Source organism: Virgisporangium aurantiacum (assembly GCF_016863635.1).
Taxonomy (GTDB): domain Bacteria; phylum Actinomycetota; class Actinomycetes; order Mycobacteriales; family Micromonosporaceae; genus Virgisporangium; species Virgisporangium aurantiacum.
Genome location: NZ_BOPG01000025.1, coordinates 1 through 113,019 on the forward strand (window position 1 = coordinate 1; position 113,019 = coordinate 113,019).

The 113,019-nt window shown below is 73.4% G+C and carries 114 protein-coding genes and 1 riboswitch (1 of these 115 only partly in view); of the genes, 65 read left to right on the top strand and 49 right to left on the bottom strand.

What is annotated here, in order from left to right:
- From Vau01_RS20350 to Vau01_RS20365, 4 genes are all read left to right on the top strand, one after another.
- A partial coding sequence (locus Vau01_RS20350; protein WP_203995220.1) for a hypothetical protein occupies nt 1-3,826 on the top strand: 3,826 nt, incomplete at its 5' end.
- Entirely contained in the window at nt 3,823-4,785 is a 963-nt protein-coding gene (locus tag Vau01_RS20355) for a hypothetical protein (protein ID WP_203995223.1), read from the top strand. The genes Vau01_RS20350 and Vau01_RS20355, both read left to right, overlap by 4 nt.
- 63 nt (nt 4,786-4,848) lie before the next feature.
- Nucleotides 4,849-5,127, top strand: coding sequence for a hypothetical protein (locus tag Vau01_RS20360; RefSeq protein WP_203995226.1), 279 nt, complete (start codon nt 4,849-4,851; stop codon nt 5,125-5,127).
- Nucleotides 5,124-5,504 (top strand): hypothetical protein, encoded by a 381-nt coding sequence (locus Vau01_RS20365; RefSeq protein WP_203995230.1) that lies wholly within the window; start codon nt 5,124-5,126, stop codon nt 5,502-5,504. Before Vau01_RS20360 ends, Vau01_RS20365 begins: the two co-directional genes overlap by 4 nt.
- On the opposite strand, the gene Vau01_RS20370 is transcribed toward Vau01_RS20365, so the two are convergent.
- Together Vau01_RS20370 and Vau01_RS20375 are read right to left on the bottom strand one after the other, a co-directional pair.
- Nucleotides 5,501-6,217, bottom strand: coding sequence for an AAA family ATPase (locus Vau01_RS20370; RefSeq protein ID WP_203995231.1), 717 nt, complete (start codon nt 6,215-6,217; stop codon nt 5,501-5,503). The two genes, Vau01_RS20365 and Vau01_RS20370, sit on opposite strands and share 4 nt — an antisense overlap.
- A gap of 12 nt (nt 6,218-6,229) precedes the next feature.
- Entirely contained in the window at nt 6,230-7,204 is a 975-nt protein-coding gene (locus Vau01_RS20375; RefSeq protein WP_203995233.1) for a S66 peptidase family protein, read from the bottom strand.
- A gap of 107 nt (nt 7,205-7,311) precedes the next feature.
- On the opposite strand from Vau01_RS20375, the gene Vau01_RS20380 reads away from it, so the two are divergent.
- From Vau01_RS20380 to Vau01_RS20390, 3 genes are all read left to right on the top strand, one after another.
- Nucleotides 7,312-7,875: an RNA polymerase sigma factor gene (locus Vau01_RS20380; RefSeq protein ID WP_203995234.1), complete on the top strand. Its 564-nt coding sequence runs from the start codon at nt 7,312-7,314 to the stop codon at nt 7,873-7,875.
- Entirely contained in the window at nt 7,868-9,094 is a 1,227-nt protein-coding gene (locus Vau01_RS20385; protein WP_203995236.1) for a DUF11 domain-containing protein, read from the top strand. The genes Vau01_RS20380 and Vau01_RS20385 overlap by 8 nt, the downstream gene beginning before the upstream one ends.
- 85 nt (nt 9,095-9,179) lie before the next feature.
- Nucleotides 9,180-11,213 (top strand): methyl-accepting chemotaxis protein, encoded by a 2,034-nt coding sequence (locus tag Vau01_RS20390; protein WP_203995241.1) that lies wholly within the window; start codon nt 9,180-9,182, stop codon nt 11,211-11,213.
- Here Vau01_RS20390 and Vau01_RS20395 read toward each other — a convergent pair.
- From Vau01_RS20395 to Vau01_RS20405, 3 genes are read right to left on the bottom strand one after another with little or no spacing between them, the layout of a single operon-like run.
- Nucleotides 11,180-12,040 (bottom strand): hypothetical protein, encoded by an 861-nt coding sequence (locus Vau01_RS20395; RefSeq protein ID WP_203995244.1) that lies wholly within the window; start codon nt 12,038-12,040, stop codon nt 11,180-11,182. The two genes, Vau01_RS20390 and Vau01_RS20395, sit on opposite strands and share 34 nt — an antisense overlap.
- An 11-nt stretch (nt 12,041-12,051) precedes the next feature.
- On the bottom strand, nt 12,052-12,384 hold the full coding sequence (locus Vau01_RS20400) for a PadR family transcriptional regulator (RefSeq protein ID WP_203995247.1): 333 nt from the start codon (nt 12,382-12,384) through the stop codon (nt 12,052-12,054).
- A 37-nt stretch (nt 12,385-12,421) separates the two neighbouring features.
- The gene (locus Vau01_RS20405; RefSeq protein ID WP_239151724.1) at nt 12,422-13,771 is read right to left on the bottom strand and encodes a KamA family radical SAM protein; all 1,350 of its coding nucleotides are present in this window, start codon (nt 13,769-13,771) and stop codon (nt 12,422-12,424) included.
- Between the two features lie 76 nt (nt 13,772-13,847).
- Between Vau01_RS20405 and kdd the strand changes: the two genes are divergently transcribed.
- From kdd to Vau01_RS20460, 11 genes are all read left to right on the top strand, one after another.
- The gene (gene kdd / locus Vau01_RS20410) at nt 13,848-14,876 is read left to right on the top strand and encodes an L-erythro-3,5-diaminohexanoate dehydrogenase (RefSeq protein WP_203995250.1); all 1,029 of its coding nucleotides are present in this window, start codon (nt 13,848-13,850) and stop codon (nt 14,874-14,876) included.
- Nucleotides 14,877-14,881: 5 nt separating this feature from the next.
- A complete protein-coding gene (locus Vau01_RS20415) occupies nt 14,882-16,441 on the top strand; it encodes an amidohydrolase (RefSeq protein WP_203995256.1) in 1,560 nt (519 codons plus the stop codon).
- The gene (gene kamD, locus Vau01_RS20420) at nt 16,441-17,988 is read left to right on the top strand and encodes a lysine 5,6-aminomutase subunit alpha (protein WP_203995258.1); all 1,548 of its coding nucleotides are present in this window, start codon (nt 16,441-16,443) and stop codon (nt 17,986-17,988) included. The genes Vau01_RS20415 and kamD overlap by 1 nt, the downstream gene beginning before the upstream one ends.
- A gap of 171 nt (nt 17,989-18,159) precedes the next feature.
- Nucleotides 18,160-19,392 carry an AAA family ATPase gene (locus tag Vau01_RS20425; protein ID WP_203995261.1) on the top strand — a complete coding sequence of 411 codons (1,233 nt, stop codon included), beginning with the start codon at nt 18,160-18,162 and terminating at the stop codon, nt 19,390-19,392.
- Complete coding sequence (locus Vau01_RS20430; RefSeq protein ID WP_203995264.1) at nt 19,382-19,954, top strand: RloB family protein; 573 nt, start codon at nt 19,382-19,384, stop codon at nt 19,952-19,954. The genes Vau01_RS20425 and Vau01_RS20430 overlap by 11 nt, the downstream gene beginning before the upstream one ends.
- Nucleotides 19,951-20,703 carry a lysine 5,6-aminomutase subunit beta gene (gene kamE, locus Vau01_RS20435; RefSeq protein ID WP_203995274.1) on the top strand — a complete coding sequence of 251 codons (753 nt, stop codon included), beginning with the start codon at nt 19,951-19,953 and terminating at the stop codon, nt 20,701-20,703. Before Vau01_RS20430 ends, kamE begins: the two co-directional genes overlap by 4 nt.
- Nucleotides 20,700-21,074 (top strand): 3-aminobutyryl-CoA ammonia lyase, encoded by a 375-nt coding sequence (kal, locus tag Vau01_RS20440; protein ID WP_203995277.1) that lies wholly within the window; start codon nt 20,700-20,702, stop codon nt 21,072-21,074. Before kamE ends, kal begins: the two co-directional genes overlap by 4 nt.
- Before the next feature lie 5 nt (nt 21,075-21,079).
- Nucleotides 21,080-22,402 carry a glutamate mutase L gene (locus Vau01_RS20445; RefSeq protein ID WP_203995525.1) on the top strand — a complete coding sequence of 441 codons (1,323 nt, stop codon included), beginning with the start codon at nt 21,080-21,082 and terminating at the stop codon, nt 22,400-22,402.
- A 618-nt stretch (nt 22,403-23,020) separates the two neighbouring features.
- On the top strand, nt 23,021-24,658 hold the full coding sequence (gene lnt, locus Vau01_RS20450) for an apolipoprotein N-acyltransferase (protein WP_373320279.1): 1,638 nt from the start codon (nt 23,021-23,023) through the stop codon (nt 24,656-24,658).
- Nucleotides 24,659-24,699: 41 nt separating this feature from the next.
- Nucleotides 24,700-25,470, top strand: coding sequence for a polyprenol monophosphomannose synthase (locus Vau01_RS20455; RefSeq protein WP_239151743.1), 771 nt, complete (start codon nt 24,700-24,702; stop codon nt 25,468-25,470).
- A 9-nt stretch (nt 25,471-25,479) separates the two neighbouring features.
- Nucleotides 25,480-26,010, top strand: coding sequence for an FxsA family protein (locus Vau01_RS20460; protein ID WP_203995282.1), 531 nt, complete (start codon nt 25,480-25,482; stop codon nt 26,008-26,010).
- Between the two features lie 159 nt (nt 26,011-26,169).
- On the opposite strand, the gene Vau01_RS20465 is transcribed toward Vau01_RS20460, so the two are convergent.
- The gene (locus Vau01_RS20465; RefSeq protein ID WP_203995527.1) at nt 26,170-26,514 is read right to left on the bottom strand and encodes an RNA polymerase-binding protein RbpA; all 345 of its coding nucleotides are present in this window, start codon (nt 26,512-26,514) and stop codon (nt 26,170-26,172) included.
- 328 nt (nt 26,515-26,842) lie between these two features.
- Between Vau01_RS20465 and Vau01_RS20470 the strand changes: the two genes are divergently transcribed.
- Nucleotides 26,843-27,631, top strand: a complete 789-nt coding sequence (locus Vau01_RS20470) for a sporulation protein (protein ID WP_203995284.1) — start codon at nt 26,843-26,845, stop codon at nt 27,629-27,631.
- A 15-nt stretch (nt 27,632-27,646) separates the two neighbouring features.
- Here Vau01_RS20470 and Vau01_RS20475 read toward each other — a convergent pair whose 3' ends face one another.
- On the bottom strand, nt 27,647-28,156 hold the full coding sequence (locus tag Vau01_RS20475) for a VOC family protein (protein ID WP_203995289.1): 510 nt from the start codon (nt 28,154-28,156) through the stop codon (nt 27,647-27,649).
- Nucleotides 28,157-28,236: 80 nt separating this feature from the next.
- Between Vau01_RS20475 and Vau01_RS20480 the strand changes: the two genes are divergently transcribed.
- Nucleotides 28,237-28,623, top strand: coding sequence for a TipAS antibiotic-recognition domain-containing protein (locus Vau01_RS20480; protein ID WP_203995291.1), 387 nt, complete (start codon nt 28,237-28,239; stop codon nt 28,621-28,623).
- Between the two features lie 49 nt (nt 28,624-28,672).
- Here Vau01_RS20480 and Vau01_RS20485 read toward each other — a convergent pair whose 3' ends face one another.
- Together Vau01_RS20485 and Vau01_RS20490 are read right to left on the bottom strand one after the other, a co-directional pair.
- Nucleotides 28,673-29,314 carry a response regulator transcription factor gene (locus Vau01_RS20485; RefSeq protein WP_239151725.1) on the bottom strand — a complete coding sequence of 214 codons (642 nt, stop codon included), beginning with the start codon at nt 29,312-29,314 and terminating at the stop codon, nt 28,673-28,675.
- The gene (locus Vau01_RS20490) at nt 29,311-30,492 is read right to left on the bottom strand and encodes a sensor histidine kinase (protein ID WP_203995296.1); all 1,182 of its coding nucleotides are present in this window, start codon (nt 30,490-30,492) and stop codon (nt 29,311-29,313) included. The genes Vau01_RS20485 and Vau01_RS20490 overlap by 4 nt, the downstream gene beginning before the upstream one ends.
- Before the next feature lie 121 nt (nt 30,493-30,613).
- Between Vau01_RS20490 and Vau01_RS20495 the strand changes: the two genes are divergently transcribed.
- Together Vau01_RS20495 and Vau01_RS20500 are read left to right on the top strand one after the other, a co-directional pair.
- The gene (locus Vau01_RS20495) at nt 30,614-31,117 is read left to right on the top strand and encodes a DUF3995 domain-containing protein (RefSeq protein WP_203995298.1); all 504 of its coding nucleotides are present in this window, start codon (nt 30,614-30,616) and stop codon (nt 31,115-31,117) included.
- A gap of 5 nt (nt 31,118-31,122) precedes the next feature.
- Nucleotides 31,123-31,365 (top strand): hypothetical protein, encoded by a 243-nt coding sequence (locus Vau01_RS20500; RefSeq protein WP_239151726.1) that lies wholly within the window; start codon nt 31,123-31,125, stop codon nt 31,363-31,365.
- Nucleotides 31,366-31,392: 27 nt separating this feature from the next.
- Here Vau01_RS20500 and Vau01_RS20505 read toward each other — a convergent pair whose 3' ends face one another.
- Genes Vau01_RS20505 through Vau01_RS20530 form a run of 6 tightly spaced genes read right to left on the bottom strand, consistent with a single transcriptional unit; the run spans nt 31,393 to nt 36,015 of the window.
- The gene (locus tag Vau01_RS20505) at nt 31,393-31,992 is read right to left on the bottom strand and encodes a hypothetical protein (RefSeq protein ID WP_203995300.1); all 600 of its coding nucleotides are present in this window, start codon (nt 31,990-31,992) and stop codon (nt 31,393-31,395) included.
- A complete protein-coding gene (locus Vau01_RS20510) occupies nt 31,989-32,303 on the bottom strand; it encodes a PadR family transcriptional regulator (RefSeq protein WP_203995301.1) in 315 nt (104 codons plus the stop codon). Before Vau01_RS20510 ends, Vau01_RS20505 begins: the two co-directional genes overlap by 4 nt.
- Nucleotides 32,304-32,326: 23 nt before the next feature.
- Nucleotides 32,327-33,304 carry a zinc-binding dehydrogenase gene (locus Vau01_RS20515; RefSeq protein WP_203995303.1) on the bottom strand — a complete coding sequence of 326 codons (978 nt, stop codon included), beginning with the start codon at nt 33,302-33,304 and terminating at the stop codon, nt 32,327-32,329.
- A gap of 34 nt (nt 33,305-33,338) precedes the next feature.
- Nucleotides 33,339-33,980 carry a response regulator gene (locus Vau01_RS20520; RefSeq protein WP_203995305.1) on the bottom strand — a complete coding sequence of 214 codons (642 nt, stop codon included), beginning with the start codon at nt 33,978-33,980 and terminating at the stop codon, nt 33,339-33,341.
- A gap of 7 nt (nt 33,981-33,987) precedes the next feature.
- Complete coding sequence (locus Vau01_RS20525) at nt 33,988-35,229, bottom strand: sensor histidine kinase (protein WP_308440473.1); 1,242 nt, start codon at nt 35,227-35,229, stop codon at nt 33,988-33,990.
- Nucleotides 35,230-35,289: 60 nt separating this feature from the next.
- On the bottom strand, nt 35,290-36,015 hold the full coding sequence (locus Vau01_RS20530; RefSeq protein ID WP_373320280.1) for a thymidine kinase: 726 nt from the start codon (nt 36,013-36,015) through the stop codon (nt 35,290-35,292).
- 69 nt (nt 36,016-36,084) lie between these two features.
- Between Vau01_RS20530 and Vau01_RS20535 the strand changes: the two genes are divergently transcribed.
- Complete coding sequence (locus Vau01_RS20535; RefSeq protein ID WP_203995307.1) at nt 36,085-36,771, top strand: class I SAM-dependent methyltransferase; 687 nt, start codon at nt 36,085-36,087, stop codon at nt 36,769-36,771.
- A gap of 8 nt (nt 36,772-36,779) precedes the next feature.
- Here Vau01_RS20535 and Vau01_RS20540 read toward each other — a convergent pair whose 3' ends face one another.
- Both Vau01_RS20540 and Vau01_RS20545 read right to left on the bottom strand, forming a co-directional pair.
- Nucleotides 36,780-38,165: an MFS transporter gene (locus tag Vau01_RS20540; protein WP_203995308.1), complete on the bottom strand. Its 1,386-nt coding sequence runs from the start codon at nt 38,163-38,165 to the stop codon at nt 36,780-36,782.
- Nucleotides 38,166-38,184: 19 nt separating this feature from the next.
- The gene (locus Vau01_RS20545) at nt 38,185-38,967 is read right to left on the bottom strand and encodes a glycerophosphodiester phosphodiesterase family protein (protein ID WP_239151727.1); all 783 of its coding nucleotides are present in this window, start codon (nt 38,965-38,967) and stop codon (nt 38,185-38,187) included.
- An 88-nt stretch (nt 38,968-39,055) separates the two neighbouring features.
- On the opposite strand from Vau01_RS20545, the gene Vau01_RS20550 reads away from it, so the two are divergent.
- The 3 genes from Vau01_RS20550 to Vau01_RS20560 are packed head-to-tail and all read left to right on the top strand — an operon-like array spanning nt 39,056 to nt 44,378.
- On the top strand, nt 39,056-40,879 hold the full coding sequence (locus Vau01_RS20550) for an Hsp70 family protein (protein ID WP_203995309.1): 1,824 nt from the start codon (nt 39,056-39,058) through the stop codon (nt 40,877-40,879).
- Nucleotides 40,876-42,054, top strand: a complete 1,179-nt coding sequence (locus Vau01_RS20555; RefSeq protein WP_203995310.1) for a winged helix DNA-binding domain-containing protein — start codon at nt 40,876-40,878, stop codon at nt 42,052-42,054. Before Vau01_RS20550 ends, Vau01_RS20555 begins: the two co-directional genes overlap by 4 nt.
- On the top strand, nt 42,051-44,378 hold the full coding sequence (locus Vau01_RS20560; protein ID WP_203995321.1) for an SDR family NAD(P)-dependent oxidoreductase: 2,328 nt from the start codon (nt 42,051-42,053) through the stop codon (nt 44,376-44,378). Before Vau01_RS20555 ends, Vau01_RS20560 begins: the two co-directional genes overlap by 4 nt.
- Here the strand turns inward: Vau01_RS20560 and Vau01_RS20565 are convergent.
- Nucleotides 44,372-44,761, bottom strand: coding sequence for a VOC family protein (locus Vau01_RS20565; RefSeq protein WP_203995322.1), 390 nt, complete (start codon nt 44,759-44,761; stop codon nt 44,372-44,374). The genes Vau01_RS20560 and Vau01_RS20565 overlap by 7 nt on opposite strands.
- 62 nt (nt 44,762-44,823) lie before the next feature.
- On the opposite strand from Vau01_RS20565, the gene Vau01_RS20570 reads away from it, so the two are divergent.
- A complete protein-coding gene (locus tag Vau01_RS20570; RefSeq protein ID WP_203995323.1) occupies nt 44,824-45,960 on the top strand; it encodes a helix-turn-helix transcriptional regulator in 1,137 nt (378 codons plus the stop codon).
- Here the strand turns inward: Vau01_RS20570 and Vau01_RS20575 are convergent.
- The 4 genes from Vau01_RS20575 to Vau01_RS20590 are packed head-to-tail and all read right to left on the bottom strand — an operon-like array spanning nt 45,861 to nt 51,087.
- The gene (locus tag Vau01_RS20575; protein WP_203995324.1) at nt 45,861-46,586 is read right to left on the bottom strand and encodes a hypothetical protein; all 726 of its coding nucleotides are present in this window, start codon (nt 46,584-46,586) and stop codon (nt 45,861-45,863) included. The two genes, Vau01_RS20570 and Vau01_RS20575, sit on opposite strands and share 100 nt — an antisense overlap.
- Before the next feature lie 3 nt (nt 46,587-46,589).
- Nucleotides 46,590-48,485: a dynamin family protein gene (locus tag Vau01_RS20580; protein ID WP_203995534.1), complete on the bottom strand. Its 1,896-nt coding sequence runs from the start codon at nt 48,483-48,485 to the stop codon at nt 46,590-46,592.
- Between the two features lie 2 nt (nt 48,486-48,487).
- The gene (locus Vau01_RS20585) at nt 48,488-49,540 is read right to left on the bottom strand and encodes a nucleotide exchange factor GrpE (protein WP_203995330.1); all 1,053 of its coding nucleotides are present in this window, start codon (nt 49,538-49,540) and stop codon (nt 48,488-48,490) included.
- A gap of 35 nt (nt 49,541-49,575) precedes the next feature.
- Nucleotides 49,576-51,087 carry a dynamin family protein gene (locus Vau01_RS20590; RefSeq protein ID WP_203995338.1) on the bottom strand — a complete coding sequence of 504 codons (1,512 nt, stop codon included), beginning with the start codon at nt 51,085-51,087 and terminating at the stop codon, nt 49,576-49,578.
- 556 nt (nt 51,088-51,643) lie between these two features.
- On the opposite strand from Vau01_RS20590, the gene Vau01_RS20595 reads away from it, so the two are divergent.
- The 3 genes from Vau01_RS20595 to Vau01_RS20605 are packed head-to-tail and all read left to right on the top strand — an operon-like array spanning nt 51,644 to nt 55,580.
- Complete coding sequence (locus tag Vau01_RS20595) at nt 51,644-54,124, top strand: helix-turn-helix transcriptional regulator (RefSeq protein WP_239151728.1); 2,481 nt, start codon at nt 51,644-51,646, stop codon at nt 54,122-54,124.
- Nucleotides 54,121-54,678, top strand: a complete 558-nt coding sequence (locus Vau01_RS20600; protein WP_203995342.1) for a LuxR family transcriptional regulator — start codon at nt 54,121-54,123, stop codon at nt 54,676-54,678. The genes Vau01_RS20595 and Vau01_RS20600 overlap by 4 nt, the downstream gene beginning before the upstream one ends.
- Before the next feature lie 44 nt (nt 54,679-54,722).
- Nucleotides 54,723-55,580 carry a hypothetical protein gene (locus Vau01_RS20605; RefSeq protein WP_203995344.1) on the top strand — a complete coding sequence of 286 codons (858 nt, stop codon included), beginning with the start codon at nt 54,723-54,725 and terminating at the stop codon, nt 55,578-55,580.
- Between the two features lie 54 nt (nt 55,581-55,634).
- Here Vau01_RS20605 and Vau01_RS20610 read toward each other — a convergent pair whose 3' ends face one another.
- The 4 genes from Vau01_RS20610 to Vau01_RS20625 form a co-directional block, all read right to left on the bottom strand.
- Complete coding sequence (locus Vau01_RS20610) at nt 55,635-55,871, bottom strand: hypothetical protein (protein ID WP_203995346.1); 237 nt, start codon at nt 55,869-55,871, stop codon at nt 55,635-55,637.
- An 87-nt stretch (nt 55,872-55,958) separates the two neighbouring features.
- Nucleotides 55,959-56,711 carry a lysophospholipid acyltransferase family protein gene (locus Vau01_RS20615; RefSeq protein ID WP_203995536.1) on the bottom strand — a complete coding sequence of 251 codons (753 nt, stop codon included), beginning with the start codon at nt 56,709-56,711 and terminating at the stop codon, nt 55,959-55,961.
- Nucleotides 56,712-57,009: 298 nt separating this feature from the next.
- Nucleotides 57,010-57,828 (bottom strand): hypothetical protein, encoded by an 819-nt coding sequence (locus tag Vau01_RS63450; protein ID WP_444546035.1) that lies wholly within the window; start codon nt 57,826-57,828, stop codon nt 57,010-57,012.
- Nucleotides 57,829-58,135: 307 nt separating this feature from the next.
- The gene (locus tag Vau01_RS20625; protein ID WP_203995347.1) at nt 58,136-58,930 is read right to left on the bottom strand and encodes a hypothetical protein; all 795 of its coding nucleotides are present in this window, start codon (nt 58,928-58,930) and stop codon (nt 58,136-58,138) included.
- Nucleotides 58,931-59,025: 95 nt separating this feature from the next.
- Between Vau01_RS20625 and Vau01_RS20630 the strand changes: the two genes are divergently transcribed.
- Together Vau01_RS20630 and Vau01_RS20635 are read left to right on the top strand one after the other, a co-directional pair.
- Nucleotides 59,026-61,521, top strand: coding sequence for an ATP-binding protein (locus tag Vau01_RS20630; RefSeq protein WP_203995348.1), 2,496 nt, complete (start codon nt 59,026-59,028; stop codon nt 61,519-61,521).
- Nucleotides 61,522-61,607: 86 nt separating this feature from the next.
- Nucleotides 61,608-61,916, top strand: coding sequence for a Tn3 family transposase (locus tag Vau01_RS20635; RefSeq protein WP_203995350.1), 309 nt, complete (start codon nt 61,608-61,610; stop codon nt 61,914-61,916).
- A gap of 61 nt (nt 61,917-61,977) precedes the next feature.
- Here Vau01_RS20635 and Vau01_RS20640 read toward each other — a convergent pair whose 3' ends face one another.
- On the bottom strand, nt 61,978-63,009 hold the full coding sequence (locus tag Vau01_RS20640; protein WP_203995351.1) for a DUF6461 domain-containing protein: 1,032 nt from the start codon (nt 63,007-63,009) through the stop codon (nt 61,978-61,980).
- A 372-nt stretch (nt 63,010-63,381) separates the two neighbouring features.
- On the opposite strand from Vau01_RS20640, the gene Vau01_RS20645 reads away from it, so the two are divergent.
- From Vau01_RS20645 to Vau01_RS20655, 3 genes are read left to right on the top strand one after another with little or no spacing between them, the layout of a single operon-like run.
- Nucleotides 63,382-63,738 (top strand): hypothetical protein, encoded by a 357-nt coding sequence (locus tag Vau01_RS20645; RefSeq protein WP_203995352.1) that lies wholly within the window; start codon nt 63,382-63,384, stop codon nt 63,736-63,738.
- On the top strand, nt 63,738-64,394 hold the full coding sequence (locus Vau01_RS20650; RefSeq protein WP_203995538.1) for a nucleotidyl transferase AbiEii/AbiGii toxin family protein: 657 nt from the start codon (nt 63,738-63,740) through the stop codon (nt 64,392-64,394). The genes Vau01_RS20645 and Vau01_RS20650 overlap by 1 nt, the downstream gene beginning before the upstream one ends.
- Nucleotides 64,395-64,403: 9 nt before the next feature.
- Nucleotides 64,404-64,859, top strand: a complete 456-nt coding sequence (locus tag Vau01_RS20655) for a hypothetical protein (protein WP_203995353.1) — start codon at nt 64,404-64,406, stop codon at nt 64,857-64,859.
- A gap of 12 nt (nt 64,860-64,871) precedes the next feature.
- On the opposite strand, the gene Vau01_RS20660 is transcribed toward Vau01_RS20655, so the two are convergent.
- Together Vau01_RS20660 and Vau01_RS20665 are read right to left on the bottom strand one after the other, a co-directional pair.
- Nucleotides 64,872-66,773, bottom strand: coding sequence for a S9 family peptidase (locus Vau01_RS20660; protein ID WP_203995354.1), 1,902 nt, complete (start codon nt 66,771-66,773; stop codon nt 64,872-64,874).
- Nucleotides 66,774-66,791: 18 nt separating this feature from the next.
- Entirely contained in the window at nt 66,792-67,979 is a 1,188-nt protein-coding gene (locus Vau01_RS20665) for an MFS transporter (protein WP_203995355.1), read from the bottom strand.
- Nucleotides 67,980-68,162: 183 nt separating this feature from the next.
- On the opposite strand from Vau01_RS20665, the gene Vau01_RS20670 reads away from it, so the two are divergent.
- Nucleotides 68,163-68,795: a LysE family transporter gene (locus tag Vau01_RS20670; RefSeq protein ID WP_203995357.1), complete on the top strand. Its 633-nt coding sequence runs from the start codon at nt 68,163-68,165 to the stop codon at nt 68,793-68,795.
- 21 nt (nt 68,796-68,816) lie between these two features.
- Here the strand turns inward: Vau01_RS20670 and Vau01_RS20675 are convergent, their stop codons facing one another.
- From Vau01_RS20675 to Vau01_RS20685, 3 genes are all read right to left on the bottom strand, one after another.
- Complete coding sequence (locus Vau01_RS20675) at nt 68,817-69,575, bottom strand: dihydrodipicolinate synthase family protein (RefSeq protein ID WP_203995358.1); 759 nt, start codon at nt 69,573-69,575, stop codon at nt 68,817-68,819.
- Nucleotides 69,576-69,686: 111 nt separating this feature from the next.
- Nucleotides 69,687-70,484: an arginase family protein gene (locus Vau01_RS20680; RefSeq protein WP_203995359.1), complete on the bottom strand. Its 798-nt coding sequence runs from the start codon at nt 70,482-70,484 to the stop codon at nt 69,687-69,689.
- Nucleotides 70,477-71,184, bottom strand: a complete 708-nt coding sequence (locus Vau01_RS20685) for a GntR family transcriptional regulator (protein ID WP_203995360.1) — start codon at nt 71,182-71,184, stop codon at nt 70,477-70,479. The genes Vau01_RS20680 and Vau01_RS20685 overlap by 8 nt, the downstream gene beginning before the upstream one ends.
- Before the next feature lie 113 nt (nt 71,185-71,297).
- On the opposite strand from Vau01_RS20685, the gene Vau01_RS20690 reads away from it, so the two are divergent.
- The 7 genes from Vau01_RS20690 (at nt 71,298) to Vau01_RS20720 (ending at nt 79,030) form a co-directional block, all read left to right on the top strand.
- On the top strand, nt 71,298-72,716 hold the full coding sequence (locus Vau01_RS20690) for an IucA/IucC family protein (RefSeq protein WP_239151730.1): 1,419 nt from the start codon (nt 71,298-71,300) through the stop codon (nt 72,714-72,716).
- Between the two features lie 76 nt (nt 72,717-72,792).
- The gene (locus Vau01_RS20695) at nt 72,793-74,391 is read left to right on the top strand and encodes an IucA/IucC family protein (RefSeq protein ID WP_203995362.1); all 1,599 of its coding nucleotides are present in this window, start codon (nt 72,793-72,795) and stop codon (nt 74,389-74,391) included.
- A complete protein-coding gene (locus Vau01_RS20700) occupies nt 74,388-75,524 on the top strand; it encodes an alanine racemase (protein ID WP_203995364.1) in 1,137 nt (378 codons plus the stop codon). Before Vau01_RS20695 ends, Vau01_RS20700 begins: the two co-directional genes overlap by 4 nt.
- 80 nt (nt 75,525-75,604) lie before the next feature.
- The gene (locus Vau01_RS20705; protein WP_239151731.1) at nt 75,605-76,525 is read left to right on the top strand and encodes an ABC transporter ATP-binding protein; all 921 of its coding nucleotides are present in this window, start codon (nt 75,605-75,607) and stop codon (nt 76,523-76,525) included.
- Nucleotides 76,522-77,241 (top strand): hypothetical protein, encoded by a 720-nt coding sequence (locus tag Vau01_RS20710; protein ID WP_203995366.1) that lies wholly within the window; start codon nt 76,522-76,524, stop codon nt 77,239-77,241. Before Vau01_RS20705 ends, Vau01_RS20710 begins: the two co-directional genes overlap by 4 nt.
- Nucleotides 77,238-78,374 (top strand): sensor histidine kinase, encoded by a 1,137-nt coding sequence (locus Vau01_RS20715; RefSeq protein ID WP_203995368.1) that lies wholly within the window; start codon nt 77,238-77,240, stop codon nt 78,372-78,374. The genes Vau01_RS20710 and Vau01_RS20715 overlap by 4 nt, the downstream gene beginning before the upstream one ends.
- On the top strand, nt 78,371-79,030 hold the full coding sequence (locus tag Vau01_RS20720; protein ID WP_203995369.1) for a response regulator: 660 nt from the start codon (nt 78,371-78,373) through the stop codon (nt 79,028-79,030). Before Vau01_RS20715 ends, Vau01_RS20720 begins: the two co-directional genes overlap by 4 nt.
- 10 nt (nt 79,031-79,040) lie before the next feature.
- Here the strand turns inward: Vau01_RS20720 and def are convergent, their stop codons facing one another.
- Nucleotides 79,041-79,544 carry a peptide deformylase gene (gene def / locus Vau01_RS20725; RefSeq protein WP_203995370.1) on the bottom strand — a complete coding sequence of 168 codons (504 nt, stop codon included), beginning with the start codon at nt 79,542-79,544 and terminating at the stop codon, nt 79,041-79,043.
- Nucleotides 79,545-79,648: 104 nt separating this feature from the next.
- Here def and Vau01_RS20730 point away from each other — a divergent pair, with 104 nt between their 5' ends.
- Nucleotides 79,649-80,620, top strand: coding sequence for a pirin family protein (locus tag Vau01_RS20730; protein ID WP_203995371.1), 972 nt, complete (start codon nt 79,649-79,651; stop codon nt 80,618-80,620).
- Nucleotides 80,621-80,648: 28 nt separating this feature from the next.
- On the opposite strand, the gene Vau01_RS20735 is transcribed toward Vau01_RS20730, so the two are convergent.
- Entirely contained in the window at nt 80,649-81,257 is a 609-nt protein-coding gene (locus Vau01_RS20735; RefSeq protein WP_203995372.1) for a TetR/AcrR family transcriptional regulator, read from the bottom strand.
- Between the two features lie 69 nt (nt 81,258-81,326).
- Here Vau01_RS20735 and Vau01_RS20740 point away from each other — a divergent pair, with 69 nt between their 5' ends.
- Nucleotides 81,327-82,598 (top strand): MFS transporter, encoded by a 1,272-nt coding sequence (locus Vau01_RS20740; protein WP_203995373.1) that lies wholly within the window; start codon nt 81,327-81,329, stop codon nt 82,596-82,598.
- Here Vau01_RS20740 and Vau01_RS20745 read toward each other — a convergent pair.
- A complete protein-coding gene (locus Vau01_RS20745; RefSeq protein ID WP_203995376.1) occupies nt 82,585-83,793 on the bottom strand; it encodes a chorismate-binding protein in 1,209 nt (402 codons plus the stop codon). The two genes, Vau01_RS20740 and Vau01_RS20745, sit on opposite strands and share 14 nt — an antisense overlap.
- A gap of 137 nt (nt 83,794-83,930) precedes the next feature.
- On the opposite strand from Vau01_RS20745, the gene Vau01_RS20750 reads away from it, so the two are divergent.
- Nucleotides 83,931-84,146 (top strand): DUF5999 family protein, encoded by a 216-nt coding sequence (locus tag Vau01_RS20750; RefSeq protein WP_203995391.1) that lies wholly within the window; start codon nt 83,931-83,933, stop codon nt 84,144-84,146.
- A 47-nt stretch (nt 84,147-84,193) separates the two neighbouring features.
- On the opposite strand, the gene gcvP is transcribed toward Vau01_RS20750, so the two are convergent.
- Complete coding sequence (gene gcvP / locus Vau01_RS20755; protein ID WP_203995393.1) at nt 84,194-86,980, bottom strand: aminomethyl-transferring glycine dehydrogenase; 2,787 nt, start codon at nt 86,978-86,980, stop codon at nt 84,194-84,196.
- A 78-nt stretch (nt 86,981-87,058) separates the two neighbouring features.
- Nucleotides 87,059-87,149: riboswitch (glycine riboswitch) on the bottom strand.
- A 43-nt stretch (nt 87,150-87,192) separates the two neighbouring features.
- On the opposite strand from gcvP, the gene Vau01_RS20760 reads away from it, so the two are divergent.
- Nucleotides 87,193-87,858, top strand: coding sequence for a nucleotidyltransferase domain-containing protein (locus Vau01_RS20760; protein WP_203995394.1), 666 nt, complete (start codon nt 87,193-87,195; stop codon nt 87,856-87,858).
- Nucleotides 87,855-88,607, top strand: a complete 753-nt coding sequence (locus Vau01_RS20765; protein ID WP_203995542.1) for a nucleotidyltransferase domain-containing protein — start codon at nt 87,855-87,857, stop codon at nt 88,605-88,607. Before Vau01_RS20760 ends, Vau01_RS20765 begins: the two co-directional genes overlap by 4 nt.
- Before the next feature lie 6 nt (nt 88,608-88,613).
- Here Vau01_RS20765 and Vau01_RS20770 read toward each other — a convergent pair whose 3' ends face one another.
- Nucleotides 88,614-89,549, bottom strand: coding sequence for a LysR family transcriptional regulator (locus Vau01_RS20770; protein WP_203995395.1), 936 nt, complete (start codon nt 89,547-89,549; stop codon nt 88,614-88,616).
- A gap of 120 nt (nt 89,550-89,669) precedes the next feature.
- Here Vau01_RS20770 and Vau01_RS20775 point away from each other — a divergent pair, with 120 nt between their 5' ends.
- The gene (locus Vau01_RS20775; protein ID WP_203995398.1) at nt 89,670-90,872 is read left to right on the top strand and encodes an MFS transporter; all 1,203 of its coding nucleotides are present in this window, start codon (nt 89,670-89,672) and stop codon (nt 90,870-90,872) included.
- 186 nt (nt 90,873-91,058) lie between these two features.
- Here the strand turns inward: Vau01_RS20775 and Vau01_RS20780 are convergent, their stop codons facing one another.
- Together Vau01_RS20780 and Vau01_RS20785 are read right to left on the bottom strand one after the other, a co-directional pair.
- Nucleotides 91,059-91,931, bottom strand: a complete 873-nt coding sequence (locus tag Vau01_RS20780) for a Sco1979 family transcriptional regulator (RefSeq protein ID WP_506019024.1) — start codon at nt 91,929-91,931, stop codon at nt 91,059-91,061.
- A gap of 75 nt (nt 91,932-92,006) precedes the next feature.
- Entirely contained in the window at nt 92,007-92,798 is a 792-nt protein-coding gene (locus tag Vau01_RS20785) for an SAM-dependent methyltransferase (protein WP_203995400.1), read from the bottom strand.
- A gap of 145 nt (nt 92,799-92,943) precedes the next feature.
- Between Vau01_RS20785 and Vau01_RS20790 the strand changes: the two genes are divergently transcribed.
- Nucleotides 92,944-93,612 carry an HAD family hydrolase gene (locus Vau01_RS20790; protein ID WP_275423951.1) on the top strand — a complete coding sequence of 223 codons (669 nt, stop codon included), beginning with the start codon at nt 92,944-92,946 and terminating at the stop codon, nt 93,610-93,612.
- Between the two features lie 250 nt (nt 93,613-93,862).
- Here the strand turns inward: Vau01_RS20790 and Vau01_RS20795 are convergent, their stop codons facing one another.
- A complete protein-coding gene (locus tag Vau01_RS20795) occupies nt 93,863-94,591 on the bottom strand; it encodes a glycosyltransferase family 2 protein (protein ID WP_203995402.1) in 729 nt (242 codons plus the stop codon).
- Nucleotides 94,592-94,764: 173 nt separating this feature from the next.
- Here Vau01_RS20795 and Vau01_RS20800 point away from each other — a divergent pair, with 173 nt between their 5' ends.
- From Vau01_RS20800 to Vau01_RS20840, 9 genes are all read left to right on the top strand, one after another.
- On the top strand, nt 94,765-95,265 hold the full coding sequence (locus Vau01_RS20800) for an RNA polymerase sigma factor (RefSeq protein ID WP_203995404.1): 501 nt from the start codon (nt 94,765-94,767) through the stop codon (nt 95,263-95,265).
- Nucleotides 95,255-96,091: a hypothetical protein gene (locus tag Vau01_RS20805; RefSeq protein WP_203995406.1), complete on the top strand. Its 837-nt coding sequence runs from the start codon at nt 95,255-95,257 to the stop codon at nt 96,089-96,091. Before Vau01_RS20800 ends, Vau01_RS20805 begins: the two co-directional genes overlap by 11 nt.
- Before the next feature lie 100 nt (nt 96,092-96,191).
- A complete protein-coding gene (locus tag Vau01_RS20810; protein WP_203995407.1) occupies nt 96,192-97,046 on the top strand; it encodes an STAS domain-containing protein in 855 nt (284 codons plus the stop codon).
- Entirely contained in the window at nt 97,046-97,477 is a 432-nt protein-coding gene (locus Vau01_RS20815) for an STAS domain-containing protein (RefSeq protein ID WP_203995408.1), read from the top strand. The genes Vau01_RS20810 and Vau01_RS20815 overlap by 1 nt, the downstream gene beginning before the upstream one ends.
- On the top strand, nt 97,474-97,866 hold the full coding sequence (locus Vau01_RS20820) for an anti-sigma regulatory factor (RefSeq protein WP_203995409.1): 393 nt from the start codon (nt 97,474-97,476) through the stop codon (nt 97,864-97,866). Before Vau01_RS20815 ends, Vau01_RS20820 begins: the two co-directional genes overlap by 4 nt.
- Nucleotides 97,854-98,924 (top strand): SpoIIE family protein phosphatase, encoded by a 1,071-nt coding sequence (locus Vau01_RS20825; RefSeq protein WP_203995410.1) that lies wholly within the window; start codon nt 97,854-97,856, stop codon nt 98,922-98,924. Before Vau01_RS20820 ends, Vau01_RS20825 begins: the two co-directional genes overlap by 13 nt.
- Nucleotides 98,925-98,934: 10 nt before the next feature.
- On the top strand, nt 98,935-100,716 hold the full coding sequence (locus tag Vau01_RS20830) for an ATP-binding response regulator (protein ID WP_203995417.1): 1,782 nt from the start codon (nt 98,935-98,937) through the stop codon (nt 100,714-100,716).
- Nucleotides 100,713-102,299, top strand: coding sequence for a fused response regulator/phosphatase (locus Vau01_RS20835; protein ID WP_203995419.1), 1,587 nt, complete (start codon nt 100,713-100,715; stop codon nt 102,297-102,299). The genes Vau01_RS20830 and Vau01_RS20835 overlap by 4 nt, the downstream gene beginning before the upstream one ends.
- Nucleotides 102,300-102,327: 28 nt before the next feature.
- A complete protein-coding gene (locus Vau01_RS20840; protein WP_203995421.1) occupies nt 102,328-103,710 on the top strand; it encodes a right-handed parallel beta-helix repeat-containing protein in 1,383 nt (460 codons plus the stop codon).
- Nucleotides 103,711-103,751: 41 nt separating this feature from the next.
- On the opposite strand, the gene Vau01_RS20845 is transcribed toward Vau01_RS20840, so the two are convergent.
- A complete protein-coding gene (locus Vau01_RS20845) occupies nt 103,752-104,354 on the bottom strand; it encodes a hypothetical protein (protein ID WP_203995423.1) in 603 nt (200 codons plus the stop codon).
- A 108-nt stretch (nt 104,355-104,462) separates the two neighbouring features.
- Between Vau01_RS20845 and Vau01_RS20850 the strand changes: the two genes are divergently transcribed.
- A complete protein-coding gene (locus tag Vau01_RS20850) occupies nt 104,463-105,443 on the top strand; it encodes an NADPH:quinone reductase (protein WP_239151733.1) in 981 nt (326 codons plus the stop codon).
- Between the two features lie 97 nt (nt 105,444-105,540).
- Nucleotides 105,541-106,158, top strand: a complete 618-nt coding sequence (locus Vau01_RS20855) for an AAA family ATPase (RefSeq protein ID WP_203995425.1) — start codon at nt 105,541-105,543, stop codon at nt 106,156-106,158.
- Here the strand turns inward: Vau01_RS20855 and Vau01_RS20860 are convergent.
- A complete protein-coding gene (locus tag Vau01_RS20860) occupies nt 106,124-106,885 on the bottom strand; it encodes a 3-keto-5-aminohexanoate cleavage protein (protein ID WP_203995428.1) in 762 nt (253 codons plus the stop codon). The genes Vau01_RS20855 and Vau01_RS20860 overlap by 35 nt on opposite strands.
- A 35-nt stretch (nt 106,886-106,920) precedes the next feature.
- Between Vau01_RS20860 and Vau01_RS20865 the strand changes: the two genes are divergently transcribed.
- Nucleotides 106,921-107,298, top strand: a complete 378-nt coding sequence (locus tag Vau01_RS20865; protein WP_203995429.1) for a nuclear transport factor 2 family protein — start codon at nt 106,921-106,923, stop codon at nt 107,296-107,298.
- 20 nt (nt 107,299-107,318) lie between these two features.
- Here the strand turns inward: Vau01_RS20865 and Vau01_RS20870 are convergent, their stop codons facing one another.
- Nucleotides 107,319-107,693 (bottom strand): VOC family protein, encoded by a 375-nt coding sequence (locus tag Vau01_RS20870; protein WP_203995431.1) that lies wholly within the window; start codon nt 107,691-107,693, stop codon nt 107,319-107,321.
- Between the two features lie 37 nt (nt 107,694-107,730).
- Complete coding sequence (locus tag Vau01_RS20875; protein ID WP_203995433.1) at nt 107,731-108,456, bottom strand: SDR family oxidoreductase; 726 nt, start codon at nt 108,454-108,456, stop codon at nt 107,731-107,733.
- Between the two features lie 94 nt (nt 108,457-108,550).
- Between Vau01_RS20875 and Vau01_RS20880 the strand changes: the two genes are divergently transcribed.
- Nucleotides 108,551-109,390, top strand: a complete 840-nt coding sequence (locus Vau01_RS20880; RefSeq protein ID WP_203995435.1) for a LysR family transcriptional regulator — start codon at nt 108,551-108,553, stop codon at nt 109,388-109,390.
- Between the two features lies 1 nt (nt 109,391).
- Here Vau01_RS20880 and Vau01_RS20885 read toward each other — a convergent pair whose 3' ends face one another.
- On the bottom strand, nt 109,392-109,835 hold the full coding sequence (locus tag Vau01_RS20885; RefSeq protein WP_203995438.1) for a MarR family winged helix-turn-helix transcriptional regulator: 444 nt from the start codon (nt 109,833-109,835) through the stop codon (nt 109,392-109,394).
- A gap of 62 nt (nt 109,836-109,897) precedes the next feature.
- Between Vau01_RS20885 and Vau01_RS20890 the strand changes: the two genes are divergently transcribed.
- Nucleotides 109,898-110,320: a MarR family winged helix-turn-helix transcriptional regulator gene (locus Vau01_RS20890; protein ID WP_203995440.1), complete on the top strand. Its 423-nt coding sequence runs from the start codon at nt 109,898-109,900 to the stop codon at nt 110,318-110,320.
- Between the two features lies 1 nt (nt 110,321).
- Here the strand turns inward: Vau01_RS20890 and Vau01_RS20895 are convergent, their stop codons facing one another.
- From Vau01_RS20895 to Vau01_RS20905, 3 genes are read right to left on the bottom strand one after another with little or no spacing between them, the layout of a single operon-like run.
- A complete protein-coding gene (locus Vau01_RS20895; protein WP_203995442.1) occupies nt 110,322-110,564 on the bottom strand; it encodes a hypothetical protein in 243 nt (80 codons plus the stop codon).
- A complete protein-coding gene (locus Vau01_RS20900) occupies nt 110,558-110,752 on the bottom strand; it encodes a hypothetical protein (protein ID WP_203995444.1) in 195 nt (64 codons plus the stop codon). Before Vau01_RS20900 ends, Vau01_RS20895 begins: the two co-directional genes overlap by 7 nt.
- A gap of 4 nt (nt 110,753-110,756) precedes the next feature.
- Nucleotides 110,757-111,347, bottom strand: coding sequence for a dihydrofolate reductase family protein (locus Vau01_RS20905; protein ID WP_203995446.1), 591 nt, complete (start codon nt 111,345-111,347; stop codon nt 110,757-110,759).
- A gap of 194 nt (nt 111,348-111,541) precedes the next feature.
- Between Vau01_RS20905 and Vau01_RS63460 the strand changes: the two genes are divergently transcribed.
- Complete coding sequence (locus Vau01_RS63460; protein WP_239151734.1) at nt 111,542-112,702, top strand: histidine phosphatase family protein; 1,161 nt, start codon at nt 111,542-111,544, stop codon at nt 112,700-112,702.
- A gap of 1 nt (nt 112,703) precedes the next feature.
- Here the strand turns inward: Vau01_RS63460 and Vau01_RS20920 are convergent, their stop codons facing one another.
- A protein-coding gene (locus Vau01_RS20920) for a hypothetical protein (RefSeq protein ID WP_203995449.1) crosses the window boundary here: on the bottom strand, nt 112,704-113,019 show its 3' portion. The gene runs 221 nt beyond the window's last position; 316 of the gene's 537 nt are visible here — the last part of the coding sequence; its start codon lies off the right edge, out of view; the stop codon is at nt 112,704-112,706.

Here is a 113,019-nt window from a genome sequence, read left to right on the forward strand (position 1 = left end):
GGCACCCGCACCGGTCCGGGTGGTGGGCCTGCGTCCGGCGGCCGCACCGGTCGTCGCCGTGCCGACGACGGCCGGCCCCGGTGCCGACGAGGTCGTCGCCGCGATCGCGGCCGCCGGCACCGAGGGGCAGGCGGCGCTCGCCGCGGCCGTCGACGAGCAGCTCACGGCCGTGGCGGCCACCGTCGAGTCGCAGCAGGCCGGCATCGACCAAGGAGCGGCCACCCTCATCGCGTCCGTCGACGTGGCGTTCACCGGCGCGGGCGCGCAGCTCTTCGCCGCCGTCGTCGCCGCGCAGTCCCGGCTCGTCGCGGCCCACCAGAGCGAACAGCAGCGGCTCGCCACGTGGTCGGCGCAGGCGCAGCAGAGCCTCGCGGAAGGCTTCGCCACCGGCTCGGGGCGGGTTCAGGCGACCGGTTCGGCCCGGGGCGACGAGGCGGTCTCGGCGGCGGACGCGGCGGCCACCGACACCGGTTCACGCGTCACCGGCCTGTCGGGGCAGGCGCGCGCGGCCGGTGCGGCGCGGGCCGCGTCACCCGGCGGAGCCGACGCCGAGGCGGCGCAGGCCCGCGCCGCCGCGGCGCGCGAGGTCGCCGGCGACACCGCGACCACGGTCGCCGACTCGCTCGGCGACACGGTCGGCCAACTGCGCGGACTCGGCCCGGAGACGCGCACCCAGCTCGTCGCGCAGGCCGACCAGATCGTCGGACGGATCCGCGAGCAGCTGCCCACCGTCACCGCCGTGCTGAGCCAGACGGCCGAGGGTGCCGGCAGCCAGCTCAGCCAGGCGGTCACCGCGGGCAGCGCCTCGCTCGCCCTCCTCGGTACGGACCTCGCGGCGCAGCTCGCCACGCTGCGGGCCACCGTCACCGGGGCGATCCGCGAGCAGGCCGATGCCGCGAAGCTGACCGTGTACGAGTCCGGCACGCAGGCGGTGGCGGCCGCGCAGGCGCAGCACGACCAGGCCGCCGTGGCGTCCGCCGCGCTGATCGACGGCGTGCTGGCGGGCGTGGCGAACCGCCGCATCCGCCGGGCGGCCGCCGCGAAGCTCGCGGGCGAGCTGAGCGCGCACGTGAGGCAGGGCTACGGCGACGCCGAACAGCAGGCCCGCGTCGCGCTGGCCGAGATCGCGCAGGCGTTCAGCCAGACGGCGAACCAGGCGCTCGATGTGGTGCAGTCCAGCGCCGAACAGGGCCGGCAGCAGGCGACGGACACCGCCGAGCACGGGCGGGCCGCCGCGGCGGGCGAGACCGACGGGCTGCTCTCCGCACTGGCCGGGCTCGTCGACACCACGATCAGTTCCGGCGACGGCACGGTCGCCGGCAACCTCGCGAGCCTCGATCAACTCGTCGCCGACCTCGATGCCCGGTTCGGCCAGGCACTGGGCGACTTCCGGCAGACCCTCACCACGAAGGCCGGCGAGACGACCGACCGGGCCGGCCAGCCGATGTCCACACTGGACAGCCGGATGACCCAGGCGATGACGGAGGCCGAGGAGGCGACCCAGCGCAGCTGGCTGGAGAACGCCGTCCGGTCCATCCCGTGGGGCACGATCGCCGGCGTCGTGGTCGGGCTGGTGGTCACCATCGCGGTCGTCGCGCTACTCGGCACGGGGATCGGCGCGCTCATCGTGGCCGGCGCGCTCGCCGGTGCGCTGTCAGCGGCGGCGACCACGCTCACCGACAACGCCGTGCACGGGCGCGACACCGACTGGGGCGATATCGGCAAGCAGATGCTCGTGGGTGCCGCGTTCGGCGCCATCGGTGGCGCGCTCGGCGGCGGGGTGGCCGGTGCCCTCGGTGGTGCGGTGGAGCGTCAGGTTCTCACCCAGGCGAGCGCGGTAGCCATCGGCAAGGCCGCCAACGTCGTCACCGGCGCGACCCTGGGCGTGGTGAACAACGTGGTCGCCGGCCGGCCGTGGCACGAGGGCCTGCTGGTCAACATCGGCCTGTCGATGGCGATGAGCTACGGGCCGGGCGGGCGGTTCATCGACAACGTCACGTCGAACGCACGCGCGTCCATGGTGGACAGTGGGCATGCGTTCAACGTCACTCCGGCCGAGGCCGCGGCGTCGGCGACCAGGATGCAGGCACACGCGGACACGACACCCGACGGTCCCGCGCCCGCCACCGCATCGGAGGGCCCGGCATCCGAAGGCCCGGCGCCGACCACCCAGGACGGCCCGGCGCCGACCGGGCCGGAGACCGAGCCCGGGACGGTGTCGCCGGGGCCCGACACCGATGCGGCAGCCGGTCCACCCGGGTCCGCCGACCCGGCCACCGTCCGGGCCGAGGCGGAAAGCCGGGTGGCCGCGCTGGACGAGCCGCCGCCGCTGGTGGAGCAGGTCGACCGGGTGACCGGTGTGGACCGCGGCCCGGAGTACACGCAGGCAATGGCGGAGCTGCGCGAGTTCTACACCAACCAGCAGGCCGAGGCCGCGAACGTGACGAACGTGCGGACCAGCCGGACCGATCAGATGATCGATCCGCTGACCGGTGCGCCCGTGGTCAACCCGGACGGTACGCCGTGGGGGTACGGCATCGAGGGTGGCTTCGAGGCCCGCCGTTTCGACTACGGGCCGAACCAGGGGTTGACCGAGGTCACCATCAAGGTGCACCTGGACGGCCAGGCCGGTGTCACCCCGGCCGACCTCGCCCAGGTCCGCGCCGACACGATCGCCGGCGTGGACCGCCACTACAACAGCGGGCAGTCGCTGCCCAACGGCGACCGGCTGCACGTGTCGGTGGAGTTCGTCACCGACCCGGCCGACGCCCACCTGCGGGTCGAGGTCAACGGCGGCCGCGGCCGCGCCGACCAGAGCCACTGGTTCGTGGACAGCGATCCCACCGTGCACGCCCACGAGTTGGGCCACCAGCTGGGCCTGCTCGACGAGTACGTCGATCCGGGCACGGTCAACCGTGGCAGCGCCGGCGCACCCGGGGTGCACACCGACAGCAGCCTGATGGGCAACTTCTGGACCCGTGACGCCGCCGGCAATGTCGTCGTCGACCCGAACACCCGGCTGCATGAGCGGCACGTGCGCCAGATCGCGGACGACATCACGGCGGCCGGCGGGGCCGGGCCCGCACCGGCGGGGACGGTACCGGCGGGGAACGTACCGGCCCGCGCACCGGAGCCGACCGACCTGGAGGCACAACCGCAGCCGGAGACGACCGCCCAACCGGCGGCGCCCGTGCCGGTGGCCGACTCCGCGGTGATCGCGAGCCTGGAGAAGACGACCCTCGGCGGCGCGATCGACTCCGGCGGGTTCGGCAGCGTGCACGAGGTTCCCGGCCACCCGGACCTCCTGATCAAGATTGCCCAGGCGGGCGGCGGGCGGCCGAACAGCCAACTGGCCAGCGAGGCGGCGAACCTGCGTACCCTCGCCGAGGCCGGGCTGCCCACGGCGTTCCGGGACCTGATCGAGTGGACCGACGCGGGCGGCGTCAAGCGGCAGGGCATCCTCATGGACCGGGTCGCCGGTAGTTTCAGCAAGCAGGCGTTGCAGCAGGGCAAGTTCAAAGACAAGCCGATCAGCCAGCAGCGACTCGCTGAGCTGCGCGCCCCCATCAACGAACAGACCGTGCAGGATCTGATCCGGATCCGCGACACCTGTATGGAGCAACAGATCAACATCCACGACGTGCAGTTCATGATCTCCACGGAGGACGGGTCGGTCGTCCTCATCGACCCCGCCCGCATCGACGACTTCCGCACCCCTGGCACGCCTTCGCGGGAGGTGAAGCGGGACATGCGCGGCTTCGAGAACCGGATGAACCGGATGATCGCCGACGTGGGCGAGATCGTGCGGAGCAGGGGGCGGCGGTGAGCGACATCCACGACTACCTGCCACGCAACCGGCGCGCCGCCGCCCGGTTCGTGGGCCGGCGGCTGCGTGCGGTGGACCGGCTCGGCGCGATCCCCGACGACGAGGAGCCCCGGCTGACCTGGGGGCCGCTGCTCATGGTGGCCGACGACGACACCGGCTGGCTGCTCGACGTCGACGAGGGGCGCAGCAACCTGCTGCTGTTCGATCTCGACGGGCCGGCGAGGGTGGCAGAGATGGCCGACCGGCCCGAACATCGGCCGCGGACGCCGGTGCTGCCGCCGGACGGGCCGCTCGGGTTCCTGCTCCGCGAGCCGATCGCCGGCGTCGACCTGGTCGGCCGGCCCGGCGACCCGGATCACCCGCACTTCCACGCCATGAACGGCATCCGGCTGCGCACCGCCAGCGGCAACGCCGCGGTCGTCGGTACCCATCTGGAGGATCCGCGGATCCCCGGCACGAGTGTGCTGCTTCCGGCCGAGGTCACCGCCGGCGCGGTCTTCACACCGCTCGCCGGCGACGGCACGGGTACCGGTTTCGACCGGATCGAGTACGGCTCCGGCAACGACCAGGACCCCGGCGACCCCTTCGGCCGTACCGTGCTCACGCTCGACTCCCTCGGCGTGGCGCGGCTCGACAACGACCATGTCGGCCGGCACCGGACCTGGACCGGCGTGGTCGACCCGGCGATGCTGGCCCGGCTGACCACGGCGCTGCGCGAGGCCGGCTACCCGGCCGCGCCCCGGCTCCCGGTGCCGGCCGGGTCGTCGCTGCGCAGCCTGTCCGTGTCGGGTGAGCTGGCTGGCCGGGTGCTGCTGCCCTGGCACGGGGTGTCCGGCCTGCCCGGCTACGGCGAGGCCTTCGCCGTGCTCGACAGCGTGGTGCACCAACTCAGCCGCGGCGAGCTGCCGGTGGCACCGGACGTGCTGCCACCCTCCGTCCTCGACATCCACGAGCACTGACCGCCGACGGGCGGGGCAACTCTTCTCTCGACCGCACCGGTCATACCGGTGTACCGTTCCGGTATGACCAAGAAGATCGCGATCAGCATTCCCGACGACGTCGCCGAGCGCCTTGCGGCGGGGGACATCGAGAATGTGTCGGCGTACGTCACCGAGGCGGTCCGCCGCCAGATCGCGACCGAGCAACTCCACGCGAACCTGGCCGGCGTCGGCATCCACGTGACGAAGGACGGTGTCGACCGCTGGCGTCGTGTCCTCGCCGAACGCCGCGCCGCGATGACGCCGGACCGGTGGCAGGCGGCGCGCGACCACCTCGACGGCGTCATGCGTGGTGAGCAGTGACCATCGCGCTCGTGCTCGACTCGTCGGCGATGGCGGCGTTCGCCGCCGGGAGCGTCTCGGTCGGGGAACTCATCGTGCTCGTCGACGAGGAGGCGCAGTTCGTCGCCCTTCCCGCGGCCGCGTTGGCGCAGGCGTTCGCGCGTACCGGTCCCGACGACCGGGGCGTGTTGCGCATGCTCGTCCGGGGCGCGCGATCGGTCGTCGCGCCGCTCGACGCCGACGGGAGCGAGGGTGTCGGCCTCGTCGCCCGCAGGTGCGACCTCGCCACGGCGCATGCGGCGGTGGTCGCGACCGACAGGTCGGCCGTCCTGGTCACCGCGGAGCCCGCCGCGTTCGCGGGCCTCGTCGACAAGGAAATGATCATCGAGGTCGGTTAGAAGAGGTGACGCAGGAAGCGCTGTGGATCCGCGAGGAACGAGCGGGTCAGCGCGACCGGTTCGGCGTCGTCGAAGTCGACCTCGCTGATGACGCCGTCGTCGGACAGCCGCAGGATCAGCGCGCCCGGTACGGCGAGCAGCACCGGTGAGTGGGTGGCGATCACGAACTGGGACCCGGCCGCCACCAGGTCGTGGATGCGGGCGATCAGCGCCAGGCAGCCCGGCACCGACAGGGCCGCCTCGGGCTCGTCGAGCACGTACAGGCCGTGCGGGCCGAACCGGTGCGTGGCCAGGTCGAGGAACGACTCGCCGTGGGAGCGTTCGTGCAGGCTCCGCCCGCCGTAGCCGCGGCCGACGCCGAGCCGGTCGATCTCGCTGGCGACGTTGTAGAACGACTCGGCCCGCAGGAAGTACCCGGTCTGCGGCTTCCCCGGCGACCGGACCAGCCGCAGGTACCGGCCGAGCGGCGACTCCGTCGACCGGGTGGCGAACCGGAAGTTCACCGACCCGCCCTCCGGGTTGAACCCGGCCGCGACGGCGATCGCCTCGATCAGGGTCGACTTGCCGGTGCCGTTGTCACCGGTCAGGAACGTCACCCTCGGGTCGAGTCGCAGCCGGCCGGCGGCCCGCAGCGCCGCGACCACCGGCAGCGTGAACGGATACCCGTCGGTCGGCAGGTCGGCGTCGAACTCCACCCACCGCAGGAACGTCACGCCGTGAAGTTATCAGCGGACGCCGGGCTCCACCGTCAGCGTCCCGGCCGCGACGTCGATCGTCGCCGGAACGCCCAGCGGCACCGTCAACTGGCCGGTGCCGTGACCGAGCCGCAGCCCGCCGAGCACCGGCACCCCCAGGTCGCCGAGGCGGTCGCGGAGCACCGCCGGCGCGTCCAGCTCACCGGGCGAGCCGGCGCCGGGCTGGTCGGCGCCGGGCGGGCCGGCGCCGACCAGCTGCCCGACCGCCACCCCGGCGAGGTGTGCCAGGGCGCCGACCCGGCGCAGGTGGGTCAGCATGCGGTCGTAGCTGTAGGGGGGCTCGTCGACGTCCTCGATGAACAGGATCGCCCCGGCGAAGTCGGGGAGGTCGCCGGCGCCGACGCTGGTGCCGAGCATCGTCAGGGCGCCGCCGAGCAGCGGGCCGGTGGCCCGGGTGCCGAACGACACGGCCGCGCTCGGCTCCCGCGGGTCGCGGTGCACCACGACCGGCGCGGTGGTCATGACGGCGGCGCGCAACGACTCCGCCGACTCCGGCCCGGTGCGGACGTCGTTCCAGGCGACGCCCGGCCCGTAGAACGTGGCCAGGCGCGCGTCGCGCCACAGCTTGCCGTGCAGCGACGTGATGTCGGAGAACCCGACGACCACCTTCGGATCGCGGCGGGCCGCGTCGGTGTCGACCCCGTCGACGATGCGTTGGCAGCCGTACCCGCCGCGGGCGGCGAAGACGCCGCGCACCCCGGGGTCGCGCAGCGCCGCGTTGAGGTCGGCGAGCCGGTCGGCGTCGCGGCCGGCGAGGTAGCCCCACCGGTCGTGGACGTGCGGCGCCACCTCGACCGCCAGACCCCAGCCGCGCAGGAGACGGACGCCACGGTCCAGCCGCGCCGGCGTCGGCGGTCCGCCGGGTGCCACCACCCGCACCCGGTCGCCCTCCCGCAGAACCGCCGGCAGAACCGCCGGCCGCACAACCCCCGTCGATGAGCCCATGAGTTGATCTAATACTGTCGGGAATCGGCTGAAACCAATGGGGGACCTCACGGGTGTAGTGCGTGCAACCGGGTGGGGAAGGGCGGTCGAGGTGGGTGGTCGTGCTCATGGGTAACCTGACGGGCGACGGGGTGGGTGATCCGTTCCCCGCCGCACCGACGGCGGTCCGCGAGAAAACCGCCACCCGGCTCGGGTTCGAGGAGTTCTACGCGGCGTCGTTCCAGGGCGTCGCGACCCAGCTCTACGCCTACACCGGCGACCTCGACCAGGCGCACGAACTGGTGCAGGAGGCGTTCTGCCGGGCGTTCGCCCGCTGGTCGAAGCTGCAGGGCTACGACGACCCGGCCGCGTGGGTGCGGCGGGTCGCGTTCAACCTGGCCAACAGCCGGTGGCGGCGGCTCAAGACCGCCGCCGCCTACCTGCGCAAGCAGCGGGTCGAGCACGTGGTCGGGCCGAGCCCCGACCGGGTGACGGCGATCGCCGCGATCGCGCTGCTGCCGGAGAACCAGCGACGCGCGGTCGTGCTTCACTACCTTGCCGACCTCAGCGTCGCCGAGATCGCCGATCAGGAAGGTGTGGCGGTCGGCACGGTCAAATCGTGGCTGCACCGGGGGCGGGCCGCGCTGGCCGCCCATATCGGCGCCGACGGGAAGGAGGCGACCGGTGCCTGAACTCGACGACATGCAGAACGACGACCTGATGAACGCCGTGTTCGCCGACGTCCGCCAGGAGGTCGCCGGCTACATCCGGCCCGCCGGCGCGGCCGCGGCCGTCGCCACGGTCCGCCGCCGCCGCCGCAACCGGACCATCGCCGGCGCCGCCCTCGCCGTCGCGTTGATCGTCGGACCGGCGATCGGGCTCGCGTGGGCCCAGAACCGGCCCGACGGCACGCCCGACGTCGCCGACCCCACGCCGTCGGTGAGCACGTCGGAGTCGGCACCGGCGTCGGCGAGCGCCGGCCCGTCGGCGTCCGGCTCGCCCGACGTCGTCGACCCGGGAATCCCGATGAGCCAGCTGCGCAACTCGACGCTGACGGTGCCGTCGTGGCCGGGGTCCATCAACGAGGGCTGCCAGTCCGGTGCGCTGAAGTTCACCGACGGGAAGAACATCAAGAGCGGCATGTCGGCCGTCCAGGTCCAGCTCGCCGGCGACCCGGTGTACACCGACCTCGACGCCGACGGCCGCAACGAGACGATCATCCGGGTCGACTGCGCGCTCCAGGCCGTGTTCACCCAGGTCCTGGCGTTCTCCCGCGACGCCGGTGGGAAGATCACCACCCGCGCGAAGGTGGTCGTCACCCATGGCGAGGGCAACGACGTCCAGTTGGTCTGGAAGATCGAGCCCGGCGGTCCGGGCGCCGTCCGCGTCGACGTCGGCGACGTCAGCCCGTGCTGCGGCACCCCGGCCGACCTGCCTCAGCACCAGTGGCGCGTCTACGGCTGGGACGGGCAGAAGTTCCACCAGACCGGCGGGCCGACGACGTTCCCGGTCAACCCGAAGACGACCGACCTGACGCTCTCCGCGACGCCGCTGCACGGGGTGTCGACCGACGGCGTCACCTATGTCGGCTCGATGTCGGTGACGGTGACCAACCGCGGGCCGCACGCCGCCAACCGGGTGGAGCTGCTGTTCAACTTCCCGGTCGACGTGAAGCTCAAGAGCAACCAGGGCACCTGCGCGACCGAGTCGGGCCCGACGACGTACTTCGACTGCCTCTTCGACAAGCTGGCGTCCGGTGCCTCGGCGACGTTCAGTTTCACCGTCACGATGACCGGACAGCAGGCCGGCAGATCGGGCACCACCGTGCACGTCCTCAACAAGGCCACCGTGGGGGAGAGCTACCCCGACGTCAAACAGGACAACAACAAGGCCGACATCCGGATCACCTGATCGCCCCGTTCCGCTCAGAACCGCCGCAACCCGGCCGATCGGGACGCCGGGGACCGTACGGGAACGAGCCGGGGGGAGTGCGGGGATGAGTGGTGCCGCGGAGTCACGCCCGCCCCGATTGCTCCGGCCGGTGCTGCTGGTCGTCGACCGGCTGCGGATCGGTGCCCGCCTCGGCGTGCTCATCCTGGTGCTGCTGGTCCCCGGCGCCGGCGCCGCCTACGCCTACATCGGGCTGATCAACGGCCAGGTCGCGTTCGCGAACTCGGAGATCGACGGCATCGTCGTCGTGCGGGCGGCGCTGCTCGCGATGGCCGACACCGCCGCCGGGCGGAAACCCGACCTCGGCGAGCTGCGCGCGTCCGTCCAGCAGTATCCGGACCTCGCACTCGACGACGCGTTCGCGACGGTGCAGGCGGAACCGACCGAGGCGGCCCTCGCCGCCCTGGTCGTCGAGGCCGGGAACACGTCGAAACTGATCCTCGACCCGGACCTCGACTCGTTCTACGTGATGGACCTGCAGGTGGTGCAGCTGCCGAAGCTGCTCGTCGCGGCCGCGGCGGCGCGCGACCGGGGAACCGGTGGATCGGTCGCCGACCGGGCCGTCGACGCCGCCGGGATCGCCTCGGCCGCCGGCTCGCTGCGCTCCGACGTCGACACTGCGCAGGCGAACACGGCGATGGGTGATCTCGCCGACCGGCTGAAACCCGTCGTCGGCGCCGCCGACGCGGCCGACGCCGTCGCCGCCACCATCTCCGCCACCCTGAACGCCCCGAAGGACGTCGACGTGGCGCCGCTCGCCGACGCGGTCCGGGCCGCGGTCGCGCCGGCCGCCGCGGTCCTCGGCGATCTCCTCGTCACCCGGGAGGACGCGTTCACCGACGACCGCGCGCTGGTGCTGACCCTCACCGGCTCGACCGCCGTGCTGGCGTTCTGGTTCGCGCTGGCGGTGTGGTGGCGCACCCGCACCGACGTCGCCCTCGTCCTCGGCCGGGTGAAGGCGCTCGCCGGCGGCGACTTCTCCGCCGGACGGCTGCCGCACGGCCGCGACGAACTCGGCGACATCGGCGGCGCCCTCGCCACCGCCCGCGACCGCCTCGCCGACCAGGACCAGGAGATCAGCGACGCCCGCCAGGTGCGGGAGGAGCAGATGCGGGCCCAGTTCCAGCACCAGCGGCAGGCCGAGCGGCGGCTGCGCGAACGCGCCCAGCGGCTCATCGACGACTCCACCGGCACCATCGCCGACGAGTTGGCGCACGTCACCGAGCAGGTCGACGAGGTGCGCACCGCGGCCGCCACGATCGACGACCGGGTCACCGCCACCAACGACGCCGCCGGTGTGATCGTCGAGCAGGCCCAGGCGGCCGAACCGGTGATCGCGGCGTTGGAGGCGAGCCTGCGCCGGGTCGCCGGCACCGCCGAGGTCATCGCCGGGATCGCCGGGCAGACCCGGCTCCTGGCGTTGAACGCGACGATCGAGGCGGCCCGCGCCGGGGAGACCGGCAAGGGCTTCGCCGTGGTCGCGAACGAGGTCAAGGACCTGGCGACGAACGCCGCCCAGTCGACCGAGCAGATCACCGCGACGATCGGGTCGCTGGAACGCGACGCGGCCGCGATGGCCCAGGCGATCGCGGCGATGGTGGCGAGCATCGGCGAGATCGGCGGGACCACCGCCGCGCTCCGCGAGGTCGCCGCCGACCAGCGCGGCGTCGTCGGCCGCCTCGACGAGCAGCTGACCGGCACCGTCGACCGGATCCGCGGCCTGTCGGCGCTCGCCGCCCAGCTGGAGCGGCGGGAGGCCGAACGGATCGGCGCCGCGGCGACGGTGACGCTGCGGGTCGAGGGCCGGCCCGAGCCGCACCCGGCGACGCTGGTCGACCTCAGCGGCGGCGGGTTGCGCTGCCGGACGTCGATCGCGCTCACCGCCGGCAGTCCCGTCGAGGTGGAACTGGCGCTGGAGGACGGCCGGCCGGAGGTGCGGGTGCGGCTGCACTGCCAGGTCATGCACGTCGGCCGGGCCGGCGACTGGACGGAGGCGGGCCTGCAGTTCCTCGACCCGCCGGCCGACGTCGCCGCCCGGATCGACCGCTACGTGGCCAGGCTCGTCGACGGCGTCGACTGATCCACCGGTGCGGTCCGGCGGCTGATCAGCGTGCCGGCGACGAAGGTGAGGACGACCACGCCCACCCACGCCGGCGCCCAGCCGGCCAGGGTCACCACGGCGACCACCGCAGCCGGCAAGATCCCGGACGCCCGGGTGCGACCGGTGACCGCCACGATGCCGGCCAGCACCGCGACCGTCGTCGCCACCGCCATCGTCACCGGAGACACGAGCACCGACTGCGGCAGCGCGAGGGTGGCCACCCAGGCGGCGGCGGTGCCCAGCATGAGGAGCAGCCACGCCCGCCGGGGCTCCGGCGGCGGAACGCCCCGGCGCACGGCGACGACGAGGGCCGCGGCGGCCAGCGCCACCGGCAGGGTGAACGTGGAGAGGTACCAGATCACCACGTGCTCGGTGCGGACGGTCTCGACGGCCGTCGCGCCCGCCAGGGCCAGCCACAGGACGGCAGCCGTCCGCCGCAGGCCGAACAGCCACACCGTGCCGGCGGCGAGCCACAGGCCGATGATCGCGACGAACCCGAGGACCCCGCCGATCCCTGGCGGAGGGCTCGGCAGGAGCCGGATGACCGGACCGACCGGCCACGGCGCCACCGCCATGAGCAGGGACGCCACCAGAACCGGGGCACTGACGACGAACCGGTTCGCGCGCGTGGCGAAGCGCAGCCGCAGCGACAACCCCGCCACCGCCACCACCTCGGCGAGCGGGGGCCGGGTGCGGCCCGCGCTGAGATCCATCAGGACCCCGAGCACCTCCTCGCCGCGCGCGTCGCGCTCGGCCCGGGGCAGCAGCGCGACGACGCGACGGCAGCGCTTCTCCAGCAACGTCATCCCGCACCGCGTCATCCCGCACCGCCGAACCGGGGCCGCAGGGCCAGCCGTTCCCGGGCGACGCGCGTCGCCGACTCCATCCGTTCGGCCTGCACCCGCAACGCCTCGGCGCCGGAGTCGGTGAGCGCGTAGTACCGGCGCAGCCGGCCGTTCTCGATCTCCTCCCGGTCGGCCCGCACGTGGCCCTGGCCGGCGAGCCGGTCGAGGGCGCCGTAGAGGGTTCCGGCCCGTAGGGTGATCCGTCCGCCGGTCATCGCCGACACCTCCGTGATCAACGCGTACCCGTGGCGAGGCTGATCGGCCAGCGCCGACAGGATCAGGAACGACTGTTCGCTCAGCTCCATGCCGTCCAATATATCGCGTCGCGGAATATATAGCGAGTCAGACTGAAGCCATCTCCTCGCTCCACCAGCGCTGGCCCGCCTCCGGCAGCGTGTCGATCGGGTCGTGGAAGGGGTACTTCCGGTCGAGGTCGTCGCCCTCGATCGAGGTGCGGTAGTTCTTCGTCCAGTAGGAGATGCCGCGCTCCCGGTCGTACTCGGTGACCATGTGCACCCAGCGCTTGCCGACGAACGGCACGTCGCACACGATCCGCGGGGTGGCGTAGCCGGGCAGGTAGCCCATGATGTCGTGCTGCAGCTGCTGCGCCTGCCACACCGCCACCCGCCAGTGCTCGGCGTTGGGGATCATGTCGCACATGTAGAAGTAGTACGGCAGGATGCCGGCCTCGCCCTGCAGCGCGAAGCACAGATCCAACAGATCAGAAGATGTCGCGTTGACCCCGCGCATCAGGACGCCCTGGTTCCGCACGTCCCGGACACCCACTTCGAGTGCGGTCTGTGCGGCGCGGGCGACCAGCGGCGTCAGCGACTGGACGTGGTTGACGTGCGTGTGGATGGCCAGGTTCACCCCGCGCCGCGCGGCCGTGCGGGCGACCCGCTCCAGCCCCTCGACCACGTCGGGCTGCAGCCAGTGCTGCGGCAGCCCGGCCAGGGCCTTGGTGGCCAGCCGGATGTCGCGGATCGTCGTGATGTCGAGCAGCCGCATCAGGAACGACTCGAGGTTGCGCCACGGCACGTTCGCCACGTCGCCGCCGGACACCACCACGTCGCGGACGCCGGGCTGCGCCTTCAGGTAGGCGATCATCGCGTCGTACCGGTCGACCGGCTTCATCGTCAGCTTCAGCTTGTCGACCGCCGGCGTCGAGTTGCCGACCAGGTCCATCCGGGTGCAGTGGCCGCAGTACTGCGGGCAGGTCGACAGCAGTTCGGCGAGCACCTTCGTCGGGTAGCGGTGCGTGAGGCCCTCGGCCACCCACATGTCGTGCTCGTGCAGCGAGTCGCGGGAGGCGTACGGGTGCGACGGCCACACCGGGTGGCGGTCGGAGGCCACCGGCAGCATGTACCGGCGGATCGGGTCGGCGTAGAACGCCTCGGTGTCGAAGCGTTCGAACGGCACCATCGTGTTCACCATCTGCGGCGGCAGCAGCATCGACATCGTCGCCAGCCGCTGCTGGTCGTCGACGAGGTCGGCGTAGAAGCGTTCGTCGACCAGGTCACCGAGCACCGCGCGCAACTGCCGCACGTTCTTGACGCAGTTGACCCGCTGCCATTGCGCCGACTCCCACTGCTCCCGGGTGACGTCGCGCCACCCGGGCAGCCGGGTCCAGTCGGGCTCGACCAGCTCCTGGCGCCGGTAAGCGTACGGTTGTTCGGACAAAAGCTCGGTCACGGACCCTCCTCTGTGGAAATTCTGCGGCCAGCCGACTATTCTGCCGGATGTTTTCAACATCAGAAAGGGGAGAGCGATGTCGGCCGTCGGGTTGCACCGGGTAATGGAGCCGAAAGGTGTCCTGCCGCAGGCCGCCACCCGCCTCGACACCGATCCCGCCATCGGCCCCGACGAGGTCCGCATCGCCGTCGAACGGCTCAACCTCGACGCCGCGAGCTTCCGCCAGCTCCGCGAGGAGGCCGGGGGAGACGGCGACAAGGTCCGCGCAAAAGTCCTGGAGATCATCAGAACACGGGGCAAGATGCACAACCCGGTCACCGGCTCGGGCGGCATGCTCATCGGCACCGTCGCCGAGGTCGGCCCGGAGTCCCCGCTGGGCCTCAAGCCCGGCGACCGCGTCGCGACCCTGGTGAGCCTCACCCTCACCCCGCTGGAGATCACCGACGACCTGATGGCGTGGACCGGCACGTCCGAACAGGTCCCGTGCACCGGCCACGCGATCCTGTTCGGCCGCTCCATCGCCGCCGTCCTCCCCGACGACCTCGACGACGATCTCGCCCTCGCGGTCTTCGACGTCTGCGGCGCACCCGCCCTCGTCGAACGCGTCGTCAAGCGGTACGACCGGCCGCGCGTGGCCGTACTCGGCGGCGCCGGCAAGAGCGGCTCGCTGGCGCTGGCTGCCGCCCGCCGGTCGGGCGCCGCGCGCACGCTCGGCGTCGTCCCCACCACGAGCGAAAAGCTTCTTCTGGACGGAGTGACGCTCGCCGACGTCACATCACTGGCCGATGCGCGGGATCCCGTCGCCACTGCCGCCGCGGTCGAGGCGGCCCTCGGCGGGCCGGCCGACGTCACCGTCGTGTGCGTCGACGTCCCCGGCTGCGAACACGGCGCGATCCTCGCCACCGCACCCGGCGGCACTGTGATCTTCTTCTCCATGGCGACGTCGTTCCCGGCCGCCGCCCTCGGTGCCGAGGGACTCGCCGCCGACGTCACCATGCTCATCGGCAACGGCTACGTCCCCGGCCACGCCGCCACGGCGCTCGATCTCGTGCGCGCCGAGCCCGGCGTGCGTTCGCTGTTCCGGGCCCGCCTGGCGGCACACTGAGCGGCATGGGTCAACGAGTCCTGTTGCGCGGTGCGCGCATCTTCAGCCCGGCCGCTCCCGACGCCACCGCCCTGCTGATGGACGACGGTGTCATCAGCTGGCTCGGTGCCGACGCCGACGCCCCGGCCGCCGATAAAACCATGGACCTCGACGGCGCCCTGGTCACCCCCGCGTTCGTCGACGCGCACGTGCACGTCACCGACACCGGCGTCACGATGCAGGGCCTCGACCTGGCCGCCACCCGCAGCCGCGCCGACGTGCTCGACCGGCTCGCCCGGCACGCCGCCGGCCAGGCACCCGACGCCGTCGTGCTCGGCCACGGCTGGGACGAGTCCCGCTGGCCCGACCCGACCCCGCCCCGCCCGGCCGAACTCGACCGGGCCGCCGCCGGCCGCCGGGTCTACCTCTCCCGCGCCGACGTGCACTCCTGCGTCGTCTCCACCGCCCTGCTCGCCGCCGCGAACCCCGCCACCCCCGGCCACGACCCGGGCGGCTGGCTCACCCGCGACGCCCACCACGAGGTCCGCGCCGTCGCCCTCGGCTCGCTCGGCCCCACCCAGCGCCGCGACGCCCAGCGGCACGCGCTCAAGCAGGCCGCCCGGGCCGGAGTCGCCGCCGTCCACGAGTGCGGCGGCCCGGAGATCTCCAGCGAGGACGACTTCACCGGCCTGCTCGCCCTGGCCGGCCCGGACTCGGCCGGCACCGAGCGGCTGCCCGAGGTGTACGGGTACTGGGGCGAACTCGGCGCCGCCAAGAAGGCCCGCGACCTCGGCGCGCTCGGCGCGGCCGGCGACCTGTTCGCCGACGGCGCCCTCGGCTCCCGCACCGCCCACCTGCGCGAGCCCTACACCGACGAGCCCGACCGGTGCGGCCACGGCTACGTCACCGCCAACCAGGTCGCCGCCCACCTCGTCGAGTGCACCGAAAACGAACTGCAGGGCGGCTTCCACGCGATCGGCGACGCCGCGCTGGCCACCGTCGTCGCCGGGTTCGCCCTCGCCGCCGGCAAGGTCGGGCTCGACCGGCTGCGGGCCCGCCGGCACCGCGTCGAACACGTCGAGATGGTCGACAAGAGGCTCATCGGCGGCCTCGTCGAGTTCGGTGTCATCGCGTCCGTGCAGCCGGTCTTCGACTGGCGGTGGGGCGGCACCGACCGCATGTACGCCACCCGCCTCGGCGTCGACCGGGCCCTCGCGGCGAACCCGTTCGGGTCGATGGCCGGCGTCGGCGTCACCCTCGCGTTCGGGTCCGACTCGCCGGTGACCCCGGTCGACCCGTGGTCGGCCGTCTACGCCGCCGTGTTCCACCGCAACCCGACCCAGCGGCTGAGCGTCCGCCAGGCGTTCGCCGCGCACACCCGCGGCGGCTGGCGCGCCGTCCACCGCGACGCCGAGGGCGTGCTCGCCCCCGGCGCGCCGGCCACGCTCGCCGCCTGGGACTGGAACGGCGACCTGCTGCGCGGCCTGCCGGTCTTCTCCGACGACCCGGACGCGCCGACCCACGACAAGCCCCGGTGCCGCCTCACCGTCCTGAGAGGCACCCCGATCCACTGGACGTCGACCTGATGCTCGATCTCGACCCCGCACTGGTCGCGCGCGCCCGGGCGCTGGCCGCCCGCGCCGGGCAGCCCGTCGTCGACCTGGCCCGCACCCGCACCACCGTCGCCGTCGAACGCGCCACGCTGCGCCTGGCCGGCGTCACCGGCGCCGACCCCGACGGCATCCCGTGGGTGAACCGCCTCGTCGACGCCGTCGACGCCGGGATCGGGCTGCACCACGGCGTCGCCGTGCCGGTGTTCCACGCCATGCGCCGCGACGGCGTCACCGATCCGACGGTCCTGGCGCAGAAGGCCGCCGCCGGGTCCGTCCCCTTCGACCTGCCGGCGAAAGGCGCCGCGACGGCGGCGCGGCGCGCGGCCGACCGCGCGGTCGCCGCCGGCCTGAAGACGGTGGACCGCCAGCGCCGGTCCCGCGATCGCCTGATCGCCAAACTCGGCGACCCGAAGCAGCGCCCGTGGATCTACCTGATCGTCGCCACCGGCGACATCTACGAGGACATCCCGCAGGCCCAGGCCGCCGCCCGCGCCGGCGCCGACGTGATCGCCGTGATCCGCTCGACCGGCCAGTCGCTGCTCGACTACGTGCCCGAGGGCGCCACCCGCGAGGGCTTCGCCGGCACCTACGCCACGCAGGAGAACTTCCGCCTGATGCGGGCCGCGCTGGACGAGGTCTCCCGCGAGGTCGGGCGGTACGTGCGGCTGACCAACTACGCCTCCGGCCTGTGCATGCCCGAGATCGCCGTGCTCGCCGGGCTGGAACGCCTCGACATGATGCTCAACGACTCGATGTACGGGATCCTGTTCCGCGACATCAACCCCGTGCGGACGTTCGTCGACCAGCGGTTCGCGCGGCAGGTCCACGCCCGCGCCGGGATCATCATCAACACCGGCGAGGACAACTACCTCACCACCGCCGACGCGGTCGAGGCCGCGCACACCGTCACCGTGTCCCAGCTGCTGAACGAGTTCTTCGCCCACGAGGCCGGCCTCCCCGACGCCCAACTCGGCCTCGGCCACGCCTTCGAGATCAACCCCGACCTCCCCGACTCGTTCCGCCTGGAGCTGGCCCACGCCCTGCTGGCCCGCGAACTCTTCCCCGACGCGCCGCTGAAGTGGATGCCCCCGACCAAGCACATGACCGGCGACGTCTTCCGCGGCAACCTCCTCGACGGCTTCTTCAACCTCGCCGGCGTCCTCACCGGCCAGGGCATCCTCCTGGTCGGCATGATGACCGAGGCCGTGGTGACACCGTGGCTCAGCGACCGCGACATCGCGCTGCAGAACGTCCGCTACGTTCTGAACGCCTGCGGCGGTCTCTCCGAAGACTTCGCCCCGAAACCGGGCGGCTTCATCCAGCAGCGCGCCGATCTGGTGCTGAACGAGGCCGTGACCCTGCTCGAACGCATCGCCGCCGAGGGCCTGCTCCCGGCGATCGCCGACGGCACGTTCGGCATCATGAAACGCCCGGCGGACGCCGGAAAAGGCCTGGCCGGCGTAGTCCAGAAAGCCGACGACTACTACAACCCGGCGGTGGCCGCCCTGGACGCCGCGTGAGCCCACACAGAGGCGCATTCGTGCGGTTTACTTGCACGATGAGGCGCGAAACTCCCGCTGCGGCGGTGCCCGGTGCTGCGTAGCTTCCGTGTCGCCAACCACAAGTCGATCCGCGCCGCCCAGGAGTTGGTCCTCCTCCCGGCGTACGACAAGTCCCGTCCGGTCACCCCGGTGGCCGCGATCTACGGCGCGAACGCGTCGGGCAAGTCCAACCTCCTGGACGCCCTCACCTGGATGCGCCAGGCGGTTCTGGATTCCTTCGCGTCCTGGACCCCCAGCGGCGGCGTGCCCCGGGTCCCGTTCAAGCTCGACCCCGCAGCGTCGGCGGAGTCGTCGGGGTACGCGGTCGACCTGATCCTCGGCGGCGTCCGCCATTACTACGGCTTCGTCGTCGACGACAACATGGTCCGCGAGGAATGGCTGCACACGTTCCCGAAGGGCCGCCGCCGCGTCATCTTCGAACGGGAAGGCGCCGACTGGACCTTCGGTTCCACCGTTCGCGGTCCGCTGGACGCCGCCCGTGACCTGACCCGCGCCAACGCCCTATTCCTCAGCGTTGCCGCCCGATCGAACATCACCGAATGCGAGTCCCTGTTCCGCTGGTTCGACAAGGGACTGGTCTGCGCCGAACCCGGTCCGACGATAAGCGCGGATGTTCACCGAGCCTTGGCCGCGAACTCCCCCCGGCGGGACGTCATTCTCGACCTTCTCCGAGTTGCTGATCTTGGAATCACCAACGTCGAGCTTATGGACGACGTTCTGGAGTCGTTATTCGGCGGTGCGATCGTCCAACACCGGGTATCGGAGACCTTGCGTGCAGATCAAGACGAACCCGAAATCGCCGAACGTTACGAGGTTATTTCGCATCCCACCGTGTCGGGCAAGTCGGTCAACCTCTCGTCGGCGTGGGCGCGCGCACAGAGATCAAGTAGTCGACTTCTCTTCTATCACGGCGATCACCCGGTGCCCTTGACCGCGGCAGAGGAATCCGCGGGCACCAGGACATGGCTGAACCTCACCGTGGCGATCGCTGGCGCGCTGGACGGGCCGACGGTGCTACTTCTCGACGAGGCCGACACCACCCTGCACCCGCACCTGGCGCGGCACCTCGTCAACCTGTTCCGGAGCCCGCAGATCAACCCGCTCGGGGCGCAGCTGATCTTCACCTCCCACGACGCCACCATGCTCGACGAGGACACCCTGTCCCGCGACGAGATCTGGTTCGTCGAGAAGGACCCTTCGGCGCAGACGACCCGGCTCTACTCGCTGGCCGAGTTCCGGCCCCGCAAGCACGAGAACACCGAGCGCCGCTACCTCGCCGGCAGCTACGGAGCGGTGCCTGTCCTGTCGGAGTTCGCGTCGCGCCGAGCGCTGGCACGGGGAACCGATCCCGATGCGGCGTAACCCACCGACCCGGCGCCGCGGCGACCTTCCGACGAAACACACGGTGCTCGTCTACTGCGGCGGCCTCCGGACCGAGCCGGAGTACTTCGACGGGCTCAAACTCGAAAACCGGAGCAGCGCGGTCAGCGTCCGGATCGTCGCGGAGGGCGCGGATCCGGAGCGGCTCGTCCGGCGTGCCGCGGGGCACCGCAACCGCCAGCCGGGTGTGTTCGACGAGGTCTGGTGCGTGACCGACGTCGACCAGTTCGACCTCACCCGGGCCGTCGCGCTCGCCCGGAAGGAGCGCGTCAGCCTCGCCGTGTCGAACCCGTGTTTCGAGCTCTGGCTGCTGCTGCACCACGCCGACTGCACCGCCCACTGCACCGGCTACGACGACGTCGCGACCAGGCTGAAGAAGTACGTCCGCGACTACGACAAGTGCCGGCTGAACTTCGCCGCGTATCGCGACAAGATCGACGACGCGGTGGAGCGGGCACGCAAGCTCGACCCCGACGGCACGGCGTTCACCGCCAACCCCTCCACGAACGTGTGGCAGTTGGTCGAAAGGATCCGCGCGTCATGAGTGACTACGTTCGGCCGTACGGGGACACCACCGGCGACGGCATGGTGCAGATCAGTTTTACCCTGCCCATCCCGCACGACAAGAAGGCCGAAGGGGCGGCCCTGCAGCTCGCCGCCAAGATGGGCCTGGACCCGGCCATGCTGGTGCACGCCAAGCAGATGGGCACCGGCTTCACGTTCTTCGTCGTCTACGGGCGGGTCAACCACCTGGTGAACCTCGACGAGGTGACCGTCGTCGAGCGGGACTACCCCTTGCTGGCGGCCAAGGAGGTGAACTCCACGGTGCGGGCGAACCTGCGGCGCAAGCTCGTCGTCGTCGGGGCGTGCATCGGGACCGACGCGCACACGGTGGGCATCGACGCCATTCTCAACGTCAAGGGGGTGGCGGGGGAGAAGGGCCTGGAGTACTACCGGGAACTGCGGGTGGTCAACATGGGCGCCCAGGTCACCGTGCCCGACCTGGTCGCCGCGGCCCGGCAGGAGAAGGCCGACGCGGTGCTGGTCAGCCAGGTGGTCACGCAGAAGGACGCCCACCTGCACAACACCCGCGAGATGTCGGCCGCGTTCCGGGAGTCGTACCCGGAGAGCAAGAGGCCGCTGCTCGTCGTCGGTGGGCCGCGCTTCGACGAGTCGATGGCCGGCGAGCTCGGCGTCGACCGGATCTTCAGCCGTGGCACCACCCCGCGCGAGGTGGCCAGCTACCTGGTGCACGCCCTGAGCAGCACAGCAGCCAAGGAGAAGAAGAAGTGATCGGGACCACCGTCACCCACCGCCGCTACGTCGCGAACTCGCACTATGCGGGCAACCTCGTCGACGGCGCCTACGCCCTCGGCCTGTTCGGCGACGCCGCCACCGAACTGTGCATCCGCACCGACGGCGACGAGGGCCTGTTCGCCGGCTACGAGGAGATCCGTTTCGTCGCGCCGATCTACGCCGGCGACGTCGTCGAGGTCACGGCGTCGGTCACCCGGGTAGGCACCCGCAGCCGCCGCGTCGAGTTCTCCTGCGCGATCCACTGCCGTCGGCAGCCGGAGATCTCGGAGTCGGCGTCGCAGGTTCTGGAACCCCCGGTGGTCGCGGTGGTCGCGACCGGCACGGTGGTCGTTCCCGTTTCGCGGTGACGCGCATCAAAGCGCGCACAGCGGCGTGCGTCGACGTCGGGTCGACGTACACGAAGGCCGCGATCGTCGACGTCGACAGCGGCGCCCTGCTCGCCACCGCCAGCCACCCCACCACGTCGGACACCGACGTCCTGCACGGCCTGGACAAAGCGATCGCGGCCACCGGCCACACACCGGACGAGACGTACGTGTGCTCGTCGGCCGGCGGCGGGCTGCGGCTGGCCGTCGTCGGGTACGAGGCGCTCGTCAGCGCCGAGGCCGGCCGGCGGGTGGCGCTGTCGGCCGGTGCCCGGGTGGTGCACGTGGCCGCCGGCCGGCTCGACGGTGCCGGTGTCGCCGCGTTGCGGGCGGCGCGGCCCGACGTGGTGCTGCTCGTCGGCGGCACCGACGGCGGCGACGCCGACACGCTGCTGCACAACGCCGCCCGGCTGGGCACCGTCCGGTGGCGGCGGCCGGTGGTGCTCGCCGGCAACGCCGACGCCCGCGCCGACGCCGTCGCGGCCCTCCGCGCGGTGCCGCACGTGAGCTGCGACAACGTGCTGCCCCGCGTCGGCGACCTGCGGCCCGGGCCGGCCCGGACGGCGATCCGCGACGTGTTCCTGCGCCACGTCATCGGCGGCAAGGGTCTCTCGCGCGGGCGCCGGTTCGCCGCCCTGGTCCGCGCTGCCACTCCCGACGCGGTGCTCACCGGCGTCGAACTGCTCGCCGCGACCCGGCCCGGCAGCGGGCTGCTCGTCGTCGACGTCGGCGGCGCCACCACCGACGTGTACTCGGTGCTGCCCGACACCGGGTCGGCCGGTGCCGAGGTCGCCGGGACGGCCTGGCACGGCCGCACCGTCGAGGGCGACCTCGGCGTCCGCTGGTCGGCCGGCGGGGTCATCGAGGCCGCCCGCGCCGAACGGATGCCGGTCCGCGACGGGCTCGAGCAGGCCGCGGCCGCGCACTCCGCCGACCCGGGCCGGCCCGCCGACCCCGGCACCGACCTGCCCCTGGCCGCGCTCGCGGCGACGGTGGCGGTCCGCCGGCACGCCCGCGGCGAACCCGTCGCCGACGGTGTCCGCCGCGGCGGCCGCGACCTGCGCGACGTGTCGCTGGTGATCGGGTCCGGCGGGGTGCTCCGGCACGCGCCCGCCGCGGACGCCCGCACGGTGCTGGCCGCGGTGACCGGCGACCTCGCCGGCGGCTGGTCGGTGCCCCGGGCACCGGTGCTGGCGATCGACACCGCCTACGTCCTGGCGCCCGCCGGCCTCCTCGCCGCCGACCACCCCGACGCGGCCGTGGCGCTGCTGCGGGCCCACCTGCTCCCGGCGCCGCCCGGCCCTGGATAGCCGGCTGCCGGGCCACGCATCGAGCGCCGTATGGGGCTGGCGGCCCTGGATGGCCGGCACCACTGCGTGCGCATCGAGCGCCGTTTATTCGGGCGGCCGTGTGGGTGGGCGTCCACATGGCGAGCAGCGTGTAGCCGCCGTGTGGGCGACGGCTTGACATGGTCCGGGGGTGGGCGCGTACCGTCGTCAGGTCCTACAACGGCGAGCGGTGTCGGTCCGCCTTGCCCCTTCGTCCGACCGGGAACGCCCGGGCCACCCAGGTCCGGTTGTGCGGCCCGGCACCGGGCGGGGGTCGAGCGGGGTGCGGCGGTTCGGTGCGCTCTTCGGTGTCGGGCAGGGTCGCGTGGTCAGTAGACAACGGCCGCGGGCGTGCAACCGGCACGTACCGGGTCGGAACGAAGACCACGGGTGCTCGTCCCTGCCGCACCGGCCGTCCTAGGGCCTGGAACCGCGGGGCGCGGCCGGCATCTGCCGGACGCGCCCCGATGTGTTACCTGGGAGAACCGACAGGTACGTGTGGCCGTTCGAGCCTTCCCCGATATGCCGGCGTGATCCGAGCACCTGCACAATTGGACCCGGTATGCGAGTAAACCTGAGTACACAGGGGGAGGGCGGGACGTGACGGTGCTGGAAGCCCGCCCCGCCCAGGAAGACCCGGACCGTGGACAACCCCATCCGGTGACGCGTGCCCTGCTGCGGCTGCGGCCGCTGCTGTACGCGGTCGGTGCCGCATTGGCGTTGATCTTCGCGTTTCCGCCGCACGACCTGTGGTTCCTGGCCCCGGTCGGTGTCGCGCTGTTCGCGCTGGCAACGCACGGTCGGCGGGCCCGCGCCGGTGCCGCGCTCGGGTTCGTCGCCGGCGCGATCTTCTTCGGTGTCCTGCTGAACTGGACGAGCATCCAGGTCGGGAAGATGCCGTGGGTGCTGCTGGTCGGGCTGCAGGCCGGGTTCATGGCGTTGCAGGGTGCCGCGGCGGCGTACGTGAGTCCGTTGCTGGTGCGCCGCGTCTGGCTGTTCGGCCCGGTGACGGCCGCGTTGTGGACGCTGCAGGAGGCGCTGCGCGGGCGGATCCCGTTCGGCGGGTTCCCGTGGGGTCGGCTGGCGTTCAGCCAGGGCGACTCGCCGCTGCTCGGGTTCGCTGCCGCCGGTGGGGCGCCGCTGGTGACCTTCGCCACGGCGCTGGTCGGAGGGCTGCTGGTCGCTCTCTTGATGAATGTCACCGGCGCCGGGGTCCGTACCCGATCGACCGTGCCCATGGCGTCCGCTCAGGTTGTGAAACGCGGCGCGGCCCTGGCCGGCGCCGCGGGCCTGGTGGTGGTCGCCGGCCTGGCCGTTCCGAAGACCGAACCTGGCGGAACGGCCGTGACCGTCGCGATCGTGCAGGGCAACGTGCCGCGCCTCGGCCTGGACTTCAACGAGCAGCGCCGCGCCGTGCTCGACAACCACGTCAACGCCACCCTGGATCTCGCCCGGCGCGTCGACGCCGGCCAGACGCCGCGGCCCGACCTGGTGGTGTGGCCGGAGAACGCGTCGGACATCGACCCGCTGCGCAACCCCGATGCGGCCACCCGGATCAGCGAGGCCGCCGACGCGATCGGCGCGCCGATCCTGGTGGGGACGCTCGGGGTGGCGCCGGACGACCCCGAGAAGATCATCAACGTGGGGCAGGTGTGGAACCCGCGCACCGGCCCCGGTGACCGCTACATCAAGCAGCATCCGGTGCCGTTCGCGGAGTATGTCCCGTTCCGGTCGCTGGCGCGGAAGGTCACCGACAAGGTCGACCTGGTGCGCCGCGACTTCGCCCCCGGCGACCGGCCGGGCGTGCTGCAGCTCGGGCCGGCCCGGATCGGCGACGTGATCTGCTTCGAGGTCGCCTACGACGGGCTCGTGCGCGACGCCGTCGTGTCCGGCGGGCAGCTGATCGCCGTGCAGACGAACAACGCCACGTTCAACGTCGCCGAGGCCGAACAGCAACTGGCGATGGTGCGGCTGCGCGCCGTCGAGCACGGGCAGGACGCGTTGATGGCGTCCACCGTTGGAGTGTCCGGATTTGTGGACGCCCATGGGCGGGTATACGGTGCAACGTCGTTCTTCACGGCGGCCGTCGTCGTCCGCCAGCTACACATCGATAATCGTCGTACCCTGGCGACGCGACTCGGAGCCGGGCCGGAGTACCTGTTCATCGCCGGAGCACTCGCGGCACTCGTGGCCGCGGCGCTGATCCGTCGACGCACGAAGACCGAGGAGGAGCAGTGACGGACGCCGTCAACCCCCAGGACGGCCCTGTCGACGGCCCTGTGGATGGCCCAGTCGACGGTTACCCGGGCGTGGGCCGGGTCCTGGTGGTCATTCCGACCTACAACGAGGCCGACAACGTGCGGATCATCGTCGACCGGGTCCGGAAGGCCACCCCGAACGTCGACGTGCTGGTCGCCGACGACGGCAGCCCGGACGGAACCGGCGCCATCGTCGACGAGCTGGCCGCGGCCGACGCGCAGGTCCACGCGCTGCACCGCACCGCCAAGGAGGGCCTGGGCGCCGCCTACGTCGCCGGGTTCTCGTGGGCCCGCGACCGCGCCTACGACGCGGTCGTCGAGATGGACGCCGACGGGTCGCACCAGCCGGAGCAGCTCCACCTCCTCCTCGACGCGCTGGCCGAGTCGGACGCGGTGCTCGGCTCCCGGTACGTGCCCGGCGGCAAGACCGTCAACTGGCCGGTGAGCCGGCAGTTGATCTCCCGCATCGGCAACATCTACGTGCGGGTGGTCCTCGGCATGCCCGTCCGGGACGCCACCGGCGGCTACCGCGCCTACCGCATGCCGGTCCTCGACAAGATCGAGATCGACAAGGTGGCGTCGCAGGGCTACTGCTTCCAGGTCGAGGGATCGTGGAAGGCGCACAAGTCCGGCTGCCGGCTGGTCGAGGTGCCGATCACGTTCGTCGAGCGCGAACGCGGGCAGAGCAAGATGAGCCAGAAGATCGTCCGCGAGGCGCTGTGGCGGGTGACGGTGTGGGGCGCCCAGGCCCGCGTCGACGCCGTTCGCCGCTTGTTCCGTAAACGTGCTTAAGTTGACCGCATGCTGAGGCGGTGGCTGGCGACGCTCGGGATCCTGGCGGTCGTCGGTGTGCTCCTTGAACTGGTGGTGCTCGGGCTGGTCGTGTGGCAGCTCGGCGCGGCATGGACGATCGGGCTGCTGATCGTCAAGTACGCCGTCGGCTACGTGCTGGTGCGCCGGACGGGCCGGCGCGGGTGGCGGCAGTTCCGCGCCGCCGTCGACTCGGGCCGGCCGCCCGGCCGCGAAGGCACCGACGCCGCGGTCTCCTTCGGCGCGGCGATGCTCGTGCTGCTGGCCGGGTTCGTCGGGGCGGTCGCCGGGCTGGTGCTGCTGATCCCGCCGGTGCGGCGGGCGTCGGCGCGGCTGGCCGAGCGGGTGGTCGAGCGTCAGCTCACGGCGGTCGCGGCGAGCGGGATGTTCGGACCCCGCCGGGTCAACGTCCAGCGCGACCCGGTGCCCGAGCCGACGGCATCGGCGTCGGCGTCGGAGCCTCCGCCCGACGACGGCAAGCCGCAGGCCGCCCTGGAGGGCGAGATCCTGCCACCCCGGTAGGTTCCCCCGGCGTCGATCTTGCAGTTGTGTCCGCCCTTTCGTCGGAATTCGCCCGTTTTTAGGCGAGCACAACTGCAAGATCGACGCGGTTGAGGCGCGGTGGGAGCACGAAGAGCCCCGCGTCGAGGCCGACGCGGGGCTCTGGAGTCGTGCGGCGTGCTAGGAGGCGCGGCCGCGGCGGGTGCGGACCTCTTGCAGGCGCTCGGCCAGGATGTCTTCCAGCTCGGCTATCGAGCGGCGCTCCAACAGCATGTCCCAGTGGGTGCGCGGCGGCTTGGCCTTCTTCTGCTCCGGCTCGTTGCCGTCGATGAGGCGCGCGACGCTGCCGTCGAACTTGCACTCCCAGGTGGTGGGTACCTCGGCGTCGACGGCGAAAGGCACCTCGAACCGGTGGCCCTTGGCGCACAGGTACTCGCGGGTCTGACGCGGAGCCAGCTCGGTGTTGCGGTCGGACTCGTAGCTGACGGCTCCGAGGCGGCTCCCGCGCAGCATGCGCTCGCCCATGGACGACTTTCCCTTCGGGTAGTGGTGCAAGGTCAGACGGTGTAACGACACCGCACATCGGATCGATTCCCGGTTTCGCCGGAAGTATGCCCGAGGATAACGATGATCACGCCGCTGCGATGCAGCAGGCACCCGCCCGATTTCCTCGATTTTACCGGCACACACGGTGATCGGCCACTACGCCGGGCCGGCGTAGCCCGTCCGAACAGCCCGGTTGCCGGGTCCGATCACCTGAGCGGCTTCCGCCGCGCGTTGCGACAGCGGTGGCTACCATCTGCCCGGACAGGGTGGCAGCGACTCGCGCGCCGCCTGAAGGGAGTACGAACCGGTGGTCTTCAGACGTTTACGGCAGGCGTTCGGCGTGGGCGGTCCCTCGGTGGACACGGTGCTCGCCAACCCGAACACGCGGCCCGGGCTGGCCCTGGAGGGCCAGGTCAACATCCAGGGCGGCGATCACGACGTCACCATCGAGTACGTCGAGCTCGCGCTCGTCACCAAGGTCGAGGTGGAGCACGAGGACGGCGAGTACGACTCGACGGTGGCCTTCCAGCGGCAGCGGGTCACGGGCTCCTTCCAGCTGGCCGCCCAGCAGCCGCTGCAGGTCCCGTTCCAGTTCGCGGTGCCGTGGGAGACGCCGATCACCGAGGTGTTCGGCCAGCACCTGCACGGCATGACGATGGGCCTGCGCACCGAGCTCGAAGTGGCGCGGGCGCTGGACAAGGGTGACCTGGACTCGGTCAACGTGTATCCGCTGCCGATCCAGGAGCGGATCCTGGAGGGCTTCTCCCGGGTCGGGTTCCGGTTCAAGTCGGCCGACCTGGAGCGCGGGCAGCTCCGCGGGGTCCGCCAGACGCTGCCGTTCTACCAGGAGATCGAGCTGTACTCGGCGCCGCAGTATTCGAGCGCGATCAACGAGGTCGAGGTCACGTTCGTCGCCAACCCGCAGGGCGTCGACGTGATCCTGGAGTTCGACAAGAAGGGCGGGCTGCTGTCGTCCGGGTCGGACGCGATCAGCCACTTCCAGGTCGGCCACCACGACGCCGACAGCGTCGACTGGGCGCAGCAGGTCGACGGCTGGGTCCGTCAGGTGGCCCAGCGCCGCAACCTGTTCTTCTGAGCGGACCCGGGGATCTCAGGCTGGTACTGAGATCCCCACGCCGCCCCGGGTGTCCCCGCCGTACTTCGCGATCTCGGCGTCGAGGTTCAACGGCCCGATCTGGGTGCGGGCCTGCAGGGCGGTCTCGTCGAGCAGGTTCGCCGGGATCAGCCAGACGACCTCGAACTCCAGCCCGTCGGGGTCCTTGGCGTAGAGGCTCTTGGTGGTGCCGTGGTCGGACGACCCGACCAGCGCGTCGGCGGCGCGCAGCGCGTCGCGGACCCGGCCGAGTTCGGCCAGCGTGTCGACCTCCCAGGCCAGGTGGTACAGCCCGACCGTGGACCGGCCGGCGGTCGGCGCGCCCGCGGCGGCGCCGATCTCGAACAGGCCCAGGTCGTGGTCGTTCGTCGACCCGGGGGCGCGCAGGAACGCGGCGCCGGGGAAGGCCATGATGCTGGTGAAGCCGAGGACGTCGCCGTAGAAGGCGACGCTGCGCTCGACGTCGCGGACGTAGAGGACGGCGTGGTTGAGGCGGTGGATCGGCACGGCGACCTCCCAGGTAGTTGCTCAAGCAACTATAACATGGACCTTGACCCTCCAGCGGCGGGAGACTCCACGCTGGAGGCATGACAGAGAACCCATATGCCGACGAGGCCCGGGAGCGGTGGGGGAACACCGCGGCGTACCGGCAGTCGCAGGAACGCACGGCACGGTACACCGCGGGCGACTGGGCCGAGATCAAGGCCGCCGGCGACGACCTGAACGAACGGCTCGCCGCCGCGCTGCGGGCCGGGGTGGCCGCCGGCGACCCGGCCGCGATGGACCTCGCCGAGGAGCACCGCCAGCAGCTCAACCGGTACTTCTACGACTGCGACCCCGAGTTCCACCGCGGCCTCGGCGACATGTACGTCGACGACCCGCGGTTCACCGCCACCTACGACGCGGTCACTCCGGGCCTGGCCGCGTACCTGCGCGACGCCATCCACGCCAACGCGGCCCGCGCCTCGGTCTGACCAGACGCCGCCGTACGGTGCCCGCGCACCGTACGGCGGCGCACGGGTCCTACACGAAACCGGACTCGTACGCGGCGATCACCGCCTGGGTCCGGTCCCGGGCGGCCAGCTTGGTGAGGATGTTGCCGACGTGCGTCTTCACCGTCTGGACGCCGACGAACAGCTCACCGGCGATCTCGGTGTTCGACCGGCCCCGGGCCATCAGGCGCAGCACGTCGGCCTCGCGCTGCGTCAGGCCCGCCTCGGCCAGCGGGGCGCCCGTTGCGCCGCCGCCGAACCGGCCGGCCAGGGCTCGGATCGCCGCCGGGAACAGCAGCGAGTCGCCGTCGGCGACCACCCGGATCGCCCCGACGATCTCCTGCGGTCGGGCCCGCTTGAGCACGAAGCCCTGCGCACCCGCCCGCAGGGCGGCGTAGACGTTCTCGTCGCTCTCGAACGTCGTCACCACGAGGATCTTCGGCGGGTGCGGGACGGTCGCCAGGATCTGGCGGGTGGCCTGGATCCCGTCGACGAGCGGCATCCGGATGTCCATCAGGACGACGTCCGGCGCCGACATGCGCACCAGGGGCAGCACCGCCGCGCCGTCGTCGGCCTCGGCGACGACCTCCAGGTCCGGTTCGGCGTCGATGACGGCACGCAGGCCGATCCGGATCAGGGGCTCGTCGTCGGCGAGCAGGACCCGCCGCGTCACGGGGTCACCAGCGGGACGCGGGCCCGGATCCGCCATTCGCCGTCGTCGGGGCCGGCGGTCAGGTCGCCGCCGAGCGCGGCGACCCGTTCGGTCATCCCGCGCAGCCCGCGTCCCGGCCGGCGGGGGGTGCCGTCGAGCCGGTTCACCAGGTCGACCCACAGATCGTCGGCGTCGACCCGCAACCGCAGCCGCACCGGTGCGCGTCCACCGTGCCGGACCGCGTTCGTCAGGCCCTCCTGGACGAGGCGGTACATCTCCCGGGACACCTCGTCGGGCACGGGCCGCAGCTCCACCCGGCTGTCGACGTCGACGCCGGCGTCCCGGACCGCCCGCACCAGCCCGTCGAGGTCGCCGAGGTCGGGTTCCCGCGGCTCGGCACCGACCTCCGTGCCCAGCAGGCCGATCGCCCGGTCGAGCTCCTCCGACGCCGTGCGCGCCGCGTCCTGGACGGCGACGAACGCGGCCCGCGCGAAGGCCGGGTCGGCGTCCAGCCGCCGCTCGCCGGCACCCGCCTGCACGGAGATGACGCTCAACGCGTGACCGAGCGAGTCGTGCAGGTCGCGGGCCAGCCGGGTGCGGATCGCCTGTTCGCGCACCTGCCGGCGCAGGCCGGCCAGCCGGTCGGCGGCCGACGGGCCGAGCAGCGCGGCCGCCAGCCGGGTGAGCAGCGCACCGGCTCCCGCGGCCACGGCGACGAGACCCGCGAGGACGGCCACCGCCGCCGGCGGTCCCCACGCCGCCGACCAGCCGGTCGGCACCACCGTCGTCCCCAGCCGGTGCCCGTGCCAGGGCAGCGTGACCAGCAGGACCATCAGCGGCGGCAGGGTGAGCGTCAGCGCGCTGACGACGCCGCCGAGGGTCAGGTGCGCGACGCACCACGCGCCGGTGCGCAGCCGGTCGACGGCGGTGCGGGCCGGTGCCGCGGACACGGTCACCCCGAGCAGTTCCCGCGCCGCCACGCCCGCCAGCAGCCGGACCGGGCCGGCGAGGCCGGTGACCGCGACCAGCGGCACGGTGCACAGCAGCATGACCAGTTGCGCCGCCAGCGACCCGGCCGCACCGGTCGCCGGGCCGACGGCCGCCTCGATGACCACCTGGGCGAGCAGGAAGTACGGCATCAGCAGGGCACCGCCCAGCAGCAGGTGCACCCACCGCCGCCCGAGAAGCGTCCATTGCATGGCGTCCATCGTGCCAAGCCGGGCCGTCGCGTCGGCTCCCTCCCGTGGGGGAGACGACCCCTACCGGCGCCGGAGGTGCGCCGGCGGCCGGCCCGGGAGCGTGGGTGGCATGGAGGACACCATGAAGAAGTGGCCCGCGTACGCCTCGGCGGCGTGGCTCGTCGCGTTCGTCGGCTGGCACACCCCGTTCCTGTTCGGCTGGAACCCGTTCCACGGCGAGGGGATGGACACCGCCGCCTTCCACGCCTACAACGCGACGCTGATCGGCATGGCCGCGGTCGGTGCGGTGGTGGTGCTGGCGACGGTCCGCCCGTGGGGCCGGCGGGTACCGCGGTGGCTGCTGCTCACCCCGCTCGTCGTCGGCAGCGTGCTCCTGACGCTGCGGGGCGTGCCCGGGTTCGTCGAGTTCCTCGCGCAGGTGACGGGCATCGCACCGGCCGGGCTGCTGGGTCTGCTCGACCCGGACCTGGAACCGCCGACCGGTGCCGAACTCTGGGCCGGATACGCCATCAATGTGTACTTCTTCCTCGGCGCGGTCCTGCTGGTCCCGGCCACGTACGGGTTCTGGCGGGCACCCGCCCGTGGGAACGCGATGGTCGTTCCTGGCGATGATCAGTCACTATGAGATGCGTGGGATTTCACGAAGCGTTGCGTCCGTCGTGGCAGTGCGCGGGGTGCGGCGCGCCGTGGCCGTGTGCGACCCGCCGCCGCCAGCTCCGGGCCGAGTACAGCCGGGAACCGGAGCTGGCCGCGCTGATGGAGTGGTACCTCACCCAGGCCCGCGACGACCTGCCGGGCGCCTCGCCGGCCGGCCTCGACGCCCGGTTCGTCGGCTGGATCGGCACCGACGCCGCCACCGACGAGGTCGCCTGACCTAGTCGCCTGACCTAGTCGCCTGACCTAGTCGAGCAGCCAGAGGCGCAGGCCCGCGCCTAGGTCGCCGACGGCGAACGCGGTGACGACCGCCGCGGTCAGCGTCCCCGCCACCGGCAGCCACCGCGACGACCCGCGCCCGCCGATCGACAGCGCGAGCCCGACCGGGGCGAGGGCCGCACCCACCACCCAGCCGCCCACGGCGAGCCACAGCATCACCAGCGGCTGCAGCCACATCGTCGGCAGCCACGGGACCAGCAGATCCTTCGGGTCGACCGGGCGGTCGAACAGCTGGGCGACGGTGAGCCCGGACCGCACCCGGGCGTACCCGAGGTAGCCCAGCGCCCACGCGTACGGATAGGCGACCGCGAGTTGCACGACGAGGTAGCGGCGCCGGACGGCGGTGGTCACCCAGCCCAGCGGCGTCACCTGCCACCGGGGCCGGGTGACGGCCAGCCGGGCCGCCGCCACCGCCGCTCCGGCCGCCACGGCCGCCGGCCGGAGCCCGACCTCCCGTGCGCCCTCGACGTCGGCGAGCCACTGCTCGCGGTAGCGGGCCCGCACCTCGGGGCCGCCGACGAGGGCCGCGGCGGTGCGGACCACCAGCCGGGCCAGCCACCCGCTCATCCGGTCACCGGCCTCGGTGCGAGCCGCGCCGGCCGGGCGGAGGTCGCCCGGCGCACCGCCGCGCGGGCCGCGGCGGCACCGTCGGGCGTGAGCGCGTAGAGCCGGCGGCGCGGGCCCCGGCGCCCGGCGTCGTCGTCCCAGGACGAGGTGACCCAGCCGGCCTGCTCCAACCGGTCGAGCAGCGGGTACACGGTGCCGGACGGGCGACCCGTCGCCTTGATGAGTTCCAGACCCCAGCGGGGACGGTCGTCGGCGAGCAGTTCGACGAGGACGTCGACGGTGGCCCGACCGAGTCGGGCGAGAGGCTCCACCCGGCTTATTCTACATAGATAGGTTAGCGCCGGGGGAGGAGCACCACCTTCCCGGTCGTCTCCCGGGCCTTGATGGCGGTGTGCGCCTTCGCGGCCTCGGCCAACGGGAACGTGTGCACGAGCGGCACCAGCGTGGTGGCGGCCGCCAGGGCCTTCGTCTCCAGGTCGCGGATGCCGCCGGGCCGGTTGAAGATCCGCGCGCCGATCGCCGCGGTCGCGCTGATCCCCCGTCCGAACAGGTCCATCGTGCTCAGCGGGGTCGGCTCGCCGGACGACCAGCCGAAGAGCACCAGCCGGCCGCCGACCCCGAGCAGTTCCAGTGCGGCCCGGCCGATGGCGCCGCCGACGCCGTCCAGCGCCACCGTCGCCGGCCGCTCGCCGAGCGCGGCCTCGACCTCGTCCTTCCAGGCCGGGTTCAGGTAGTCGACGGCGAGGTCCGCGCCGAGGTCGCGCACCGTCGCCACCTTGGTCGGACCACCGGCGGCGCCGATGACGGTGGCGCCGGCCCGCTTGGCCGCCTGGACGGCGAGCGCGCCCATGCCGCCGGCGGCGGACGTGACCAGCACGGTGTCGCCCGGTCCGATCGCGGCGACCTCCAGGACGGCGAGCGTGGTGCGGCCGGTGCCGATCATGGCGACGGCCGCCTCGAACCCGACGCCGTCGGGCAGGTGGTGCAGGGCGTCGACGTCGGCGACCACGAGTTCGGCGTAGCCGCCGTTGCGGGCGCCGAGGTAGACGACCACCCGCCGGCCCAGCCAGGCCGGGTCGGTGCCGGGGCCCAGCGCGTCGACGGTGCCGGCGGCGTCACGGCCGAGGGTCGCCGGCAGGTCGGGCTGCTGGCCGGGCGGCGCGTCACCGGCCCGGATCGAGGCGTCGATGACGTGGACGCCGGCCGCGGCGACCGCGATGCGGACCTGCCCCGGCCCGGGCACCGGGTCGTCGACGGTTTCGTAGCGGAGGTTCTCGGCGGGACCGAATTCGTACAGACGGATCGCATGCATGCGACGGATCCTCCACCCTCAACCAAGGTTGAGGTCAACGCCCCCGTAAATAGGCGAGGACGGCGCGGACCCGGCGGTGGTCGTCGGCGTCCGGTGGCAGGTCGAGCTTTCCGAGCAGGCCGCTGATGTGCTTGGCGACGGCGGCCTCGGTGATGACCATCGCGCGGGCGATCGCCGCGTTCGACCGGCCCTCCGCCATCAGCGCCAGCACCTCCCGCTCGCGCGGGGTCAGCCGGTGCAGCGGGTCCTTGCGCCGGCCGAGCAGTTGCCGCACCACGTGCGGGTCGACGACGGTGTGGCCGGCGGCGACCCGCCGGACCGCGTCGACGAACTCCTCCACCTCACCGATCCGGTCCTTGAGCAGGTAGCCCACGCCCTCGTGCCCGGAGTCGAGCAGTTCGGCGGCGTACGTCTGCTCGACGTACTGGCTCAGCACCAGCACCGGCAGGTCGGGGCGGCGGGCCCGGATCGCCACCGCGGCCCGCAGGCCCTCGTCGGTGAACGTCGGCGGCAGCCGCACGTCGGTGATCAGGACGTCGGGCGTCAACCGGGTGACGGCGTCGGCCAGCCCGTCGGTGCTGCCGAGCGCCGCCACGACCTCGCACCCGAACCGCTGCAGGAGCCCGACGAGGCCCTCCCGCAGCAGCACGCTGTCCTCGGCGAGCACTACCCGCACGGCAGGTCTACCCGCACGGCAGGTCCGCCCGGATCAGCGTCGGCCCGCCGGCCGGGCTGAGGAGCGTCAGCGTGCCGTCGACGGCGGCGACCCGGTCGCCGAGGCCGGCGAGGCCGGTGCCGGCGTCGGGGTCGGCGCCGCCGCGTCCGTCGTCCATGATCTCCAGCACCAGGCGGTCGGCCTCGACGCCGCCGGTGATGCCGACCCGGCTCGCGCCGCTGTGCCGGGCGACGTTCGTGAGGGCCTCGGAGACGACGAAGTAGGCGGCCAGTTCCACCGGACGCGGCAGCCGCCCCGGCAGCGACACGTCGACGTCGACCGGCACCGGCGCGCGGCTCGCCAGGTCCTCGACGGCGGCGGGCAGTCCCCGGTCGGCGAGCACCTGCGGGTGGACGCCGTTGATCAGTTCCCGGATCTCGTCGAGGGCCTGCCGGGCCAGCTCGTGCGCCTCGGCGACCTGGACCGCGGCCGGCGACCCGGGCGGCAGGTCGAGGCGGGCCAGGCCGAGCTTCAGCGACAGCGTCACCAGCCGCTGCTGGGCGCCGTCGTGCAGGTCGCGTTCGATGCGCCGGCGTTCGACCTCGAACGCGTCGACCAGCCGGGCCCGCGACCGCACCGCCTCGCCGAGTTTCGCGTCGAGCGGCACCAGCACCGCGCGCGTCATCGCGGCCCGGGCGGCCGCCCACGCCGTCACCGGATAGGCGGCCACCGGGATCAGCAGGAACCCGAAGACCATCATCGGGACCATCGCCACCGGGTCGCTGATGTACGTCGGCGCCCCGATGAACACCGCCGGCACGTAGAACGCGATGACGATGACGGCCCCGTCGACCCACCACAGCGTCAGGCACGACACGACGGCGTAGCCGAACTCCCGCCACGTGATCGGCTCGCGCAGCCGGGCCCGCACCCACTGCCACCGCTCGCGCCAGGTGCCGGCCGGCACCGGCCGGTGCGGGTCGGCGGCCACCACGCCGGGCTCGACCAGCCGCAGCAGCCACCGCTCGAACCGGGCCACGTAGATCGAGGCCAGCATCATCAGCGGGAACGCCAGGAACCCGATCAGGACGATCGCCAGCGCCGCGCCGGCGACGGCCAGCACGGTGAACAGCGTCGCCGTCGCCGCGCCGAGCAGCACCCCGGCGACGAGGTAGGCCAGCGACCGCCACGGCCACGCCGAGCGCAGGAATCCCCACGGCCGCTGGGCGATCGCCTGCATCGCCGTGCCCCGTATCACCGCTGCTGTCACGTCACGGACGCTACCGGCGGCACCGGCCGCAGTCCCTAGCGCTGGCGCTAGTGTTCGTCCTCATACCAGCCTGAGTTGGCCGGCCAGGTTGGCGGTCGGGCCGAGGTCGCCGGCGCGGTGGTGACGCCGGCACAGCACCTGGTACCGGATCTCCGCCGGTTCGGCCGGGGTCAGCGGCGTCTCCACCGCGTCGTCGGTGTCGCCGACCACGAACTGGGCGCCCTCCCGGGACACCACGCCGTCCTCGACCCGGGCGTTGAGCAGGCCCGGCCGCCCGCACCAGCACAGCACCTCGACCTGCAGCCGCACCAGCTCGTCGCTGAGCTCGAACAGCCGCTTCGCGGCCGGGAACATGCGGGTGCGGAAGTCGGTCGCCAGCCCGAACGCGTAGACGTCGACGTCGGACCCGTCGACGAGCTCGGCGAGCTGCTCGACGTGCGCCTCGGTGTAGAAGTGCACCTCGTCGCAGATGACGTAGTCGACCCGGCCGCCGTCGGCCCACCGGTCGCGGACGAGCTCGCGCAGGTCGGTCTCGTCGGTGATCTCCTCCGCGGCCCGACCGAGGCCGATGCGGCTGCTGATCCACCCGGGCCCGGCCCGGTCGAGCCGGGTCACGACCAGCCCGACGCGGCCCTGCCGGGCGTGATTGTGGTCGATCTGCAGGGCCAGCGTGGACTTGCCGGCCCCCATCGGGCCGTGGAAGAACTTCAGCGCCGCGCCGCTGCGTAACCGTCCGTCGCCGGAGACCGCACAGGCCAGGGCGACATCGTCGTGTTCGGGTGCCACGCCGCGGGAGCGTACCGGCTGACCAAAACCGATGGCGGCTGGGCCGGGGGGTCTCATTACGATGGGTCGATGCCGACCCCCTGGATGATCGACGAACTCGCCCACGCCGGCCCGGAACATCTCGACGAGGCGTTCGTCGCCGGCTTCGACCGCAAGCAGGGTCACCCCGACGCCGGGCCCGACATCGCCGAGTTCGAGAAGCACGGGCTCGACGCGTCGTCCGTCGTCGTCGAGCTGGGCGCCGGTACCGGCCAGTTCACGCTTCCGGCGGCGCGGGCGTTCGGACGCGTCGTCGCGGCCGACGTGTCCCCGGCGATGCTCGCCCACCTGCGCGCGAAGGTGCCGGCCAGCGTGACGGTGGTGCGGGCCGGCTTCCTCTCCTACGCGCACGAGGGTCCGCCGGCCGACGGCGTCTACACCCGCCACGCCCTGCACCAGTTGCCCGACTTCTTCAAGGCCATCGCCCTGCACCGCATCGCCGGCATGCTGCGCCCCGGCGGGGTGCTGCGGGTGCGCGACCTGATCTACGACGCCGCACCGGCCGAGGCCGCCGAGGTGGTCGAGAGCTGGCTCGCCACCGCCGCCGCCGACCCGGCCGACGGCTACACGGTCGACGACCGGGCCGAGCACGTCCGCACCGAGTACGGCACGTACCGCTGGCTGTTCGAACCCATGCTGACGGCGGCCGGCTTCGACATCGTCGACGTGTCCTACCGGGAGCGGCTGTACGGCGCCTACACCTGCGTCAAGCGCTAGAGCCGGCCCTACAGGCGGCTCGGCGGGGTGTTGCCGGCCGCCTCGATCGCCCGGCGCATCGGGACGAAGAACAGCAGCACCATGCCGACCACGAAGAACACCAGCAGCGAGAAGATCGCGACGCGGTAGCTGCGCGTGACGTCGTACGCCAGCCCGAACAGCAGCGGCCCGAGCCAGCTCGTCCCCTTGTCGGAGATCTCGTACAGGCCGAAGTACTCGCCCTCGCGGCCCTTCGGGATGAGCTGGCTGAACAGCGACCGGCTCAGCGCCTGGCTGCCGCCGAGCACGAGGCCGATGCCGCCGCCGAGGGCGATGAACGGCACCGCCTGCTTCTCCGGGAGGAAGAACGCGCCCACCACGACCAGGATCCACAGGCCGAGGCTGATCAGCAGCGCCTTCCAGGCGCCGATCCGCTTGGCCAGGGCGCCGAGGCCCAGCGCGCCGAAGAACGCCAGGAACTGCACCATGAGGATCGTCGGGACGAGGACGTCGTCGTCGAGGTGCAGCTGCTTGTCGGCGTAGGTCGACGACATGGTGATCACGGTCTGGATGCCGTCGTTGTAGATGAGGTAGGCGGCGAGGAAGAACAGGGTCAGCGGGTAGGCCCGCAGCGACTTGACGGTCTCCCACAGCTGTTTGAAGCCGTCGGTGAGCAGGTTGCCGTCGGGCCTGGCGAGTTCGGCCGCCGGTGGCCGGTTCTTCAGCCCGATCAGCGGGATCGTGGTGAACCCGGCCCACCACAGGCCGGCCGACACCAGGCTCCACCGGGCCACCTCGCCGGTGGTCATGCCCAGGTTGTCCTTGAACAGCACCGCGGCGACGTTGATCGCCAGCAGGGTGCCGCCGCCGAGGTAGCCGAACGCCCAGCCGACGCTGGACACGTGGTCGCGTTCCTCGGCGTTGGAAATCTGCGGCAGGAACGAGTGGTAGACGACGATGCTGGCGCCGAACGCGATGTTGGCGACGAGGAACAGGGCGGCGCCGAGCAGGTACCGCTCGCCGGTGAGGAACAGGAACGCGACCGTGGCGGCCGAGCCGATGTAGGCGGCGCCGGCCATCAGCTCCTTCTTGTGGTACGACCGGTCGGCGACCGCACCCATGACCGGCAGCACGAACACGGTGAGGAACACCGCCAGTGACGCCGAGTAGGGGTACAGCGACCCGGGGGCGATGTCGAAGCCGAGGACGCCGATGGTGGCGTCCTTGGGGCAGGCGTCGTCGGGGCAGCCGGCCGCCCGCTCCGCGATCGAGGTGAGGTACGGGCCGAGGAACGTGGTGATGACGACGGTGTAGAAGGCCGAGTTGGCCCAGTCGTACCAGTACCAGGCGCGTTTCTCCTGTCTGGTGCTCGGTGACGCGGGCGGTTCGCCTTCGACAACAAGGGGGAGCGCCATCGGTGGCCTTTCGCAGGATTCAGGGGGTGGTGGGCCAGACGCCGCGGGCCGCGAACACGTCGCGGAGCACCTCGATGCGATCGGTCATGATGCCATCCACGCCAAGATCAAGTAATCGGCCCATCGTCCCGGGATCGTCGATGGTCCACACGTGCACCTGCAACCCGAGCCGGTGGGCGTGGGCGAGGAACCGCCGGTCGGCCACCCGGACCCGCCGGTACCGCAGCGGCACCTGGGCCGCCACCACCGACGGCGGAACGGCGAACCCCCGCCCGACGCGGGAGGCGAACCACAGCCGCACCACCTCGCGCATCCCCAGGGACGTGGCCACGGTCGGGAACGTCGTCCGCACCCGGACCAGCCGCCGGGTCGAGAACGACGCGAGCAGCACCCGGTCGGTGGCGCCGGACCGCCGGACCAGGTCGACCGTCGGGTCGACGGCCGGGTCGTCCTTGATGTCGACGTTGAACCGGACGTCCGGCCACCCGGCGAGGACCTCGTCCAGGCGCGGCACGACCGCGCTGCCGGCGACCCGCAGCGTGGCCAGGTCGGCCCAGCGCAGGTCCCGGATGCGGCCCGGACGGCCGAGGAGCCGGCCGGTGTCGTCGTCGTGGAAGACCACCACCACGCCGTCGGCGGTGGCGTGGACGTCGGTCTCCAGGTAGCGGTAGCCCATCGACACGGCACGCTCGAACGCCGCTGTCGTGTTCTCGTCACCGCGCTCCGCGCCGCCCCGGTGCGCGAACGCCAGCGGAGGGGCGGACAGGTAGCCTGGCAGGCGTTCTTGATCGGGTTGGTGCACGGCCGCAGTATCCCCAAAAAACGCCAACACGTGGTTACGACACGTTGGCCGACACCGGCGGGTGGCGGTCCACAGTAGGGTGGCGGGCATGCGCGTGCTGGGTATCGACTTCGGCACGTCGAACACGGTCGGGATGCTGCGGCTCACCGACGGGCGGTTGCGCCCCCTGCTGTTCGACGGCTCACCGCTGCTCCCCTCGGCGGTGTACCTGGGCACCGACGGGCGGATGCTCATCGGTCGCGACGCCGAGCGGCACGCCCGTCTCGACCCGAGCCGCTTCGAGCCGAACCCGAAGCGCAGCGTCGACGACGGCTACATCTTCCTCGGCGACCGGGAAATGCCGGTCGCCGAGGTGTTCGGCCTGGTCATCGGCCACGTCGCCACCGAGGCGCGGCGCCAGCTCGGCGCGGCCCCGGAAGAGGTGCGGATCACCCACCCGGCCCGCTGGGGCGACCGGCGCAAGGCCGCCCTCACCGAGGCGGCCGGCCGGGCCGGGCTGGTCAGCCCGCGACTGATCCCCGAGCCCGTCGGCGCCGCGTCGTACTTCACCGCCGTCCACGGCACCCAGGTGCCGGTCGGGCGGAGCCTGGCGATCTACGACCTCGGCGGCGGCACGTTCGACGCCACCGTGGTCCGGCGCACCCCCACCGGGTTCGACGTGCTCGCCGAGGAGGGCCTGCAGGACGTCGGCGGCCTCGACTTCGACCACGCCGTCGTCGAGCACCTCGGCAAGTCGTACACGGGCAGCCACGGCGAGCAGTGGACGAAGCTGGTCAACCCGAGCGACGCCAACGACCGGCGGCTGCGCCGCATGCTGTACGAAGACGTCCGCGGCGCCAAGGAGATGCTCTCCCGCACCACGAACGCCGACATCCACCTGCCGGCACTCGAGGTCGATGCGCACCTCACCCGGGCCGAGTTCGAGGAGCTGGTCAAGCCGTACCTCGACCGCACCGTGCAGTGCCTGCAGCGGGCGATCGCCGCGGCCCGGGTGCAGCCGCAGGAGCTCACCGGCATCTTCCTCGTCGGCGGGTCGTCCCGGATCCCGCTCGCCGCCCACATGATCCACACCGCGCTCGGGGTCGCACCGACCACGCTGGAGCAGCCGGAGACGGTGGTGGTCGAGGGGGCGCTGTGCATCGGCGCGGCCCGGCCGCAGGGTGCGCCGCCGGTGCGTCCCGGCCAGGGCGGCCCGCCCGGACCCCAGGGACCGCAGGGACCGCAGGGGCCGCAGGGGCCGCAGGGGCCGGGGCAGCCGCAGGGCCGTCCCCCGCAGCAGCAGATGCCGCCGGGCCGTCCGCCGGCGCACGTCGGCCCGCCCGCACAGGCCCGGCCGGGCCCCATGCCGCCGGGTCCGATGCCGCCGCAGCAGATGCCGCCCGGCCAGCGGCCCGGCGGCCCGATGCCCGGGTCGCCGATCGCCCCGCCGGGGGGCCCGATCCACCCGGTGTCGGCGTCACCGGTCTCGACCCCGCCGGTGTCGACCCCGCCGGCGATGAACCGGCCCATGAACCCCGCGATGAATCCGGGCGTCAACCCCGGCATGCGGCCGATGGGTCCGCCCGGGCAGGTGTCGTTGCAGCGGCCGCCCGGCTACGGGCCGATGCAGCAGCAGCGGCCGCCGATGGGTCCCCCGCCCGGGCAGATGCGCCCGCCGATGCAGCAGCAGCGGCCACCGATGCAGCCGGCACCGGTGCAGCAGCGTCCGCCGGTCCAGCAGCCGCCGCCGATGGCCCGCCCGCAGCCGATGCCGCAGCAACGGCCGCCGATGCAGCCGGCACCGGTGCAGCAGCGTCCGCCCGCGCAGGAGCAGCGGCCCTGGTACGCCGAGCCGACCGTGCTGGGCACCATCGGCGTGCTCATCGTGGTGGCGGTGCTGTTCATCGTCCTCATCTCCAGCCTGTCCGGGTGACCGCGCGCCCGGTGCTGACCCGCCGGGCGCTCAACCGGGCGCTGCTGGCCCGGCAGCATCTCCTGACCCGCTCCACCGCCGGGGTGCTGCCGGTGCTCACGCACCTGTTCGGGCTGCAGGCGCAGGCGCCGATGCCGCCGTACTACGCCCTGTGCGCCCGGCTGGCGACGTACGACCCGGAGGACGTGTCGCGGCTGATCGTCGACCGGGCGGTGGTGCGGGCCACGACGATGCGGGGCACCATCCACATGCTCACCGCCGCCGACTTCCGGCTGGTCCGGCCGATGCTGCAACCGGTCCTGGACCGTCTGCTGGTCGTCAACCGCGCCGTCGAGGGCCTGGACCTGGCGGCGGTGACCGCCGCCGGCGCCGCCCTGCTCGACCAGACGCCGATGACCGCGAAGGACCTCGGCGCCGCCCTCGCCGCCACCTGGCCCGGGTACGCGCCGGCGGCGCTGGCGGCGACGGTGTCGTGGCGGGAGCCGCTGGTCCAGGTGCCGCCGCGGGGCCTGTGGGGCCGCAGCGGCCCGCCGGCGTTCACCACCGCCCGCGGATGGCTGGGCCCGGCGGGCGGCGGCACCCCCGGCGGCACCCCCGGCGGCACCCCCGGCGGCACCCCCGGCGGCACTGCCGGCCCGGCCGGCCCGGCCGGCGGGGCCGGTGAGAGCGGCGATCCGGCCGAGGTGGTCCGCCGCTACCTGGCCGCGTACGGGCCGGCCAGTGTCCGGGACCTGCAGGCCTGGCTCGGGCGGACCCGCCTGGCCCCGATCGTGGCCGCGATCCGCGACGAGCTGGTCGTGTTCCGCGACGAGGCCGGCGTCGAACTGTTCGACCTGCCCGACGCGCCCCGCCCCGACGAGGGTGTGCCGGCACCGGTGCGGCTGCTGGCCGACTTCGACACGATCCTCATGGGCCACGCCGACCGCACCCGCATCATCACCGACGCCCAGCGCCGCCGCGTGTTCACGATCAACGGCCAGATCCGCAGCACGTTCACCGTCGACGGGTTCGTCCACGGCATCTGGCGGCTCGACGCGGGCACCGTGACGTTCCTGCCGTTCGCGCCGGTGCCGGCGAAGGCCGCGAAGGCGCTGACCGTCGAGGCGGAACGGCTCGTGACGGTGATGAAGGGAACCACCCCGGCGGTGGTCTTCGCCGAGCCCGATCCGGTGTGAAACGCCTGCTCCGGGTCGCCGCCGGGATCGCCGGCCGCGGCCCCGACGAGACCCGGCTGCGGCGTGCCGTCGGCGGGCGGATCGTGCTGGTCACCGGCGCGTCGGAGGGGATCGGCGCGGCCACCGCCCGCCGCCTCGCCGCCGCCGGCGCGACGGTGCTGCTGGTCGCCCGCACCGTCGAGCGCCTGGACGCGGTCCGCGCCGACATCGTCGCCGCCGGCGGTGCCGCCCACGTGCACCCGGCCGACCTGTCCGACCCCGACGCCGCCGCGGCCCTCGCCACCGCGGTGCTGCGCCGCTACCGCCGCGTCGACGTCGTGGTGTCCAACGCCGGCCGGTCGATCCGCCGGTCGGTGGCCGACACCGCCGACCGCTTCCACGACGTCACCCGCACCGCGGCGCTCAACTATCTCGGCCCGGTCCGGCTGCTGCTGGCCCTGCTGCCGGCGATGCGCGCGGTCGGCGGCGGTCACGTCGTCAACGTGTCCACGGCGGGGCTGGCGTCGCCGGCGCCGAACTGGTCGTCGTACCTGGCGTCGAAGGCGGCCTTCGACACGTGGCTGCGGTGCGTGGCACCGGAACTGCGCCGCGACGGCGTCACCGTCAGCACCGTCTACTGTGGACTGACCCGGACCCGGATGAGCGCGCCGACGCTGCACTACAGCCGGATGCCGGCGATGTCACCGGACGAGGCGGCCGCGGTCGTGTGCCGGGCCGTCGCCGACCGTCCGCGCGGCCTGTGGCCGTGGTGGGCCCGGGCCGGCGCGGTCGTCGACGCCGCCGTCCCCGGCCCGGTGGAGCGGCTCATGGCGGCGGGGCTGCGGGCCGCGGACGCGACGGAGCCGGTGCGCGTCCTCACCCCGACCGGTGTCCTGCGCCCGGACCGGGTCGTGCGGGCGATCGTCGCCGGCCGCCGGCACGGCTCGACGCTCCTGGCCGCGTTCAGCGCCGGTTCCGGCGCCGGCACCGCGCTGGTCGATGCCATCGGGCCGGTCACCCGCCGCGTCCTCACGAACCTCATCCGGGACGCCGTGAGCGGCGCGTTCCACCGCCTCGCCGTCCGGCCGGGTGACCGGGTGGCGGTGTGCTGTGCGGGTCACCGCGGCTTCGTGGCGGTGACCGCCGCCCTGACCCACCTCGGCGCCGACGCGGTCCTGATCCCGCCCGACCTCCCCGCCGACCGCTGGCCCGAGCTCATCGCCCGCGAACGCCTCACGGCCGTGGTCACCGACGCCCCCGCCCGTACGACGCTCGATGCGTGCGCTGCCGCCGGTGTCCCCGCGCTGTCGTGGACCGACGTGATCGAGCCCGGCGCCGGGCCGGTCGGGGTGCGGGCCGCGCCCGGCCGCCTGGTCGTCCTGTCGTCCGGTTCCACGGGGACGCCCACCGGGGTGACCCGCACCCTGCCGCTGCGCGGGCTGCTGGGTCCGGTGGTGACGCACCTGCGGCACGTCCCGCTGCGGACCGGTGAGCCGATCGTCGTCGCCGCTCCGCCGCACCACGGCTACGGCCTGACCTACCTCGCGGCCGGTCTGGCCCTGGGCTGCCCGGTGGTGCTCGCCGCCGGCCTGCCCGCCGACCGGGTCCTCGCCGCCGCGGCGCGGTACCGGGCGGTGGCCCTGTTCGCGCTGCCGGTGCAGCTCCGCCGGCTGGCCGCGGTCCCGGATCCACCGGCGTTGCCGGCGCTGCGGGCGGTCGTCAGCGGCGCCGCACCGTTGACGACCGACGTGTACACGGCGCTCCGCGACCGGTTCGGTGAGCGCGTCCACAACCTGTACGGGTCGACGGAGGCCGGGTGGGCGGCGATCGCGACCCCGGCCGACCTGCGCGCGGCGCCGGGCACCGTCGGCCGGGCGCCGCGCGGGGTGACGCTGCGGGTCGTCGACCGGCGCGGGGTGCCGTTGCCGCCCGGTGCGGTCGGCGAGGTGCAGGTGGCCGGGTGGCGCCCGCCGGACGGCTCGGCGGGGTCACGGTGGCAGCGCACCGGCGACCTCGGCCGGCTCGACCTCGCGGGCCGGTTGTTCCTGGCCGGCCGGGTCGACGACATGATCGTGTCCGGTGGCGAGAACGTGTACCCGGGGCCGGTGCTGGCGGCGCTGGCCGCGCACCCGGACGTCGCCGAGGCGGTCGTCACCGCCGTCGACGACGCCGAGTTCGGGCAGCGGTTCGCCGCCTGGGTCGAGCCGGTGCCCGGCCGCGCACCGACCCCTTCGGACCTGGTGGCGTGGCTGCGTCCCCGCCTGTCGCGGGCCGAACGCCCCCGCGACGTGCACGTGGTCGACCACCTGCCCCGCACGGCGACCGGCAAGCCGCGGTCTCAGTAGTTCACGGCCACGTCCAGGACCCAGGTGACGCCGAACCGGTCCCGCAGCATCCCGTACAGCGGCGACCAGCCGGCCGGGCCGAGGTCCTGCACGACGGTCGCGCCGTCGGAGAGCCCCGTCCAGAACGTGGTGATCTCGTCGGGGTCGGTGCCGCGGACCGACACGAACACGGGCTTGTCGCCCGGGTCGTAGGACAGGTCGCCGGGGACGTCGTAGGCCATGACCCGGAACCCGTTGTCGGCGGCGACCTGGCCCCACATGACCTGGTCGCCGTCGGGGTGGTTGACGACGGCGAGGTCGCCGCCGAAGACGGTCCGGTAGAACTCCAGCGCCGCGCGGGCGTCGCCGCGGAAGTTCAGGTGCGTTGTCGTGGAAATCGTCATGTCAGGAACGGTCGCAGCGGTAGCGGCCAGGGTGTGTCCGCTACCTGCGGCAGGATCGGGGCATGCCGAAGACCTCCGCGCGTCTGCTGGCGCTGCTGTCGCTGTTGCAGGCGCGCCGCGACTGGCCGGGTGCGCTGCTCGCCGACCGGTTGGGGGTCAGCCCGCGCACCGTGCGTCGCGACGTCGACCGGCTGCGGGAGCTCGGCTATCCGATCGCGGCGGTCAAGGGACCCGACGGCGGCTACCGGCTGGGGGCGGGCACGCAGTTGCCGCCGCTGCTGTTCGACGACGACCAGGCCGTCGCGCTCGCGGTCGCGCTGCAGACGGTCGCCTCGACCGGGGAGGGGGACGGTATCGGCGCGGCGGCGGCGCGGGCGTTGGCGACCGTGCGGCAGGTGCTGCCGGCCCGGTTGCGTCGCCGCGTCGAGACCCTGCGGGTCACCGCGGTCGCCCCGCCGGCGCCGGCGGTCGACCCGGCCGTCCTCGCGACGGTCGCGGCGGCCGCGCACGCCCACGAGGTGCTGCGCTTCGACTACGGCGGCTCGGCGGGCGGCTCCTCGGGCGGTTCGACGGGTCCGCCGCGGCGGGTCGAGCCGCACCACGTCGTCACGTGGGGCGGCCGCTGGTACCTGGTCGCCTGGGATCCGGACCGGGTCGACTGGCGCACGTTCCGGGTCGACCGGATCCGGCCGTGGACGCCGACCGGCCCGCGGTTCGTCCCGCGCGAGCTGCCCGGTGGTGACATCGCCGCGTTCGTGACCGGCCGGTTCCGCGGGGCGGACGGTCCGGGTGACTGGCCGTGCCGCGGCACGGTGCTACTGGACCGGCCCGCGGCGACGGTGGCGACGTTCGCCCGCGACGGGATCGTCGAGGAGAGCGGGCCGGGCCGCTGCCGGCTCGTGCTCGGCTCCTGGTCGTGGCCGGCCCTGGCCGCGGAGATCGGCCGGTTCGACGCGGACGTGGAGGTGGTCGGGCCGGTCGAGCTCCGGGACGCGTTCGCGCTCCTGGGCCGCCGGTTCACGGCAGCGGCAGCCGCCGCGGAGGCGGCCCAGCGGCCGCCGGGTCACTCGGCGGGTCACTCGGCGGGTCGGCGTGCAGCTCAGCCGGGTGACCACCAGCGGCCGAGGGAACTGGCGGCCGGGTCGTCGGAGCCGACCAGCGCCGACCACGGGTCGGCGCCGCCCTCGGCACCGGCGTAGTCGAGCAGGTCCTGTGCCGGGGGTGCGCCGTCGGGTGCGGCGGCCGGGTCGTCGCCGCCGGTGCCGGGTGCGGCGACGGCGGACGGGTCGCTCCACGGGTAGCCGTCGACGGGTTCCGGTGCGGCGAAGTCGAGCTGGGCCGGGAACTCCTCCGGTGACCAGTCGGCATCGGGGTCCACGTCCGGGTCGGCGCCGACGACCGACGCCGGGTCGGCGCTGTCGGCACCGGAGTCGGCGCCGGAGTCGTCGGTGACGTCCGGGCCGTTGTCGAACGCGTCCGGGCCGGCATGGGGACCCGTGTCGTCGGGCTCGTCGCCCGGGTCGCCGAGATCTACGGGGTCATGGCCGTCGCCGTCGGAACCGTCGGTGTCGAAGGAGCCCATCGGGTCGTCCTCCAGGAACCCGCCGCCCGGCTGGCCGCCGAGATGCCCGGGGTCGCCGGCGTCGTCGCCGCCGTACTCGCCGCCCTCACCGGGGAAGCCGCCGTCGTTGTCGCCGTAACCGCCCAGGCCCGACGCGAGCGGCTCGTCCGGGTCGCCGAGGTTGGCGGTCTCGCCGGCGTCCGCATGGGAGTCGCCGTGATAGTCGCCGTCCTCGCCGCCCCAGTCACCCCAGTCCTGGTCCATGCGTCACCCCTGATTCTCGGCTGGTGCCGCCGGCAGCAGCTGGCGGACCCGGACCAGTACCTCGTCGAGCTGTTTGATCCGGGCCCGGAGGCCTTCGCGCTCCTGGGCCAGGGTGGCCTTGCGCTTGGCGCGGCCGGCCTTGTCCTCGGCCATGGCCTTGTCGATGTTGGCGATGTGGTCGTCGAGCTGCTTGAGCCGCCGCTCGATGGCCTCGTCGAGGGCGAGCGTGAGGGCGTACTGCAGGTCGGTGAACCGGTGCATGATCTCGTCGGACAGCGCGGCGCGGGCGTCGTTGAGGACCTCGCGCAGCCACTGCCGGGTGGACTGCTTGTCGGCCATCGACTTCCGCTTGAAGATCATGTAGGCGCCGGCGCCGAGACCGATGGCGATACCGACGACCGGGATCGCCAGGCTGGCCGCGCCGAGACCGGCCGCGGCGGCACCGGCCCCGATGCCGGCCATCGCACCGCGGCCGGCCATCATCGCGATACCGGCGCTGGACATGGCCACCATCGCGCCGTCGCCGCTGCCGCCCTCACGCCGCGGCCTGGTCGTCAGCGCGTGGCGGAGCCGGGCGTTGAGCTGACGCAGCACGTACTGCAGCTCGTGCGGGTGGAACACCTGCGCCAGGACCCGCTCGCCGACCTTGCGGAACCGGAACTCCAGGTCGTGCGACAGCCGGACGCTCAACGCGTGCAGGGACCGGTCGACCTCCTGCGGGAGGTTCTTCATCTCGCTGCCGGACGCCTTGTCGATCTTGTTGAGGTAGTCCTCCTGCAGCTTCGTCACGTACTGGCGCAGCCGCGTGGTCGCCTCGACCCGGGCCCGCTGGGTCTCGGTGTTCAGCGCGAGCGACCACTGCCGTGACTCGGTGCGCTTTCGGGCGGCGACCTTGGCCCGTTCGTCCTTGGCCCGCTGCGCGTCGGCCGGGTCGGGGTCGGTGGCCTTCATCCGCTCGCCGATCTCCTGGTCGAGGCGGATCACCTCGGACCGCACCGACCGCAGCACGTTCGACAGCTGCAGCGAGTGGCCCTTCTTGGCCAGGTCGATCAGCGCGTGCTGCATCTCGGCGATCCGCGACTCGCGGATCAGTTCGGCCTGCGGCTCCGGCGGCATCGACATGGCCATCTCGGCCAGCCGCGCCGACACCGGGAACCACGGGGCGCTGCCGAACCGCGGCGCGTGCGCCTGCAACTGGCCCTTGTTGTCGGCCAGGATGGTGCGCCAGCCCGGGTAGGCGTCGCACTTGGTCAGGCCGAAGATGACGAAGTTGACCCGCTTGCTGGCCTCGATGAGGAAGTCGAGTTCCGGCTTCGAGAACGGCGACGACGCGTCGACGATGAACAGCAGCGCGGTGGCCCGCTCGACGGCGTCGAGGGCGACCTCGGCGTGCAGCGGGTCGAGGCCGCCGACGCCGGGGGTGTCGATGACGGTCAGGTACTGCAGCAGCGGCGCGTTGTGGTGCACCTCGATCCGCCGCGGCGGCCGCATCCCGTCGGGCATCCGGCCCAGGACGGTGCCCCAGTTGCGCAGGTCGCCGTGGGCGATCGGCACCGGGTCCTCGCGGCCGGGGATGTAGGCGCGGGCGCTGGGCGTCTGCGCGTACCGGAACTCGATGAACGACGAGGTGGCCACGGCCGCGTCGACCGGGGACAGGCCGGGCACGCCCATCAGCATGTTCGTCAGGGAGCTCTTGCCGCGCTTGGTCTCGCCGACGACGACGATCGACGGCCGGGTGACGTCGCGCCGCTTGACCTGGTCGAGGTCGGCGGCCGCGTCCGGGTCGATCTTGCGGAGGTAGGCAAGCCCCCCGTCGACCGCCTGCTTGAGCAGCTTCTGGATCGCCTGTTCCGGGTTCGGACGCGACCCCCCGGCTGCTGCGGGCGGTTGCTCGGTCATGGTCACCGGTCCTCCTCGGTACGGCGGCGCGGCTGCTGCTGCGTGGTGCCGGGACCGGGTGTGGTCCGGCGGGACACCGTCGGGTGGGCACCGGACGGCGGGTTGACCGTCGGGTAGGCACCCGACGGCGGATTGACGGTCGGGTACGCCCCCGACGGCTGGTTGACGGCGCTCGCCGCCGGGGTCTGGGCGGCCGGACCGGCGCCGCCCTGGTAGACGGTGACGACGGGGGCGCGCAGGACCCGGCCGCTGCGGTCGACGTAGCCGGGCACCTCGACGGCGGCGATGGTGCCGGTCTGCGTCGGGTCCTTGGTCGGGGTGGCGCCGCCGGCCTCGTGCCGGGCCGGGTCGAACCGTTCACCGACGGGTTCGACCACGTTCACGCCGGCGTCGCGCAGCGCCGCGGCGAGGCGGTCGGCCAGTGCCCGGCTGGTCACCCGGTCCCGCACGTAGATGCAGGCCCGGACGAGGGCCGCGCGGTCGGCGTCCAACCGGGGGTCGGCACCCCGCGCGGGCGTGCCGGCCGCCGGCGGACCCGACACCGGAACCACCGGCCGGCGCGACTGCGCGGCCAGGAGGAACGCGAGCAGGGTGACCGACGCGAGCCCGGCCCCGGCGACCCCGGCCAGCGCGGCCGGGATGGAGAAGGTCTCGCCCTCGCACGCGGCTGTGGTGGCGGCCTGCGGCTGGGCCTGCTGGGTCGGCGTGGTCTGGGTGCCGACGGTCTCCTGCGGCCGGGCGTCGGGCGGCTCGGCACCGGTCGTGCGCTCCCGGGCGCCGACGGTGCCGCCGAGGCTGCCGTTGCCCTGGTTGCCCTGATTGCCGCCCTGATTTCCGCCCTGATTTCCGCCCTGGTTGTCGTTGATGCCGCCGCCGTTGTTGCCGGTGGGCGTGGCCGTCGTCGCCGCCGGGGCGGGGGTCGTCTGCTGCTGGACGGGCGCCGCCGGTGCGGGGCATTCCGGCGCGGCGCCGAGAAGGCCCACGGCGATGCCGGTCAGCAGCACGATGACCGCCGCTGCGGCGCCCGCGAGGACCCGCAGGCTGTTCGGGGACATGTCGACGCTTCTCCGTTTTGCTAGGTGAGTCGAGCTCAGTTGAATCGAGCTTGGCCGCGGACGCGCTGGGACAACAGATAGAAGCCACGATGAGCCACGAGCGCAACCCGGGACTGGGCCGGGCTCGCACCGGCGACGGCGTAGGCCCGCCACCGGGTCGCCGCCTCCAGCGCCGCCTTGACCAGATGGTCGGTTGGCGCGCCGGGCAGGCTGAGGATCCACTGCGGGTCGGTCGACAGCGCCAGCTTCGTCAGCTCGCCCTGCATGTCCTCGGGCAGGTCGACGGCGCCGGTGGTGACCAGTTGCGCCACTTCCAGCAGCCGCAGCCGGTGGTAGTCGGGCTGCTGCAGGACCCGTTCGATGGCGTCCCGGAGCAGTTCCCGGTCCTGTGGCCGCTCGGCGTGGCTGGCGATCTTCTCCAGGCTGGACAGGCCCCAGCCGGCCTTGATCGCGTCGCTGCGCCACCGGAAGGCCTGGTCGAGGGTCTGCCGTAGCCGCATGAACCCCGACGCCTGCAGCAGCAACCGGACGAGTTCGCCGGTGGCCAGCTGCGGACGCTGGACGAGCATGTGGATGGCGAAGCTGATCCCGTACAGGTCGAGCAGGCGCAGCAGCCGTTCCCGGGCTTCCCGGGAGACGGCCGACTCGCGGTTGCAGAACAGGTCGACGGAGGCGAGCAGCACCTGCCGTTCGCTGTTGTTCAGCGCGGCGAGCTGACGCAGCGCCTCGCAGTCGGCGGCGGTGAGCCGGCCGGCCTCGGTGGTCTCGGCGAGCAGACCGACGATCGGCACCACGTCGGAGACGACCCGGCGCAGCACCTTCGCCTGGTCGGAGGCGAGGGGTTCGGCGACCGGCCACGGGTCGGCGCCGCTGCCGGCGAGCTTGTCGACCTTGTTGAACAGGCCCAGGGAGTTGATCGGGTTGGACGACAGGCGGGCCGACATCGACCGGAACGCTTCGAGGGCCTGCACGTCGTCCTCGCGGACCGACTGGGTGAAGACGTAGATGATCGCCTCCGACCCGGACAGGGCCCGCGCGGAGTCCTCGTCGAGGTCGTCGTCGATCGGCGCCTCGTTGAACAGGAACCGCTGCGCCTGCGCCGACACGGCCTGGTTCGCGGACGCGAGGCCGGGGGTGTCGATGACGGTGAGGTCGCGCAGGTGGTCGCTGGTGAGGGTGACGTCGACGTAGGCGATGTCGTTGCGCGGCACGCCGAGCCGTTGGGGGATCATGCCGGCCTCGTCGAGGGGGAGGCTGGCCCGGGTGCCGTTCTTGCGGACGACGTCGACGCGGTCGGAGGTGCCGTAGCGGAACTGGGTGACGATGCGGGTGCACTCACCGACCTCGGTGGGTGCGACCCGGCGGCCGATCAGCGCGTTGACGAGGGTGGACTTTCCGGCCTTCAACCGGCCGGCGATGGCGACCCGCAGCGGCTCGCCGAGCCGCCGACGCACGTCGAAGACCTGCGCCTGGGTGCCGCCACCGAGGCGGTGGCCGACCTCCTGGCAGAGGTCGGCCACCCGTGAGCTCAATGGTCCTGGTGCCATGGGATCAGATAGTGCCGTTCCTGGGGACGGGGTGCACGGAAGGGGCACGGCCGGGTGGGCCGGTCGGGTTTTCTTGATTCACATGTCCGACACCGCATTGGGTTCCGGGGGTCGGTTCGGTGACAATATCTGCGTAGTCAGCCGAACTTATGCTGTCGTAACGTTCCGTGCCCACGTCGTATACACCCATATAGTCCCCCACCACCCACGGATTGCCATGTCAGGCTCGGTCGGCAACCAGACTACGAATATCCTGCCGCGGCAGGATCCCATGTTTGTGCCACCTCGTGGGGAGGACGACGTGCCCGAAGCACCAGACGGCTCGGCTGTTGGCGGGGCGCCCGCGCGCCCGGCACCGGCCGTGGGCCGGGCCAGGGTACCCACCGCGGTCCCTGTTCCCCCCTTGCCGGAGGGCGCGTCGGGCGGGCCATCGGCTGACGCGGATGGGCCGGTCGGAGGACCCGGTTCCACCGGTTCGGGTGCAAATGGGTCGGTCGATCCGGCCGTTCTCGACACCGATCCCGCTGCGGCTCTCGTCGCCACGGCCGCGGCGGCGTTGCGGGAACCCGGCCTCGTCGTCATCACCGGCGCCCCCGGCAGCGGCCGGTCGACGCTGCTGCGCCGGCTGCAGGAGAGCTTCCGCGGCACCGTCTACGCCGGTGGTGGCCTGGCCATGCTGCGCGGCGTCGCCGCCCTGCCGCTGGCCCGCGCCCTGCGGGTGCGGCTGCCCGTCCACGACCCGGCGCTGCTCTCCGAGGCCGTCCGGTCCCGGGTCCGGCACGGCCTGCTGCTCATCGACGACCTGCAGTGGGCCGACCCGCTCACCGTCGCCGCCCTGCCGGCGATCGCCGCGCACTGCCGCGTCGCCGTGACCTTGCGCACACCGCACCGCCTGCCCGGTGACGCCGAGCAGACCCTGCGCGCCGCCGCGACCGTGTGGCTGGCCGCCCCGCCGCTGACGGCACCGATCGCCGAGGCGATGATCCGCCAGATCGCACCGGCGGCGTCCCCGGCCGCGGTCGCCGACATCGTCCGCCGCGCCGGCGGCGTCCCCCTCGCCGTCACCGCGCTGGCCCGGCGGGCCGCGACCCGCCGCGACGCACCCGCCCCCGACAGCGACGCCGAAGGCAGCGGCCTCGCCTACGCCGTCGCCACCGCGCTGGCCGACCTGGGCCGCCCCGCCCGTACGGCGATGGCCGCCCTCGGCCTCCTCGGCCGCCCGGCACCGGCCGCGATGCTCGGCGAGGGCGCCGCGGAGCTGGCCGCCGCCGGTCTGATCGAGATCACCAGCCCCGCCGCCGGTCCCGTCGCCGGCGCGTCGGCGACGACCTCTTTGGCGATTCCGATCGCGACCCCCGTGTCGCCGTTCGTCGCCGAGATCGCCGCCGGCCTCCTCGACCCGGCCGAACGCGCCGCCCTGCACCGCCGTCTCGCCGGGGTGGTGCCGCCCCGGGAGGCGGCCCGCCACCTCGCCGCCGCCGGTGCCGCGCAGGAGGCGTACACCGTCGCCGTGGAGGCGGCCGCCGGCACCCCGTCGTCCGGCGACCGGGCCGAACTGCTGCTCCTCGCCTGCGACCTGCCCGGCGTCACCGCGTCGGCCGAGGTGCGCCTCGCCGCCGCCAAGGCCGCGCTCGTCGCCGGCCGGCCGCAGGCGTGCCTGCGCGTCCTCGGCGACGAGAAGAACCCGCGGCCGGTCGACGCCGCGTCCGATCCGGCCGCCGCCGTCCTGCGCGGCGAGGCCCTCCTGCAGACCGGTGCGGCCCCCGCCGCCCGGGTCGCGGTCGAACACGTCCCCGACGACGCGGCCCCCGACATCGTCGGCGGCCGTGACCGGCTGCGGCTGCTCGGCGTCCTCGGCACCGACCCGGCCGCCGCCGGCGTCGAGGAGGCCCAGATCCGGGCCCGGCACGGCGACGAACCCGCCCACCTCGGCCTGCGCGCGGCCCTCGCCGCCGTCCGGGCCGCGAACCGGGCACCCGGCTGGGAGTACGGCCTGGCCACCGCCGCCGCCGCGGCCGGCACCGGCGGCGACCCGCTCGCCGCCCGGTGGAGCGCCTGGCTGCTCGTCGAGACCCTCACCGCCGACGGCCGCCTCGCCGACGCCGCGTCGGCCGCCGCCACCGCCGGTGCCGCCTGCGCCGCCGACCTCGCGTACAGCTGGCAGACCCGGTTCCTCGCCGCCCAGCTGTGGTGCACGGCGCTGCGCGGCGCCGACCTCGACCAGGTCACCAGCCGGGCCGGCGACCTCACCGACCGCACCCTGCCGGCGATCGCCCGCGGCTACGCGGCCGCCGCCGTCAGCCTCACCGAGGCCGACGGCGGTCTCCTCGCGTCCGCCCGCGGCCGGCTCACCGAGGCCGGCCACGGACCGGCGGCACCGGTCGTCGACTGGGTCGCCCGCGAGGCCGCCTGGCTCGACGGCCAGCCCGAGGTCGCGCTGTCCGCCGGTTCCGCGACCTCGGCCGGGCCGTTGCTCGACGGGTTGCGGCAGATCACCGCCAACTGGGCCGCCCACGACACCGGCGGCTCGCCGGCCGCGGCTGGGCCACCCGGGTTGCCGGTGGTGGCGGCGACCGTCTCCGCCTGGGCCACCCGGTCCGCCGAGGGCTTCACCGCCGCCGCCGGGCAGTGGCACGACGTCGCCCGCCGCGAGGAGGTCCGCTCCCTGCTCGCCGCCGGCTTGTTCGACGACCAGCCCGACCGGGCCGTCCCCGCGCTGCTGCAGGCGGAGAAGCTCGCCGAGGAGGCCGGCCTGGTCGTGCTCCTCGGCCGCGCCCGCCGCGCGCTGCGCCGCCACGCCGTCCGCCGCGACACCCGCGGCCGCCGCGCCGGCGACGAACTCACCGACCGCGAGCGTGACGTGCTGCGGCTCGTCGCCAAGGGCGAACCGACCCGCCGCATCGCCGGACAGTTGGGCATCTCCCGCGAAACCGTGGAGACCCACATCCGGGCCGGAATGCGTAAGCTGGGCGCCCGCACCCGCACCGAGGCGGCCGCACTGGCGATGGAGGCGTTATCGCTTGAAGGCGACACATGACGGCTAGTTTCGCCGCGCCCCGGTACATCGTCGACGGGGGTACGGAGGCCACCTCGGTGCTGCGCAGGCTCGCCCGGGCCGGCTGGACCACCCGCGAGGGCTTCGCCCTGCCGGAGAACACGTGGGACGTGTCCGGCACCCGGCTGGTCCTGTTCGGCCGCGTCGCCGACGCCGACACCGCCGAACTCGCGGTCCTCGCCGCCGCCCGCGGCGCCGGCGTGGTCGCGATCGCCGACGCCGGGTCCGACGTCGGCCGCGCCCTGTACGCCGACCTGGCCCGCGTCGGCCCGGTCAGCGTCGACCCCGACGCCCCGGTGGCCGGAGAGTCCGACGAACCCGCGTCGTCCGGCCCCCAGCTGGCCCCGGAACAGCGGGCCCTGCTCGAACGCCTGGCCGGCGGCGAGACGATCGCGGCCGCGGCCGCGGCCGAGTTCCTGTCCCTGCGCACCGCGAACCGGCGCATCGCCGAGGCCCGCGAGGTCCTCGGCGTGCGGACGACGCGGGAGGCGGTACTCGCCTACCTCCGGATCCGCCGCGAGACCCGCGAGGGCTGACGGTCCTGAGACCCGAGGGCCTCGTCCTGCTGTCCGTCACCGCGGTGACGGGAAAGCTCGCGATCGTCGTCGGCTGCGACGACGATGACGAGTCGACGACGGTGTTCGCGACCTCGCCGGCCGGGTGGGCCGACCTCCCGCCGACCCGCTGGCCGACGGTCGCGTGCCTGGTGACCGACGACTCCCTCGTCAACGTCGGCGTGAACGGCCAGCTGCAGCGGGTGCCGTGGGCCGGCGGCGAGATCGTCGTGACGGAACTTCCGGGCACTCCGGCGCTGCCCCTGCGGGTGCAGGGTGCCCGCCGGGTCGGCGGACGGTTCTACGTCTGCGGCCTGTTCCGGCAGGTCTTCGCCTCGCCGGACGCGGTTGTCTGGACCGCGATGAACGACGGCCTGGCCGCCGGACCCGACGAGGAGCTGACCGGCCTGTCGAACGTTGCCGGGCACGGGGCCACTCTCGTGGCGGTCGGCGTTCACGGCACCGTTTTCCGCACCGACGGCGGGCCGTGGCGACGGGTGCCGGCCGGGGTCCGGGCCTGGCTGAAGGATGTCGCCCGGCACGTCGGCGCCTACTGGATCTGCGGCAAGGGCGGCGTCCTGCTCGTCGGCGACGCCGCCGACGACGCCGGGTCCGCCGGTTTCAGCCGCGTCGCCACCGGAACGATGGCCGACCTGCGGTCGCTGCGGACCTTCCGCGAGGACCTGTACGTTCTCGGCGACCGGGTGCTGTTGCGGGTCGAGGGCACGTCGGTCGTGCCCGTACCCACGCCGGGACCGCCGGTCGCGATCGACGTGTGCGACGAGGCGATGTGGATGGTGGCGGACGCGTCCACCGACAGCGGTCCCGAACAGCGCCGGCTGTTCGTCTCCGCGGACGGCCGCACGTTCACCCGGCACGAATGAGCCGCGTCGGTGGCGGCGTCGGTGGCGGCCTCAGCAGCGGCCTCGGTGGCGGCCTCAGCGGCGGTCGAACCGGCGCACGGCACCGAGGACGACGAGCACGACACCGGCGACGACCAGCACGCGGCCGAGCAGGCCGGTGACCATCGCGACCGGTTCGGCCGCCGGGACGAATGCGACGAGCAGCCCCCCGCCGACGATCAGCGCGACGGACAGGACGACGGTGAGGGTGCCGGCGACTGCGAGCTTGACCGGCGAGATGCGGGACGTTGCGGCGGGCTGGTATGAAGTCATGCCCAGTAGTGTGGCGATGATCACTTCGGGTCTGCTCGCCAGTTCGTGCCACTCAGCCGGTGCTCACCGCTGGGCTCACCGTTGGGCTCACCGCTGTGGTCGGTGCACCGGGTCGCGGTGGCGGCGGTCGCCGGTGCGGGCGGTCGACAGCGGACGCGTCGGGTCGACGTAGCGGGGCAGCCGCGTTTCGCCCGCATCGGTACGGAGCGGCTCCAGCCCGTCGGTGACGGCGCGCATGATGCGCTCGGTGGCCCGCAGCGCCGCACCCGGCGTGTCGACGGACAGGTCGTCGAGCTGGACCGGCGGCCCGAAGTGCACCCGCAGCACGGGACGCCGCAGCACCGACCCGAACAGCCGGGCGACCATCGCCCCGGCCCCGTGGTAGGCGACCACCTCGTGCGCGCCCCACTGCGCCACCGGCAGCACCGTGGCGCCGCTGCGCAACGCCAGCCGGGCGAGCCCCGTCTTGCCCCGCTCCGGCCACATGCCGGGATCGAGACCGATCCGGCCCTCCGGGTACAGCGTCACCAGCGCTCCGGCGGCCAGCGCCGCCTCCGCCTCGTGCAGCGCGTCGGCCGCCGACGCCGAGGCCCGGTTCACCGGGATGTGCCCGCACGCCCGCAACACCCAACCGAGCACCGGTGCCCCGAACAACCCCGCCGTCGCCAGCAGCCGGGGCGCAAGCCCCCGGACCCGCATGGCCGCCACCACCACGACCGGATCGAAGTTCCCGACGTGGTTGACCGCCACCACCACCGGCGTCCCACGCAGCGAGTCCGGCACCTCCCCGGTGACCCGCAGCCGCCCCACACACCCGACGAGCACCCGGGCCCCGACCATCAGTACCCGCCACAGCAGCGGCGCCCGCCACCCCCCGGCACGGGCAGGCGCCGGACCCGCACTCCCGGGAGCGGACCCGTTCCCCGCCCGCACCCGATCCACGCCGGAAGCCGTCCCGACGGCCGCCCGAGCGCCCACGTCACCGCCCGGCCGGGCCGACGACGTGGCGCCCGCGGTCGCGCTGCCGCCCTCGGCGGCGCTGTTCTGTCCGGTGCCGACACTCACAGTGCCGAGATACTGCCACGCCACCGGCCGGCCGACCAGCACGCCGCCCGCACGTTCCCGTGCCGTTTCCCCGTCAGCCGGCTTCGCGGAGCTCGGCCAGGCGGGACTCGATCTCGGCCAGTTCGGCGCGCAGCTTCTCGGCCTGCTGCTCGGCTTCGGCCCGCGCGGCCGACACGATCTCGTCGACCGCGTCGTGGACGCCGGGCACGTCGAGCATCGACACCATCTTCAGCGCCTCGGCGGGCTTGATGATGTACGGCTTCGCCAACGCCTTCGAACCCTGCGTCGCACCCACCATCCACTCACCCTCGGCATAGGTGAGTGTCACTGTGAGTGACGGCGGGGCCTTGGGTTTGGCCGCCTTGCGGGCCGCCGGTTTCGGAGCGGGCGCAGCCGCAGGGGACTCGGCGGGGGAGGCCGGCGAATCTCCGGCCGCGCCCGTGTCGGCCTTGGCGGCGTCGACCTTGCCCGCGTCTACCTTCGCTGTGTCGGCCTTGGCGGCCGGCTCGGCGGCCTTCTTCGCCGCCGGCGCGGGGCTGTCCGACGCCTTACCGTCGGCGGCGTCGACGGGTGCGGGGGCCGCTTTGGCGCCCTTCGCGGGACGACCGGCGCCGTTGACGGTGGTGGTAGTCGGCACGGGGGGCTCCTCTCGGGGGCCGGGCACGGACGCCGACACCGGCGCGGGCCCTGCAGCGTACTCGAAGGCGGGCTCTGGAACAGGCGGAACAACAGGTGACGCCGGTGCGGCCGGCGCCGCGCGGACCGGTGCCCTCGTCGACTTCGCCGGGATCTGCAGGTCGGTGGGGGAGAAGGGCAGCTCGTCACGTCCGAACCGCACCACCACCCACTCGTCGGACAGTTCCGGATCGGTCAGTTCGACCACCTGCCCGATCTGCCCGGCGATCTGACCGGCGGCGGCGGTGAAGACCACTTTGGGCTTACGCCCGGTGGCCAGAGTGTCTCTGATGCGGGCCAGCTCATCGGTGGACAGGCCGGGGGCCGCGGTACGGGTCGCCATACCCTCTTCCCCTCTCACGAACATGTGTTCGGAAACTAATACCAGAGTGCTACGACAATTCCCTCTCGACGCGCCCACCGAACGTCCGGCGGCGGACGGGAGACGAACAACGGTCGTGACACACGCGCGACGCGGGCGGACCCCCTCGACGACCCGGGTCCGCCCGCACCTCACCGGTTCGTCAGGCCGGCATCACCCCCAGCGCGGCGATCGCGACGGCCCGGCTGGTCTGGTTCGACGCCGCCTCGACGACGTGGGCGTAGGCGCTGAGCGGCACGACCAGCGGCTGGCCGCGCCGGGCCGGAACTATCACGTAGTCGAGCGCGCCCGCCCCCGGATAGGCGGCGCACCGCACGACCACCTCGACCTCGCGCGACCCCGGCGGCTGGTCACCCCACAGCGGGGTGAAGGTGCACGCCGGCTCGAGGAGCGTCACCAGCGAGCGGTTGCCCTGCGCGACGATCCCCCGGAGCGCGTCGGTGCTGAAGCCGGCCCGGGCCCGCGCCGCGATCGCGATCGGTCCCGCCGTGTTCAGCGCCAGCCCGAGCAGGTCCGTCTGCGCCTTGTCGCCGACGACCCCGATCAGGCTCTGGATCCGCGTCACGCAGCCGGTCGCGTCCTGTGCCCACCGCTGCATCGTCTGCGGCGTGAACAGTTCGATGTCGGCGAACTCCACGACGGACTGCCGCGCGCACGCCGACGCGTCGGCGGTGGCGATCGCGTCGATGCGGTTCAGGATCTCCGTCTTGGACGACTCGATCGCGGCGATGATCTGCCGGACCGCGCGCTGGAGGTCGTCCTGCGACGCGCCCGGCCGCAGGAAGTCCCTGATCGTCGTGTAGGCCTCGACCGCGATCCGCACGTACCCCGCGATCACCACCGGGCTGACCGCCGCCGCCGGCCGGGCGCCGCCGGGCAGCATCACGGCGATCGCCAGCAGCGCGGCCGCGGTTGTTCGGAACAATCGTCGTTTCACGGAACCTCCAGGGGTCGACGTCGGCGTGTGCCGTTCGCCGAGATGCTCGTCCGGCGGCGCGGCGGCCCGGCCGGATCCGGGACGACTCCGGACGGGTGGGAGCATCGCGGCCGGCAGCGGCGGCCGGCGGGCGTCCGGTGCGCCGGACACCACCGGACGTCCGCGGTGAGGACGGTGACCGCCCGGTGACGGCCGGGGAGCTGACGGACCGGGTGCTCGCCGAGTTCTGCGCCGACCTGCGTAGCGTCTGGCAGCGGGCGGGCGGGCCGGGCCTGCGTGCACTGGGTACCCGCACGCTGCTCAGCAAGAGCCAGGTCGGCGCCATCCTCGCCGGCCGGATCCGCCGCCCGCCGGACTGGGACGTCGTCCGGTCGCTGGTCGGCTGCTTCCGCGAGTACGCCGAACGGCACGCCTCCACGAGCAGCCTGGCACCGGGTGCCGCCACCGAGGAGTACTGGCGGAGCAGGTACACGGTGATCGAGCAGGCATTCCGGCACGGCCGCGAGCACGACCGTGCTCTCGACCGAGAGCACGACCGAGAGCACGGCCGCGAGGTCACGGTCCGCCGGCCGACCCACCCGCGGCACCGGGCGGCGTCCCCGGTTCCACGGCAGCTGCCGTCGACCGTCGGCACGTTCGTGGGACGCGTCGACGAACTCGCCACGCTCACCGGGCTGCCCGCGACGACCACCCTCGTCGTCATCGACGGCATGGCCGGCATCGGCAAGACGACCCTGGCCCTCACCTGGGCCCGTCGGGCGGCGGACCGGTTCCCCGACGGCCAGTTGTACCTGAACCTGCGCGGATTCGATCCGGACCGGCCCGCGACCGACCCGACGGAGGCGCTCCACGACGTCGTGTGCGCGTTGGGCGTCCCCCCGGACCGGATCCCGACCACGGTTGACGGTCGGGCGGCGTTGTTCCGCAGCCTGCTGGCCGGCCGGCGGACGCTGCTGATCCTCGACAACGCCCGCGACAGCGAACAGGTCCGCCCGCTGCTGCCCGGCGCCCCCGGCTGCCTGACGGTCGTGACCAGCCGCAACGGACTCGCCGGCCTAGTCGCCGTGGACGACGCCCGTCCGATGACGCTCGGCCCGTTGTCCGGTGCCGAGGCGTCGACATTGCTGGCGGGACGGATCGGCACCGGCCGGGTCGCGGCCGAGCCGGCGATGGCCGACCGCGTCGTGGCGGCGTGCGCCGCGCTGCCGCTCGCGCTGGCGGTCGCGGCCGCACACGCGGCGACCAGACCGAACCTGACACTGGCCGACCTCGCCGCGGAGCTGACCTCGGAACTGACCTCGGAGCTGACCACGGACGTCCTCGACCCGGGCGACCTCGACCCCGGCGACCCCCGCTCGGACCTGTGGGCCGTGTTCTCCTGGTCGTACCGGTCGCTGGCGCCGGACGCCGCCCGGCTGTTCCGGTTGCTGACGCTGTATCCGGGACACGACGTCGGCGTCGCGGCGGCGGCCAGCCTCGCCGGAACGCCGATCGCCGCCACGCGGCGGATCCTCGCCGCGCTCCGCGACGCCAACATGGTCGTCGAGGTGTCGGTCGGCCGGTTCGCGATGCACGACCTGTTACGCGCGTACGGCACCGCTCTGGTGGACCGCGCGGAGCGGCACGACGCGCTCGGGCGGCTCCTGGATCACCTGCTGCACACGGCGGCCGCCGCTCGCGGCGTCCTCTATCCGGGCCGCGACCGGGCCGATCTGCCGCCGGCGCGGCCCGGTACGGCCGTCGGAGCGGCACGGGGAGTCGACGCGGCCCGGGCCTGGTTCACCCGCGAACGCGCCGCGTTGACGGCCGCGGTCCGGATCGCCGCGGGCGATGGTCTGGATCCGTACGCCTGGCGGCTCGCGTGGATCGCCGCCGAGTTCCTGCAGCGCGGCGGCCACTGGCGGGACTGGCGCGACACGGCGGAGATCGGGTTGTCGGCCGCCCACCGGCACGGCGCCCGGGCCGCGCAGGCGCTGCTGCACCGCCACCTCGGCCACGCCTGGTCGTTGCTCGACGACCCGGACCGGGCCCGCACGCACCTGACCCGCGCCCTCGACCTGTACGTGCGGCTCGACGACCCGACCGGCCGCGCCGCGACGCACCGCACCCTCGGCAGCCTGCTGGTCCGGCTGGACCGGGTGGAGGACGCCCTGGAAGAGGACCGGCACGCGTTGCGGCTCTTCCGGGCCGCCGACGACCTGGGCGGTCAGGCGCTCACGCTGAACAACACGGCGTGGAAACACGTCCGGCTCGGTCGCCACGACGACGCCATGGCGATCGGCCGGCAGGCGCTGGCGCTGTATCGGACGGCCCGGCACCGCAGCGCCGGAAGTCTCTACGGCGAAGCCGACACCTGGGACACCGTCGGCTGCGTCCACCATCACCGCGGCGAGTACCGCGCCGCCATCGACTGCTACCGGCGGGCGCTGGACCTGTTCCGCAGCCGCGGCGACCGCTACCACGAGGCGGACACCCTGACCCGCCTCGGCGATTCGCTCCTCGCCGCCGGCGACCCGGACGGCGCCGGCCAGGCCCGGCGCGAGGCCACGACGATCCTGGTGCAGTTGAGCCAGGTGAGGCGCCCAGGCTAGCAGTTCGATAATCAGCATTACGTTAAGTTGAGGTGTTCTTGAGATAGGCAACGCAGCCCAGGAGCACGCGGCGAGGCTGGCGGTCAGTGGCGGGATCGCGTTGGACGGATTCTGCGGGTTGCGCCGCCGACACCTGGAGCAGCGAGCAGGCGTGGTGCCTGACCGTGCTGACCAACTCGGTGATCACCTGGACGACCGAGTACTACGCGATGGCCGTCGGCCGGCTACGCGCCGCCGGCCGGGACATCCCCAACGAGCTGCTGACGCACATCTGGCCGGCACACAGCGAGAACGTCAACTTCTTCGGCACCATCACCGTCGACATCGAAGCCGAACTGGCCAAACTCGACGAGTACGGGCGGCGTCCCTTGCGCCCGACCGCCACGCTCGGCTGACCCGTCGCGATCCCGGCGCGGCGGCACGCGTCATAGTGGCCACGACCTGAGGCGAGTGCGGTCATCGCTGCCGTATCGCACGTGTCGTGCATCGCCCCAGCACGGCATGTTGGACCTGGTAGTCCCGGGTGTGCAGCGCGTAGCCGGCCGCCGAGAACAGCTCGAGGCTGCCCTTGACCGGATCCGGGTCAAGGGCAGCGGCGACGCCCGAGGCCGCGTGCACGCGGCCCAGCGGTTCCCGACCCTCCCCCAGTCCTTGCCGGTACCGCTCGGCGAGGTCCTGCACGTCTTGGCGCAGTGCGGGGTCCGACGTTCCGGCGCGCAGGGCGTCGAGCGCCGCGCGAATCTCCGGCACGTCCGTGATGCCGGCGTCGCGGGCGACCGCCTCGGCCAGATACCGGTTGATACCGGGAATCTTGTCCACGGTGGGCTCGGCCAGCACCGCGCGGACGAACGGCTCGTCCAACGCCGGATGGCCGGCCACACCCTCGGGCACGAGGTCGGCGTCCACCGACCGCAGCACCGCGCGGCGGAAGGTACCGTCCAGCACCGCGCCGGTCAGACGCACGCCGGTGATGCGTTCGGCCAGCGCCAGCCCGGCCGCGTACGCGTCACCGCCGGATCCGAACGGCAAGTCGTCGAGATGGGCGCCGAGCGCGTCCGGAGCGGCCCCATGCCGGTCCTCCGGCCGGTTCATGTCGAACCACACGGTGGTGCGCCCGTTGGTGGCGTAGGTGAACCGATCGGACCCGTTCATGCTCCGGTGCACGCTGACCGCCGTGCCGCCTGCGGACGCCCCCCGCAGCACCTCCGGCCGTGAGCCCTCGAAACCGTTGTACTCCACACCGATCAGCCACTTCCCGGCCGGAGCAACCAGCAGCACCGGTGGGACAGCGTAGTCATAGCGGGAAACCGCGAACTCCGCACCGGCCTCGCGCGCCGAGCGGGGCGCCGTGTCAGCCGGATCACCACCGAAAGCACGGATCATCGCCGCCTCGTCGATGCCCTGGACGTAGCTGATGCACACGGCTTCGCCAATGTCCCACCGGTCGGCGAGGAACTGCCGGTAGTACTCGATCAGATCGCTGGTCATCGTCGAAACCATATGTCCTGGGCCGACGCTTGGTGTGTCCCACCCTCCATCACGGACGGCTTGGCAGGATAGGCGTCGAGGATCGTTCATCCTGCGCACCAAGGTCGGATCCGCCGATCTCTTGGCCCGCATGTATTCGGCACGACCTTCCGGCGGCAATCCAGGCATAACGGACTCGACTTACCTGCGCCCCAACCGAAGGCTTCCCGTGGCTTCGACAGACCGCATCCTCCCGTGCCCGAGCAGATTCGGGTCAGGATGTTAGGCAGCGGCCCCTCCGCGGCGTTGTGAGTCGGCATGGAGAGGATGATCGCCGACCGCTACGACAAGAGTTGCTCCTGCCCGGCGGCGGGGACGGTCTACCCTGTGAGCGTGGACACGACCCGTAACCGGCGCGGCACCCGGGCGCCGTACCAGGCCCGTCCGGGCCGTCGTGCGGTCGTCGCCCCGAGCCTTACCGAGCTGCACGGGCCCGTCAGCGGGATCGTCGAGCTGCCGAACCGGCTGTTCTGGCAGCCCGACCGCCACGTCGACCTCGACGTGCCCGGCCTGCTGGTCTGGATGTACGAGACGGTGCTGCGCGAGGCGATGACCGTCGACGAGCTGCGCGCCTGGCTGCACGGGCCGACGCTGGTACGCCTCTGGCCCGACCTGTACGTGCCCGCCGGCGTGCGTCGGGCGTGGGAGGAACGGCACCCGGCACTGCGGGTCGGGATCATCGCCGCTTGATGGAGTACCACGCCCGGGTCGCCCGCGTGGCGCTCGCCGCCGCGTCCGATTACGGGTTCGCCCTCGCCGGCGGGCAGGCGCTGATCGCTCACGGCGTCGTGTCCCGGCCGACGTCCGACATCGACCTGTTCACCGATCGCGACGACGGGGTCCGCGACGCCGCGGAGACGGTCGCCGCGGCGTTGGCGCGGGCGGGTTTCGACGTCACGGAGGTCGCCGAGACCGCCGAGCTGTTCGACGGCTTCGACCACAGCATGGCCGAGTTCGAGATACACGACGCCGACAGTGCCGACAGCGCCGTCCGGCTGCAGCTGGTGCGGTTCGACCGGGACCGGCCGCCGGTGTTGCTGGAGATCGGGCCCGTCCTGCACCTCGACGACCTCATCGGCATGAAGGTCGCCGCCCTGGCGGCGCGGGCCGAGCCCCGGGACTTCATCGACGTCGCCGCCGCGTTGGACCGGTACGGCCGCGACCGCCTGGTCGCGTTGGGCATGCGGGCCGACCCGGCGCTGACCCCGTCCGAACTCGCCGACGCGGTGCGGCGCCTGGACCGGATGCCCGACGAGGTCTTCCACCTGTACGGCCTCGGCACGACGGAGAACGCCGGGGAGATCGCCGCCGTGCGCCGGGCGTTCGAGGATTGGCCCCGGCACTAGCCTGAACGGATGTTGGAAGCGACGAAGGCGGGCGTCTTCAGCCGCAGTTACGACATCGCCGTGGACGGCCGTCGCGTGGCCTCGTGGAGTGGGCGGTTCTGGCGCAACGGCGGCGACATCACCCTCGGTGGGCAGGCCTACCGGGTCGAGGCCACCACGTTCACCAACCGGTTCACGATGACCGACGCCGCCGGCCGCACCGTCGCGACCGCCGAGAAGGCCGGCCGCAAGCACTGGACGGTGGTCGCCGACGGCCGGCCGCACCGGTTCCGCCGCACGTCGATCTGGGGCAACCGGCAGGATCTGCTCGTCGGCGACCAGGCCGTCGGGTCCATCCGCCGCACCTCGATGTGGAGCGGCCGGGTCGAGGCGGAGTTGCCGACGCTGTCGCTGCCGGCCCAGATCTTCGTCGTCGGGGTCATGATCACCACGTGGGACAACCAGGCGGCCGCCGCGTCCGGTTGAGCCCCTCCCCCGTCAGGGGTGGAGCCAGCGGTCGAACCAGGCGCGGGTCCGGCGCAGGACGTCGAGTTGGTGGTTGCGTTCCCGGATCGAGTGGCCCTCTCTCGGGTAGATCACGAACTCGTGCTCGACGCCGAAGTGGCGCAGCGCCCGGTGGAGATACACGGCCTGGCCGAGGGGGACGTTGGTGTCCTCGGCGCCGTGCTGGATGAGCACCGGGGTGCGGATGCGGCTGGCGAAGGAGATCGGGCTGACCGCGTCGTGCGGGTGTGGGCCGATGCCGGACCAGCCGGTGCTGCCGCCGAGCGCGACGTCGTACTGTCCGTACTCGCCGGTTGCGGCTTGCATGCCCCAGTCGGTGATACCGGCGTTGACCAGCGCGGCGCGGAACCGCTCGGTCTGCCCGACGGCCCAGGCGGCCATGAAGCCGCCGTGGCTCCCGCCGGCGATGCCCAGCCGGTCGGGGTCGGCGATGCCCTGGGCGATGAGCAGGTCGATACCGGTCAGGATGTCGGTCCACTCCTCGCGGCCGACCCGGCCGGCGACGCTGGCCGCGAACTGGTGGCCGTGGCCCTGACCGCCGCGCGGGTTGGGCAGGAACACGGCGTAGCCGGCGGTGGCCAGCCACTGCGCGCTGGGGAACCAGAACAGCTGGAAACGGTCGGCGTAGCGGTCGTAGGGGCCTCCGTGCACGATCGTGACCAGCGGGAACGGGCTCTCGGACGCGGTTTGTCCGGCCGGGAGTACGAGCAGGCCGTCCAGGTCGAGGCCGTCGGCGGCACGGTAGGCCAGCGGCTGCTGCGTGCCGAAAGTGATGCCCTCCAGCTCCGGGCGGGTGTCGGTGATCCTTCGCAGCGGCCCGGTCGGTGGCCCGACGTGAACGTTGGCGGGTTGATACCGGGTGCCGGTCAGCACCGCGAGTTTCTCGCCGGTGGGTGTGGTGGTGAGGTCGTCGAGGCGTCCGGGGTGCTGCGACAGGGTCGTGGGGCCGGTGGGGTCGAGCCGGGCCAGGGTCGTGTTCAGGCCGTCGGCGAACACCACCAGTGGGGCGGTATCGGTCTGGCACAGTTCGGTGGGGCACATCGGCAGGTCGGCGGTGCGGTTGCGCAGGACGCGGCCGGCCAGTGCCAGGTCGAACACGGCGGTGCCGGCGTGGAGAACCGGTGGGGTGAGTGCGAGGTAACCGAGGTGCCAACCGTCCTCAGCCGGCCACCAGGCAAGAGAACGTGGTTCGGCCGAGACCGGTCCGAGGTCCTCCGCGGACCCGGCGGTGGGGTCGAACAGGTGCAGTTGGCCGGTGCGGGGGCCGTAGTCTTTGTCGGCGCTGGCCTGGGTGAGCACCGCGAGCGGGCCGCCGTCGGGCCGTTGCCGCAGTTCCACGACGTGCCGGTCGCCGAACACGTCCGGCGTGGTGATCCGGCCGGTGCGCAGGTCCAGCAGGCGTAACCGGGCACGCGGTTCGCGCTCGCCGACGACAACGGCGTCGTCGCGGTCCTGGGCGCGACGCGCGTCCTGCTCGGTGGGTTCGTCCTCGGCGAGCAGGACGACCAGGTTCGGGTCGGCGAGGGGCAGGTGGTCGACGATGCCAGCCCGCCAACCGGTCAACCCGGTCACCGTGCCATCGCCGAGGGCGAGCCTGTGCACCTGCGGGATACCGCGCTCGGCACGGTCGGACAGGAAGAACAGCGTGCCCGAGTCCACAGACCAGCGTGGCCGGGACTCCGTCGCGGTGTCGGCGGTCACCCGGCGCGACGCGCCGGCGTCATCGACGTCAGCGAGCCAGACCTCGGTGTCGAGGTGGTCACCGATCCGGCTCGTGGACGCCAGAACGTAACCAAGCAGGTGCCCGTTCGGGGCGAGAGCCGGGGTCTGCGGGACGCGACCATCAACCACGAGCTCGGCGGTCAGACCTGTCATGTGATCAGTCTGCCGACATCAACCGGCCGGCACCGGGGCACGCACCCGCACCGCCGCGAACGCCAGCAGCGCCAGCACCTGCGTCGCCGCCACCAGCAGCATCAGCGTCAGCGACCGGGCCGCCAGCGTCCCCGCCAACGCGGCGCCCAGCGCACCCGCCGTCACCTTCAGGCTCGCCCCCGTCGTGAACACCTGCGCCCGCAACCGCTCCGGCGCCTCCCGGTGCCGCACCGCGATCACCGCCGCCAGTTGCGGACCGTCGGCGACGCCGAGGAACAGCACCGCCACCACCACGAACACGCCGTTCGGCGCGAGGGCCTGCGTCGCGAGCGAGACCGTCGCGACGCTCGTCGCGACGACGAAGAACGTGTCGGGACGCACCGGCAGCGGCCACTTCGCCAGCAGCACCGTCGCCACCAGGGCGCCGACGGCCATCACCGCCAGCAGCGACGCGCCCCGGGCCGTGCTGTGGAAATGCTCGGCACCGAGCAGCGGGCACCCGACGACGAACATCCCGAACCCGACGAACGCCACCACCGAGGCCAACGTGATCCGGCGCAGCCCCGGAATCGTCGCGATCGCCACGGTGCCCGCCCGCAGCGCGGCGGGCACCGTGGTCGTCAAGGGCTTCCGGGACGGCGTGGGCAGCGTCGCCGCCACCGGCACGGCCAGCGCCAGCAGCCCGATCGACGCGGCCACCGCCCAGCCGGGACCCCACAGACCGGCGAGCAGCGCCGTGACCCCCGGACCGGCCAGCCCACCCACGTTGTAGGTGGCCGCGTCCAGGGACTGCGCCCGGCGCAGCGTCGCCGCCGGCACCACGTCGACGAGCTGCGCCGTCCACCCGCCCGACAGCGCCGGGACGAGCAGGCCCGTGACCACCGCGACCCCGACCACCACGGCCAGCGGCCACCGGCCCAGCATCACCGCGGCGACGGCCAGACCGGCCCCGTACCCCGTCATCGCCAGCGCCAGCAGCCGACCCGGCCGGGCCGACCGGTCGAACAGGACGCCGAGCACCGGTCCACCGATCGCCGACGCGACCGTGAGCCCGGCGAACAGCAGCGACGCCGGCCCCGCCGACCCGACGACCGCCAGCCCCAGCAGCAGCAACGCCGGCCCCGACATCGAATCCGCCGTGCGGGCGAGCGTGGCACCGGCCAGGTAACGGGCCAGCCCGAAGCGGGCGTTCGGGCGGGTCGGCACCCCGCCCACCCTAGGAAAGATCAGCCGGGACCGAAAATCGGTTTGCCGTCGCGGCCGGCCCACGGCACCATCCGTAGCCGTGACCAGAGTCCGATTGCATCCCGTGCCCCACGCCCCTGCGGCGATCGGCGCACGGCGACAGCAGTCCGGCTCCCCCACCGGAACGGCGCACCTGCAGCAGCGGTGAGCGGGGGCCCGGGCGGGGCGTTCCTCGCCGGGCTCCTCGCCGGATACGGCGTCGCCGTACCGGTCGGAGCCATCGCCGCCCTCCTCGTCAGTCTCACCGCCCGCACGTCGCTGCGGGTCGGCGCCGCCGCCGCACTCGGGGTCGCCACGGCCGACGGCGTCTACTGCGCCCTCGCCGTCGTCGGCGGCACCGCCGTCGCCCACCTCATCGAACCGGTCTCCGGGCCGCTGCGGTGGGCGGCCATGGTCGTCCTCCTCGGGCTCGCCGCCCGCACCGCCTGGACCGCGTGGCGGCACCACCGGGAGGGGGCGACACCCGCCGACACCCGTACCGGCCTGCACACGCCGGGCCGGGCGTACCTGGGGCTGCTCGCCCTGACCGTCCTCAACCCGTCGACCGTCGTGTACTTCACCGCGCTCGTCCTCGGCCGGCAGGGCGGCAGCACCGACGCCGTGTCCGCCGTGGTGTTCGTCGTGGCCGCGTTCGCCGCGTCGGCGAGCTGGCAACTGCTCCTCGCCGCCGGCGGCGGACTGCTCGGCCGCGTCCTCACCGGACCACGCGGGCGGTTCGCCACCGCCGTCGGGTCCAGCGTGGTGATCGCCGTCCTCGCGGTCGGCCTGATCGTGTGACAGCCGCCGGCCGGCGTGCGCCTATCCCAGGCGTGCGCCGGTCGGCGTCGACCAGCGCTGCGCCATCGCCTCCTTGAGGCCGTGCGGGAACCGGGACCGGCACGCCCGGTGCACGGCCAGCAGCCGCCGCTGGGCCGCCCCGTCACCGTTCCACGCCGCCACGCAGTCCTCCGGTGCGATGTTCGCCGCCGCCAGGATCGACCCGGCCGCACCGACCGTCGACGCGAAGCTGGTCAGCACCGCCGCACCCGAGTACACCCAGCCCGGCCACGACTCGAGCTCCTGCAGGAGCCGCTCCGGGTCGCCACTGGAGTCCTTCAGCCCCTGGATCGGCAGTTTCGGCAGGACGTCGACGGGCACCGCGCCGCCGGCGTTCGGCGGGAAGTGGTAGGCCAGCACCGGCACCTGACCGGCGGCCGCGGCGACGTTGGTGAAGTACTTCTCCGGGTCGCCGGACCGGGGCGGGGCGACGAGCACCCCGTCGGCCCCCGCCGACACGGCCGCGACCACCCGGTCGGCCGCCGGACGCCACCACTCCGCCGACGCGCCGGCGACCACCGGCACGCCCGGGCAGGCCTCGCGGACCGCCGCGAGCAACGCGACCCGTTCGGTGTCGGTGAGTGCGGCGGCCTCACCGGTGGACCCGGCCACCACGACCGCGCCGACACCGGCTTCGACCAGGCGGGCCGCATGCTCGGCGGTCTTCTCCACCGCGATGGTCTTCTCGTCGTCGAACAGGGTGGCCAGGGCCACGGCGATACCGGTCCAGGGAGCAGTCACGGGTCAGTCATACCCCACGTCCAAGATCAACTGCCCCTCCCCCGTCGTTGCTGTGCTTTCGTGCGGAGATCACATCGCGTAAGGCATCCTAGGATGCTAGGACAGAGCTCTTCAGGGCCATCGCAGGTCGGCGCCGAGTGCTCCGGCGAGCGTGGTGATCGCCGGACGGGTGGTCGGGTCGCCGACGTGCTCGGGCAGCCAGGCGCAGGCGATGCCGGCGGCTCTGACGTCGGCGGTGGCGCAGGTGGCGGCCAGGCATTCCGCGATCCGGGTGAGGGAGGGCCCGGTGCCCGAGGGGAAGCGCAGGCCGGGCAGGTCGGCGCTGTCGACGACGTCGATGTCCAGGTGCAGGTAGACCGGCGTGCCGCGCAGGCCGGCGAGGGCGGCGGTGACCGCGGCCGGGTCGGCGGGCACGCGGCGGACCCGGCTGCCGGTGAGGGCGTCACGCTCGGCGGGGTCGAGGTCCCGGGCGTCGGCGAGCACGACGCCGGATTCGGGGACGGGTCGCAGGCCGAGCCCGTCGTCGAACAGGTCGGGTGTGCGGCCGGTCAGCATGGCCAGCGCCATGCCGCCGAGGTAGCCGCTGGTCGAGATGACGGGGGTGTTGAAGTCGCCGTGCGCGTCGAGCCACACCACCGCCACGTCGCGATGACGCCGCTGCAGCCCGGCCACCGTCGCACGGGCGGTGGGGCAGTCGCCGGAGAGCACGAGCGGCCGGACGGCCCGGGCCACGGCGTCGGCGACCGCGTCGGCCACTGCCCGGTGCAGCAGCCCCATCCGGGCGGGGACGGTGCCGGCGGGGAGGTCCGGGCGGATCGGGCCGGTGGCGCCGACCGGGACCGGGAACGCCGGGAGGTGCTCGTCGAGGTGCCAGGGCGTGACGATCGGATCCCAGCTGGGGTCAGCCACGGGTGTCCTTCCGGTGGGCGAGCAGGTCGAGCAGCCGTTGCAGTTCGGCGGCGCCCACCTGCAGGTGCGCGGTGAGTTCTGCCCTGGCCTGTTCCGGGCTGCCGCGCAGCGCGTCCAGCAGCTGGCGGTGGTCGTCGGCGGTGCGGCCGAGTTCCCGGTGGGAGCGCTCGGACAGCGCCAGGGCGAGACGCTGCTCCTGCTGGAGCTGCGCGTGGATGCGGCCCAGCCGGGGACTGCCGGTGGCCGCGACCAGGGTGGCGTGGAACAGCCGGTCACCGTCGAGCACGGCGGTGGTGTCGCCGTGGTCGAAGGCGTGTTCGATCCGGTCGACCAGGTCGGCGAGGCGCGCGTAGACCGCCGGGTCCCGGTGCGCGGTGAGGGCGTCGACCCCGGCCAGTTCCACGGCGGCGCGGGCGGCGTAGATGTCGGCGATATCCGGCCCGGTGACGTCGGCGACGACGATGCCGCGGTTCATCTGGTAGCGGACCAGGCCCTCGCTTTCGAGGGTCCGCGCGGCCTCGCGGAGGGTGCTGCGGGAGATGCCGAGTTCGGCGGCGAGGGCGGCTTCGCGCAGCGGCGTGCCCGGTAGCAGCCGGCCGGACAGGATGGCCCGCCGGACGGCGTCGGTGGCCTGCTCGGTGGTGCTCTGCCGCCGGATGTTCGCACCCAGGCCGGTGATCGGGTCCGTCACGGTCACCACGTTGCCAGATTGTCGGACAATCTGGCAAGACGGTGCGGGGGGGGCGGGGACGAGCCCGGCCGGGACAACCTCTAGGGTTAGGGTCACCTAACTCGAGCGAGGATCCGCCACCGTTGCCCACCGCCGACCGGGAGCACGCCGACTGGCTGCGCACCCACCGCCCCGACCTCGCCACGCGGTTCACCGCCGCCCTTCCCGGGGCCCGCGCCGCGGTGCTGGCCCGGCTGTGGGGGGCGATCCACCGGGAACCGCTGCCGAACACGTCGGGCGTCACCGGACCGGCGGCGGCCGCGGAGCCGTTCGCCGACGTGGAGACACTGACGGTCAACGGGTTCGAGCGGCCCGCCGACCTCGCCGCGCACCTGTGGCCGCAGCAAAAGGCGTTCGCCGCGGAACTCGACAACAGCGTCGCGAACCTCGCGCTGGCCCGGGCCGCCGCGGAAGGCGCTGCCGCGGACGTCACGGCCGGAGACGACCTCGTCGACGCGGAACAGTCCATCGTGGACGGACACCCGCTGCACCCCTGCTGCCGCACCCGCACCGGCATGTCGGCGGCCGACGTCCTCGCCTACGCGCCCGAGCACCGCCCGACCGTCGAGCTACCGGTGATCGCCGTTCCCGCCGACCGGTGGACCGGCACGATGCCCCCGCGGCTGCCGATGCACCCGTGGCAGTGGGAGCGCGTCCGCGACACGTACCCGTGGCTGCGGGACACCGGCGAGCGGTGCTCCGCGCGTCCCCTGATGTCTTTACGGACCTTGGCCACCGCCGACGCCCACCTCAAGACGGCCGTGCGGATCGGGATGACCAGCGCGACCCGGACCGTCTCGGCGGCCGCCGTGCACAACGGACCCGCCCTGTCGCGCCTCCTCGCGCCCCTCACCGGCCTCGGGATCCTCGCCGAACGGGCCGCCGGTGCCGTGCTCGTCGACGGCGGACCGAGCCGCGACCTCGCCGTCGTGGTCCGCGACGCGCCCGTGCTCGGCCCCGGGGAGCGGGCGCTGCCGGTGGCCGCGTTGACCGCCGGCCGGCCCCGCGTCGACGACCTCACCGACGACCCGGTCGCGTTCCTGCGGGCGTTCGCCGGCCTGCTGCTGCCGCCGCTGTTCCACCTGCTCGACCTCGGGGTGGGGCTGGAGGCGCACGGGCAGAACCTCGTCCTCGTCCTGCGCGGCGGCCAGCCGCACCGGCTGCTGTACCGGGACTTCGGCGGGGTCCGGGTGAGCCCGCGCATCCTCGAGACGCACGGGATCGAGGCGCCGCCGCTGCTCGGCGACGTCCCCTGCGACGACCCGGCCGAACTGGAGACGAAGGTGCTGGCGTCGGCGGTCGCGACCGTGCTCGCCGGCCTGGTCGCCTACCTGTCCCGCCGCTTCCACACCGAACCCGCGACGCTGTGGGCCGCCGTGCCCGCCCCGCGCCGCCTCACCGCCCGCGCCGACCTTCCGCTCAAGGCGATGACCGCGATGCGGCTCGCCGACACCGTCGACGACATCTGGACGCACGTGCCGAACCCGCTGGCCGACCCATGACCGAGCGCTTGCGCGAGGGCATCAGCAAACAGAGCCCTCCCGGTCAGGGCGGGTCACCACGAAGTGGAGACCCGTCATGACCGTGCTCCTCGAGGACACCGGTCGGGAACTACGGACCCTCGACCCGGTGCTGCACGAGCGGTACCTCGCCGCCCTGCCCGGCGCCGCCGACACCGTCGCCCGGCGGCTCGTCGCCGCGCTGCAACGCGAAGGGCTCGCCGGGGTCACCGGGTCGGGCACGGCGATCGACACGCCCGCCGGCGCGGTCGCCTGCCGGTGGCACGGGTTCGGCCGGGCCGAACCCGTCGGCGAGCTGCCCGCGCCGCCGCTGGATCTGATCACCGACCTGGGGTCCGCCCTCGGCGCCGGACTGACCGCCGAGTTGCAGAGCGCGGTGGCGAATCTGGCGCTGGCACTCGCCCGCCGCCCCGCGTTGGTAGCGTCCGACGACCCCGACGAGACCGCCGTCGCCTACGAACGGCTCGCCACCGAGGGCCACAACCTGCACCCCTGCGCCCGCACCCGGCTCGGCTGGACCGTCGCCGACGCCCTCGCCCACGACCTCGAGGCCGGCCGCACCCGGGTCGCGTTCGTCGGCGTGCGCCGCGACACGCTGATCGGGGACGACCTCGGATTCGGCGGGACCGCCACGCACGTCGCCCAGCCGGTGCACGAATGGCAGCTCGGCCACCTGCGCCGCACCCGGTCCGACCTGTTCGCCGCCGGCGTCCTCACCGACCTGCCGCTGGCGCCGCTGCCGGCCACACCCACGGCCGCGCTGCGGACCCTGCACGTGCCCGGCCACGGCTACCTGAAGCTGTCGTTGGACATCCAGGTCACCTCGACCCGGCGCACCATCTCCGTCGCGAGCAGCCGCAACGGGCCTGTGCTCAGCGCGCTCCTCGGTGACCTGCTCGCCGGGTCACCCGTCCACCTCCTCGCCGAGACCGCCGGCTCGGCCTGCGCGCCGGCCCCCCGCGACGTCACCGCGATCGTCCGCGCCGGCCTCGCGACCGGCGCCGCCGGCACGCTGCGGCCGGGCGAACAGGCGATCCCGGCGACCGCGCTCACGGTCACGCCGCCGGGCGGCGCGGCGTCCGTCGTGGTCGGGCTGCTGCACCGGGACGCGGTGCGCCCGCTCACCTTCGTCGCCGACTACGCCCGGGTGCTGCTGCCACCACTGCTACGGCTGGCCACCCGCCACGGCATCGGCCTGGAGGCGCACCTGCAGAACTGCCTGCCGGTCCTGCGCGGCGCCACCCCGGTACGGATGGTGCTCCGCGACGTCGCCGGCCTGCGGATCCACCTCCCCCGGCTGGCCGCCCGGGGACACCGGCCGCCGCTGTGGCCCGGGTCCGTCGTCGGCACCGACGACGTGACCGTGATGCTGTCCAAACTCGGCTACACCGCGCTGCAGGCGCACCTGGGCGAGCTGATCCGCCACCTGGCCGACACGGCCGGCCTCGACGAGACCGCGGCCTGGCACGAGGTCCGTCGCGTCGTCGACGAGGTGTACGACGAGCTGCGCCGCGACCCGGCGGTGGCGGCGGACGCGGCGGCCGACCACGCGTTCTGGACCGCGCCGCGGATGCCGCACAAGGCCCTGGTCCGGATGCGGCTGGCCGGCGCCGGCGACGTGTACGTGCCGGTCCCCAATCCCCTGGCGACCCCGTGACGCCCGCGGTCACCGACGCGATCCGGGCGGCGGCCCGGCCCGTGTGCGTCTACGTCTACCACCCGGATGTGCTGCGCGAGCGGGCGCGGGCGGTGCGGGCGGCGCTGCCGGCCGGGGCGGCGCTGCTGTACGCGGTCAAGGCCAACGGGGACGCGCGGGCGCTGACCGCCCTCGCCGGCGTCGTCAACGGGTTCGACGTCGCCTCCGGCGGTGAACTCGCCCTCGCGGTCTCCTCCGGTGCGCGCCGGATCGTGTTCGCCGGGCCGGGCAAGACACCCGCCGAACTCGCCGCGGCCGTCGACGCCGGCGCGGAGATCAACATCGAGATCAACGTCGAGAGCCTCCTGGAACTGCACCGCCTCGCGGACATCACCTCCCGCGCGACCGTGGCGCTGCGCGTGAACCGGGCCGCGGCCACGCCCGGCGGCAGCCACCGGATGACCGGCACCGCGACGCCGTTCGGGCTCGCCGAGGAGGACCTGCCGGCGGCGGTCGGGCTCGCCCGCACCCACGGGTTCGACGTCACCGGCTTCCACCTGCACGCCGTCTCCAACAACCTCGACGCCGCCGCGCACGTCGCGTTCGTCGCCGACGCCGTGCGGTGGAGCGCGGACGCGGCCCGGCGGCACGGGATCGACCTGCGCACGATCAACGTCGGCGGCGGCTTCGGCGTCGACTACACCGGCGACCGCACCTTCGACCTCGCCGCGCTGCGTACGCTGCCGGCCGACCCGCGACTGGTGTTCGAACCGGGCCGGTACCTGGCCGCACCGGCCGGCTGGTACGCCGCCGAGGTGCTCGACCTCAAGCGCGTCCACGGCACCTGGTTCGCCGTCATCCGCGGCGGCACCCACCACTTCCGCCTCCCAGCCGCGTGGGGCTACAGCCACCCGTTCACGGTGCTGCCGGTCGACGGGTGGCCGCACCGCTACCCGCGGCCCGAACTCCGCGACACCCCGGTGACCGTCACCGGCGAACTGTGCACCCCGCGCGACGTCCTCGCCCGCGACGCGGTCCCGCCCCGGATCCGGGTCGGCGACGTCGTGGTCTTCGCCAACGCCGGCGCCTACGGCTGGGACATCTCCCACCACCAGTTCCTGCGCCACGACCCGCCCGAGCGCGTCTGGCTGTGACGGATCTCCACCCCTGGTCGGAAATCGGGTCTCGACCGTGGGCGGATGCCCGGGAGATCACCACGCCGCAGGCTTCGGGGGTGACTTCTCCACGAACATTCACCGGGGACCCCGACATCAGGGTCGAGGGGCTGACCAAGCGGTACGGCCGCAGAACGGCGGTCGACGACCTGTCGTTCACGGCCAGGCCCGGACGGGTGACCGGGTTCTTCGGCCCGAACGGGGCCGGGAAGACCACCGCGCTCAAGGCGGTCGTCGGACTGGCGCGACCGACCGCGGGCCGGGCGTTCCTCCGCGGCACGCCGGTCACGGCGATGAAACCCGACGCCCGCCTGCTCGGCGTCCACATCGAGCCGTGCGGGGCCCATCCCGGCCGGACCGGACGGGCGCACCTGCGGTCGCTGACCGCGCTGGCCGGACTCCCCCGCCGCCGGGTCGGCGAGGTCCTGGAACTCGTCGGCCTCGCGGACGCGGCCACGCGCCGGGTCGGCAAGTACTCGATGGGCATGCGGCAACGGCTCGGGCTCGCCGCGGCGCTGCTCGGCGATCCGGAGATCCTCGTGCTGGACGAGCCGGTGAACGGCCTGGACCCCGAGGGCATCCGCTGGCTGCGCACGCTGCTGCGGGACCGGGCCGCGAACGGCGGCACGATCCTGCTGTCCAGCCACATGTTGGGCGAGGCGGCCCAGACCGTCGACGACGTGATCATGATCGCCCGGGGCCGGCTGGTCCACGCGGGCACGATCCGCGACCTCGAACGGTCCGGGGAGAGCGTCGTCGTGGTGCGCACCGGCGCGGCCGAGCGGCTGTCGAGCCTGGTGGTCGCGGCCGGTGGCCGCACGAAGCGCGACGACGGGGGCGGGCTGCTGGTCGAGGGGCTCGACGCCGCGGAGGTCGCCCGGCTGGCCCACCGCGACGGGGTTCTGCTGGAAGAGGTCGTCCAGCGGACCGCGTCACTGGAGGATGTGTTCTTCGACCTGACCGGAGGGGCGAACCGATGAGGCATCTGCTGCGGGGCGAACTGATCAAGACCGTGACCACCCGGACCGTGCTCGGGTTCGCGCTGGGCGGGGTCGCGTTCACGGTCCTCAACGTGCTGGCGGTCGCGGTGTTCTCCGGCACGCTCGACGAGGTGGCCGAGAAGGAGGAGGCCCTGTCGGCGTTGCCGGTCCTGCTCCTGCTCTGGGGACTGGTCGGCGCGGCCGGCGAGTACCGGCACCGCACGGCCGCACCGGCCGCGCTGGTGGGTCGCCGCGACCGCGGGGTCGTGCTGTCGGCGAGAATCGTCGCCTACGCCCTGACCGGGCTCCTGCTCGGCATCCTGACGACCGCGGTGTCGGTCGGGCTCGCGTTGCCGCTGCTCAGCGACCACCCGGGTCCCGACCTCACCTCGGGCGACGTCACCGCCGTCGTGGCGGGCAACCTGGTGGCGTTCGTCCTGTCCGCGATCATGGGTGCCGCCCTCGGCGCCCTGATCCGTAGCCCGGTCCTGGGAGTGGTCGTCCTGCTGATCGTGAACTTCGCCGCGGTCCCGCTGCTGTCCGACGTCTGGGAGTCCGGGGTCAACCTCACGCCGTTCGGCGCGGCCGGAATCCTGACCCGGATGACGCACCACACGACCCTGTCGGTGACCACGGCCGGATGGGTCCTGGCCGCCTGGACCGTCGCGGTCATGCTCGTCGCCGTCGTCGTCGAACGACGGCGCGACCTGGCGTGACCCGGCTCCCCCGCTGGGCCCGGGCGGCGTACGACCAGCTGGTCGTGCGCCGCTCGGCGCTGTTCGACATCGGGCTGGCGGTGGTCACGACCGGGGTGGAGATCGGGTTGCTCTTCGACGACGGCACCCCGGTCGCCACGCTCCCGATCGTGGTGACCGTGCTCGTCGGCTCCGTCCTGCTTCTCCGACGCCGCGCACCGTTGGCGGTCCTCGTCGCGGCCTGTGCGGGCGCCGCGGTGCTCGTGCCGCTGGGCTACTCGCCGGGCGGGGCGCCCGTCGTGGTCGCGCTCGCCTCGCTCGCCGACCTGCGGGAGCGCCGGGTCTCCGGGATCGTGCTCGTCCCGACGGCGCTGTTCCTGCTGTCGGCGAGCATCTCCTCGCTGCCCGTCCCGATCGGCGCGTGGGCCCTCGGCTCGTACCTGCAGACCCGGCGGCGCTACACCGGGGCGCTGGAGGATCGCGCGGCCACGCTGGAACGCGAACGCGAGCAACTCGACGAGATCGCGGCACAGCGGGAACGCACGTCCATCGCCCGCGAACTCCACGACATCGTCGCCCACTCGGTCACCGTCATGCTGATCGGCGTGCGCGGCGCCCGGGACGTCCTGCCGACCGCGCCGCAGGTCGCGGCCGAGACCCTCGAACGGGTCGAGGCCAGCGCGGAGGAGAGCCTGGCCGAGCTCCGCCGGATCCTCGGCCTGCTGCGCACACCGGACAACGGGGCCGGATCCGGGGTGCAGTGGCGGCCGCAGCCGTCGCTCGCCCAGGTCGCCGAGCTGGTGTCCGGATACCGGACCGCCGGGATGCCGGTGCGGCTGGAGCTCACCGGCGAGGCCCGGCCGCTGGCCGGCGGCGTCGAACTGTCGGCGTACCGGATCGTCGAGGAGGCGCTGACCAACGTGCTCAAACACACCGACCCCACCGAGGTCACGGTGACGCTCGACTACGGCCGGACGCGGCTGGACGTCACCGTCGAGGACAACGGCGGCGGCGGATCAGAGCCGTCGGCCGGCGGGCACGGCATCCTCGGGATGCGGGAGCGGGCGGCGGTGGCCGGCGGCAGCCTGGACGCCCACCCCACCGCCGGCGGATTCCTGGTGACCGCCCGGCTCCCCGTCGAGGACCCGCCATGATTCGACTTCTGATCGTCGACGACCAGGAGCTGATCCGCATCGGCTTCCGGCTGTTCCTGCAGACCCAGGACGACATGGAGGTCGTCGGCGAGGCCGTCGACGGCCACGACGCGGTCGCCCAGGCCGCGGCGCTGCGCCCCGACGTGGTCCTGATGGACATCCGGATGCCGCGCATGGACGGCGTCGAGGCCACCGCCCTGCTGACCGCCGCCGCATCCTCGCCCCGGGTGCTGATCCTCACGACCTACGACCTGGACGAGTACGTCTTCGGCGCGCTCCGGGCGGGCGCGTCGGGTTTCCTGCTCAAGGACGCCTCCCGCGAGCGGCTGCTGGAGGCGATCCGGGTCGTGCACGCCGGCGAGGCCCTGCTGTCGCCGTCGATCACCCGCCGGCTGATCGAGGACTACGCCACCCGCACCGACCCGCTCCGCCCCCGGGCCACGCTGCTGGCCGGCCTCACCCCGCGGGAACGGGAGATCCTCCTCCTGGTGGCCCGGGGCATGTCGAACCCGGAGATCGCCGCGCACCTGGTCGTGACCGAGGCGACGGTGAAGAGCCACATCGGCAGCATGTTCGCCAAGCTCCACCTGCGTGACCGCGTCCACGCCGTGGTGTTCGCGTACGAGAACGGCCTGGTGGTGCCGGGGCGGGGGTGAGCCGGAGGAGTCAGCGGCGCTGGGCCCACGGCGCGGAGCGGACCGCGCGCAGGGCCTGCCGGCGGACGTCCCCTTCGAGCTTGTCGATGTACAGCTCGCCGTTGAGGTGGTCGGTCTCGTGCTGCAGGGCGCGGGCGAGCATCCCGGTGCCGCTGACCGTGATCGGCTCGCCGTGCTGGTCGACGCCGGTCACCGTGGCGGAGTTCGCGCGGCGGCGCGGGAAGTACAGTCCGGGGATGGACAGGCAGCCCTCCTCGTCGTCCTGCTCCTCGGTCCAGTCGACGGTGAGCACCGGGTTGACGACGTATCCGACCTGCTCGCCCACGGCGTAGCTGAACACCCGGGCACCCACCCCGATCTGCGGCGCCGCCACCCCGGCCCGGCCGGGCCGCCCGGTGACGGTGTCGAGCAGGTCGGTCACCAACTGACGCAGTTCGGCGTCGAACGAGGTCACCGGGTCGGTCTCGGTGCGCAGCACCGCGTCGCCGAGCAACCGGATCTCGCGGATTGTCATGGCCGCAAAGTATCAGGACCCCTTACCGGAATATGTGGCACCCGCCAACGCTTGACGGGGGTAGTTGCTCAAGCAACAATCTTGACAGGACCAAGGAGGACGCCATGCCAGCCGTCACCGCCGACCCGATCACCCTGCCCCGCGTCACCCCGCCGTCGCCCGCCGCCACGGCGCGGCCGGTGGTGTCGGTGACCACCGCGCCCCGCGGCTTCGAGGGCGAGGGCTTCCCGGTGCACCGCGCGTTCGCCGGCGTCGACCTGCGCGTCCTCGACCCGTTCATTCACATGGACCAGATGGGCGAGGTCGAGTACGCCCCCGGCGAGCCCAAGGGCACCCCGTGGCACCCGCACCGCGGCTTCGAGACCGTCACCTACATGATCGACGGTCAGATGGCGCACTCCGACTCGCACGGCGGCGGCGGCCTGATCAGCGACGGCGACACCCAGTGGATGACCGCCGGCGCCGGCATCCTGCACATCGAGACGCCGCCCGAGGAGGTCGTGCTGGCCGGCGGCCTGTTCCACGGCCTCCAGTTGTGGGTCAACCTGCCCAAGGTCCAGAAGCTCGCCACCCCGCGCTACCAGGACATCACCGGCGGCCGGGTCGCCCTGCTCAGCTCCCCCGACGGCGGCGCGCTGCTGCGCGTGATCGCCGGCGAGGTCGACGGGCATGCCGGGCCGGGCAGCACGCACACGCCGATCACGCTGGTGCACGTCACCCTCGCACCCGGCGCGAGCCTCACCCTGCCGTGGCGCCAGGACTTCAACGCGCTCGCCTACGCCCTGAGCGGCCGCGGGTACGTGGGTCCCAAGGGCCGGCCGTTCGAAAGCGGCCAACTGGCGGTGTTCGGCACCGGTGACAGCGTCACCCTGGAGGCGGCCCCGACCAGCGACCTCGACGTGTTCCTGCTCGGCGGGCAGCCGATCCGCGAGCCGGTGGTCGCCTACGGCCCGTTCGTGATGAACACCCGCGCCGAGATCGTCCAGGCCTTCGAGGACTACCAGAAGGGCCGCCTCGGCACGATCCCCGCCGCGCACAGCGGGGTCGACGCGAGCACGGACGCCGCCACCGAATAACGCGCGACAGGTCGAAGCGCGGCGCCCGTCAGCGGGCGGTGTACTGCGCTTCGACCGTCGACCAGCCGCGGTCGAGGATCTCGAAGCCCGCGTCGAGCATCCGCAGCCGGTCGTCGGCCGTTCCGGCGAGCACGGAGAGCTGGAGCACGAAGCGGGCGAACACGCGGATCCTGTCGTCGGGTTCGAGCCGGCCGAACTCGGCGGCGATGGCGGCGGCGATGGCGTCCTCGTGGCGCAACCACATGCGCTGGCCGTACTCGGCGAGGGCCGGCGTCGAGTTGATGAGGTCCCAGAACCGGCGGACGCGGTCGTCGAAGTCGGCGTGGCCGACGAGGTTCGCGGTCAGGTCGTCGCGCAGGTGATCGTGGAAGGCCTGCGCCAGCGAGACGCCCGCCGGCCGGCCGGTCACGACGGCGACCAGTTCGGCGCGCTGCTCCTCGTCCTCGTCGAAGACGAGCGCCTCCTTCTGCGGGAAGTGCGCGAACACCGTGGTCGGGGAGACGTCGGCCTTGTCGGCGATCTCGCGGATGCTCACGTCGTCGAAGCCCCGTTCGAGGAACAGCTCGGTGGCCGCGTCCGAGATCGCCTTGCGCGTCGCGGCCTTCTTGCGCTCCCGCCGGCCCACTGCCTCCGCCATGAGACCCAGCTTACCGTACCGCAACCAACATTGGCTTGACTCCAAAACTGGTACCGATACAGTTATGGCATGACTCAAGCAACCGATGCGGTGACGGCGCCGCGCCACGCCCGTCGGGCGTGGATCATGCTCATCGTCCTGACGATGCTCACGACGGCGGGCATGACCGTCGTGCTGCCGGTACTGCCGTTCGTGGTGCTGCGCTACGTGCCCGACCAGGGCAGCCTCGCCCTGTGGGTCGGAATCCTCGAGGGCGTCAACGGCCTGTGCGCGTTCCTCGTGGCACCGTTCCTCGGCGCGCTGTCCGACCGCGTCGGCCGGCGGCCGATCATCATCCTCGCGGCGTTCGGCGCCGCCCTGGGCTACCTGCTCTTCGGCATCGGCGGTGCCATCTGGGTGCTGCTGCTCGGCCGGATCATCCAGGGCATCACCGCCGGCGACCTGCCCGCCCTGTTCGCCTACCTGGCCGACATCACCCCGCCCGACCAGCGGGCCCGGCGGTTCGGGCTGCTCGGGGCGCTGTCCGGGATCGGCACGATGATCGGCCCGGCGGTCGGCGGCCTGCTCGCCGCGGTGAACGTCGACTTCCCCGTGTTCGTCACCGCCGGGATCGCCGCCACGATCGGCGTCGTCAGCTTCTTCCTGCTGCCCGAGAGCCTGCCCGCCGAGCGGCGCGCCCGCGCGGTGAAACTCGACGACCTGCACCCGGTCCGGGTCCTCACGGGCGCCTTCGCCCGCACCGAACTGCGCGCCCTCCTGATCGGGATCATCCTCGTGACGGTCCCGTTCTCGTTCTTCGTCAACAACTTCAGCGTGCTGGCGCTCGACTCGATCGGCTGGACCGCCACGAAGATCGGCCTGCTCACCGCGTTCGTCGGGATCATCGACATCGTCATCCAGGGTGCCCTGCTCGGGTTCCTGCTGCGCCGGCTCGGTGAGCGCGGTGTGCTGATCGCCGGCATCGTCACGCAGGCCACCGGGATCCTCGCGCTCGCGGTCGTCGCCTCGCTGCTCGCCCAGCCGTGGCTGTTCATCGTCGGCACACTCGTGCTCGCCGCCGGCCAGGGCGCGGCCCAGGCCACGATGGACGGCGTCGCCTCCAACGCCGTCGGACCCGACGAGCAGGGCTGGCTCGCCGGCGCCATCCAGTCGATCACCTCGGGCATCGGCGTCGTCGCCCCGCTGCTCGCCGGCCTGCTCTACAGCTCGGTCGCCCACTCGGCGCCCTACTGGCTCGGTTTCGCCATGATGGCCGCCGCGGCGCTCCTGCTCGCCCGGGCCAGGTTCGCCAGCCCGTCGACGACGACCGAACCCGTTCCGCTGGAACTCAGCAGGAGCTGAGGACGGCCTTGACGGGGGCGGCCTTCGCGGCCGCCTCCGCGACCTCGGCGTCCGGGTCGCTGCCCCAGGTGATGCCGCCGCCGGCCCACACGTGCAGGCGTTCCGGGTCGGCGGCCGCGGTCCGGATGGTCAGGCCGAGGTCCAGGCCGTCCGGGCCGATCCAGCCGAAGCCGCCCATCGCCGGGCCGCGGCCGACCCGCTCCACGGCGTCGACCACGTCGAGGGCGGCGAGCTTCGGGGCGCCGGTGACCGACCCGCCGGGGAACACCGCGGCCAGCAGCGCGGCCAGGCCGGTGCCGGGCCGCAGGTCGGCCACCACCTCCGACTCGGCCTGCCACAGCCCGGCCCACTCCCGCACCGCGAACAGGGTCTCCACCCGCACGCTGCCGGTCGTCGCGACGCGGGCCAGGTCGTTGCGCTCCAGGTCGACGATCATGATGTGTTCGGCCCGCTCCTTCGGCGACGCGAGCAGTTCCGTACGGCCACGTACGGTCGCCGGGCGGGTGCCCTTGATCGGACGGGTGCGTACGGTGCCGCCGGACACGGCCACCAGCGTCTCCGGTGACGCGCACCCGACCGCCCAGCCGGCACCGGCGAGCACCCCGCCGTAGCGGGCGCCGGGCACCGACCCGAGGCGGCGCAGCGCCCGCACCGGGTCGCCCAGATACGGCGCGGACGCGTGGCCGACGACGTTCACCTGGTACACGTCCCCGCGTCCGATGGCCTCGCGGACGGCCGTGACCGCCGCCGCGTGCTCGGCCACCGACCAGCTCGGCTCCCAGGCACCGACCTTCCACGGCGACAGAGGCCGCGGAGAAGGCGGCCGCGGAGCGCCGCCGGGCCCGTACACCACGGCCACCACATCGGGGACGGCGGGCGCCGGCGACGGCCGCGCCGGCGCGCCGACGAGCCGGGCCCCGGCGGCAGCCGACAGCAGCACCGCCGCGCCGCACACCGGCCCGTGCGCGGTGCTTTTCCCGGCGGCGCCGTCGGCGGGCGCACGACTCAGGTCCCGGACGGGCAGACCATGACCGGCCAGGAACGCTTCGAGGTCGGCCGCCCACCCCGGACCCGTGGTCCGCCATTCGACGCGGGCCACCTCCGAAAGGTGGGCACGGCAACCCTCCGACACGCCCGGTAAGCCCGCCGGAACGGACAATGACGTATCAGCGACGGGTTGGTCGGCTCTCCTCATACGAAGGGGCGATTATCCCGAGAACGTGCCGCCCCTTGCTCGTAAATGCACAGGCGTACGGAGTAGCGTGCGTCACTGTTCTTATGACCGGAACCACACACAGGCACCACCCCTCACAGTCCACCCGGAGATCCACCATGTGCAGCCACCGACCGGAATGCCCGCCCGCCGAGGCGCCCGACCATGACGCCGCGCGCGTCCTCGCCTCGTTCCCGGAGCAGGGCTGGAGCCTGCTCTGCAACGGCGTGATCGTCTTCGACGACACCGGAGAGCTGCTCCCCGACGGCCGCTCCGTGGCTCCCTGCCGCGGCCCCGCGCCGCACGTCACCCGCCCGACGCTGGCCGCGGCGTAACCCTGGGGCCGCGAAGCGGCCCGTGTGCGCCGCGACAGCGGCGCCGGCTACTCAGCCTCGAACGCCTCCGGCGGCGGGCAGGAACACACCAGGTTCCGATCCCCGTACGCGCCGTCGATACGACGCACCGGTGGCCAGTACTTCGCCGTCCGGTCCACACCCGGCGGGTACGCCGCCAACGACCGCGGATACGGGTGCTCCCACTCGTCCGCCGTCACCGCCGCCGCCGTGTGCGGCGCGTTACGCAGCGGGTTGTCGTCCTTCGGCCAGATCCCGCCGCCCACCCGGTCGATCTCGGCCCGGATCGCGATCATCGCCTCGCAGAACCGGTCGATCTCGGCCAGGTCCTCCGACTCCGTCGGCTCCACCATCAGCGTCCCGGCCACCGGGAACGACATCGTCGGCGCGTGGAAGCCGTAGTCGATCAGCCGCTTCGCCACATCGTCGACCGTGACGCCGGTCTGCTTCGTCAACGGCCGCAGGTCGAGGATGCACTCGTGCGCCACCAGGCCCTTCGCGCCGGAGTACAGCACCGGAAAATGCTCCCGCAGCCGCGCCGCGACGTAGTTCGCCGCCAGCACCGCCGCACCGGTCGCCTTCGCCAGCCCGTCGGGCCCCATCAGCCGGATGTAGGCCCACGAGATCGGCAGGATCCCCGCCGACCCCTGCGGCGCCGCCGACACCGTCGGCAGATGCTCGGCCAGGTGCGACCGCACCGCCACCGGACCCACGCCCGGACCGCCGCCGCCGTGCGGGATGCAGAACGTCTTGTGCAGGTTCAGGTGCGACACGTCGGCACCGAACTTCCCCGGCCGGGCGTACCCGAGCAGCGCGTTCAGGTTGGCCCCGTCGACGTACACCTGGCCACCCGCGTCGTGCACCTTCGCGCACAGCTCCGCGATCCCCGCCTCGTAGACGCCGTGCGTCGACGGGTACGTCACCATGATCGCCGCCAGCCGGTCGCGGTGCTGCCCGATCTTGGCGTCGAGGTCGGCGTGGTCGACGTTGCCGTCGCCGTCGGTGGCCACGACCACCACCCGCATCCCGGCCATCACCGCGCTCGCCGCGTTGGTGCCGTGCGCCGACTGCGGGATCAGGCACACGTCGCGCTCGTCGTGGCCGTTGGCCCGGTGATAGCGGTGGATCGCCAGCAGGCCGGCCAGTTCACCCTGCGAACCGGCGTTCGGCTGCAGGCTCACCGCGTCGTAGCCGGTGAGGTCGGCCAGCCACTCCTCCAGCTGGGTCACCAGCGTGCCGTACCCGAGCGCCTGGTCGTTCGGGGCGTACGGGTGCAGGTCGGCGAACCCGGGCCAGCTGATCGGCTCCATCTCGGCCGCCGCGTTCAGCTTCATCGTGCACGACCCCAGCGGGATCATGCCCCGGTCGAGGGCGTAGTCGCGGTCGGCGAGGCGGCGCAGGTACCGCAGCATCGCGTGCTCGCTGCGGTAGGCGTGGAAGACCTCGTGGGTGAGGTAGTCGGAGGTCCGCCGCAGGGCCTCCGGCAGGGCCGCGAGATTGTCGCCACCACCATCAGCGGGGACGCCGAAGGCGTCCAGCACCGTACGGATGTGTTCCGCGGTCGTCGTCTCGTCGCAGGCGACGCTCACGGCGTCATCGTTGATTTTGCGCAGATTCACGCCGCGCCCGGCCGCGGCCTCGACCACCGCGGACGCCCGGCCCGGCACGATCGCCGTGACCGTGTCGAAGAAGTGCCCGGTCGCCAGTTCGATCCCGGCCGTCGTCAGCGCCGTGGCCAGCGTCGTCGCGTGCCGGTGGGTGCGGGCGGCGATGCCGTGCAGGCCGTCCGGGCCGTGGTAGACGGCGTACATGCTCGCGATCACCGCCAGCAGCACCTGCGCGGTGCAGATGTTGCTCGTCGCCTTCTCCCGGCGGATGTGCTGCTCGCGCGTCTGCAACGCCAGCCGGTACGCGGTGCGGCCGTCGGCGTCCTTCGACACGCCGACCAGCCGGCCCGGCAGCGTCCGCTCCAGCCCGGCACGGACCGCGATGTACGCGGCGTGCGGGCCGCCGTACCCCATCGGGACGCCGAACCGCTGCGCGCTGCCCACCGCGACGTCGGCACCGATCGCGCCCGGCTCGCGGAGCAGGCACAGCGCCAGCAGATCGGCGGCGACGGTGACCAGCGCCTGCTTCTCGTGCGCCCGCGCCACGACGTCCGCGTGGTCGCGGACCGCACCGGACGCGCCCGGGTACTGCAGGTGCAGCCCGAAGAACTCCCCCGGGAGCGCCGCGTCGAGGTCGTGCAGGACGATCTCGATGCCCAGCGGCTCCGCCCGGGTGCGCAGCACCGTCACCGTCTGCGGCAACGTGTCGGCGTCGACCAGATAGACGTTGCTCTTCGCCTTGGACGAGCGGCGGGCCAGCGTCATCGCCTCACCGGCCGCGGTCGCCTCGTCGAGCAGGCTCGCGTTGGCCGTCGGCAGGCCGGTCAGGTCCGACACCATCGTCTGGAAGTTCAGCAGCGCCTCCAGCCGGCCCTGGCTGATCTCCGGCTGGTACGGCGTGTACGCCGTGTACCAGGCCGGGTTCTCCAGAACGCTGCGCCGGATCACCGGCGGCGTGTGGGTGCCGTGGTAGCCCAGGCCGAGCATCGACACCATCGGCCGGTTCTGCGCGGCCAGCTCGCGCAGCTCGGCGAGCACCTCGGCCTCCGACCGCGCCGCCGGCAGGTTCGACCGCTCGTTGTCGCGGATCACGCTCGGGATCGCGGCGTCCATCAACTCGTCGACCGAGCCGTACCCGATCGCGTCGAGCATCCGCCGCTGCTCCTCGCCGGAGGAGCCGATGTGCCGACGGGAGAACGGGAAATCCATGTGGGGCGCTCCAAACCGTACGGAGGGGACGACACAGCACTACCCCCTCCCCGCTGTCGGAACGCATCCCTCCAGGCGCCTGCCCGCGTGGTCCTTCTGCCTGAGAGGTTCCGGGGAGGAGTTGCCCCTTCGGCGCCGCCGTTACAGCGGTCTCTCCCACGCGGGTGATCGTGGCCCTCACGACGCTACCAGCACCGGTACCCTGCTGCGGTGTGACGCACGACGTGATCTACGCCGTCGTCGTCGGCTCCCGCGCCTACGGGCTCGACGGACCCGACTCCGACACCGACCGGCGCGGGGTCTTCCTCGCCCCGGCCGACGCCTTCTGGCGCCTCGACCCGCCACCGACCCACCGCGACGGCCCCCGCCCGGAGGAGTTCCACTGGGAACTGGCCCGCTGCCTGTCCCTCGGCCTGTCGGCCAACCCCACGGTGCTGGAGGTGCTGTGGTCACCGCTCGTCGAGACGCTCACGCCGGTGGGCCAACGATTATTGGACGCGCGCAGCACGCTCCTGTCGACCCGCGTCGCCGACACCTACGGCCGGTACGCCGACGCGCAGATGGCCAAGCTCGCCTCGGTCATGGCGCGCGGCGAGCCGATCCGGTGGAAACAGGCGATGCACATGTTGCGGCTGCTGCGGGCGGGTGCGTTCGTGCTGCGCACCGGCGAGGTTCTGGTCGACGTGTCGCCGTGGCGTGACCAGCTGCTCGCCGTGCGTTCCGGCGCGGTGGCATGGGACGACGTGGTCGGTGAGGCGGCGGAGTTGCGGGCCGATCTCGCCCGGGCGTTGGCCGAAACCCCGTTGCCGGCCGAGCCCGATCGGGCGACGGTGGAGGAGTTCCTGCTCGACGTTCGGAGGACGTCCGCGTGCCCGTGACCTACCAGATCCCGCCGTTGGCCGCCGAGGTGGTGGCCGGCCTGCCCTACCCCGCCGTGTTCGCCACGATCAGCGGGTCGCACCTGTACGGCTTCGCCTCGGCCGACTCCGACCTCGACGTGCGCGCCGTCCACCTGCTGCCGCTGGCCGAACTCATCGGTCTGCGCACCGGCCCGGAGACGCTGCAGTCCAGCGGCGTCCGCGACGGCGTCGACCTCGACGTGGTGTCGCACGAGCTGGCGAAGTTCTGCCGGCTCCTGCTCCGCCCGAACGGGTACGTGCTCGAACAACTGCTGTCGCCGCTGGTGGTCGCCACGTCCGACCTGCACGCCCAGCTGGTCGCCGCCGCCCCCGGCTGCATGACCCGCTACCACTCCCACCACTACCTCGGCTTCGCCCGGGGCCAGTGGCAGCAGTTCGAACGCGAGCCGAAGATCAAGCCGGCGCTGTACACGCTGCGGGTGCTGCTGACCGGCATCCATCTGATGCGCACCGGCGAGATCGAGTGCGACCTGTCGACGCTGGTCGCTCTGGTCGGTGTGGACCTGCCGTACGTCCCGGACCTCATCGACCGCAAGGCGCGGGCGGAGAAGGAACCGGCCGAGGCCGATCTGCGCCACCGGTTGCAGAAGGACGTCGACCGGTTGACCGCGCTGCTGGAGCAGTCCCGCGACGAGTCCCGGCTGCCCGACCGCCCGAGCACCGGCGAAACCCTGCACCGGTTGGTGGTGGAGACCCGGCTGGCCTGAGCCGGATCAGGCCCGGTCCGCCTCCGGGTGCGGGAGCCAGGTTCCGTCCGGAACCGCCGGCCATTCCGCTGCCAACTCGTCCACCGCCAGCTGAAGGGCGCGCAGGCCCGGGTGGTCGTGGTCGGCACGCCAGATCATCGTCCAGGGGAACAGCGGGACCGGTTCGACGATCGGGCGCAGCACCCCGCCGGGCACGGCCGGCTGGGTGCTCATCACCAGGATCGGGCCGCTGCGGTCGACGAGGTGCTGGGCCAGTTCGTCGACGCCGTGCACGTGCGGATGGGCGCCGGCCGCGTCGATGCCGAACGGGGCGAGCAGCTGCAGCATCGCCTGCTCCCAGCCGGGGGTGGCGTGGCTGCCGGCGCGGAAGCACACGCCGGCGCCGCGCAGCGCACCGAGGGGGACGCGGTCGAGCCCGGCGAACGGATGACGCTCGGGCACCAGGACCGCGACCGGCTCGTGGCGGACGGTCCGGTGGCGCAGCCCGTCGACGTGGTGCCGGACCCGCCCGAAGGTGACGTCGAGGCGTTCGGCGAGCAGCAGCGGCACGGCGTCGTCGGTGCCGGTGTGGAACCGGGCGAAGAACTCCACGTCCGGTGCGCGGCGGCGGGCGGCGGCCAGCACCAGGGCCGGCGTGAGGCCGGCACCGACGACGTCGACGGTCACTGAGCGCGGTTCGCCGCGCAGCTCGCGCAGCGTGGCGTCGTGCAGCGCGAGCAGCTCCCGCGCCCGCCGTAGCAACGTGTGACCGGCCGGCGTGAGCACGACCCGCCGGGTGGTGCGGTCGAGCAGGCGCACCCCGGCCCGCTCCTCGAGCCGCTGGACGTCGCGGCTGAGCGCCTGCTGCGCCACGAACAGCCGCTGAGCCGCGCGGCTGAAATGCAGCTCCTCGGCCACCACGACGAAGTGGCGCAGCAACCGGATGTCGAGATCCTCGGGCACGCGTCCGTTGTACCGGATTAACAAGCCTGCCGCGTAAATGGGCCCTGAACAGGTGTTGGAGTCCGGACCGCCGCCCGGACCACGATCGATCGACGACAACGACGATCGAGGTGGTTCGCGATGGGCGCACGGGGCGCGGTAACGGTGCAGTACGCGGCGGCGGGTGCGCTGACCGCATTGTGGGGCGCGTCGCTGCCGTCGATCGACGCCCGGCTCGACCTCGGAGCGGCCCGGCTCGGCGCGGTCCTCATGGCCGTCGCCGTCGGCGCGCTCGTGGCCATGCCCGTCGCCGGCCGGCTGGCCGACCGGTGGACCGGGCGGCGGGTGCTGCGGATCGCCGCACCGGGCGCGGCGCTGGCCCTGACCGGCCCCGCGCTGGCCGGCTCGGCCGGAACTCTCACGGTCGCCGCCGTCGGGCTGGGCGTGCTGCTCGGCGGGCTCAACGTCGCGCTGAGCGTGCAGGCGGTGGCGGTGGAGCGCGCCGCCGGACGGCCGGTGATGTCGACGATGCACGGAACCTGGACCCTCGGTGCCGTCGGCGGTGGCGGGGCCCTCGCCGCCGGGCTGCGGGCCGGCCTGGACGCGCGGACGCTGCTGGTGCTCGGAGCCGTGCTGCTGGCCGCGGCGGTCACCGCGGCCGGACGCCGGCTCGTCCAGGTCTCGCCACCCGCGACTCCGGAGCCGGACACCCGCCGCGGTACGGCCCGGCCGCTGGCGATCGCCGCCCTCGGCCTGATCGGCGCCGCCGCGTTCGTCGCCGAGGCCGCCGCCACCGACTGGGCCGGGTTCCACGCCACCCGGGTACTCGGCGCCGACACCGCCACCGGATCCCTGGCGTACACCCTGTTCCTCGCCGCGATGACCGCCGTCCGGTTCATCGGCGACACGGCGCGATCGCGGCTGGGCGTGGGACGCACCGTCCGGCTCGCCGGCTGCACCGCCACCGCCGGTTTCGGCCTCGTCCTCCTCGCCGGCCGACTCCCCGCCGGCGATCTCCCGGTCACCGGGTCGCGGGTCGGCTGCGCAATGGCCGGCTGGGCCCTCGCCGGCGCCGGCATCGCGGTGGTGTGGCCGCTGGTGACCAGCACCCTCGGCGCCGGCGGCGGATCGGCGCGGCAACTGTCCGCCGTCACCACGATCAGTTACGGCGGCGGCCTGATCGCCCCGGCGCTGATCGGGCTCGTCGCCTCCCGCGCGTCGCTGCCGGTCGCCCTGCTCATCCCGTCGGCCCTGGTGATGGCGATCGCCGCCACCGCACCCGCGGTCCTCACCCGAGCCACACCGGTGCCCTCCCCCATCCCCACCCTGACTCCGACCCGCTGACCGCTCCACGGGAGTCGATCTTGCAGTTGTGGTGCCGGACTCACCCGCCATTGCACCGGTTTGGTGGCCACCACAACTGCAAGATCGACTGGGGCCATCCCGGGTGCGGTCGGCGGCACACCGCCTAAGGCATCCTAGGAAGCTAGGTTGGTTGGTGGGGATGGGAGCGCGGGGCGGCGTGAGGGGTCAGCGGGTCAGGTCGCGGAGGACGTTGCGCAGGATGTCCGGGGTCCGGGACGGCGGCTCCGCCTCGATGAACAGCTTCGACACCGCCGCCGTGTAGCGGTCGACGTCCTCGGGCTTGTCCAGGTACAGGGCGCTCGTCAGCTGTTCGATGTAGACGGTGTCGGCCAGGTCCTCGAGCGGGAACCGCAGGATCGTGAACGCGCCACCGGCGGCCGCGTGTCCGCCGCTCAGGAACGGGATCACCTGCAGCCGCACGTTCGGGTGCTGGCACCGCTCCAGCAGGTGCGCCACCTGTTGACGCAGCACGTCGTGGCCGCCGATCGGCCGGCGCAGCACGGCCTCGTCGAGGACCGCCCACAACCGGGGGCCGTTCGCGCGGTCGAGCAGCGTGCGCCGGGCCATCCGCAGCGCCACCCGGCGGTCGAGGTCGGCGGCGTCGTTCTGGGCGTGGCCGAGCATGATCACCGCGCGGGCGTACGCCTCGGTCTGCAGCAGGCCCGGCACGAACTGCACCTCGTAGGTGCGGATGAGCGTCGACGCCTCCTCCAGGCCCAGGTAGTTCTGGAACCAGGTGGGGTACTGCTCGTTGTACGGCTGCCACCAGCCGGGGGCGTTCGCCTCCTTGGTCAGCGCCAGCATCCGCTCGACCTCGACCGGGTCGTCGACCCGGTACAGCTTCAGCAGGTCGACGACGTCACGTTCCTTGAAGCTCACCCGGCCGAGCTCCATGCGGCTGATCTTCGACTCGGATCCCCGGATCTCGTGCCCGGCCGCCTCACGGGTGATCCCGCGCGCCTCCCGCAGGGCGCGTAACTTCGCACCGAGCTGCATGCGGCGCACGGTCGGGCCGCTGCCGTTGTGAGCCGTGGTCAAGGTGCCTCCGAACGCCGACAGCTCAAGATGACGTGATGCGCCGCGGCCCCCGATGCGCGCGACGGAACGGCGGTGTCAGGGCTTGCGCCCCACCGCTCCGAACTGGTCGATCCCGGACGTCTCGGTGTCCGGTCGCCACCGGGTGACCGACACGAGACCGGGGTCGACGTACTCCAGGCCGTCGAAGAACCGCGCGAGCCGCTCCTCGCTGCGCAGGTAGTACGGCAGCGCGGCGGACTCGTTCCAGACCCGGGCCGCCTCGACGACCTCCGGCGTGCCGTCGGTGCTGTCGCACATCGAGAAGTAGCTGCCCGACGCCGTCGCAGCGAGGAGGGCGCGCACGACGGCCTGCGCGTCGGCGTCGGCCTCGACGTGGCCGAGGACGCCCATGAACAGCACCGCGACCGGCTGGGAGAAGTCGAGCGTGCGGGCCGCTCCCCGCAGCACCAGGTCGGTGTCGAACAGGTCGGCGTCGAGGTAGTCCGTCGCGCCCTCGGGCGTGCTGGTCAGCAACGCGCGGGCGTGCGCGAGGACGAGCGGGTCGTTGTCGACGTAGACGATGCGGCTCTCCGGTGCCACCGACTGCGCCACCTCGTGGGTGTTGTTCGCCGTCGGCAGGCCGGTGCCGATGTCGAGGAACTGGCGCACCCCGGCCTCACCGGCCAGGTAGCGGACGACCCGTTGCAGGAAGGCCCGGCCGTGGCGGGCGTTCGCGGCGAGCTCGGGCTGCGCGGCGAGGACCTGCTCGCCGACCTCGCGGTCGACCTCGAAGTTGTCCTTGCCACCCAGGATGTAGTTCCAGATCCGCGCGGTGTGCGGAACGGAGGTATCCAGCGTGGGCACGTGCTGCTGCTGCTCGTTGGGCACGGGGCGTCCTCCGCGTCGACATTGATCGACGCCAGCATAGACGGTCACCGTGCCGGAACGCTGGGCCACATCGACGGCTCGCCCACCGAGTTAGTCCGGTCACGGATCCGGGCACCGGACGCGATCTTTTCGTTAGCGTTGCGGCGTGGACGGGATTCTCTTCGACATGGACGGCACGCTGGTCGACAGCGAGAAGGTGTGGTCGGTCGGGCTCGACCAGTTGGCCGACCACCTCGGTGGCCGGCTGTCCGACACGGCCCGGCGCGACATGGTCGGCACCAGCATGAGCCAGTCGATGCGCATCCTCCACGACGACCTCGGCGTCGACGCCGACGAGGCCGAGAGCGTGCGCTACCTGGAGGAACGGGTGTCGGCACTGTTCGCCGACGGGCTGCTCTGGCGTCCCGGCGCCCCGGAACTGCTGGCCGCGGTCCGCTCGGCCGGGATCCCCACGGCCCTGGTCACCGCGACCCGCCGGCACCTGGTCGAGGTCGCGCTGATCACGCTCGGCCCGCACAACTTCGACGCCGTCGTCGCCGGCGACGACCTCGACGAGACCAAGCCCCACCCGGCGCCGTACCGCACCGCGGCCGAGCTGCTGCGCGCCGACCCGCGCCGGTGCGTGGCGGTCGAGGACTCCCCCAACGGCATCACCAGCGCGCTCGCGGCCGGATGCGTGGTGATCGGCGTGCCGTGCGAGGTCGGCCTCGACCATCTGGAGAACGTCCACCTGGTCGACAGCCTGGCCGACCTCAGCGTCGACGGCCTGCGGGACCTGGTCGCCGCTGCCCGGGGTCACCAGTTCTTGTACTGAACCACCCCGAGGGCGCAGAAGGGCGGCGGCTCCTCGCCGTCACCCGCCTCGACGAGCACATTGTCGACGGTCAGCGTCTCCAGGACGCTGCTGGCGTCCACCGAGAACCGCAACCGCAGCGCGCCCCCGCGACCGACGCCGGCAGGGCGAACGAGGCCGCGCCGGTGGCGGTCCGGGCCGACTCCAGCGTGCTGAACGCGCCGCCGTCGACCGAGTAGGCCGCGGTGAACGTCTCGCCGGATCGGTAGATTCACCGGTTCCGGTCAGCCTGAACCGACGTCGCAATGCCGGTGGGCCGCCGCCGGACGCGTTCGCGGGTGAGGATCCACAATGCCTGCACGCCGTCGCGCCAGGTGATCTTCTTACCCTCCGCCCGCGACCGGGCGGCGTACGTGATCGGCACCTCGTACGGCCGCACGCCGCAGCGCAGCAGCTTCCCGGTGAGCTCGGCCTCCATGCCGAAGCCCTTCGAGCGGACGTCGAGCGCCCGGTACAGCTCCACCGGCAGCAGCTTGAAGCCGGTCTCCAGGTCGGACAGGTAGCAGTTGAACAGCATGTTGGCCGCGAGCGTGACGCCCTTGTTGCCCATCACGTACCAGAACGAGTACGCCGAGTGGCTGCCGAACGTGCGGTTGCCGTAGACCACCGACGCGCGGCCGGCGAGCACCGGCTCGACCAGGCGCGGGATGTCGTTCGGGTCGTACTCCAGGTCGGCGTCGAGGATGACCATGCTGTCGCCGGTGGCCTCGGCGACGGCGGTGCGGATCGCCGCGCCCTTGCCGCGGTTCTTCGGGTGGGTGACCGGGCGGACCGCCGGGTGCTCGAAGCCGCGCAGGACGTCGGCGGTGCCGTCGGTGCTCCCGTCGTCGACGACGACGATCTCCACCTCGCACGGATACTCGACGTCGAGGGCCTGTTTCAGCACGGTGTGCAGCCGCGCCGCCTCGTTGTAGACCGGAACGAGAATCGACAGCTTCAAAACACCGGCCTCCCACACGGACCCCTACGGCCGGCCCACGATACCGGGCGCCCCGTCGACGGAGGTGTCCCCACGGATCGACCGGCGACGAATTCACCTGATCGACCGGCAACCGGCGGCGCCCCGCGGGCGTGACCGTTGACGACAGTTGATGGCAGACGACGGGGAGCGCCGTGGCCGACACCGGGGAGTTCGACACCTTCTACCGCGACACCCGACGACGCCTGTTCACGATGATGTACGCGCTGACCGGTGACATCGGCGAGGCGCAGGACATCACCCAGGACGCCTATGCCCGGGCGTGGCAGCACTGGGACCGGGTCTCCGGGTACGACGACGCGGAGGGCTGGGTCCGCACGGTCGCCCGCCGGATCGCGATCAGCCGCTGGCGGCGGGCCCGCAACGCGCTCACCGCGCATCGCCGCTCCGCGATCCGCGACCAGCTGCCCGGCCCCGACCCGGACCTGGTCGCGCTCGTCACCGCGCTGGCCGCGCTCGCGGCGCCGGTGCGGACCGCGATCGTGCTGCACCACCTCGTGGACCTCAGCGTCGCCGAGGTCGCCCGGGAGACGGGCACCCCCGAGGGCACCGTCAAGGCCCGTCTCGTCCGTGGCCGGCGCGCGCTCGCCGCCGCGCTCGGCACCGAAAATCCGGAGGACGTCCATGTTCGATGACCTCGATTCCGATGGGATTGACGCAGCATTCGCCGCGCTGCGTGACCGCGGCCCGGAGCCGCCGTTCGTGCCCGCGTCCACCGTGCGTCGCCGGGGCCGGCGGCGCACGCACCGCCGGATCGCGCTGACCGGGATCGCCGTCGTGGGCGCGGTGTCGGCGGCCGGCGCGCTGGCCACCGGTCCCATCGGAGACGGACGCGGAGCGCCCGCCGCCTCCGCGACCCCGACGGCGTCCGTGTCGGTGTCCGGGCCGCAACCGTCCGAGAGTGCCGGCAAGAATCGGAGGTCTCCCCCGACCCCGGACGCGACCGCGTTCCCGGACTCCCTGTTCCTCGACGTGAGCGACCTTCCGGGGTTCACCCACCGCGCCGACTACGGCGCCACGTCCCTGAACTGGCCGGTGATCCTGATGTGCACCGGCTTCAGCCAGGACGACTACTCGTCGCTCCCGCTCGCGCAGACCGGCCGGGGGTTCAACTACGCGCCGGAGGCGCCGAACGCCGCCAACATGGGGTCGGGCGGGCCCTACGCGTCCCATCGGGTGGTCCGGTTCACGGCGGACGGGGCCACGAAGGTGTTCGCCAACGTCGACGCGTTCCACACCTGCCGGAAGAAGGACGGCGACCGGGAACTGGCCCGCGACATCGGCGGCGACCAGTCCCGCCTGTTCCGCCTCCCGCCGGCCGACCGGACCGACCAGCGCACCCGTTACCTCGCGTTCGTGCGCGTCGGTGACCTGGTCGCCGAGCTCGACCTCTACGGCGTGGTCGACGACGCCGGCGCCCGCGTGCTGGTCGAGAAGGCTGCCCAGCGGCTCCGATCGTGATCTTGCCGTGGTGCAACTGATCGACTCCGGGCCACCACCTACGGACTGGTACAGTTCCGGCCGGTCGCTCCAGTGGCCGGTGTGCTTCGGGAGGTCGTTGGTGGTTCTGAACCCCGGTACCAGCGCGCGATTCGCGCAGATCCTGCACGAACAGCGGGATCCCCTCATCAAGCGGTGGACCACGCTGGCCCTGCACGGGGTCCGCGGCCGGTCGACGGAGGCCGAGCTCGCCGCCCAGGTCACGGAGATCTACGCGGCGTTGACGACCACGCTGCGCGCCGCCGGCGCCTCCGACCTGAGCTCCGACGACGCCGCCGAGGTGCGGTCCGCGCTGGCGGACCTGTCGTCGTCGCAGGCCCGGCGCGGCTTCACCCCGAGCGAGACGGCGTTCACCGTCTTCGCGCTGAAGGACGCCGTCCTCGACAGCGTCGACCAGACCGACCCGACCGCGTTGACCGACTTCATCGCGTTCGCCCGGTTCGTCGACGAGCTCGCGCTGTTCACGTTCGAGACGTACGCGCAGACGCGCGAGGAGCTCATCGTCGAGCAGAACCACCAGCTGATGGAGCTGTCCACGCCGGTCATCAAGCTGTGGGACGGCGTGCTGGCGGTGCCGCTGGTCGGCACGCTCGACTCGGCCCGGTCGCAGGTGGTGATGGAGAGCCTGCTGCAGACGCTGGTCGACACCGGCTCGGCGTACGCGATCATCGACATCACCGGCGTCTCGGCGGTCGACACCCAGGTGGCGCAGCACCTGCTGAAGACCGTGATGGCGGCCCGGCTGATGGGCGCCGAGTGCATCATCTCGGGCATCCGCCCGCAGATCGCCCAGACCGTGGTGTCGCTGGGCATCGAGTTCGGCGACATCGTCACCAAGTCCAGCCTGGCCGACGCGCTCCTGCACACGCTGCGGGCCAGCGGCGCCGACGTGGTCCGCGCGCGGCGGGCGATCTGATGGACCGGATCCCGATTCTCAAGATCGGCGAGATCCTGCTGGTGTCGATCCAGGTCGACATGGACGACCACACCGCGCTGGCGCTCCAGGACGACCTCACCGAACGCATCGTCGACACCCACGCGCACGGCGTGATCATCGACATCACGGCGCTGGACATCGTCGACTCGTTCATCGGGCGGATGCTGTCGACGATCGCGTCGGTGTCGCGGGTCCTCGACGCGGAGACGGTCGTCGTGGGCATGCGCCCAGCCGTCGCGATCACGCTGGTGGAGCTGGGGCTGTCGCTCACCGGCGTGCGCACCGCCCTGAACGTCGAGCGGGGCCTGGAACTGCTCGGCCGCAACGCGCCGGCCCGGGCCGCGTCGCTCACCGACGGGATCGACGACGACGCCCACTCCGGCACCGACACAGCGGCCTTTACCTCATGACAGGTCTGCCGATCACCCGGGACGACGACGTCGTACGGGTGCGGCAGGCCGTGCGCGCCGCCGCCGTGGCGGCGAAACTCTCCCTCGTCGACCAGACCAAGCTGGTCACCGCGGCCAGTGAACTCGCCCGCAACACGCTGATCTACGGCGGCGGCGGGCAGGCCGACATCGAGCCGGTCGCCACCGACCGCCGCAAGGGCGTGCGGGTGGTGTTCACCGACACCGGTCCCGGCATCGCCGACCTCGATCTCGCGCTCACCGACGGCTACACCAGCGGCAACGGGATGGGGCTCGGCCTGTCCGGCGCCCGCCGGCTGGTCGACGAGTTCGACATCGTCTCCGCGGTGGGCGAGGGGACCCGGATCTCGGTGACCAAATGGGCCCGCTGACCGGCCCCTCCCCCGAGGACGCCGCCACCGCCGCGGGCATTCCCGAGGACGTCGGCTGGTTCCGGATCGACGAGGCCGCCGCGGCCGGGACGGCCCGCCGGGCGGCGGCCGACGCCGGACGCCGGCTGGGCTTCCCGGAGTCGCGGCTCGGCGAACTGTCGATCGCGGCGACGGAACTGGCCACCAACCTGGCCAGGCACGCCGTCGACGGCCGCCTCCTGGTGCGGTACCTGCGCCGCGGCGGTGCCGGCGGCGTGCTGCTGGTCGCCGTCGACTCCGGGCCCGGCATGGCCGACCTCGCGGCCAGCGGACGCGACGGGCACTCGACGTCCGGCACGCTGGGGATCGGGCTCGGCGCGGTGCGCCGCCTCGCCACCCGTAGCGACGGCTACTCGCTGCCGGGCCGGGGCACGGTCATCGCCGCCGAGTTCTGGCCGCGGGCCGCGGCGGGGTCCGGGGACGATGTGGCCGGGAACGTGGACGGGATCGTGCGGCCGATGACCGGGGAGAAGATCGCCGGGGACGCGTACGCCGTCCGGCACACGGCCGCCGGCCCGCTGCTGCTGCTCAGCGACGGCCTCGGGCACGGACCGCTGGCGGCGGCCGCCTCCGCGGCGGCGGTCGCGGCGTTCCACGGCGCGCCCGACGCGTCACCGGCCGCGGTCGTCGACCACCTGCACCGGCGGATGAGTCACACCCGCGGCGCCGCGATCGGGGTGGCGGCGCTCGACCGGGCCGCGGGCACCGTCCGGTTCGCCGGGCTGGGCAACATCGCCGCCCACGTCGTCCGGCCGGGGGAACGGCGCCAGCTGGTGTCGCTGCCCGGGATCGTCGGGCACCAGCGGCGGACCGTACGCGAGTTCTCCTACGACCTGGCCGCGGACGCCGCCGTGGTGCTGCACTCCGACGGGCTGGTCGACCGGTGGCGGGTCGACGACTACCCCGGCCTGCTCGACCACCGCGCGATCACCGTCGCCGCCACCCTGCTCCGCGACGCCGGCACCCGCCGCGACGACGCGGGCGTGATCGTCGCCGCACCGGCCGCGGAACCGACATGACGGCACAGCCATGACCGAGGTGCTGCGGTTCACCGCCCGCGGCGAGCGGGACGTCTTCGTCGTGCGGCAGCGCGGCCGCGAGGTCGCCGAGGCGCTCGGGTTCGAACAGCCCGACCAGGTGCGGTTCGCCACCGCGTTGAGCGAGGTGTGCCGGCACCTGCTCGGGTCGGCGCGGTCGGCGGTCGTCACGTTCGCCGTCCACGACGGGCGGGTGGAGGCGGTGCTGCAGGCGGCCGGCGCCGTGCCGTCCGGTCCCACGTCGGGGCTGGCCGACGGCGTCCGGGCTGCCGCGCGGCTCCTCGACACCGCTGACCTGACCGAGGGCGTCGCCGCCGTGACCATCCGGCTGGCCCGCCGGCTGCCGTTCGGCGTCGACCCCGGCCCGGACACGGTCGAGCGGATCCGGGCCGACCTCGCCCGGACCGTGCCGACGAACGTCCTCGACGAGCTCGGCGTCCAGAACGCCCAGCTGATCGCCGCGCTGGAGGAGGCGCAGCGGCACAGCGACGAGCTGCTGCGGCTCAACGCCGAACTGGAGGAGACCAACCAGGGCGTGATGGCCCTGTACACCCAGCTCTCCGACGAGATGGAGCAGACCAACCGCGGTGTCGTCGCGCTCTACGCCGAGCTCGACGAGCGGTCGGCGCAGCTACGCGAGGCCAGCGACGCGAAGAGCCGGTTCCTGCGCAACGTCAGCCACGAGCTGCGCGCGCCGGTGACGGCGATCCTCGGCATGACGCGACTGGTGCTCGACCCGCAGTCCGAACCGCTCACCGGCGAGCAGACGTACCAGCTGACGCTCATCCAGACGTCGGCGGGTGACCTGCTGACGCTGGTCAACCAGCTGCTCGACCTGGCCAAGGCCGAGTCGAACCGGCTCGAACCCGGGTGGGCGCCGGTCGACCTCGCGGCCGTGTTCGGCCAGCTGCGGGGGACGCTGCGGCCGCTGGCCCGGCCGTCGGTCGAGCTGACCGTCGACGACCCGGCCGGGGTGCCGCCGCTGGTCACCGACGAGGGGATGCTCGTCCAGATCCTGCGCAACCTGCTCACGAACGGCCTCAAGTTCACCGACCGCGGCGAGGTGACGCTCACCGCCCGGTACGACGCCGACGCGCGCCGCGCCGTCCTCACCGTCACCGACACCGGAATCGGCATCGCCGACGCCGACCAGGAACGCGTCTTCGAGGAGTTCTTCCAGGTCCGCGACGCCCAACGGGCGGCCACCCCGGGCACCGGGCTCGGCCTGCCGTACGCCCGGCGGCTGTGCGGGCTGCTGGGCATCGACCTGACGCTGGACAGCGAACCCGGGCACGGGAGCACGTTCACGCTGCGGGTGCCGCGCACCCCGTCCGATATCACCGGCCCGGCGGCCGGAACCGGCGGTGGGCGCCCGACCACCGAAAGGATCCCGGACCGCGCGGACGGGCTGGCGCGGGTGCTCGTCGTCGACGACGACGGGGCGTTCCGGCACCGGCTGCGGCAGATCCTCGAGGCCGACGGCCTCTCCGTCGACGAGGCGGCCGACGGGCGCGCCGCCCTCGACGCGATCGCCGCCGGCCGGCCCGACGCCATCGTGCTCGACCTGCGCATGCCGGGCATGGGCGGGCTGGAACTGCTCGGCGTGCTCGCCGCCGACACCGCCGCCCGTCCGATCCCGGTGCTGGTCCTGACCGCCGCCGAGCTCGACGACGTGGCCCGGGCGGCGACCGCGCACGCGGCCGGCGTCCTCGACAAGGCCACCCTGGACGACCGGCAGTTGGTGGACGCGCTGCACGCGGTGGTCCGGCGATGACGATCGCCGTTCCGCTCGACGCCACCGAGGCCGCCGACGGCCCCGCGACGATCATGGTGGTCGACGACAACCCGACGAAGCGGTACGTCATCTCCAGCTGGCTGCGACGGGCCGGGCACCGCATCGTCGAGGCGGCCACCGGCGGCGCGGCGTTGCACCGGTTGAAGGATCCGGACGTGGACCTGGTCGTCCTGGACGTGCGGCTGCCCGACATCGGCGGGTTCGAGGTCTGCGAACGCATCAAGGGGACGCCCGCGACCGCGTCGCTGCCGGTCATCCACATCTCGGCGACGGCCGTCGACGTCGCCGACCGGACGCAGGGCCTCACCCGCGGCGCCGACGCCTACCTGGCCGAGCCGATCGACCCGGGCGAGCTGACGGCGACCGTCCAGGCGCTGCTGCGCTACTTCCGCGCCCGGCAGCGGGCCGAGCACCTGGCCGGCCGGCTCGCCCGGCTGGCCGACACGACGCTGCGGGTCAACCGGGCCACCACGTTCCGGTCGCTGCTGCTGGCCGCCGTGACCGGCACCGCGGAGATGTTCCAGCGGCCGGCGGCGGTCGCGGCGGTGACGCCGGACGGCCAGCAGCTGCTGGCCTGGTGCGACGGGCCGGACGCGGCACCGGGCGTCCGGGACCGAGCACACGGCTCGTTGCTGGAACCCACCGACGCCTCGACGCTGTACGTCGACTCGGCCGAGAACTGGCCGTTCGCCGGCGGGACGCCGCTGTGGGTCAACGCGGCCCGGTCGCGGGCCGGACGGCCGCCCGCGCACATCGTCGTCCCCTCCGACCGCCTGACCGCCGACGACGCCAACGTCCTGACGCAGCTCGGCCAGGCGGTGGCACTGGCCATCGACGCGATGCGCTCCTACGACGAGGAGCGCCGCATCGCGCTGACCCTGCAACGCAGCCTGCTGCCGCGCCGCACGCCCACGGTCGACGGCATCACGCTGGCCGTGCGGTACGTGCCGGCGAGCGCCCACGCCGAGATCGGCGGCGACTTCTACGAGCTGCTGAACCTCGACAACATGCTGATCGCCGCGCTGGGTGACGTGGCGGGACACTCGCTGCACGCGGCCACCGTGATGGCGGAGCTGCGGCACGTGCTGCGGGCCTACGTGGCCGAGGGCCATCCGCCCGACGCGGTGATCGGCCGCCTGAACACGATGATGCTGCGGCTGCTCCCGGACGAGACCGCCACGCTGTGCCTGCTGCGGATCGACCCGCGCACCGGCGCGGGGTACATGGCCAACGCCGGCCACCTGCCGCCGGTGCTGCGGACCCCGGACGGGCGTGCCGCCCTCGTCGCCGGCGGGACGCCGCTGCTCGGGATCGGCGTCGACCGGGGTGCCGGCACCGCCTTCGACCTGCCGCCGGGCGCCACGCTGGTGATGGTGACCGACGGCCTGATCGAACGCCGCCACAAGAGCCTGTCGACGAGCCTGGAGCAGCTCCGCCGGACGATCGAGCACAGCGACCCCGACCTCGAGTCGCTGTGCGACCGGCTGCTCGACACGTTCGTCACCGGACCCATCGAGGACGACATCGCGATCGTCGCGATCCACCGGCTCGCTGCAACGTAACCGCAACGGGCCGGCGAACCATGGCCTCATGACGGTCAGACGATCCCTGCTGGTACTGGCTCTCGGCGCGACCCTGTCGATCGCCGTGGTCGGCGAGTCCGGCGCCGCCCCGCCGCACCTCGGCTGCACGAAGGCGGCCGACTTCGGCGCCGTCCCGAACGACGGCCTCGACGACCGGGTCGCGCTGCAGGCCGCGATCGACGCGGCCCAGAATGGCCCGCGGTGCCTTGACCTCGCCGCCGGGACGTTCCACGCCACCCGCAAGCCGACACCGGGCGCCGCCTCGATCCCCAGCCTGCGCGTCACCGGCACGCTGGCCCTGCGCGGCGCCGGCGAGGGCCCGGGCGGAACGGTGCTCGCGATGCTCGGCTCCGGCACGCTCCCCGGCGCCACGGTCCCGTCGGACTGGCGGCTGCTCGACATCGCCGGCGGCGCGAGCGGGGTGGTCGTCAGCGGGCTGGCGTTCGACGGGTCGCAGCGCGTCGGCACCGGCGAGCAGACCCATCTCGTGCAGCTGACCGGGCCGACCACCGGCGTCGTCATCGAGCACGTGCGGTTCCGGCTGCCCCCGCTGGGCGGCAGCACCGGCGGCGACTGCGTCCGGCTGCTCGGCACGCCCACCGAGTGGGTCCGCGACACCACGATCCGGGACACCGTCGGCGAGGACTGCGACCGCTCGTTCGTCGGCGTGCAGCGCGGCGTCGACGGCCTGGTGGTGGAGCGCAGCGAGTCGGTGCGCGTCGGCGACCAGGCGATCGACTTCGAGCCGACCGGCGGTGCCGGGTTCAACTGCCAGCCGATCGTGAAGAACGTGCTGATGCGCGACCTGGTGCTGCGCCGGGCCGCCACGCAGGGCCTGACCGTCGCCATCGGCGGCGACGGGTGCGCGGTCGCCGACACGGTGACGCTCACCGACTCGATCGTCGAGGACGGGACGGTGTCGATCCTGGACGCCGTCAACGTCACCCTGTCCCGGCTGCACCTGCGCGGCCTCGACGGCAGCGCCGCGCCCGCCGTGCTCGCCCGCAAGCGGATCGTCAACTTCCGCGTCCTGGACTGCGTGCTGGAACGCGGCGCCGGCTCGGGCCCCGGCAGCGCGATCCAGATCAGCGGCCAGAACGGCGCCGACCCGACCGACGCGCTGCTGTCGGGCGTCCGGGTGATCCAGGCGTCCGCCGGCCCGCTGGTCCGCGCCGAACGCCTCGCCCGCCTGATCGTGACCGGATCCGAACTCACCTACACCGGCGCCGCCTCCAGCGATCCGGCGATCGTGGTGCGCGGGTTCGCGGACGCGCCGGCCGAGGCGCCGGTGCTGGTCGACACGCGGGTCGTCGGACCGCTCGGCCCGACGGTCCTGATGGGTGGGGTGTTCCGCGGCGATCCGGTGCTGGTACGCGTCACCCGGGCCTGAGATCGGGTGGAGGCCGGCCCCGCGGCCGGCCTCCACCGAGGTTATGACCGTGCTCGTGCCATCGCGGCCGACGCTAATCCGTTCAGCGCCGTCAGGTCCGCCGCTCCCGTCCGGGAGTCCGACATCATGACCACCACGACGTACCGGCCGACCGCGGCGACGACGTAGCCGACGTAGCGGTCACCCAGGTCGTAGTTGCCGGTGAACAGCACCGTGTCCGGCCCGAGATGGTCCTCGGCGACCGGGTCGAACCCGTTGTCGCCGCCGCCGACCCCGCACCGGGCCAGTTGCGCCTTCAGTTCCGTGACGTACGCGCGGGCGCCGTCACCCCGGTACCGGGCCACGTTCTCGTACACGCGAGACCGGGTGTCGTAGTCCGCCGCCTGCGTCCGGCTCACCACCGGCTGCGGCACCGGCGCGTCGGCGCACGGCTGCGGCAGCAACGGCCACACCAGGCCGTCCTCCACCGGACCCGGCACCGCGCCGCCGAGGTCCCCCGGCTGCAGCATCACCCGGTCCGGAATCCCCCGCGGCCGGGCCGCCGCCGGCGCACCCACCGCGACCGCGCCCACGATCGCGGCCATGACAACAATCAATATCCTGCGCATGCCGCCCATCGTGGCGGCCGCCAGCGCGCGGCTCATGAGTAGTGGTACCTAGGTTCCGTAACGGCTCTGCATGTGTTCTGGGTCGCGCCCGGCTCGCCTGACCGGGCGGGAATGCCCGCCCCGCACCGGCGGGTTGGGCAGATCATGCGCGCTGTCTGGTACGACCGGCCGGGTCCGGCCGCCGAGGTGCTCCGGGTCGGCGACCTGCCCGACCCGGTGGCCGGTCCGGGCGAGGTGCGGGTCCGCCTGACCCGCTCGGGCATCAACCCCGGCGACACCAAGAAGCGCGCCGACCGGTTCGGCCTCGGCCTGCCGTTCCCCCGCGTCGTCCCGCACAGCGACGGCGCCGGGGTCATCGACGCCGTCGGCGCCGGTGTCGACCCGGCCCGCGTCGGCCGGCGCGTCTGGGTGTTCGGCGCACAGTCGTACCGACCGTCCGGAACCGCCGCGCAACTCACGGTCGTCCCGGACGGCCGGGCCGTCGCCCTGCCGGCCACGATCGGTGACGACGTGGGCGCGGCCCTGGGCATCCCCGGCATCACCGCGCACCGGGCGGTGTTCGCCGACGGCCCGGTCACCGGCCGGACGGTCCTCGTCCACGGTGTGCTCGGCGGCGTGGGCACGCTGGCCGCCCAACTGGCCACCTGGGGCGGCGCGACGGTCATCGCCACGGTCCGCCGCCACGCCGACGTGGCCGAGGCCACCCGCCGGACCGGCGCACCCGTCGTCCCCCTCGACGCCGCCGACCCGGCCGCCGCCATCCGCGACCACGCCCCCGACGGCGTCGACCGCGTCATCGAGGTCTCCTTCTCCGACAACGCCGACCTCGACGCCGCCGTCGTGCGCAACGGCGCGGTCATCGCCGCCTACGCCACCCGGCACGACCGCCCCGACTTCCCGTTCTGGCCGATGCTGTTCGACAACGTCACCGTCCGCCTGCTCGGCAGCGACGACTTCCCGCCCGCCGCGACCCGGCAGGCCGCCGAGGACCTGACCACGGCGGCCGCCGCCGGCGCCCTGTCGCTCCCGATCGCCGAGCCCCTGCCGCTGGAGCGGGCCGCCGACGCCCACGACCTGGTCGACGCCGGCTCCCGCGAACGGATCCTCCTCGCCGTCCCGGACTGAGATCGCTCGACGGCACTCCCCCGCTGTGGCAGGCTGGTCGGCAGCGAGGCCCCTTCCGGAATCGGACGCGCCCGACCGTCCGATGAGAGGGAGTCCGATGATGGTCTCGATGGGGCCGCCCCCGCACACGCAGGATCCGTACACGCGGCTGCGCAGCCCGCGCGGCGTGCCGGTGGATCAGCTGGTTTCGGTGCTGCAGAAGGAGATCCGGCGCAGCCACGTCGACAACGCGGTGCTCGCGGCGTACGAGATGCACACCACGTCGCCGGCGGTGGCGGCGCACCTGTGGCGGCGGCTGCGGGTGATCGCGGTCGAGGATGTCGGCATGGGTGCGCCGCTGGCGCCGGTTCTGCTGCGGGAACTGCAGGCCGACTACGACGCGAGCGGCGGAACCGACTGGATGCAGGTCGTGCACGCGGTCCGCTATCTGGCCACCGCGCCGAAGGACCGCACCAGTTCCGAACACGCCGACTACGTGCGGGTCATGGTGGACGCCGGCCGGCTCCGGGTCAGCGTGCCGGACTACGCGTTGTGCGTGCACACGCGGGCCGGTCAGGAGCTGGGTCGCGGGCTGCTGCAGTGGTGGGAGAACGGCGCCCGGGTCCACGACGAGTCGCCGGGTGCCGACCATACGTACCGGGACGCGCTGATCGCGTTGTGCCGCCGGGCCGAGGAAGACGTCAAACCGGGCGCCTGGCCGCGCCCCACACGGTGACCGCCCGGCGGACGAGGTCGGCGTTGTCGGCGACGGGCTCCCCGTCCGGTCCGACGAGGACGTCCTCCAGCCCGATCCGGGTGGCCAGCCCGAGCCGACCGGCGTGTGCCACCAGCGGCCAGCAGCGCGCCCCGTCGCCGTGCAGCAGGCGCGGGCCGGGCACGGCGAGGTCGTCGAGGCGGGCGAGGATGGCGTCGGCGTCGGCGGTAGCCGTCCCGACCGGACCGTCCGGGACCTCCACCAGCACCCGCACCCACGGGCCTGCGCCCGCGCCCGCAAGAGCAAGGGCAAGGGCAAGGGCGTCGGCGATCGACCACACGCCGGGCTCCACCCCGATCCCGGCCGCGCGCAGGGCCGCGACGAGATCGGCGAAGCCGGGCTCGCCGACGTTCACCGACGCGAAGTCGGGCCGCTCCCCCACCGGCAGGTCGGCCCACCGCGTCACCTCGGCCAGCCGCCGCCCCACGTCGCCCGCGCTGATCCACAGCCCCGTCGTCACCCCGACCGGCAGCCCCGGACAGGCGCGCCGCACCGCGGCGACCACCGCACCCACGTCGACCGCACGCAGTGACTGACGGCCGGCCGCATCACGCTGGTGCAGATGGACCGCGACGGCGCCCGCGCCCACCGAGGCCGCCGCCGCGGCGGCCACCTCGTCGGGCGTGACCGGCACCGCCGGATGCTCCGCGCGCGTCTGGCCGCCGTTGAGACACGCCTTGATCCACACCACGCCACCGTAACGCGTGTGCGACAGTGACCCGCATGGATAGCGACGACGTGATGGCCTGGGTCGCCCGCTACGAACGGGTGTGGCGCGACGGCGACGTGGACGGGGTCGCCCGGCTGTTCACCGAGGACGCCCGGTACCGGCGGTCACCGTACGAGAAGTCCGAGGTCGGCCACGCCGCCATCCGCGCGTTCTGGCTGGCGGACGACGGCCAGCCGTTCACGATGACCGCCGAGCCGGTCGCCGTCGAGGGCCGGAACGCCGTGGTGCGGCTGGAGGTGCGGTACGGGGAACCGGAGCCGCAGGACTACCGCGACCTGTGGGTCCTGCGGTTCGCCGACGACGGGCGGGTCGAGGACTTCGAGGAGTGGGCCTACTGGCCCGGCAAGCCGTACACGGCCGCGGCAGACTGACGCGCCGAGGCTACGCGTCGTCACGGATCCTGGGCGACCATGAACCGGTAACCCTCGGCCTCGAACTGGAAGGCCCGCTCGCCCCATTCCCGGGTCGCCAGCGCCCGCGTGACCACTCCCGCCTCCGCATGCCGCCGATGCACCTCCTCGATCGGGAGGGAGGCCGTCAACTGGACGTACACCTCGACCCCCGCGCCCCGGAACGGGCGGGCCTCGGTCGGGAGGAACTCCTCGCCCGCGGTGCCGAGCATGACCCGGGCGTCGCCCAGTCCGACGCAGGCCAACCGGTCGTCGGAGTCGGCCGGGGTGGCGAACACCAGCCGCCACCCCAGCCGTTCGACGAAGAGATCGGCCGCCTTGTACGGGTCGTCGCACGCGAGGATCACCGAGAGCATGACCCGCACGCTAGACCCGGGGTCCGACAAAAACGCCTTACCAGGGAACGACACCGGCGTCGTCGAAGAAGCCGCCGGTCGGGCCGTCGTCGGGCAGCGTCGCCAGCCGGATCCCGATCGCGGCGCCCTGTTCCGCCGTGCGGTAGCCGCGGTGCCCGTTGAGGTCGGTGGCGCAGTAGCCGGGGCAGCCGGCGTTGATGAGGACGTTCGTGCCGGCCAGTTCCCTGGCGTACTGCACGGTCACCGCGTTCAGGTACGTCTTCGACGGCGAGTACGCGAGCGAGATCGGGCCGTTCTCGGCGGCGGGGTCCGTCTGCCGGGTCAGGGAACCCACGCCGCTGGACATGTTCACGATCCGGGGGGACGCCGAGCGGCGCAGCAACGGCAGCATCGCGTTGGTGACGCGGATGGGGCCGTACACGTTGGTCTCCACCGCCGTGCGGACCGCGTCCAGGTTGCCGGCGGTCGGGTCCTGCGGCATGCCACCGGTCACCCCGGCGTTGTTCACCAGCACGTCGAGCCGTCCGAAGCGGTCCTCGAACAGTTTCGCCGCCGCGGCGACGCTGCTCTCGTCCGTCACATCGAGGGCGACGCCGAAGGCGTCGAGGCCCGCGGCCCGCAACTTTCCGACGGCGGCTTCGCGACGCTCCGTGTCGCGGGCGCCGACGCCCACGCTCCACCCGAGCGCGCCGAGCCCCGCCGCGATCTCGTACCCGATGCCCTTGTTCGCGCCGGTCACCAGCGCGATCGTCTGTTCGGTCATGCGACGATCGTGGCGCCGGGCCGGTGACGACTCCAACACCGTCTGGGTGGGCGGCGATACCCTACGGGTATCGGTCCCGGAGTACGGTGGCATCGTGGAGACGCGGGAGTTGCGATACTTCGTCGCCGTTGCGCAAGAACTTCATTTCGGACGCGCTGCGCAGCGCCTCGGCATCGCCCAGCCGCCCCTGTCGCGCGCCATCGCGCAGCTCGAACGGCGGCTCGGTGTCACGCTGCTCGAACGCACGAGCCGGGCCGTCGCGCTGACCGAGGCCGGGCAGGTGCTGCTGCGGGAGGGCCGGGCCGCCCTCGACGCGGTCGACGCCGCCGACCGCCGCACCCGCCGCGCCGCCACCGGCGGTGCCGGCCTGGTGCTCGTCACGAAGGCCGGCGCCTCCAGCGAGCTGCTGGCCAAACTCCTCGACGCGTACGCCGCCGAACCCGGCGCGGTGGCCGTCGACGTGCAGTTGTGCGGGATCGGCGAACAGGAGCGCCTGCTCCGCGACGGGCGCGCCGACGTGGCGCTGCTGCACCACCCGTACGACTCGATGTCCGGGTTCGACACCGAGCTGCTGACCACCGAGGGCCAACTGGCCCTGCTGCCCGCCGGACACCCGCTCACCACGCGGGACAGCCTCCGGATGGCGGACCTCCGCGACGTCCCCGACCTGCCGATGCCCCGGTGGCCCCGCCGCGACGGAACCTATCCGGACGGACCCGGCCCGGAGGTCCGGGACAACACCCAGTTGCTCCAGCTGATCGCGCTCGGTCGCACGCTGGCGGTGCTGCCCGAGTCGGTGCGATCGCACGTGCACGACCGCATCGCGACGGTGCCCGTCACCGACGCCCCGACCGTGACGACGATGATCGCGTGGCCGCCGCACAGCCGGTCCCGGGCGCTGGCGACGCTGGTGCGGACAGCCAGTCGGCTCTGAATCACGCCCGGGGCCACGCCGCCACGAAGCGGTCGAGGAGTTCGGCGAGCATCCCGGCCTCCGCTTCGGTGAACCGGGCCGTGCGCAGCGCCTCGGTGACGGCGTCGCGGCGGGTGGCGTGGACGCCGTCCACCATGGCCCGGCCGGTCGGGGTCAGGCGGATGCGGGTGACGCGGGAGTCGGCCGGGTCGCCGCGACGCTCGACCAGGCCGTCGGCGACGAGCTCGGTGGTGAGGCGGCTGGCCCGGGGCCGGTCGACGCCGATGGCGGCGGCGATCTGGGAGATGGGAAGGCCGTCGGTGGCGTCGTCGAGGGCGTCGAGGTAGCGGAACCGGGCCGCGTCCGCGTTCCTTGCCGTGGCGGCCCGGCGTTGCAGGTGACCCGCCTGTTGGTCGCGTCTCATGCGGACGAGCGCCCGCTCGATCGTCGCGTCCGGCTCCTCCACGGGTGCGACCCTACAGCAGTTGTAACTTGACAACCTTATCCGGAGACGCCTACAACGGTTGTATGAGTACAACTACCGGCCGGCCGATCGGGCATCTGCTGCGCACGCTCGACCGCCTGATCGACGAGCGGTTCGACCGCACCCTCGTGGGACGCGGCGTCACCCGCCGCCAGTGGCAACTGCTCAACGCGCTCGCGGGCGGGCCGGCCACGCTCGACACGCTGACCGCGGCGGTGGCGGCGTTCCTCGACCGGTCCGCCGGCGAGACCGCCCGACCGCACTTCGACCCGCTGGTGGCGGCCGGCATCGTCACCGGATCCGGCGACACCTACGCCCTGACCGCCGCCGGCCGCGCGACGCTCGCGGACCTCGCCGCCGAGGTGGGGACGATCCGCACGGCGACCGTCGCCGGCCTCCCCGACGGCGAGTACGAACGCACCGTCGCCACGCTGCAGACGATGATCGACAACCTGAGTCCCCGGTAGGTCACAGGGACCAGTGCGCCGCCACCTCGTCCGCGATCGCCTCGGCCGCGCGGGCGCCGTCCACCTCGATCACGCGGATGCCCAGCGCCGTCGCGCGGTCCACCGCGTCGGCGGCGAGCAGGCGGTCGCGCTCCAACCGGTGCCGCCGCACCCGGTCCGGGTCCGGGAAGTCGGCGCCGAACGCCACCGCCCGGGGCAGCGCCGCGGCCTGATGCCGGCGCCACTCCTCCGTCGGCGTCAGCACGGTGGTTCGCCGCGCCGGGCCCGGGCCGCGATGCGCCGGTCCTCGTGGCCGCGGGCGTCGTGGTAGTCGCAGTGGTAGTGGACCAGGCCGTGCCGAACGGCGAGCAGTCCGGCGACCGTGGTCTTGCCGGCCCACTGACCACCGCCGATCCAGTACGCGCTCCGGACCGTCGCGTCGTGCGTCCACACTGGACTATTTACGCACCTCGAACCGCAGGTGCGTCACCCGGTCGCCCGCCACGATCCGCGGATCGCCGAGCAGCGCCGGTGGCCCGCCGAACGCGCCGAAGAAGCGCACGCCCGTCCCGAAAACTACCGGCACCAGATCCACCTGGACCTCGTCGACCAGCCCCGCGGCCAGCGCCTGCCCGAGCAGATCCCCACCGGTGAGCGATACGTCCCTGTCACCGGCGGCGGCCTTCGCCTTGGCGATGGCGCTCGCCAACCCGTCGGTGACGAACGTGAACGGTGCCTCCGGGAACGGCCACCCGCTCGGCGGCTCGTGCGTCACCACGAACACCGCGTCACCCACGGCCGGACGGCCGTTCCAGCCGTTCGTGAGGTCGAACAACCGCCGGCCGATCACCGCCACCCCGATCCGCGACCACGTCTCCGCGAGGTAGGCGGCGCTGGCGGCCGACACGTGGAAGACCCGGTCCGGATCGCCACCGTTGAACGGCACGTCGCCGTTGCCGTACCAGTCGAACAGCGGCCCCACCCGATCGTGGTCGTCGGCGATGAAGCCGTCCAACGACACCGTCGCACTCGCGATCACCCTGGCCATGTCGCTCCCTCCTCGTACCCGATTCATCCGGAACGTCGGAGCCGGCGCCCCTGATCGGACCCGGGTGCGGAATCGAGGTGCCGTAAGCTCTGACGTCGGCCCGGCCGGAGAACGTCACCTGCCTGCCGCGCCGCGAGTACGCCCACCGGCGGTACCTCGGGTTGGCTCGCCGATTCGCCGACCGGAGGACTGAGATGGCCCGCACCCAGTTGTACCTGGTCCGCCACGGAGAGCAGGCCCGCGGGCCGGAACAGGGGCTCTCGCCGCTCGGCCGCGAACAGGCCGACCGCCTCGGCCGGCGCCTGAACTCGGTGCCGTTCGCGAACATCCACCACAGCCCGCTCCCCCGCGCGGTCGAGACCGCCGAGATCGTCGCCGACCGGCTCGCGCGGGTGCCCCGCCACGCCTGCGACCACGTCGCCGACCGGACCCCCGTGCCGTCGGCCGGCCGGCGCGACGACTACCCGCCGCGGTGGCACCCCTGGCTCGACGGTGTCCCGGCCGACGAGCGGGACGAGGACGCCGCGGCGCTGCGGGCCGCCGTCGGGCACTTCGGGGTGATCGGCGCGGAGGACCGGCACGAGCTGTTGATCACCCACAACTTCGTGATCGGGTGGTTCGTGCGGCACGTGCTCGACGCGCCGGAATGGCGTTGGATCGGGCTGAACCATGACAACTGCGGCATCACGTCGTGCGGTGGGAGACCGACCGGCCGCCGGTGCTCGTCGCCTACAACGACACCGGCCACCTGGCCGCATAGAGCAGGACCCTGGGCCCGACCGATATCCTCGACCATTGACACCGGACTCTGGAGGTATGACGACATGGGTATCGCGCGGCTACGGGCACTCATCATCGTGGGGGTGCTGTTCCTCGCTGCGGTCGTCGTCATCACCGTCGCTCTCGTCCGCGACAAGCAGGACGACGCGCACGCGGTCGCCAACTGCGGCGACGGCGACGTGCCGGCGAACCTGAAGATGCCCGACAACATGGCGGCCATCAAGCTCAACGTCCTCAACGCGACCGGCTCGCCGGGCGTCGCCGCCCAGGTGGGCGACGGCTTCCGGAGCAACTCGTTCACGGTCGTCAAGGAGGAGACGGCGCCGCCGCCGGCGCTGAACGCCGTCGCCGAACTCCGCTACGGTCCGAAGGTGGTCGGTTCCGCCTGGGTGGTGCGGGCCTACTTCCTCAACAACGCGTCGATGAAGTTCGACATCAACCGGCAGGACGACATCGTCGACGTCGTGATCGGCACGAAGTTCCTCGAACTGGCGTCGTTCACCGACCAGCGGCAGTCGCTGGGCCAGGCCGGCAAGCCCGTCCTCCCGCCCGGCACCTGCGACGCCAACGCCTGAGTCAGGCGTCCCCGAGTTCCCGCAGGTAACCGGCCAACCCCGGGACGGTCGCCAGCACGTCCGGGGCGACGCTGGCGCGGATCAGGTCGGCCTCCTCGTCGCCGCGTTGGCCCTCGAGGATGACGACGACGAAGCCGGGCGGCAGCGCCGCGTGGATGCCGCCCCGGCGGGCGGTCGCGGTCAATTCGAGGCAGACCCGTGCCATGGCCGCGTCGTGGGCCGCGTCGAGGGAATCCAGGGCCTCGTCGTCGTCGGCGCCCGTCAGGAACTCGTCGGTGAGGCGGAGATACCAGGGACGCATGGCCTCGCTCGCGGCG

Coding starts and splice junctions, on each gene's coding strand:
- Vau01_RS20655 (WP_203995353.1), top strand. CDS start 64,404: ATGTTGGAAGCGACGAAGGCGGGCGTCTTCAGCCGCAGTTACGACATC.
- Vau01_RS20575 (WP_203995324.1), bottom strand. CDS start 46,586: ATGGACCAGGACTGGGGTGACTGGGGCGGCGAGGACGGCGACTATCAC.
- Vau01_RS20850 (WP_239151733.1), top strand. CDS start 104,463: ATGCGCGCTGTCTGGTACGACCGGCCGGGTCCGGCCGCCGAGGTGCTC.
- Vau01_RS20855 (WP_203995425.1), top strand. CDS start 105,541: ATGATGGTCTCGATGGGGCCGCCCCCGCACACGCAGGATCCGTACACG.
- Vau01_RS20580 (WP_203995534.1), bottom strand. CDS start 48,485: ATGACCGAGCAACCGCCCGCAGCAGCCGGGGGGTCGCGTCCGAACCCG.
- Vau01_RS20565 (WP_203995322.1), bottom strand. CDS start 44,761: ATGACGATTTCCACGACAACGCACCTGAACTTCCGCGGCGACGCCCGC.
- Vau01_RS20600 (WP_203995342.1), top strand. CDS start 54,121: ATGACGGCTAGTTTCGCCGCGCCCCGGTACATCGTCGACGGGGGTACG.
- Vau01_RS20570 (WP_203995323.1), top strand. CDS start 44,824: ATGCCGAAGACCTCCGCGCGTCTGCTGGCGCTGCTGTCGCTGTTGCAG.
- Vau01_RS20495 (WP_203995298.1), top strand. CDS start 30,614: ATGAAGAAGTGGCCCGCGTACGCCTCGGCGGCGTGGCTCGTCGCGTTC.
- Vau01_RS20735 (WP_203995372.1), bottom strand. CDS start 81,257: ATGGCGGAGGCAGTGGGCCGGCGGGAGCGCAAGAAGGCCGCGACGCGC.
- Vau01_RS20590 (WP_203995338.1), bottom strand. CDS start 51,087: ATGGCACCAGGACCATTGAGCTCACGGGTGGCCGACCTCTGCCAGGAG.
- Vau01_RS20825 (WP_203995410.1), top strand. CDS start 97,854: ATGGGCCCGCTGACCGGCCCCTCCCCCGAGGACGCCGCCACCGCCGCG.
- Vau01_RS20845 (WP_203995423.1), bottom strand. CDS start 104,354: ATGAGCCGCGCGCTGGCGGCCGCCACGATGGGCGGCATGCGCAGGATA.
- def (WP_203995370.1), bottom strand. CDS start 79,544: ATGACAATCCGCGAGATCCGGTTGCTCGGCGACGCGGTGCTGCGCACC.
- Vau01_RS20660 (WP_203995354.1), bottom strand. CDS start 66,773: ATGACAGGTCTGACCGCCGAGCTCGTGGTTGATGGTCGCGTCCCGCAG.
- Vau01_RS20815 (WP_203995408.1), top strand. CDS start 97,046: ATGGACCGGATCCCGATTCTCAAGATCGGCGAGATCCTGCTGGTGTCG.
- Vau01_RS20460 (WP_203995282.1), top strand. CDS start 25,480: ATGCTGAGGCGGTGGCTGGCGACGCTCGGGATCCTGGCGGTCGTCGGT.
- Vau01_RS20720 (WP_203995369.1), top strand. CDS start 78,371: ATGATTCGACTTCTGATCGTCGACGACCAGGAGCTGATCCGCATCGGC.
- Vau01_RS63460 (WP_239151734.1), top strand. CDS start 111,542: ATGGCCCGCACCCAGTTGTACCTGGTCCGCCACGGAGAGCAGGCCCGC.
- Vau01_RS20865 (WP_203995429.1), top strand. CDS start 106,921: ATGGATAGCGACGACGTGATGGCCTGGGTCGCCCGCTACGAACGGGTG.
- Vau01_RS20465 (WP_203995527.1), bottom strand. CDS start 26,514: ATGGGCGAGCGCATGCTGCGCGGGAGCCGCCTCGGAGCCGTCAGCTAC.
- Vau01_RS20585 (WP_203995330.1), bottom strand. CDS start 49,540: ATGTCCCCGAACAGCCTGCGGGTCCTCGCGGGCGCCGCAGCGGCGGTC.
- Vau01_RS20710 (WP_203995366.1), top strand. CDS start 76,522: ATGAGGCATCTGCTGCGGGGCGAACTGATCAAGACCGTGACCACCCGG.
- Vau01_RS20390 (WP_203995241.1), top strand. CDS start 9,180: ATGAGTGGTGCCGCGGAGTCACGCCCGCCCCGATTGCTCCGGCCGGTG.
- Vau01_RS20360 (WP_203995226.1), top strand. CDS start 4,849: ATGACCAAGAAGATCGCGATCAGCATTCCCGACGACGTCGCCGAGCGC.
- Vau01_RS20415 (WP_203995256.1), top strand. CDS start 14,882: ATGGGTCAACGAGTCCTGTTGCGCGGTGCGCGCATCTTCAGCCCGGCC.
- Vau01_RS20650 (WP_203995538.1), top strand. CDS start 63,738: ATGGAGTACCACGCCCGGGTCGCCCGCGTGGCGCTCGCCGCCGCGTCC.
- Vau01_RS20835 (WP_203995419.1), top strand. CDS start 100,713: ATGACGATCGCCGTTCCGCTCGACGCCACCGAGGCCGCCGACGGCCCC.
- gcvP (WP_203995393.1), bottom strand. CDS start 86,980: ATGGATTTCCCGTTCTCCCGTCGGCACATCGGCTCCTCCGGCGAGGAG.
- Vau01_RS20775 (WP_203995398.1), top strand. CDS start 89,670: ATGGGCGCACGGGGCGCGGTAACGGTGCAGTACGCGGCGGCGGGTGCG.
- Vau01_RS20840 (WP_203995421.1), top strand. CDS start 102,328: ATGACGGTCAGACGATCCCTGCTGGTACTGGCTCTCGGCGCGACCCTG.
- Vau01_RS20480 (WP_203995291.1), top strand. CDS start 28,237: ATGACAGAGAACCCATATGCCGACGAGGCCCGGGAGCGGTGGGGGAAC.
- Vau01_RS20730 (WP_203995371.1), top strand. CDS start 79,649: ATGCCAGCCGTCACCGCCGACCCGATCACCCTGCCCCGCGTCACCCCG.
- Vau01_RS20695 (WP_203995362.1), top strand. CDS start 72,793: ATGACCGTGCTCCTCGAGGACACCGGTCGGGAACTACGGACCCTCGAC.
- Vau01_RS20870 (WP_203995431.1), bottom strand. CDS start 107,693: ATGCTCTCGGTGATCCTCGCGTGCGACGACCCGTACAAGGCGGCCGAT.
- Vau01_RS20740 (WP_203995373.1), top strand. CDS start 81,327: ATGACTCAAGCAACCGATGCGGTGACGGCGCCGCGCCACGCCCGTCGG.
- Vau01_RS20375 (WP_203995233.1), bottom strand. CDS start 7,204: ATGGGCTCATCGACGGGGGTTGTGCGGCCGGCGGTTCTGCCGGCGGTT.
- Vau01_RS20745 (WP_203995376.1), bottom strand. CDS start 83,793: ATGAGGAGAGCCGACCAACCCGTCGCTGATACGTCATTGTCCGTTCCG.
- Vau01_RS20540 (WP_203995308.1), bottom strand. CDS start 38,165: ATGGCGCTCCCCCTTGTTGTCGAAGGCGAACCGCCCGCGTCACCGAGC.
- Vau01_RS20640 (WP_203995351.1), bottom strand. CDS start 63,009: ATGACCAGCGATCTGATCGAGTACTACCGGCAGTTCCTCGCCGACCGG.
- kdd (WP_203995250.1), top strand. CDS start 13,848: ATGTCGGCCGTCGGGTTGCACCGGGTAATGGAGCCGAAAGGTGTCCTG.
- Vau01_RS20505 (WP_203995300.1), bottom strand. CDS start 31,992: ATGAGCGGGTGGCTGGCCCGGCTGGTGGTCCGCACCGCCGCGGCCCTC.
- Vau01_RS20890 (WP_203995440.1), top strand. CDS start 109,898: ATGAGTACAACTACCGGCCGGCCGATCGGGCATCTGCTGCGCACGCTC.
- kamD (WP_203995258.1), top strand. CDS start 16,441: ATGCTCGATCTCGACCCCGCACTGGTCGCGCGCGCCCGGGCGCTGGCC.
- Vau01_RS20805 (WP_203995406.1), top strand. CDS start 95,255: ATGTTCGATGACCTCGATTCCGATGGGATTGACGCAGCATTCGCCGCG.
- Vau01_RS20550 (WP_203995309.1), top strand. CDS start 39,056: ATGCGCGTGCTGGGTATCGACTTCGGCACGTCGAACACGGTCGGGATG.
- Vau01_RS20615 (WP_203995536.1), bottom strand. CDS start 56,711: ATGGTCGGGGCCCGGGTGCTCGTCGGGTGTGTGGGGCGGCTGCGGGTC.
- Vau01_RS20395 (WP_203995244.1), bottom strand. CDS start 12,040: ATGACGTTGCTGGAGAAGCGCTGCCGTCGCGTCGTCGCGCTGCTGCCC.
- Vau01_RS20430 (WP_203995264.1), top strand. CDS start 19,382: ATGCGGCGTAACCCACCGACCCGGCGCCGCGGCGACCTTCCGACGAAA.
- Vau01_RS20875 (WP_203995433.1), bottom strand. CDS start 108,456: ATGACCGAACAGACGATCGCGCTGGTGACCGGCGCGAACAAGGGCATC.
- Vau01_RS20535 (WP_203995307.1), top strand. CDS start 36,085: ATGCCGACCCCCTGGATGATCGACGAACTCGCCCACGCCGGCCCGGAA.
- kamE (WP_203995274.1), top strand. CDS start 19,951: ATGAGTGACTACGTTCGGCCGTACGGGGACACCACCGGCGACGGCATG.
- Vau01_RS20750 (WP_203995391.1), top strand. CDS start 83,931: ATGTGCAGCCACCGACCGGAATGCCCGCCCGCCGAGGCGCCCGACCAT.
- Vau01_RS20905 (WP_203995446.1), bottom strand. CDS start 111,347: ATGGCCAGGGTGATCGCGAGTGCGACGGTGTCGTTGGACGGCTTCATC.
- Vau01_RS20820 (WP_203995409.1), top strand. CDS start 97,474: ATGACAGGTCTGCCGATCACCCGGGACGACGACGTCGTACGGGTGCGG.
- Vau01_RS20400 (WP_203995247.1), bottom strand. CDS start 12,384: ATGGAGCTGAGCGAACAGTCGTTCCTGATCCTGTCGGCGCTGGCCGAT.
- Vau01_RS20610 (WP_203995346.1), bottom strand. CDS start 55,871: ATGACTTCATACCAGCCCGCCGCAACGTCCCGCATCTCGCCGGTCAAG.
- Vau01_RS20515 (WP_203995303.1), bottom strand. CDS start 33,304: ATGCATGCGATCCGTCTGTACGAATTCGGTCCCGCCGAGAACCTCCGC.
- Vau01_RS20380 (WP_203995234.1), top strand. CDS start 7,312: ATGGGTAACCTGACGGGCGACGGGGTGGGTGATCCGTTCCCCGCCGCA.
- Vau01_RS20490 (WP_203995296.1), bottom strand. CDS start 30,492: ATGCAATGGACGCTTCTCGGGCGGCGGTGGGTGCACCTGCTGCTGGGC.
- Vau01_RS20830 (WP_203995417.1), top strand. CDS start 98,935: ATGACCGAGGTGCTGCGGTTCACCGCCCGCGGCGAGCGGGACGTCTTC.